Source organism: Acidimicrobiales bacterium (assembly GCA_035533095.1).
Taxonomy (GTDB): Bacteria; Actinomycetota; Acidimicrobiia; order Acidimicrobiales; family Palsa-688; genus DATLUM01.
In genome coordinates this window covers 56,036-171,378 of sequence record DATLUM010000050.1, presented here as the reverse complement: position 1 = coordinate 171,378, position 115,343 = coordinate 56,036, and the positions used below count along the sequence as shown (strand labels likewise).

117 protein-coding genes and 1 pseudogene (2 of these 118 running past the window's edge) are annotated in these 115,343 nt (G+C 68.4%); 84 read left to right on the top strand and 34 right to left on the bottom strand.

All coding sequences use genetic code 11. The features are described 5' to 3' along the window. Positions 1-767: the end of a multifunctional oxoglutarate decarboxylase/oxoglutarate dehydrogenase thiamine pyrophosphate-binding subunit/dihydrolipoyllysine-residue succinyltransferase subunit gene (locus tag VNF71_05835; GenBank protein ID HVA74066.1), read on the top strand. Its footprint begins 2,911 nt before the window's first position; 767 of the gene's 3,678 nt are visible here — the last part of the coding sequence; the start codon falls outside the window, past its left edge; it ends in the stop codon at positions 765-767. A gap of 174 nt (positions 768-941) precedes the next feature. On the opposite strand, the gene VNF71_05830 is transcribed toward VNF71_05835, so the two are convergent. Further along, entirely contained in the window at positions 942-1,571 is a 630-nt protein-coding gene (locus VNF71_05830; protein HVA74065.1) for an HAD-IA family hydrolase, read from the bottom strand. Between the two features lie 69 nt (positions 1,572-1,640). Between VNF71_05830 and VNF71_05825 the strand changes: the two genes are divergently transcribed. The 3 genes from VNF71_05825 to VNF71_05815 are packed head-to-tail and all read left to right on the top strand — an operon-like array spanning position 1,641 to position 4,598. Further along, entirely contained in the window at positions 1,641-3,032 is a 1,392-nt protein-coding gene (locus tag VNF71_05825) for a S1 RNA-binding domain-containing protein (GenBank protein HVA74064.1), read from the top strand. A gap of 40 nt (positions 3,033-3,072) precedes the next feature. Then, positions 3,073-3,855, top strand: coding sequence for an exodeoxyribonuclease III (locus VNF71_05820; GenBank protein ID HVA74063.1), 783 nt, complete (start codon positions 3,073-3,075; stop codon positions 3,853-3,855). Beyond that, positions 3,852-4,598 (top strand): PaaI family thioesterase, encoded by a 747-nt coding sequence (locus tag VNF71_05815; GenBank protein ID HVA74062.1) that lies wholly within the window; start codon positions 3,852-3,854, stop codon positions 4,596-4,598. Before VNF71_05820 ends, VNF71_05815 begins: the two co-directional genes overlap by 4 nt. 39 nt (positions 4,599-4,637) lie before the next feature. Here VNF71_05815 and VNF71_05810 read toward each other — a convergent pair whose 3' ends face one another. Further along, a complete protein-coding gene (locus VNF71_05810) occupies positions 4,638-5,072 on the bottom strand; it encodes a hypothetical protein (GenBank protein HVA74061.1) in 435 nt (144 codons plus the stop codon). A gap of 97 nt (positions 5,073-5,169) precedes the next feature. Then, positions 5,170-7,305 (bottom strand): ATP-dependent DNA helicase UvrD2, encoded by a 2,136-nt coding sequence (locus tag VNF71_05805; protein HVA74060.1) that lies wholly within the window; start codon positions 7,303-7,305, stop codon positions 5,170-5,172. A 250-nt stretch (positions 7,306-7,555) separates the two neighbouring features. Here VNF71_05805 and VNF71_05800 point away from each other — a divergent pair, with 250 nt between their 5' ends. The 3 genes from VNF71_05800 to VNF71_05790 all read left to right on the top strand — a co-directional run bounded on the left by VNF71_05800 (position 7,556) and on the right by VNF71_05790 (position 10,072). Further along, on the top strand, positions 7,556-8,170 hold the full coding sequence (locus VNF71_05800) for a PH domain-containing protein (protein HVA74059.1): 615 nt from the start codon (positions 7,556-7,558) through the stop codon (positions 8,168-8,170). Beyond that, positions 8,167-8,862, top strand: coding sequence for a helical backbone metal receptor (locus VNF71_05795; protein ID HVA74058.1), 696 nt, complete (start codon positions 8,167-8,169; stop codon positions 8,860-8,862). The genes VNF71_05800 and VNF71_05795 overlap by 4 nt, the downstream gene beginning before the upstream one ends. A gap of 64 nt (positions 8,863-8,926) precedes the next feature. After that, positions 8,927-10,072 (top strand): CaiB/BaiF CoA-transferase family protein, encoded by a 1,146-nt coding sequence (locus tag VNF71_05790; GenBank protein HVA74057.1) that lies wholly within the window; start codon positions 8,927-8,929, stop codon positions 10,070-10,072. A 33-nt stretch (positions 10,073-10,105) separates the two neighbouring features. Here VNF71_05790 and VNF71_05785 read toward each other — a convergent pair whose 3' ends face one another. Continuing rightward, positions 10,106-10,348 carry an Lrp/AsnC ligand binding domain-containing protein gene (locus tag VNF71_05785; GenBank protein HVA74056.1) on the bottom strand — a complete coding sequence of 81 codons (243 nt, stop codon included), beginning with the start codon at positions 10,346-10,348 and terminating at the stop codon, positions 10,106-10,108. Between the two features lie 50 nt (positions 10,349-10,398). Then, positions 10,399-12,201, bottom strand: a complete 1,803-nt coding sequence (locus tag VNF71_05780; GenBank protein ID HVA74055.1) for a phosphoenolpyruvate carboxykinase (GTP) — start codon at positions 12,199-12,201, stop codon at positions 10,399-10,401. Between the two features lie 88 nt (positions 12,202-12,289). Here VNF71_05780 and thiL point away from each other — a divergent pair, with 88 nt between their 5' ends. The 3 genes from thiL (at position 12,290) to VNF71_05765 (ending at position 14,979) form a co-directional block, all read left to right on the top strand. Continuing rightward, positions 12,290-13,207, top strand: a complete 918-nt coding sequence (gene thiL / locus VNF71_05775) for a thiamine-phosphate kinase (protein ID HVA74054.1) — start codon at positions 12,290-12,292, stop codon at positions 13,205-13,207. After that, entirely contained in the window at positions 13,204-14,016 is an 813-nt protein-coding gene (gene thiD / locus VNF71_05770) for a bifunctional hydroxymethylpyrimidine kinase/phosphomethylpyrimidine kinase (protein HVA74053.1), read from the top strand. The genes thiL and thiD overlap by 4 nt, the downstream gene beginning before the upstream one ends. Positions 14,017-14,109: 93 nt before the next feature. Next, a complete protein-coding gene (locus VNF71_05765; protein ID HVA74052.1) occupies positions 14,110-14,979 on the top strand; it encodes a helix-turn-helix domain-containing protein in 870 nt (289 codons plus the stop codon). 19 nt (positions 14,980-14,998) lie between these two features. Here VNF71_05765 and rpmB read toward each other — a convergent pair whose 3' ends face one another. Then, positions 14,999-15,193, bottom strand: a complete 195-nt coding sequence (gene rpmB / locus VNF71_05760) for a 50S ribosomal protein L28 (protein ID HVA74051.1) — start codon at positions 15,191-15,193, stop codon at positions 14,999-15,001. Between the two features lie 180 nt (positions 15,194-15,373). On the opposite strand from rpmB, the gene VNF71_05755 reads away from it, so the two are divergent. After that, positions 15,374-17,026 carry a DAK2 domain-containing protein gene (locus VNF71_05755; protein HVA74050.1) on the top strand — a complete coding sequence of 551 codons (1,653 nt, stop codon included), beginning with the start codon at positions 15,374-15,376 and terminating at the stop codon, positions 17,024-17,026. Between the two features lie 61 nt (positions 17,027-17,087). Here the strand turns inward: VNF71_05755 and VNF71_05750 are convergent, their stop codons facing one another. Next, entirely contained in the window at positions 17,088-18,299 is a 1,212-nt protein-coding gene (locus tag VNF71_05750) for a glycoside hydrolase family 3 N-terminal domain-containing protein (protein ID HVA74049.1), read from the bottom strand. A 59-nt stretch (positions 18,300-18,358) separates the two neighbouring features. On the opposite strand from VNF71_05750, the gene recG reads away from it, so the two are divergent. Continuing rightward, entirely contained in the window at positions 18,359-20,473 is a 2,115-nt protein-coding gene (recG, locus tag VNF71_05745) for an ATP-dependent DNA helicase RecG (protein HVA74048.1), read from the top strand. Here recG and VNF71_05740 read toward each other — a convergent pair. Next, positions 20,463-20,642, bottom strand: a complete 180-nt coding sequence (locus VNF71_05740) for a hypothetical protein (protein ID HVA74047.1) — start codon at positions 20,640-20,642, stop codon at positions 20,463-20,465. The two genes, recG and VNF71_05740, sit on opposite strands and share 11 nt — an antisense overlap. Positions 20,643-20,677: 35 nt before the next feature. Here VNF71_05740 and rsmD point away from each other — a divergent pair, with 35 nt between their 5' ends. From rsmD to ftsY, 11 genes are all read left to right on the top strand, one after another. After that, a complete protein-coding gene (rsmD, locus tag VNF71_05735) occupies positions 20,678-21,220 on the top strand; it encodes a 16S rRNA (guanine(966)-N(2))-methyltransferase RsmD (protein ID HVA74046.1) in 543 nt (180 codons plus the stop codon). Next, entirely contained in the window at positions 21,217-21,699 is a 483-nt protein-coding gene (gene coaD, locus VNF71_05730) for a pantetheine-phosphate adenylyltransferase (GenBank protein HVA74045.1), read from the top strand. Before rsmD ends, coaD begins: the two co-directional genes overlap by 4 nt. Next, positions 21,696-22,271 (top strand): hypothetical protein, encoded by a 576-nt coding sequence (locus tag VNF71_05725; GenBank protein HVA74044.1) that lies wholly within the window; start codon positions 21,696-21,698, stop codon positions 22,269-22,271. Before coaD ends, VNF71_05725 begins: the two co-directional genes overlap by 4 nt. A 150-nt stretch (positions 22,272-22,421) precedes the next feature. Next, positions 22,422-23,021 carry a DUF177 domain-containing protein gene (locus tag VNF71_05720; GenBank protein HVA74043.1) on the top strand — a complete coding sequence of 200 codons (600 nt, stop codon included), beginning with the start codon at positions 22,422-22,424 and terminating at the stop codon, positions 23,019-23,021. Positions 23,022-23,175: 154 nt separating this feature from the next. After that, positions 23,176-23,355: a 50S ribosomal protein L32 gene (rpmF, locus tag VNF71_05715; GenBank protein ID HVA74042.1), complete on the top strand. Its 180-nt coding sequence runs from the start codon at positions 23,176-23,178 to the stop codon at positions 23,353-23,355. Beyond that, positions 23,348-24,346, top strand: coding sequence for a phosphate acyltransferase PlsX (gene plsX, locus VNF71_05710; GenBank protein HVA74041.1), 999 nt, complete (start codon positions 23,348-23,350; stop codon positions 24,344-24,346). Before rpmF ends, plsX begins: the two co-directional genes overlap by 8 nt. Before the next feature lie 76 nt (positions 24,347-24,422). Beyond that, complete coding sequence (locus VNF71_05705) at positions 24,423-24,719, top strand: phosphopantetheine-binding protein (GenBank protein ID HVA74040.1); 297 nt, start codon at positions 24,423-24,425, stop codon at positions 24,717-24,719. A 14-nt stretch (positions 24,720-24,733) separates the two neighbouring features. Next, positions 24,734-25,495, top strand: coding sequence for a ribonuclease III (gene rnc, locus VNF71_05700; protein ID HVA74039.1), 762 nt, complete (start codon positions 24,734-24,736; stop codon positions 25,493-25,495). A gap of 11 nt (positions 25,496-25,506) precedes the next feature. Beyond that, positions 25,507-26,349 (top strand): bifunctional DNA-formamidopyrimidine glycosylase/DNA-(apurinic or apyrimidinic site) lyase, encoded by an 843-nt coding sequence (gene mutM / locus VNF71_05695; GenBank protein ID HVA74038.1) that lies wholly within the window; start codon positions 25,507-25,509, stop codon positions 26,347-26,349. Positions 26,350-26,498: 149 nt separating this feature from the next. Then, entirely contained in the window at positions 26,499-30,002 is a 3,504-nt protein-coding gene (gene smc, locus VNF71_05690; GenBank protein ID HVA74037.1) for a chromosome segregation protein SMC, read from the top strand. A gap of 279 nt (positions 30,003-30,281) precedes the next feature. Beyond that, on the top strand, positions 30,282-31,472 hold the full coding sequence (gene ftsY / locus VNF71_05685) for a signal recognition particle-docking protein FtsY (protein HVA74036.1): 1,191 nt from the start codon (positions 30,282-30,284) through the stop codon (positions 31,470-31,472). A 27-nt stretch (positions 31,473-31,499) separates the two neighbouring features. On the opposite strand, the gene VNF71_05680 is transcribed toward ftsY, so the two are convergent. The 3 genes from VNF71_05680 to VNF71_05670 are packed head-to-tail and all read right to left on the bottom strand — an operon-like array spanning position 31,500 to position 34,035. Then, positions 31,500-32,327 (bottom strand): ABC transporter permease, encoded by an 828-nt coding sequence (locus tag VNF71_05680; protein HVA74035.1) that lies wholly within the window; start codon positions 32,325-32,327, stop codon positions 31,500-31,502. Then, a complete protein-coding gene (locus VNF71_05675; protein HVA74034.1) occupies positions 32,324-33,103 on the bottom strand; it encodes an ABC transporter permease in 780 nt (259 codons plus the stop codon). The genes VNF71_05680 and VNF71_05675 overlap by 4 nt, the downstream gene beginning before the upstream one ends. Before the next feature lie 2 nt (positions 33,104-33,105). Beyond that, entirely contained in the window at positions 33,106-34,035 is a 930-nt protein-coding gene (locus tag VNF71_05670) for an ABC transporter ATP-binding protein (protein HVA74033.1), read from the bottom strand. 91 nt (positions 34,036-34,126) lie between these two features. Here VNF71_05670 and ffh point away from each other — a divergent pair, with 91 nt between their 5' ends. The 10 genes from ffh to VNF71_05620 all read left to right on the top strand — a co-directional run bounded on the left by ffh (position 34,127) and on the right by VNF71_05620 (position 40,341). Next, positions 34,127-35,488 (top strand): signal recognition particle protein, encoded by a 1,362-nt coding sequence (ffh, locus tag VNF71_05665; protein ID HVA74032.1) that lies wholly within the window; start codon positions 34,127-34,129, stop codon positions 35,486-35,488. A gap of 31 nt (positions 35,489-35,519) precedes the next feature. Beyond that, on the top strand, positions 35,520-35,798 hold the full coding sequence (rpsP, locus tag VNF71_05660; GenBank protein ID HVA74031.1) for a 30S ribosomal protein S16: 279 nt from the start codon (positions 35,520-35,522) through the stop codon (positions 35,796-35,798). Beyond that, positions 35,795-36,100: a KH domain-containing protein gene (locus tag VNF71_05655; GenBank protein ID HVA74030.1), complete on the top strand. Its 306-nt coding sequence runs from the start codon at positions 35,795-35,797 to the stop codon at positions 36,098-36,100. Before rpsP ends, VNF71_05655 begins: the two co-directional genes overlap by 4 nt. A gap of 21 nt (positions 36,101-36,121) precedes the next feature. Continuing rightward, positions 36,122-36,601: a ribosome maturation factor RimM gene (gene rimM, locus VNF71_05650; GenBank protein HVA74029.1), complete on the top strand. Its 480-nt coding sequence runs from the start codon at positions 36,122-36,124 to the stop codon at positions 36,599-36,601. Positions 36,602-36,631: 30 nt separating this feature from the next. Then, a complete protein-coding gene (gene trmD, locus VNF71_05645; GenBank protein HVA74028.1) occupies positions 36,632-37,363 on the top strand; it encodes a tRNA (guanosine(37)-N1)-methyltransferase TrmD in 732 nt (243 codons plus the stop codon). 31 nt (positions 37,364-37,394) lie between these two features. Continuing rightward, on the top strand, positions 37,395-37,745 hold the full coding sequence (rplS, locus tag VNF71_05640; protein ID HVA74027.1) for a 50S ribosomal protein L19: 351 nt from the start codon (positions 37,395-37,397) through the stop codon (positions 37,743-37,745). Positions 37,746-37,848: 103 nt separating this feature from the next. Next, positions 37,849-38,388, top strand: a complete 540-nt coding sequence (lepB, locus tag VNF71_05635; GenBank protein HVA74026.1) for a signal peptidase I — start codon at positions 37,849-37,851, stop codon at positions 38,386-38,388. A 77-nt stretch (positions 38,389-38,465) separates the two neighbouring features. Beyond that, complete coding sequence (locus tag VNF71_05630; GenBank protein ID HVA74025.1) at positions 38,466-38,759, top strand: DUF2469 domain-containing protein; 294 nt, start codon at positions 38,466-38,468, stop codon at positions 38,757-38,759. After that, a complete protein-coding gene (locus VNF71_05625) occupies positions 38,663-39,121 on the top strand; it encodes a YraN family protein (GenBank protein HVA74024.1) in 459 nt (152 codons plus the stop codon). The genes VNF71_05630 and VNF71_05625 overlap by 97 nt, the downstream gene beginning before the upstream one ends. After that, positions 39,118-40,341, top strand: a complete 1,224-nt coding sequence (locus VNF71_05620) for an aminotransferase class I/II-fold pyridoxal phosphate-dependent enzyme (GenBank protein HVA74023.1) — start codon at positions 39,118-39,120, stop codon at positions 40,339-40,341. The genes VNF71_05625 and VNF71_05620 overlap by 4 nt, the downstream gene beginning before the upstream one ends. 94 nt (positions 40,342-40,435) lie before the next feature. Here VNF71_05620 and VNF71_05615 read toward each other — a convergent pair whose 3' ends face one another. After that, positions 40,436-40,648 carry a hypothetical protein gene (locus VNF71_05615; protein ID HVA74022.1) on the bottom strand — a complete coding sequence of 71 codons (213 nt, stop codon included), beginning with the start codon at positions 40,646-40,648 and terminating at the stop codon, positions 40,436-40,438. Positions 40,649-40,762: 114 nt separating this feature from the next. On the opposite strand from VNF71_05615, the gene VNF71_05610 reads away from it, so the two are divergent. The 16 genes and pseudogenes from VNF71_05610 to VNF71_05535 all read left to right on the top strand — a co-directional run bounded on the left by VNF71_05610 (position 40,763) and on the right by VNF71_05535 (position 59,078). Then, positions 40,763-42,295 (top strand): YifB family Mg chelatase-like AAA ATPase, encoded by a 1,533-nt coding sequence (locus VNF71_05610; protein HVA74021.1) that lies wholly within the window; start codon positions 40,763-40,765, stop codon positions 42,293-42,295. After that, positions 42,292-43,473 carry a DNA-processing protein DprA gene (locus VNF71_05605; GenBank protein ID HVA74020.1) on the top strand — a complete coding sequence of 394 codons (1,182 nt, stop codon included), beginning with the start codon at positions 42,292-42,294 and terminating at the stop codon, positions 43,471-43,473. Before VNF71_05610 ends, VNF71_05605 begins: the two co-directional genes overlap by 4 nt. A gap of 68 nt (positions 43,474-43,541) precedes the next feature. Further along, entirely contained in the window at positions 43,542-44,315 is a 774-nt protein-coding gene (gene whiG / locus VNF71_05600; protein ID HVA74019.1) for an RNA polymerase sigma factor WhiG, read from the top strand. 215 nt (positions 44,316-44,530) lie between these two features. Further along, positions 44,531-45,565: a 30S ribosomal protein S2 gene (gene rpsB, locus VNF71_05595; protein ID HVA74018.1), complete on the top strand. Its 1,035-nt coding sequence runs from the start codon at positions 44,531-44,533 to the stop codon at positions 45,563-45,565. A gap of 6 nt (positions 45,566-45,571) precedes the next feature. After that, the gene (gene tsf, locus VNF71_05590) at positions 45,572-46,375 is read left to right on the top strand and encodes a translation elongation factor Ts (GenBank protein ID HVA74017.1); all 804 of its coding nucleotides are present in this window, start codon (positions 45,572-45,574) and stop codon (positions 46,373-46,375) included. Positions 46,376-46,480: 105 nt separating this feature from the next. Continuing rightward, the gene (gene pyrH / locus VNF71_05585; protein ID HVA74016.1) at positions 46,481-47,209 is read left to right on the top strand and encodes a UMP kinase; all 729 of its coding nucleotides are present in this window, start codon (positions 46,481-46,483) and stop codon (positions 47,207-47,209) included. Further along, complete coding sequence (gene frr, locus VNF71_05580) at positions 47,209-47,778, top strand: ribosome recycling factor (protein HVA74015.1); 570 nt, start codon at positions 47,209-47,211, stop codon at positions 47,776-47,778. The genes pyrH and frr overlap by 1 nt, the downstream gene beginning before the upstream one ends. A 41-nt stretch (positions 47,779-47,819) precedes the next feature. Beyond that, positions 47,820-49,769 carry a phosphatidate cytidylyltransferase gene (locus VNF71_05575; GenBank protein HVA74014.1) on the top strand — a complete coding sequence of 650 codons (1,950 nt, stop codon included), beginning with the start codon at positions 47,820-47,822 and terminating at the stop codon, positions 49,767-49,769. 14 nt (positions 49,770-49,783) lie between these two features. Beyond that, the gene (gene dxr, locus VNF71_05570) at positions 49,784-51,031 is read left to right on the top strand and encodes a 1-deoxy-D-xylulose-5-phosphate reductoisomerase (GenBank protein ID HVA74013.1); all 1,248 of its coding nucleotides are present in this window, start codon (positions 49,784-49,786) and stop codon (positions 51,029-51,031) included. 11 nt (positions 51,032-51,042) lie between these two features. Further along, on the top strand, positions 51,043-52,410 hold the full coding sequence (locus tag VNF71_05565) for a M50 family metallopeptidase (protein HVA74012.1): 1,368 nt from the start codon (positions 51,043-51,045) through the stop codon (positions 52,408-52,410). Positions 52,411-52,499: 89 nt separating this feature from the next. Then, positions 52,500-53,765: a flavodoxin-dependent (E)-4-hydroxy-3-methylbut-2-enyl-diphosphate synthase gene (gene ispG / locus VNF71_05560; GenBank protein HVA74011.1), complete on the top strand. Its 1,266-nt coding sequence runs from the start codon at positions 52,500-52,502 to the stop codon at positions 53,763-53,765. A 156-nt stretch (positions 53,766-53,921) separates the two neighbouring features. After that, positions 53,922-55,178 carry a GNAT family N-acetyltransferase gene (locus tag VNF71_05555; GenBank protein ID HVA74010.1) on the top strand — a complete coding sequence of 419 codons (1,257 nt, stop codon included), beginning with the start codon at positions 53,922-53,924 and terminating at the stop codon, positions 55,176-55,178. Positions 55,179-55,236: 58 nt separating this feature from the next. Beyond that, positions 55,237-56,643, top strand: coding sequence for a proline--tRNA ligase (proS, locus tag VNF71_05550; GenBank protein ID HVA74009.1), 1,407 nt, complete (start codon positions 55,237-55,239; stop codon positions 56,641-56,643). Positions 56,644-56,797: 154 nt separating this feature from the next. Further along, positions 56,798-57,352, top strand: coding sequence for a ribosome maturation factor RimP (gene rimP / locus VNF71_05545; protein HVA74008.1), 555 nt, complete (start codon positions 56,798-56,800; stop codon positions 57,350-57,352). Then, entirely contained in the window at positions 57,349-58,611 is a 1,263-nt protein-coding gene (gene nusA / locus VNF71_05540; GenBank protein ID HVA74007.1) for a transcription termination factor NusA, read from the top strand. Before rimP ends, nusA begins: the two co-directional genes overlap by 4 nt. 377 nt (positions 58,612-58,988) lie before the next feature. Beyond that, positions 58,989-59,078: pseudogene (locus VNF71_05535) on the top strand (hypothetical protein). Between the two features lie 461 nt (positions 59,079-59,539). On the opposite strand, the gene VNF71_05530 reads toward VNF71_05535, so the two are convergent. Beyond that, entirely contained in the window at positions 59,540-59,785 is a 246-nt protein-coding gene (locus tag VNF71_05530; protein HVA74006.1) for a hypothetical protein, read from the bottom strand. Between VNF71_05530 and infB the strand changes: the two genes are divergently transcribed. The 5 genes from infB (at position 59,784) to VNF71_05505 (ending at position 64,622) form a co-directional block, all read left to right on the top strand. After that, positions 59,784-62,009: a translation initiation factor IF-2 gene (infB, locus tag VNF71_05525; protein ID HVA74005.1), complete on the top strand. Its 2,226-nt coding sequence runs from the start codon at positions 59,784-59,786 to the stop codon at positions 62,007-62,009. The two genes, VNF71_05530 and infB, sit on opposite strands and share 2 nt — an antisense overlap. Positions 62,010-62,026: 17 nt before the next feature. Beyond that, on the top strand, positions 62,027-62,323 hold the full coding sequence (locus tag VNF71_05520; protein ID HVA74004.1) for a DUF503 domain-containing protein: 297 nt from the start codon (positions 62,027-62,029) through the stop codon (positions 62,321-62,323). A gap of 1 nt (position 62,324) precedes the next feature. After that, the gene (gene rbfA, locus VNF71_05515; protein HVA74003.1) at positions 62,325-62,729 is read left to right on the top strand and encodes a 30S ribosome-binding factor RbfA; all 405 of its coding nucleotides are present in this window, start codon (positions 62,325-62,327) and stop codon (positions 62,727-62,729) included. Beyond that, complete coding sequence (gene truB / locus VNF71_05510) at positions 62,726-63,595, top strand: tRNA pseudouridine(55) synthase TruB (protein ID HVA74002.1); 870 nt, start codon at positions 62,726-62,728, stop codon at positions 63,593-63,595. Before rbfA ends, truB begins: the two co-directional genes overlap by 4 nt. A gap of 76 nt (positions 63,596-63,671) precedes the next feature. After that, positions 63,672-64,622 carry a bifunctional riboflavin kinase/FAD synthetase gene (locus VNF71_05505; protein HVA74001.1) on the top strand — a complete coding sequence of 317 codons (951 nt, stop codon included), beginning with the start codon at positions 63,672-63,674 and terminating at the stop codon, positions 64,620-64,622. Positions 64,623-64,637: 15 nt separating this feature from the next. Here the strand turns inward: VNF71_05505 and VNF71_05500 are convergent, their stop codons facing one another. The 5 genes from VNF71_05500 to VNF71_05480 are packed head-to-tail and all read right to left on the bottom strand — an operon-like array spanning position 64,638 to position 68,839. Further along, on the bottom strand, positions 64,638-65,660 hold the full coding sequence (locus VNF71_05500; protein ID HVA74000.1) for a TauD/TfdA family dioxygenase: 1,023 nt from the start codon (positions 65,658-65,660) through the stop codon (positions 64,638-64,640). Next, the gene (locus VNF71_05495; GenBank protein ID HVA73999.1) at positions 65,630-66,790 is read right to left on the bottom strand and encodes an amidohydrolase/deacetylase family metallohydrolase; all 1,161 of its coding nucleotides are present in this window, start codon (positions 66,788-66,790) and stop codon (positions 65,630-65,632) included. The genes VNF71_05500 and VNF71_05495 overlap by 31 nt, the downstream gene beginning before the upstream one ends. Further along, a complete protein-coding gene (locus tag VNF71_05490) occupies positions 66,787-67,575 on the bottom strand; it encodes an aldolase/citrate lyase family protein (GenBank protein HVA73998.1) in 789 nt (262 codons plus the stop codon). The genes VNF71_05495 and VNF71_05490 overlap by 4 nt, the downstream gene beginning before the upstream one ends. Further along, positions 67,572-68,441: a fumarylacetoacetate hydrolase family protein gene (locus VNF71_05485; GenBank protein ID HVA73997.1), complete on the bottom strand. Its 870-nt coding sequence runs from the start codon at positions 68,439-68,441 to the stop codon at positions 67,572-67,574. The genes VNF71_05490 and VNF71_05485 overlap by 4 nt, the downstream gene beginning before the upstream one ends. Next, positions 68,438-68,839, bottom strand: coding sequence for a cupin domain-containing protein (locus VNF71_05480; protein ID HVA73996.1), 402 nt, complete (start codon positions 68,837-68,839; stop codon positions 68,438-68,440). Before VNF71_05480 ends, VNF71_05485 begins: the two co-directional genes overlap by 4 nt. 213 nt (positions 68,840-69,052) lie before the next feature. On the opposite strand from VNF71_05480, the gene VNF71_05475 reads away from it, so the two are divergent. The 3 genes from VNF71_05475 to VNF71_05465 are packed head-to-tail and all read left to right on the top strand — an operon-like array spanning position 69,053 to position 71,152. After that, positions 69,053-70,216, top strand: coding sequence for a mandelate racemase/muconate lactonizing enzyme family protein (locus VNF71_05475; protein ID HVA73995.1), 1,164 nt, complete (start codon positions 69,053-69,055; stop codon positions 70,214-70,216). A gap of 13 nt (positions 70,217-70,229) precedes the next feature. Further along, positions 70,230-70,844, top strand: coding sequence for an HD domain-containing protein (locus VNF71_05470; GenBank protein HVA73994.1), 615 nt, complete (start codon positions 70,230-70,232; stop codon positions 70,842-70,844). Continuing rightward, positions 70,841-71,152 carry a Dabb family protein gene (locus tag VNF71_05465; GenBank protein HVA73993.1) on the top strand — a complete coding sequence of 104 codons (312 nt, stop codon included), beginning with the start codon at positions 70,841-70,843 and terminating at the stop codon, positions 71,150-71,152. The genes VNF71_05470 and VNF71_05465 overlap by 4 nt, the downstream gene beginning before the upstream one ends. Here VNF71_05465 and VNF71_05460 read toward each other — a convergent pair. From VNF71_05460 to VNF71_05445, 4 genes are read right to left on the bottom strand one after another with little or no spacing between them, the layout of a single operon-like run. Continuing rightward, a complete protein-coding gene (locus VNF71_05460) occupies positions 71,149-72,372 on the bottom strand; it encodes a hypothetical protein (GenBank protein ID HVA73992.1) in 1,224 nt (407 codons plus the stop codon). The two genes, VNF71_05465 and VNF71_05460, sit on opposite strands and share 4 nt — an antisense overlap. Before the next feature lie 4 nt (positions 72,373-72,376). Further along, positions 72,377-73,276: a VOC family protein gene (locus VNF71_05455; GenBank protein ID HVA73991.1), complete on the bottom strand. Its 900-nt coding sequence runs from the start codon at positions 73,274-73,276 to the stop codon at positions 72,377-72,379. Positions 73,277-73,287: 11 nt separating this feature from the next. Next, a complete protein-coding gene (locus tag VNF71_05450; GenBank protein ID HVA73990.1) occupies positions 73,288-73,821 on the bottom strand; it encodes an aromatic-ring-hydroxylating dioxygenase subunit beta in 534 nt (177 codons plus the stop codon). Next, on the bottom strand, positions 73,785-75,122 hold the full coding sequence (locus VNF71_05445) for an aromatic ring-hydroxylating dioxygenase subunit alpha (protein ID HVA73989.1): 1,338 nt from the start codon (positions 75,120-75,122) through the stop codon (positions 73,785-73,787). Before VNF71_05445 ends, VNF71_05450 begins: the two co-directional genes overlap by 37 nt. 147 nt (positions 75,123-75,269) lie before the next feature. Here VNF71_05445 and VNF71_05440 point away from each other — a divergent pair, with 147 nt between their 5' ends. After that, positions 75,270-76,607, top strand: a complete 1,338-nt coding sequence (locus VNF71_05440; GenBank protein ID HVA73988.1) for an amidohydrolase family protein — start codon at positions 75,270-75,272, stop codon at positions 76,605-76,607. Here VNF71_05440 and VNF71_05435 read toward each other — a convergent pair. After that, entirely contained in the window at positions 76,593-77,645 is a 1,053-nt protein-coding gene (locus VNF71_05435; GenBank protein ID HVA73987.1) for an aldo/keto reductase, read from the bottom strand. The genes VNF71_05440 and VNF71_05435 overlap by 15 nt on opposite strands. Positions 77,646-77,752: 107 nt before the next feature. Here VNF71_05435 and VNF71_05430 point away from each other — a divergent pair, with 107 nt between their 5' ends. Next, positions 77,753-78,247 (top strand): VOC family protein, encoded by a 495-nt coding sequence (locus VNF71_05430; protein HVA73986.1) that lies wholly within the window; start codon positions 77,753-77,755, stop codon positions 78,245-78,247. Between the two features lie 10 nt (positions 78,248-78,257). Then, on the top strand, positions 78,258-78,665 hold the full coding sequence (locus VNF71_05425) for a nuclear transport factor 2 family protein (protein HVA73985.1): 408 nt from the start codon (positions 78,258-78,260) through the stop codon (positions 78,663-78,665). A gap of 3 nt (positions 78,666-78,668) precedes the next feature. Here the strand turns inward: VNF71_05425 and VNF71_05420 are convergent, their stop codons facing one another. From VNF71_05420 to VNF71_05375, 10 genes are all read right to left on the bottom strand, one after another. Further along, positions 78,669-80,057, bottom strand: coding sequence for an amidohydrolase family protein (locus tag VNF71_05420; protein ID HVA73984.1), 1,389 nt, complete (start codon positions 80,055-80,057; stop codon positions 78,669-78,671). Further along, on the bottom strand, positions 80,054-81,100 hold the full coding sequence (locus tag VNF71_05415; protein ID HVA73983.1) for a class I SAM-dependent methyltransferase: 1,047 nt from the start codon (positions 81,098-81,100) through the stop codon (positions 80,054-80,056). The genes VNF71_05420 and VNF71_05415 overlap by 4 nt, the downstream gene beginning before the upstream one ends. Next, positions 81,097-82,128 (bottom strand): zinc-binding dehydrogenase, encoded by a 1,032-nt coding sequence (locus VNF71_05410; protein HVA73982.1) that lies wholly within the window; start codon positions 82,126-82,128, stop codon positions 81,097-81,099. The genes VNF71_05415 and VNF71_05410 overlap by 4 nt, the downstream gene beginning before the upstream one ends. Further along, positions 82,125-83,033 carry an ABC transporter permease gene (locus VNF71_05405; protein HVA73981.1) on the bottom strand — a complete coding sequence of 303 codons (909 nt, stop codon included), beginning with the start codon at positions 83,031-83,033 and terminating at the stop codon, positions 82,125-82,127. Before VNF71_05405 ends, VNF71_05410 begins: the two co-directional genes overlap by 4 nt. After that, entirely contained in the window at positions 83,030-84,190 is a 1,161-nt protein-coding gene (locus tag VNF71_05400; protein HVA73980.1) for an ABC transporter permease, read from the bottom strand. Before VNF71_05400 ends, VNF71_05405 begins: the two co-directional genes overlap by 4 nt. 5 nt (positions 84,191-84,195) lie before the next feature. Next, positions 84,196-85,827, bottom strand: coding sequence for an ABC transporter ATP-binding protein (locus tag VNF71_05395; protein HVA73979.1), 1,632 nt, complete (start codon positions 85,825-85,827; stop codon positions 84,196-84,198). Positions 85,828-85,851: 24 nt separating this feature from the next. Further along, entirely contained in the window at positions 85,852-87,060 is a 1,209-nt protein-coding gene (locus VNF71_05390; GenBank protein HVA73978.1) for a BMP family ABC transporter substrate-binding protein, read from the bottom strand. 160 nt (positions 87,061-87,220) lie between these two features. Continuing rightward, positions 87,221-88,519: a cytochrome P450 gene (locus tag VNF71_05385; protein ID HVA73977.1), complete on the bottom strand. Its 1,299-nt coding sequence runs from the start codon at positions 88,517-88,519 to the stop codon at positions 87,221-87,223. Continuing rightward, the gene (locus VNF71_05380) at positions 88,486-89,481 is read right to left on the bottom strand and encodes an aromatic ring-hydroxylating dioxygenase subunit alpha (protein ID HVA73976.1); all 996 of its coding nucleotides are present in this window, start codon (positions 89,479-89,481) and stop codon (positions 88,486-88,488) included. Before VNF71_05380 ends, VNF71_05385 begins: the two co-directional genes overlap by 34 nt. 85 nt (positions 89,482-89,566) lie before the next feature. Next, positions 89,567-90,649, bottom strand: a complete 1,083-nt coding sequence (locus tag VNF71_05375) for an NAD(P)-dependent alcohol dehydrogenase (GenBank protein HVA73975.1) — start codon at positions 90,647-90,649, stop codon at positions 89,567-89,569. Between the two features lie 142 nt (positions 90,650-90,791). Between VNF71_05375 and VNF71_05370 the strand changes: the two genes are divergently transcribed. Then, complete coding sequence (locus VNF71_05370) at positions 90,792-91,637, top strand: IclR family transcriptional regulator (protein ID HVA73974.1); 846 nt, start codon at positions 90,792-90,794, stop codon at positions 91,635-91,637. Continuing rightward, a complete protein-coding gene (locus VNF71_05365; protein ID HVA73973.1) occupies positions 91,634-92,560 on the top strand; it encodes a PfkB family carbohydrate kinase in 927 nt (308 codons plus the stop codon). Before VNF71_05370 ends, VNF71_05365 begins: the two co-directional genes overlap by 4 nt. 3 nt (positions 92,561-92,563) lie before the next feature. Here the strand turns inward: VNF71_05365 and arfB are convergent, their stop codons facing one another. After that, positions 92,564-92,986, bottom strand: a complete 423-nt coding sequence (gene arfB / locus VNF71_05360) for an alternative ribosome rescue aminoacyl-tRNA hydrolase ArfB (GenBank protein ID HVA73972.1) — start codon at positions 92,984-92,986, stop codon at positions 92,564-92,566. Positions 92,987-93,146: 160 nt separating this feature from the next. Between arfB and rpsO the strand changes: the two genes are divergently transcribed. The 22 genes from rpsO to VNF71_05250 form a co-directional block, all read left to right on the top strand. After that, on the top strand, positions 93,147-93,404 hold the full coding sequence (rpsO, locus tag VNF71_05355; GenBank protein HVA73971.1) for a 30S ribosomal protein S15: 258 nt from the start codon (positions 93,147-93,149) through the stop codon (positions 93,402-93,404). 202 nt (positions 93,405-93,606) lie between these two features. Continuing rightward, positions 93,607-95,970, top strand: coding sequence for a polyribonucleotide nucleotidyltransferase (locus tag VNF71_05350; protein ID HVA73970.1), 2,364 nt, complete (start codon positions 93,607-93,609; stop codon positions 95,968-95,970). Between the two features lie 10 nt (positions 95,971-95,980). Continuing rightward, positions 95,981-97,219, top strand: coding sequence for a pitrilysin family protein (locus VNF71_05345; protein ID HVA73969.1), 1,239 nt, complete (start codon positions 95,981-95,983; stop codon positions 97,217-97,219). A gap of 51 nt (positions 97,220-97,270) precedes the next feature. Next, a complete protein-coding gene (gene dapB, locus VNF71_05340; GenBank protein HVA73968.1) occupies positions 97,271-98,044 on the top strand; it encodes a 4-hydroxy-tetrahydrodipicolinate reductase in 774 nt (257 codons plus the stop codon). 43 nt (positions 98,045-98,087) lie between these two features. Beyond that, entirely contained in the window at positions 98,088-99,191 is a 1,104-nt protein-coding gene (locus tag VNF71_05335; GenBank protein ID HVA73967.1) for an NTP transferase domain-containing protein, read from the top strand. A gap of 24 nt (positions 99,192-99,215) precedes the next feature. Beyond that, positions 99,216-100,247, top strand: a complete 1,032-nt coding sequence (locus VNF71_05330; GenBank protein ID HVA73966.1) for a ribose-phosphate diphosphokinase — start codon at positions 99,216-99,218, stop codon at positions 100,245-100,247. Positions 100,248-100,403: 156 nt separating this feature from the next. Further along, positions 100,404-101,081, top strand: a complete 678-nt coding sequence (locus VNF71_05325) for a 50S ribosomal protein L25 (GenBank protein HVA73965.1) — start codon at positions 100,404-100,406, stop codon at positions 101,079-101,081. Next, positions 101,082-101,681, top strand: a complete 600-nt coding sequence (gene pth, locus VNF71_05320) for an aminoacyl-tRNA hydrolase (protein ID HVA73964.1) — start codon at positions 101,082-101,084, stop codon at positions 101,679-101,681. Between the two features lies 1 nt (position 101,682). Then, positions 101,683-105,189 (top strand): transcription-repair coupling factor, encoded by a 3,507-nt coding sequence (gene mfd / locus VNF71_05315; GenBank protein HVA73963.1) that lies wholly within the window; start codon positions 101,683-101,685, stop codon positions 105,187-105,189. Continuing rightward, a complete protein-coding gene (locus VNF71_05310) occupies positions 105,186-106,133 on the top strand; it encodes a hypothetical protein (protein HVA73962.1) in 948 nt (315 codons plus the stop codon). Before mfd ends, VNF71_05310 begins: the two co-directional genes overlap by 4 nt. Continuing rightward, a complete protein-coding gene (mazG, locus tag VNF71_05305; GenBank protein HVA73961.1) occupies positions 106,130-107,542 on the top strand; it encodes a nucleoside triphosphate pyrophosphohydrolase in 1,413 nt (470 codons plus the stop codon). Before VNF71_05310 ends, mazG begins: the two co-directional genes overlap by 4 nt. Positions 107,543-107,605: 63 nt before the next feature. Further along, positions 107,606-108,883: a phosphopyruvate hydratase gene (gene eno, locus VNF71_05300; GenBank protein ID HVA73960.1), complete on the top strand. Its 1,278-nt coding sequence runs from the start codon at positions 107,606-107,608 to the stop codon at positions 108,881-108,883. After that, complete coding sequence (locus tag VNF71_05295) at positions 108,880-109,203, top strand: septum formation initiator family protein (GenBank protein ID HVA73959.1); 324 nt, start codon at positions 108,880-108,882, stop codon at positions 109,201-109,203. Before eno ends, VNF71_05295 begins: the two co-directional genes overlap by 4 nt. Positions 109,204-109,265: 62 nt before the next feature. Beyond that, a complete protein-coding gene (locus VNF71_05290) occupies positions 109,266-109,733 on the top strand; it encodes a (2Fe-2S)-binding protein (GenBank protein ID HVA73958.1) in 468 nt (155 codons plus the stop codon). Next, positions 109,730-110,554: a xanthine dehydrogenase family protein subunit M gene (locus tag VNF71_05285; GenBank protein HVA73957.1), complete on the top strand. Its 825-nt coding sequence runs from the start codon at positions 109,730-109,732 to the stop codon at positions 110,552-110,554. The genes VNF71_05290 and VNF71_05285 overlap by 4 nt, the downstream gene beginning before the upstream one ends. A 9-nt stretch (positions 110,555-110,563) precedes the next feature. After that, a complete protein-coding gene (locus VNF71_05280) occupies positions 110,564-111,472 on the top strand; it encodes a MoxR family ATPase (protein ID HVA73956.1) in 909 nt (302 codons plus the stop codon). Position 111,473: 1 nt separating this feature from the next. Beyond that, on the top strand, positions 111,474-112,613 hold the full coding sequence (locus VNF71_05275) for a VWA domain-containing protein (GenBank protein ID HVA73955.1): 1,140 nt from the start codon (positions 111,474-111,476) through the stop codon (positions 112,611-112,613). Further along, positions 112,610-112,927 carry an XdhC family protein gene (locus VNF71_05270; protein HVA73954.1) on the top strand — a complete coding sequence of 106 codons (318 nt, stop codon included), beginning with the start codon at positions 112,610-112,612 and terminating at the stop codon, positions 112,925-112,927. Before VNF71_05275 ends, VNF71_05270 begins: the two co-directional genes overlap by 4 nt. A gap of 4 nt (positions 112,928-112,931) precedes the next feature. After that, the gene (locus VNF71_05265; protein ID HVA73953.1) at positions 112,932-113,750 is read left to right on the top strand and encodes an XdhC/CoxI family protein; all 819 of its coding nucleotides are present in this window, start codon (positions 112,932-112,934) and stop codon (positions 113,748-113,750) included. 14 nt (positions 113,751-113,764) lie between these two features. Next, a complete protein-coding gene (locus VNF71_05260) occupies positions 113,765-114,316 on the top strand; it encodes a nucleotidyltransferase family protein (GenBank protein ID HVA73952.1) in 552 nt (183 codons plus the stop codon). Next, the gene (locus VNF71_05255) at positions 114,307-115,077 is read left to right on the top strand and encodes an SRPBCC family protein (protein ID HVA73951.1); all 771 of its coding nucleotides are present in this window, start codon (positions 114,307-114,309) and stop codon (positions 115,075-115,077) included. The genes VNF71_05260 and VNF71_05255 overlap by 10 nt, the downstream gene beginning before the upstream one ends. 89 nt (positions 115,078-115,166) lie before the next feature. After that, positions 115,167-115,343, top strand: partial view of a DUF501 domain-containing protein gene (locus VNF71_05250; GenBank protein ID HVA73950.1) — the 5' portion only. It continues 1,131 nt past the right edge of the window; the window shows 177 of its 1,308 coding nt (coding positions 1-177); it begins with the start codon at positions 115,167-115,169; the stop codon falls past the right edge of the window.

The following is a 115,343-nucleotide window of genomic DNA, read 5'->3' as shown; positions in this document are numbered from 1 at the left end:
ACGGGCTCGTGGCGTGGGAGGCCCAGTTCGGCGACTTCGTCAACGGGGCTCAGACGATCGTCGACGAGTTCCTGGCGGCCGCTGAGATCAAGTGGGGCCAGACCTCCGGTCTTGTGCTCCTTCTGCCCCACGGCTACGAGGGCCAGGGCCCCGACCACTCCTCGGGGAGGATGGAAAGGTTCCTCGACCTGTGCGCTGAGGACAACATCCAGGTGGCGAACGTGACCACCGCGGCGCAGCTGTTCCATCTCCTGCGTCGGCAGGTGTTGAGATCCGGGCGCAAGCCGCTGGTCCTCTTCACGCCGAAGCGCTACCTACGCGGGCGCGAGGCTTACAGCCCGGTCACGGACCTCGAGCGGGGGCACTTCCGCGAGGTGCTCGACGACCCAGGGGTGGGCGACCGCGAGTCGGTGAGGCGGGTGTTGCTGGCGTCGGGGAAGGTCGCCCTAGACGTGATCGGTGCCCGCGACAAGGGTGGCCGCAGCGACATCGCCATCGTGCGGGTCGAGCAGCTGCACCCCTGGCCCGCCGACCAGATCGCGGCGGCGGTCGCCGGATACGAGCGGGCCTCCGAGGTGGTGTGGCTGCAGGAGGAGCCCGAGAACATGGGTGCCTGGACGTTTGTCCGCGACCGGCTGGACACCATGCTCGGCGGCGACTTCAAGCTGGAACGGGTGAGCCGGGTGGCGTCGGGGTCGCCGGCGACCGGCAGCCACGCCATGCACGAACTCGAGCAGGAGGATCTGCTGGAGCGGGCACTCGGCTGAACTGTCCCGCCGGCGCTTGGCTGCCGCCGATCCGGCCACCCTGGCCGATCCGGCGAGGGTCATTGCGCCCGCAAGTGGGTAGGTTAAGTATCGAAATGGGATAGCTAACCTACCCAGTCCGCCGTTGGCTTCCCGCCGCGGGAGCTGACTCTCGCAGCCGTCGAGCCACGCGGCTCAGCGCAGGGGGAAACCCACCACCGACTCGAGTTCGTCGATCGCGGCATCGGGGTCCACGACCTTGATGGTGCGCATCCCCATCGCCCTGGCCGGCTTGAGGTTCACGCCCAGGTCGTCGAGGAAGACCGCCTCATCTGGCTCGATCGCGAGCTTCTCGCAGGCCAACTTGTAGAACCCGGGGTCCGGCTTGCGGTGGCCGACCTCCGAGGACTGGACGACGGCGTGGAAGAGATCGAACACCGCGCTGTAGCCCGCAGCGTTCCCGGAGGCAGGTTCGAAGTTGTTGGTTAGCAGGCCGGTCAGGAGACGGTCGTGGCAGCGCCGCAGCGCCTCGACCATCGCCGGGCGCAGCTCGCCGCGAAGGCTTGCGAGCACCTGCAAAGCGTCGACCCGGTGGCCAACGGCGGCCGCTTCGGCCTCGAACACCGTGACGAACGAGTCGACGTCCAGTTCGCCGCGCTCGAAGCGCGCCCACGCGTTGCTGTCGGGGTTGGTCGCGTTCAACTGCCGGATGACGCCGGCGGGCAGCCCGCTCGCCTCTTCGTACGCGGCGAACGCGTCGAAAGGGCTGGTGGTGAGCACCCCGCCGAAGTCCCAAAGCACCGCCCGGACAGTTGTCTCTGACACGGGCGAGGACTCTAGGGTCAGGGGGTTCCACTGTCGCAAGTGGCGGGGCTGCTTGACTCTAGGGAAGTCATGAGCCCCCGCCATGTTGTCGTAGACGGGTCGAACATCGCGACGGAGGGTCGTTCGCTGCCGAGCCTCGCGCAGCTCGACCAGGCTGTACGCGAGTTCGTCGCCGAGAATCCCCACGACGTCGTGACCGTCGTGGTGGACGCGTCGTTCGGGCACCGCGTCGATCCGTCCGAACTCCCGATGTTCGAGGAAGCCGAGGCGGCCGGCGAGATCGTGTCCCCGCCGGCGGGCGCCGTAGGGAGGGGCGACGCCTTCCTGCTGCGAATAGCGGAGAAGATCGGCGCGACCGTCCTATCGAACGACTCGTTCCAGGAGTTCCACGTCGAGCACCAGTGGCTCTTCGACAAAGACCGCCTGATCGGCGGTAAACCGGTGCCCGGCGTCGGCTGGATCTTCATGGACCGGACCCCGGTCCGCGGCCAGAAGAGCCGCGAGGTGACCAAGGAGGCGAAGCGTAAGAAGAAGGCTGAGGCCGGCGGCGGCTTGGAAACCGTGGCGCCGAAGATCAAGCCGCGCGACAAGAAGGTCGACCAGGCGATCGCTCGTGCCACGCAAGAGGCGGTCAAGCCCGACGATGGGAAGCGTTCACGCCGGAGGCGTTCAGTCGCTCCGCCGGCGGAGCCGGTGAACGAGCCGTTGCCGTTCATCACGTTCATCGCAGCCCACCCCTTGGGGAGCGAGGTGTCCGGCCAGGTTGCGGAGTTCTCCTCGCATGGCGCGTTCGTGGACGCCTTCGGGGCTCGCTGCTACGTGCCGCTGTCGGCGATGGGTGAACCACCTCCGAGGCGGGCGCGAGAGGTCGTGTCGAAGGGGGAGGAGCGGACTTTCGTAGTCCAGGCCTTCGATCCGCAGCGGCGCGGTATCGAACTTGCGCTTCCCGGCTTCGAGAAGGTGGCAGGTTCGCCGACCGAGGAGACAGTCGAAGCCGAGATTCACCCGTTGCCGGCGAGGGGCGCCAAGAAGACCGGCGTGAAGAAGGCAGCCGCGAAGAAGGCGGCGGCGAAGAAGGCAGGCGCGAAGAAGACGGCGGCGGAGAAGCGGCCGGCCAAGAAGGTGGCCGCATCCGACGAGCCGGCTCCGGCCAAGAAGGCTGCAGCCCCCAAGAGGGCGGGAGCGGCGAAGAAGGCGGCGGCGGAGAAGGCGGCGGCGGAGACGGCCGAACCCGCGAGGGCCCAAGCCGCCAAGAAGGCCGCGCCCGTCAAGAAGGCTGCGCCCGTCAAGAAGGCTGCGCCCGTCAAGAAGGCCCCGGCCGCCAAGAAGAACGAGCCCACCAGGCAGGCGGCGGCGAAGAACGCCGCTGGCAAGAAGACCCCGGCGGTCGTCGAGAAGGCGGCTGCCGAGAGGGCCTCCCCGGTCGCCAAGCGCCCGGGGAAGCGGCTGTCGCCGACGTAAGTCGGGAGCCGCGCCGTCTTTTCCCTACGATGGCGCGGCCATGCGGATAGCCACCTGGAACGTCAACTCGCTGAAGGCGCGCCTGCCGAGGGTCGAGGAGTGGCTCGCGTACGCCCGCCCGGACGTGGTCTGCCTGCAGGAAACCAAGCTGGCCGATGCCGCTTTCCCGCACATGGCCTTCTCGTCGCTCGGTTACGAGAGCGTGCACCACGGCGACGGCCAGTGGAACGGCGTGGCGATCCTGTCGCGCGAGACGATCGAGGAGACCACCTTCGGGTTCGCCGACACCATCGAACCGGATTCCGATACGAGATTGGTGACTGCTCGCACCTTCGGGGTCTCGGTGACGAGCGTGTACGTGCCCAACGGACGCAGCCTCGACTCCGACCACTACGTCTACAAGCTCGAGTGGCTGGCGAAGCTGCGCCGGCACCTCGACCTGCTGAGCGCGCCCGGCGACGAGGTTGCAGTTTGCGGCGATTTCAACATCGCCCCGGCGGACGCTGACGTTTGGAAGCCGGAGGCGTTCGTCGGGTCCACGCACGTCAGCGAGCCCGAGCGGAAGGTGCTGCAGGAGCTCGAGTCATGGGGGTTGGAGGACGCCTTCCGCCGGCGGTGGGCGCAGGACCGGCTGTATTCGTACTGGGACTACCGCGCCGGCGACTTCCACGAGCACCGGGGCATGCGGATAGACCTGGTCCTGTTGTCGAAGTCGCTGGTGGACCGGGTCAGCTGGGCGCTCGTGGACCGCAATGCTCGCAAGGGCAAGCAGCCGTCGGATCACGCCCCGGTGTTCGTCGACATCGAAGCGGAGGCCGCGTGACGGGCGACAAGGAGCAGGCTGAAGGTGGAACTGGATGGCCGTATGACGGAGTGGATCCGTCGTTGGCGCGGCGTTTGCAGGAGCAGCTCGAAGAGGCGCGCGCCATACGTGTCGACAAGAGGGCGGCCTCTGCACGCGAGGTAGGGGAGTCGTTCCGGCGTGCGATCGACCTGCTCACTGCTACGCCGGCGCCTCCGGAGGTGCTCGCCGAGGTCGCCGAGCTGATGTCGAGCGTCGTGTCACGGCTCGAGGGCTACGGCGCGAGCCGCCGGTACGAGGGGTTGGCGGAGGCGTCCGGTCTGGGCCACGACCCGGCGCATTTCGACTGGTCCCCCCTGTTGGGAGCGTCGAACCCGCTCGCGCCCCCGCTGATCCTTGACGTGGAGGACGACATCGTCGTCGGGCGAGGACGGTTCGGCTCGGCGTACGAGGGTCCGCCGGGGTGCGTGCACGGCGGGTTGGTGGCGGCTGCGTTCGACGAGGTTCTCGGTCTCACGCAGTCACTGTCAGGCCAGGTCGGGATGACCGGGACACTTACGGTCCGCTACCGCCGTCCGACGCCGCTGCACACCGACCTCCGCTGGGAGGGTCGCCTCGAATCGGTTAGCGGCCGGAAGGTGACGACGTCGGCGATCGTCATTGCGAAAGGCGAGGTGACAGCGGAGGCTACTGGGCTGTTCATCACGGTAAGCCCCGAACGGTTCGCGGCTCTGGCAGCGTTGAGAGAGCGCCACGGCGAGTAGCGGGGCCGCCCTCTGGCCTACCGAGTAAGCGCCGGTTGTCTAGCGGCGATACGCCCCTACGTCGGCCAACATCGGCCGCGGCAGCGCGATCGGCGAGGAGGACTGCACCTCGTCGACGGTGAAATCCCAAGGCAGGGGTAGGGCGGCGGACCCCGAACCCGCGAGCGGCCGTGGCCGTCGGGGAAAAGACGCCCCCGAACTGCCGCCACGACCCTTGTAGACGATCAGCCCCGTCACCGGGTCGGGTACGGCGTCGAGCGCTGCTGTCACGACCGGCAGGTTCGCGTAGGACTCCCACGCCTGCTCGTCGGCGAACGAGACCTCGAAGACCACGCCCCATGTGTGCCGGTGCCAGGACCAGTCCGTGGCGCCATGGGTGAGCGCGGCCTCGATCAAGGCGTCGCGGTACGCCTCGGCCCAAACCAAAGCCGGGGCGGCGCCGTCGAAGACCTCGATGGAATACCAGGCGCTCACGGTTTGCCAGGTTATCCCCAAGGGGCCCGGCGCGGGAGACCCAATCGCGGGAACTGGGAGGTCCTTTGTGGCAAGCCGGTCGAAGCAGAAGCGAGTTTCAGGCGGTAGCCGCCTGGTCGGCGACCAGTGCCAGCAGGGCGGGCCCGTACCGGTCGGCCTTGATGGGCCCGAGTCCAGGGACGGTGAGCAGCTCGTCGAGGTTCGCCGGACGCAGCGAGGCCAGTGCTTTCAGCGTGGTGTCGTGCATTACCACGTAGGCGGGGACCCCCGATGCCCTGGCCGTCTCGGATCGCCACGACCGCAGAGCATCCACCGTGTGCTGGTCGGGATCCGGAAGGCGGATGGCAGTGGCGGCGCTGCGCCGCTGTGGCCGTTCGTGGGGGATCCGGTCGTGGGCCGGCCCCTGGCCGGCCAAGCGCTCGCGCTGCTCACGGATCCGGCGTCGCCACTCGGCGGTGGTGACTTCCGCGGGGCCGCGTCGGGCGGGATCGCCGGCCGACGCCGCCCCGGGGCACACCGCGTCCAGCCAGGCGGAGGGCTCCCGCGGGACCGGACGCGAACCGAACGTGCGGGTCCGCGCCCAAGAGCAGTGCAGCTCCCGGGCTGCCCGCGTCAGGGCGACGTAGAGCAGCCGGCGCTCTTCGGCCAACTGGTGGTCACGGCCGCCCACGGCTGGTCCGGCACTCCTGGCGGCGGCACGTGCGATCGGCACCAGGCCCGCCTCCAGCCCCGCCACCCACACGGCCTCCCATTCCAGACCTTTGGCCCGATGGAACGAGCAAAGCGTGACGGCATCACGCGGCCCCTCCGGGCCAGCGTCGTCGCGCAGGGCGGTCGGTAGCCAGGAGAGCCACTGGCGTGCGGTGGCGGCGGTGTCCTGCCGTTGGAACGCCCGCGCCAGGCCCGCCAGTGCCGAAACGGCCGAGCGCTCCACCTCGTCGAGAGACCGCTCCATGCGCAGGCCCACACGATCCTCGCCGCCGGCGAGGTCCTCGAGGTCCGCGGCCAGCGTCTGTAGAGAGCGGCCGCCCTCGCCGGCCGCCCAGCGCATCACTTCTCGAGTGATCGGCTCCTGCAACAGCGCCTTCCGGCCCGGCGCCCAGAACGGCACGCCGGCCGCTTCCAGGGCATCCCCGATCGTCACCAACTGCGCGTTGGTCCTGGTCAACACCGCCATCGACGTCCACGGGCGGCCGGCGTCGTGGGCCCTCACCAGCTCCGCCGCTATACCTCTCGCCTCGGCGGCATCCGAGGCAAACGACCGCACCCTCGGCTCGGGGCCCTCCTCCCCGGCAGACCGCAATCGATCACCGGCCGGGCCAAGGACCCGCGCTGCGGCCGCAACCACCTGCGGCGTGCAGCGATGGTTGTGGTCCAGGTGCACCACATCGCCCTGCGGCCACCGCCGCGAGAACCCGGCGAGCAGGCTCGGGTCGGCGCCGTTCCAGCCGTAGATGGCTTGGTTCGGGTCTCCGACGACGAACAGGTCGTCGGAGGTGCCGAGCCAGGCGAGCAGGAGCCGGTGCTGCAGAGGGTTGAGGTCCTGGAATTCGTCGACGAAGAGATGCCTCCACTTCCACCGTTGAGCGCCGGCGAACTGCGGATCCGACTCGATCGCGGCAGCGCATTGGGAGAGCAGGTCGTCGAAGTCAACGAGACCCCGTCGCAGCTTCTCGTGCTCGTAGCGGGCATAGAGCGCCGCGATATCTGCCGCCCGCGCGCCAGCGGGCATCTGACGGCGCTCTTCATGAGCGGCGGCTTCGAAGTCCTCGGGGCTCACCAATCTTGCCTTCGCCCATTCGATGTGGCCCGCCAGGTCCGACAGGGACGCGCCGGCGAGACCGGGGCGCGATGAAACGAGCGGCCCCAGGACACGCGCCTTGCGCTCGAGCAGAACGGGAGGCTGCTTGCGCCGGTCCGCCCACCAGCGTTGCAGCTGCGCCGACGCGAGCGCGTGGAAGGTCCCCGCGGAGACGTGCTCGCGCATGCCGAGAGCACGCAGCCTCGACTGCAACTCGCCGGCGGCCTTGCGGGTGAAGGTCAGCGAGAGCGAGTGCACCGGGCTCGCGCTGCCGACGGCAATCCGGTACGCGATCCGCCTCGTGAGCACCCGGGTCTTGCCGGACCCGGCTGAAGCCACGACACACAAAGGCTGTGCCTCGCTCGTCACCGCCGCCACCTGAGCGTCGGTCAAGCCCGACAGGATCTCGTCCAGCGGTGGCGTGAAACTCACCGGGGCGAAGATACGGAAGGGGTGTGACGATCTGGTGGATCCCCCTGCGGCGGTTGTCCACCGGTCCGCAAAACGAAAGGCGCCGGTTGCGCGCCTGGCGATGATCCCCCCGAATCATCGAGCCGGCGCTGCAACCGGGCACCTGTCGAGGCCAGGACTATGCCCTTTGACCACCCTTGGCGTCAAGAACCTTGGCGATTCACCGCTTCCCGTTCTTCCGGAGCATGCTGCGGGGGTTAGTTTCTCGTACATGGCTCTGCGAAGCCGCCGACTCAACGAAGGCGAGGAGGTTGTCCTCGACCTCCACCCGCACTGGTGGTACCTCGCCGGGCCGGTGGCCACGATCGTTGCTGTAATTGCCGGCGCCATAGCGGCATTGGCCGAATCGGCGCCTCCCGCGGCCGGCTGGGCGGTGGTGGCGGCGCTCGTCGCCAGCGCGGGATGGCTGCTGCTCCGCTACCTGAGGTGGCGGACCTCGAGGTTCATTCTCACGACCAGCCGCCTCATCGAGCGCCGAGGTGTTCTGTCGCGCACGAGCCGCGAGATCCCGTTGATGGGTTTGAGCGACATCAGCTACCGGCAGTCGTTGTTCGAGCGGGTGATCGGCGCGGGCTGCGTACTGGTGGAATCGCCGGGCAAGGACTCGCCCGAATACTTCCCCGACCTCCCCCGCCCCGCTCGGGTCCAGAACGAGATATTCCGGCTGATGGACGGCGTGCGCAAAGTCCAACCTGTGCAGCTCCCGCCGAGCCACGGATCGTCGATTCCCGAGCAGATCGACCAGCTCGACCAGCTCCGCCGGCGGGGAGTGATATCCGATGCCGACTTCGAGCAGAAGAAGGCGCAGCTGCTGGACCGCATGTGAACGACCCGCCCCGCGTCGTCAGCCTCGTACCTTCTGTCACGGAGACCTTGCTGAGCTGGGGCGTGACACCCGTCGCGGTGACGCGATTCTGCGAAACGGACGGGTTGAAGACGGTCGGCGGGACGAAGAACCCGGATATCGGTTCGATCGTCTCTCTTGGTCCCGACGTCGTCTTCATGGACGAGGAGGAGAACCGCATCGAGGACGCGCGGGCGTTGCGTGACGCGGGGGTCGTCGTTCACGCGACGTGCGTGCGGAACCTCGCCGGGGCGGCCGTCGCGTTGGACCAACTGGCGGGGATCGTCGGTGTCCGATCGAGATCGGACCGGCCGGAGGAACCGGACCCGCCGGTGGTGCGGGTCTGGGTTCCCATCTGGCGCCGTCCTTGGATGACGGTCAACGGCGACACCTACGGGTCGGATCTGCTCGCGCATGCAGGTCTCGATAACGTCTGCTCAGCCGAATCGGAGCGCTACCCGACCGTCACGATCGACGAAGCGCGGGCGCGGGAGCCCGACGTGGTGCTCGCCCCCTCGGAGCCGTACCGCTTCTCGGAGCGTCACCGCGCGGAGCTGGAAGAGGTTGCGCGCGTGGAGTTCGTCGACGGCCGGGATCTTTTCTGGTGGGGAACGAGGACGCCCGGCGCGATCGGCCGGATGCGTGCGTTGGCGGCCCGGATCCCGGGCCGGTAAGTATCAGGTCGGAAAAAGACCCCGCGCCGCGCCGAGCAGGCCTGCGGGTTCGGGAGGGAGTCACGTGGCAGGACCGCTGAAGGGATACCGGGTTGTCGAGCTTGCCGGCATCGGCCCCGGGCCGTTCGCCGGCATGATGCTGGCCGACATGGGCGCCGAGGTGCTGCGGGTCGATCGCGCCGCTGCAGTCCGGGAGGGCGCATCGCCGCCGTTCGCCGATGTCCTGGGGCGTGGCCGGCGTTCCGTCGGCGTGGATTTGAAGCACCCCGAAGGTCGCGACGCGGTCCTGCGCCTCGTGGAGAGCGCGGACGCGCTCATCGAGGGTTTCCGCCCGGGCGTCACCGAGCGGTTGGGTCTCGGCCCTGACGACTGCATGGCGCGCAACCCGCGCCTCGTCTACGGGCGGATGACAGGCTGGGGTCAGGACGGCCCGTACGCGAACGCCGCGGGTCACGACATCAACTACATCGCTCTCAGCGGGACCCTTGGCATGATCGGCCGCAAGGGCGAGGCGCCGGTGCCGCCGCTGAACTTGGTGGGCGACTTCGGCGGCGGGGGGATGCTTCTGGCATTCGGGATCGTCTGCGCCATGCTCGAAGCGACACGTTCCGGGCAGGGTCAGGTGATCGACGCCGCGATGGTCGACGGGGCGGCGCTTCTCGCCGCCATGATGCACGGCTTGCGAGCTACCGGCATGTGGCAGGAGCGCGGCACGAACCTGCTCGACACGGGAGCGTTCTTCTACGAGGTCTACGAGACCGCGGACGGCCGCCACATCTCGCTCGGGTCCATAGAGCCGCAGTTCTACGCACAGATGGCGGAGCTCAGCGGCCTGGCCCAGGAACCCGGCGGTGTCCCCGAGCAAAACGACCGGTCCTCCTGGCCATCCCTCAAGCAGCGCATGGCCGGGCTCATCAAGACCAAGACCCGTGACGAGTGGTGCGCACTGATGGAGGGGACCGACGCGTGCTTCGCGCCGGTCCTCGACCCGGACGAGGCTCCGTCACATCCTCACAACCGGCACCGCGCCACGTTCGTTGACATCGCCGGGGTGACGCAGCCGGCGCCGGCGCCTCGATTCAGCCGGACGGTAGCGGAAGTCGAGCGCCCGCCTGCTCGTGCGGGCCAGCACACCGACGAGGCGCTGGCCGATTGGGGGTTCGCCGCCGACGAGCTCTCCAAGCTGCGCGAGGTCGGCGCCATCAAGTAAGTGCCAAGCGGGCACGGCCAGGCCCGGGCGATCTCAGTCTTCGAGGTGTACGACCGGACAGGTCAGGGTACGGGTGATCCCTTCGATCATCTGCAGCCGGCTGACGATCATGCGTCCCAGCTCGTCGACCGAGTCGGCCTCAGCCTTGACGATCACGTCGTAGGGGCCGGTGACGTCGTCAGCGGACACGATGCCCGGTATCTGACGTACGTGCTCCGCTACTGAAGCAGCCTTGCCCACCTCGGTTTGGATCAGGACATAAGCGCTGACGGCCATCGGTTGTTCCTCCTCGGGTGCGGCGGGCGAATGCTACCCGCGGCGTGCGTTCACCCGAGACGCTTCTCGAGGCGGGCCAGTTCGTCGCGCAGGGCAGCCGGGACGTGTTCGCCGAGCGAGTCGTAGTGCCCGGCGATGAGCGGGATCTCCTGTTTCCAACCCTCCACGTCGACGCTGAGGAGATGTTCCATGTCCGACTCGTCGATGCCGAGGCCTTCGGTAGGAATTGCGCCCTTGGCCGGCAGGAGCCCGATCGGCGTCTCGACGGCCTCGCCGCGGCCCGCGCAGCGCTCGAAGACCCATTCGAGGACTCGGCTGTTGTCGCCGTAGCCGGGCCACAGGAACTTGCCGTCGGGTCCTTTGCGGAACCAGTTCACGTAGAACAAGCGCGGCAGCTTGGACGCGTCGGTGTGCTCGCCGATCTCGAGCCAGTGGTCGAAGTATTCGGCCATGTTGTATCCGCAGAAGGGAAGCATCGCGAACGGGTCGCGGCGGAGCTTGCCGACGGCGCCGGCAGCGGCCGCGGTCGTCTCGGAGGCCATGATCGACCCGAGGAACACGCCGTGCTGCCAGTCGAACGCTTCGGTTACCAGCGGCACCACACCCGAGCGGCGACCGCCGAAGAGGATCGCCGAGATGGGAACGCCCGAGGAGGACTCCCACTCAGGCGCGATGGCGGGATCTTGGGATGCCGGGGCGGTGAACCGCGCGTTCGGGTGGGCGGCGGGCGTCTCGCTCTCGGGTGTCCAGTCCTGGCGTTTCCAGTCGGTCAAGTGGATTGGCTTGTCGTCGGTCATGCCCTCCCACCACACGTCGCCGTCGTCGGTGAGCGCCGTGTTCGTGAAGATGCAGTTCTCCGCGAGGGTGAGCATCGCGTTGAGGTTCGTCTTGTTGTTCGTGCCGGGGGCGACGCCGAAGAACCCGTATTCGGGGTTGATCGCCCACAGGCGTCCGTCCTCACCGAATTTCATCCAGCAGATGTCGTCACCGATCGTCTCGACCTTCCAATCGGGGAGCGTCGGTATCAACATCGCGAGGTTCGTCTTGCCGCAGGCCGAGGGGAACGCGCCGGTCACGTAGCGCACCTCGCCCTTGGGGGAAGTCAGCTTCAGGATCAGCATGTGCTCTGCGAGCCAGCCGTCGTCGCGCGCCATGACGGACGCGATCCGCAAGGCGAAGCACTTCTTGCCCAGGAGGGCGTTGCCGCCGTAACCCGAACCGTAAGACCAGATCTCACGGGTTTCTGGGAAGTGGGCGATGTACTTGTTGTCGCTGTTGCACGGCCACGGGACGTCCTGCTGACCGGGTTCCAGCGGAGCCCCAACCGAGTGGACGCAGGGGACGAAGATGCCATCGTCGCCTAGGACCTCGAGGGCGCCCTTGCCCATACGGGTCATGATCCGCATGTTGGCGGCGACATAGGCGGAGTCGGTCAGCTGAACCCCGATGTGGGCGATCGGCGAGCCGAGCGGACCCATCGAGAAGGGGACGACGTACATGGTGCGCCCCCTCATACTGCCGGAGTAGAGGTCGCGCAGGGCCCTCTTCATCTCCGCCGGATCGCGCCAGTTGTTCGTCGCTCCGGCGTCTTCTTCTTTCTCCGAGCAGATGAAGGTTCGATCCTCCACACGCGCTACGTCGGCCGGATCGGATGTGGCCCAATAGCTGTTGGGACGCTTCGCATCGGAGAGCCTTCGGAACGTCCCGACCTCGACGAGCTCAGCGCACAGAGAGTCGTACTCTTCCGCCGAGCCGTCACACCACAGGACCCGATCGGGCTGGAGAAGCTTGGCCCATTCGTCGACCCAGTCCCGCAGTCGGCGGTTGTTCGATAGGGGCTCTGTGGAGGTCACGGCTCGAAATTTCTCCCTCGTCCGGCTTTTGGAAACATCGGTGCCTACGCTTCCCCCCTGTGGAAGACGACGATAACGGATCGCCCCGTTGACAGGCGAGTTCGCGGTTATCGAGGCGATCCGCTCTCTGCTGCCGGGGCCAGGCGACGCGGGCCAGGTCTGGATCGGCGACGACTCGGCGGTGCTTCCGGTACCTGCCGGGGATCGCCTGCTCCTCGCTGCCGATACTGTCGTCGCCGGAGTCCACGCGGATCTCGGTTTGACCGGGCTCGACGACCTCGGTTGGAAGGCGATGGCTGCGTGCGTGAGCGACATCGCGGCGATGGGAGGCGATCCTCTGTGGGCTCTGGTGACCGTGGCGGGGGCGAGCGGGGAGGAGGTCCGGTCGTTGTACGCGGGTGTGGCTGACGCGTCCAGGTGTTTCGGATGCCCCGTTGTCGGCGGAGACCTGACAGGCGGGCCGGGTTTGGTTGTGACCGTTGCTGTGGCGGGAACCTGTGACGGCGCGCCGGTCCTTCGAAGCGGCGCGCGGGCCGGCGACGAGGTCTGGGTCACGGGCCCGCTCGGTGCATCAGCGGCGGGCCTGCGCCGGCTCCGTTCCGGTGGGTCTTCGGCGCGGGATGCCGAAGGTGCCGACCTGGTGCGATCGCACGCGCGCCCGGTGCCCAGGTTGGCCGAGGGCAGGGCAGCTCGATCGGCGGGAGCGACAGCGATGATCGATGTCTCAGATGGATTGGCCGCGGACGTGGGTCACATATGCCGCCAGTCGGGGATCGGGGTGTCGCTCGATTACGTGCCCGCGGCGAAGGGGGCGACCACCGATGAGGCCATGTCGGGAGGAGAGGATTTCGAGCTCGTGTTCTGTGCGCCACCCGGGGCACCAGTGGGTTCGGCGTTCGAAGGTCTACGCCCGCCGGTGAGGATCGGTGAGTGCAGGGACAACCATCAGGGTGTCCGGCTTGCCGGAGCCGAGGTGGCCCCTGCGGGCTGGGAGCACCAGTTGTGAGGCGACCCCGGGTCCCAGTTGCCCTGACGATCGCCGGCTCTGACTCGGGTGGGGGAGCGGGGATCCAGGCAGACTTGAAGACCTTCGAGGCGCTCGGAGTGTGGGGAACGTGCGCGCTCACGGGAGTGACAGCCCAGAACACGCTCGGTGTCCTCGACTCGCTCGTGCTTCCGCCGCCGCTCGTGCGGGCCCAGATCGAAGCGGTCTGCGACGACATCGGCGTCTCGGCCGCCAAGACCGGCATGCTGGGAACGGCAGAAGTGATCGTCACGGTTGCCCAAGCGGCCGTCGATCATCGTTTTCCATGGCTCGTGGTGGACCCGGTTCTGGTGACCAGCCACGGGGAGCTGCTGCTCGAGGAAGGTGCGGTGAAGGTTCTGCTCGAGGAGCTTGTCCCCCTGTGCAGCGTCGTCACCCCGAACATCCCGGAGGCGGAGGCGCTGCTCGGCCACCCGATCGACGGGCGCGAGGGTATGGCGGCTGCCGCCGAAGAGCTGGCAGCGGCGGGGGCGCCGGCGGTGCTCCTCAAAGGAGGTCACCTCCGCTCCGACGAGTCGCCCGACGTCCTGTACTCCGAGGGACGCATCCAATGGCTCTCTGGTTCCCGCGTCGAGAGCCGCCACACCCATGGGACGGGCTGCACCCTCTCGGCGGCGATATGTGCGGAGCTGGCGACCGGAGCCTCACTGCATGACTCATGTGTAAGGGCCAAGGAGTTCGTTACCGAGTCGATCAGGGCGGGTGTGGACGTGGGGTCCGGCGTGGGGCCGGTCAACCCGGGGTGGGGCCGGGGCGGCAGCGTCGCCTGATCTTGGTGTCGGCGCCCGCCGGCGGCCCTTCGCGGATCGTCGACGCACCTTTTTTCTCTCAAGCGCGGGTGGCGGCCCGCCGAATCATCGAGCATGTCCGTATCGAGCCCCCGCTCAGGCGGTATCGACACCACTCTGGCCGACAGGCTGAGCCCGGGCCTGGGCGCGCCGAGGGCGCTCGTCGGAGGTGCCGAGCACGGCCCGCAGGTCCCGGTCGCCCCCACTACCGGCCTCGCGTCGTCCGCCCCGCCGGGGCAGGCCTTCCTGGATCTGCTGGTGCTCGGGTCATTCGCATGCCAGACGCCGGTCGCCCTGCTTTCCGTCCCCCAACCGGACGGGTCCTGGAGCACCCTCTCGCACGGGTTCGACACCAAGGAGGGTCTCAACGACCCCCATCTCTTCGCCGCGCTCGCTGCCCATTCGGAGGCCTACGAGATCGACGATCTCATGACCGCCATGCCGGGTAGCTCCCTCGTCCAGCCGCCGCACTCCATGCGCTGGGCCTACGGCGTCGCCCTGCGGTCGGAGACGGGTTCACTGCTGGGTGTGGTCGCGGTGCTCGACCGGTGGGTCCGCAAGGTAACCAAGCGCGAGCACCGGGCCATGGCCAGCTTCGCAAGGCAGATGGGCGCTCAGCTCGCCGGCATCCGCCGGCCGACGGCCTCCTTCGCCCGGCCCGATCTCGCCCCCCCGATCGCACGGGTGAGCACCGCGGCCCCCGTGCGATCGAACGGGTCCGACCGGCACGGCTCCGAGCCGCACCAGCTGCTCCGGAGCCACGAGGTGGCCGTCATGTTCGACGTGACCGAGCGGACCGTCATCAACTGGGCAGCCTCGGGCAAGCTCCCGAGCCTCCGCACGATCGGCGGGCACCTCCGCTTCCGCCGCGACGACGTGATGCGCCTCCTGTCCGGCGCCTCCGAGCCCCCGGCACCGGCTGCGGCCTCGGGCCAGCCAGGCTAGTCCGGCCCGCGGCCGGGGCTCAGCGAGAGGCTTTGGTGACCTTGCCTGCGCGGATGCAGGAGGTGCAGACGTGGATCCGGCGCGGGGAACCGTTGATCATCGCCCGGACCCTCTGGATGTTGGGGTTCCAGCGTCTCTTGGTGCGCCTGTGCGAGTGGCTGATACTCATGCCGAACGACGGCCGCTTTCCGCATACCTCACAAACCGCTGCCATCGGGAACCACACCTCGCTCGTTGGGGTCTAGATAGGGCCGCCCGGGTCGCGAAACCGGGTCGGTCACCACGGGTTCTTCGGCACGGGTAGGGGCCCATCAGGGCCGGCGGGCCAGGTTAGCATCCCCCGCATGCTGATGCCGGGCCCGACTGCGTCATTCTCATGCCGAATGGCCGGTCCATGACACTGGAGCGCCTGACAGCCTCCGACCTCGCGAGCGTGATCACGGTCTACCGTGACGCGCTGCGCGCCCACCAGGACCGCATCAACCGGCTCAACGTCTACCCCGTTCCCGACGGCGACACCGGCACCAACATGGCCCTCACCCTCGAGTCGGTGGTCAAGGAGGTCGCCGAGCGCGGCGTCGACGACATGCCATCAGTTGCCCAGGCCATCAGCTACGGCTCCCTCATGGGTGCCCGGGGCAACTCCGGAGTCATCCTCTCCCAGATCCTTCGCGGGATAGCCGACGCGGCGCGTGAGGGCGAGGGGTTCGGCCTCGACGCCTCGGCGGTCGTGGAGGGCTTCAAGCGCGCGGCCGACGGCGCGTACAAGGCGGTGCAGCAGCCCGTCGAGGGGACCATCCTCACCGTCGCCAGGGCCGCTGCGGACGCGGCAGCGGCGTCGTTGAACGGAAGTCTCACCACCGTCTTGGAGGACGCCAGGGCCGGCGCGGACGAGGCACTGCAGAGGACACCCGAACTGCTCCCCGTCCTGAAGGCTGCGGGGGTGGTGGACTCGGGAGGAACCGGCTTCGTGCTGCTACTCGACGCTTTCCTGCACGTGACGGACGGCCGCCCCCTGCCCGATCCGCCCGAGGGAAGTGGCGCGGTGGCCCCCACCTCCGGCGGTGAAGTCGGCGACGACTACGACTCCGACGACAACTGCCTCCGCTATGAGGTCATGTATCTCCTCGAGGCTCCAGACGACCTGATCCCGTCCTTCAGGGAGGTGTGGGCCGGGATCGGTGACTCGATCGTCGTCGTCGGTGGCGACGGCTTGTGGAACTGCCACATCCACACCGACGACATCGGGTCGGCAATCGAGGCGGCGCTGGAAGCGGGGCACCCGCGCCAGATCCGGGTGTCCGACCTGTGGGAGCAGGTGGAAGAGGAGCGCTGGGTGCGCGACGCGACCGGGTCCGGAGCGGTCGCCGAACCGCCTGAGGAGCCGGTGGCCTGCGCGGTGGTGGCGGTGTGCACGGGGGACGGGATCAGGCGGATCTTCAGGTCGTTGGGCGTGCATCACGTCGTGAGCGGAGGACAGTCGATGAACCCCTCGACGGCCGACCTTCTCGCAGCCATCGATGCTGCACCCGGCGATCAGGTCGTGATCCTTCCGAACAACAAGAACATCGTTCCCGTTGCCGAGCAGGCCGCCACCCAGTCTTCGAAACTCGTGAGGGTGATTCCGACCAAGGGCATACAGGAGGGCTTCGCGGCCCTGCTCGAGTACGACCCGGAAGGCACCGCGGACTCCAACGTCGCGCTGATGACGGAGAGCTCCGCTCGTGTGGTCGCCGGCGAGGTCACAAGGGCCGTCCGCGACAGTGTCTGCGACGCCGGGCCGATATCCGAAGGCGACTACCTGGGAATCTCACGCGACCGGATCGAGGTCGTCGACTCGGCTCTTGCCGAGGCCGCGACCCGCCTGCTCGACCACCTGATCGAGGCTGACTGCCACGAGATCGTCACGATCATCGCCGGCGAAGGCTCCAATGCCGCCGACACTCGGCGCATCACCGAGTGGCTGGACGAGGCGCACCCCGACCTGAGCGCCGAGGTGCACCACGGCGGGCAGCCGCTGTACCCCTACCTCTTCAGCATCGAGTAGCACGAGAGCTGAGCGTGACGGCCCGGCGTGGGGTTGGGGCCCCATCCGGTCCTGAGACGACTCAGCACAACGACACGTGCCCGGCGTCCAGCACGTGCTCGTCGGCCGAGTCGAGTCGCGACGATGGCAACTCGCCCGTCGAGACGGCCGTCGCGATCGCGCCGGCGATACCCCGCAGGTTGGCGTCGACACCGGCCGGGCTCAAGAGTGCGGTCTGCGCCGGGGTGAGGGTCGACCCGAACAGGACCATGTCTGCGCCGGCGCCCACCGCGGCGACGGCGGCGTGCTCGAGGTCATAGCCAGCGGCGGAGATGGCGCCGGCTGAGAGGCTGTCGGTGAGGATTAGCCCGTTGAAGCCGAGCTGTTGACGAAGCAGCCCGGTGATCACCGAACTCGACAGCGACGCGGGCAGCGAGGTCAAGCCCGGCACCGCTGCGTTCGCGATCATCACCGCTGTGGCTCCGGCCGCGACAGCAGCGCGGAAGGGAACCAGCCCGCTCGACTGAAGCGAGGAGAGCGACTGCGTGGAGGCCGGTCCGTTGTCCGTGTTCCCGGTCGCTCCGCCCAGGCCAGGGAAGTGCTTCACCACCGGGATCGCGCCCGATTGAATCAGCCCTTTGATGAAGGCGACGGTGTAGCTCGACGCTGTCGCCGGGTCCCCGCTGAAAGACCTCCGCCCGTCCGGGTTGGACGCCGACGGTCCCGGTCCAGCGTCCACGTCCGCCACCGGAGCCAGATCCATCTTCACGCCGAGGGCGACCATCGCGGCGCCTGTCGCGGCGGCGAGTTGCTGCACCTGCTGGGTGCTCATAGTGGCCGCCATGGTGCGAGGCCAGGGCATCGAGGGGACGGGTGGCGTGAGCCTCTCGATTCCGCCGCCCTCCTGGTCGGCCATGGCGATCGGCTCCGGGGCAGCGATCCCGTCGAACGCGGAGCGCAGCCTTGATGCCAGATCTGAGGGAGGGCTGGCGGGACCGAGGAAAAGTATCCCGCCGGCCCCATCAGACGCGGCGACGTGAGCGGTAGCCATGTCGAAGTCGAGGACCGGCGCGACGAGCAACAACGAAGCGCGTCTCTGCAGCGACCATCCCGCCAGTACCGACGCGTTCGTGCACGCGGGCCGGGTCGTCGCAGTGGTGGTTGGTGGGAGCGTGGATGCCGGTAAGACCGATCGCGGGGACGGCCTCGCCCCGCCCGAGCAGCCGGCTGCCGATGACACCCCCGCGAGCAGCACCGAGACCGTCGCCGCCCGCACAAAACGACCCAGTCTCACCCCGGCCGACCCTACAACGAGTCCTTCAGGCGTCGCGCGGAGTCCCTATGTTGGGTCGGGTGGCACCGCTGTCGCGCCTCGCGGAAACAAGCGTCGACCGGCTGACGCGAGTCGGCCCGAAGAACCGCGAGGCCCTGTCTGCCATGGGGATCGAGACAGTCCTGGATCTGCTCACCCACTATCCCCGCCGGTACATCGACCGCACGAACCAGGCCTCGATATCCCAGCTGGTCGAAGGAGCGGAGGCGATGGTGCTAGCGACGGTGCGCCGGACGAACACGCGGCGCACGCGGCAGGGAAGGTCGCTCGTGGAAGTGGACTTCTTCGACGGGTCGAGCTACCTGCGCGCGACGTTCTTCAACCAACCGTGGCGGTCGCGCCAGCTTGTCGAGGGAACGCAGGCGGTCGTGTTCGGCAAGGCGGACCGCTACAGGGGACGGCTGCAGATGACGAACCCCGTCGTCGATCTCGTGGGCGACCGGACCGGGCGGATCGTGCCCGTCTACCCGCAGTCCGAGAAGGCCGGCCTTATGACCTGGCAGCTCGCCGGCTGGGTGTCGGAGGCGCTGCGGAGATCGAGGCCTCTCGCCGATCCGCTTCCTGCAGGTGTGGTGGAGAGCCTGGGGTTCATCAGCCGCGACGAGGCGATGAAGCAGATCCACGAACCGGACTCGCTCGAATCGGCGCAACGGGCACGGGACCGCCTCGCATTCGACGAGCTCCTGCGCCTGCAGATGGTGCTCGTGTTGAGGAAGCGGGCCATCGAGCGCGAAGCGGCCGGCATCCGCCATGAGGTCGAAGGTGAGCTGCTGGACCGCTTTCGCGGCGTGCTGTCTTTTCCCCTCACCTCTGCCCAGCAACGCGCGATCGCCGAGATCGGGGCGGACATGGCCGGCCCTCACCCGATGCACCGGCTACTGCAGGGGGACGTCGGCTCGGGAAAGACCGTCGTCGCGGTCGCGGCTCTGCTCACGGCGGTGCAAGGAGGTCACCAGGGCGCGCTCATGGCGCCGACCGAGGTGCTCGCGGAGCAGCATCACGCCGGCGTCACGTCGCTGCTACGGGGGCTGACCGTGCCGAGCGAGGGGACCCTCCTGCCGGACCGGCCTTTGCGGGTCGCGCTCCTCACCAACCGCACCACCGGGGCGGAGCGAGCGCGCCTTCATGCCGACCTCGCATCTGGTGAGGTCGACATCCTGATCGGAACGCACGCCCTTCTGACCGAGTCGGTCGTGTTCAGGTCGTTGGGAGTCGTCGTGATCGACGAGCAGCACCGCTTCGGGGTCGAGCAGCGCGCCGCGCTTCGAGCGAAGGGCGCCGGCGAAGCGGTGCCCGATGTGCTCGTCATGACCGCCACGCCGATCCCGCGCACGGCGGCGATGACCGTATACGGAGACCTGGACACCACCGTCCTCGACGAGATGCCCCCGGGTCGCACGCCGATCGCGACCCACTGGGCGCGCGGCCCGATCGAGGAGGCCACGGCGTGGGAGCGGGTCCGTTCGGAGGTGATGGCCGGGCGGCAGGCGTACGTCGTCTGCCCACTGGTGGAGGACTCGGAGAAGATCCAGGCGCGATCCGCCTCCGAAGAGTTCGACCGGCTCGCGGCGACAGAGCTCGCCGGCATGCGCCTGGGTCTGCTGCACGGCCAGCTTCCGGCGAAGGACAAGGAGGACGTGATGGCGCGGTTCAGGGACGCGGAACTGGACGTGCTCGTCGCGACGACGGTCATCGAGGTCGGCGTCGACGTGCCGAACGCGACGGTCACGGTCATCGAGGACGCGGACCGATTCGGCATCGCGCAACTGCACCAGCTGCGCGGCCGTGTCGGCCGGGGCCCCCAGCCATCGTGGTGCTTCCTTCTCGGCGAGGGCAGCACGCCCGACGCCGAGGAACGCCTCGGAGCGCTGGAACGTACGACTGACGGGTTCGAGCTCGCCGAGGTCGATCTCGAGCTCCGCGGTGAGGGGACGATCCTCGGGACCCGCCAGAAGGGGATGACCGATCTGAAGCTGGCGTCACTGCGCCGCGACCGCGCGCTCGTCGCGCGTGCGCGCGAAGTCGCGTTCGACCTTGTCGACAGGTATCCGGCACTCGACGGCTTGGCGGACCTGGCTGAAGAGATCCGTTACATGGTCGACGACGAGGACCGGGAGTTCCTCTTCAAGAGCTGATGCTCCCGTCGGGGTCTTCCGGCAGGACCAGGTCCCACCGGTCGAGGCAGTCTTCGCAGCGGTACACCATCACGTCGCCGGGCTGGGGAGGGTCGTCCTCCGGCCACGTCGACAGGAGGTGGGCGATCCCGCCGCAGTCGATGCAGGTGATCGTTTCCTCGGGTTGCACGCCGGTACCGTTCGTCCTGTGAGGCTCTTCGTCCAGTGAGAGTAGTGGGCGGCGTCGCCCGCGGCAGGCACTTGCGCGCACCCCGTGGTGGCGCCACCCGGCCCACCAGCGACCGGGTACGAGAGGCGGTCTTCTCGATGCTCGAGAGCATGGGCGCTGTCGAGGGGGCGGTCGTTGTGGATCTGTTCGCCGGGAGTGGTGCTCTGGGCATCGAGGCTCTGTCGCGCGGAGCTTCGGAAGCGACGTTCGTCGATCACGACCGCTCGACGGCCGGGGTCATCCGGTCCAACCTGGCAGTGTTGGGCGACGACTTCGTGGGCCGGTCGCGGGTCGTCGTCGCCGACGCGCTGCGATTCGCGTCGAACATGCCCGTATGTGACCTTCTCTTTGCCGATCCGCCGTACGCGTTCGCTGATTGGTCCGAATTGCTCGGTGCCGCCGGGGACAAGGCGGGGTTGGTGGTGGCCGAGACCGGCGGACCATGGGAGCCGGTCGAGGGTTGGCAAACTGTGAAGGCGAAGACCTACGGCGGTACCGTGGTCACCGTGGCCAGGCTTCGACGCCCAGGTGAGACTTGAGGACGGCAATCTTTCCGGGGTCTTTCGACCCGTTTCACAACGGCCACCTCGAGATAGTCGAGGCGGCGTCGCAGTTGTTCGAGCGTGTCGTTGTGGCCCCGATGCGCAACACGCAGAAAGGCGAGCCGCTCTTCACCCTCGAGGAGCGGAAGGAGATGATCGCAGCCAGCGTCGTGCACCTGCCCAACGTGACCCTCGCCTCGCTGTCGAGCCTCGTCGTCGACCTCGCCAGGGAGATGGGCGCGGACGTGATCATCAAGGGCCTCCGGGTCGCTTCCGACGCGGAGGCGGAGCTGCAGCAGGCCCAGATGAACCGCAAGGTGGCCGGCATCGAGACCCTGTTCATCCCTTCGTCCTCGGAGTACTCGTTCATCGCTTCGAAGTACGTCAGGGACTTCGCCCGTTTCGGCGGCGCCGACCGGGTCGGCTTCACCGTCCCGGGGCCGGTCCTCGACAAGCTCAAGGAGAAGTTCGCGTGAGCCTGATCGAAGGGGCGTCCGCGAGCCACGACACGGAGGAGTTGCTCCGGAGGGTCATCGAGATCATCGAGGGGACCCGCACCCTGCCCCTGTCGTCATCGGTCAAGCTCGACAATAAGGAAGAAGTGCTCGAGTTGCTGGACGAGGCGTGCCAGCGCCTCCCGGAGGAGACCAAGCAGGCCCGCTGGATGATGAAGGAGAGGGCCGAGTTCCTCGCCAAGATGCAGCGCGAGGGAGACGACGTCCTGCAAGCCGCCCGCTTGCAGGCCGAGCGGATGGTGCAGCGAACGGAGATCGTCCGCGAGGCTCAACAGACCGCCCGCCGCATAGTCGAAGACGCGCGTGACGAGGCCAGACGTCTCCGCCTGGAGGCCGAGGACTATTGCGACCAGAAGCTCGCCGCGTTCGAGGTGGTGCTCGACCGGACCATGAAGACGGTCACGGCCGGGAGGGAGAAGCTGTCGCTCACCCCGCCGCCTGTGGTGGAGCCCGACGAGGTGCGGATGGCCGGCGCCGAGGACGACGGGGCGTACGCCGGCGAAGACGCCTTCTTCGACCAGGACCTGACGTAGCCGCCGCGCAGTTTCGGCAGAGCAACGCGAACCCTGTCCGTTTACTGCACGGATGCTGGGCAGTGAGGGGACAGAGTTCGTAGTCGAGCCGGGCATGAAAGACCAATCCTGTCCGATTCGGTCCGGGGCGCGGCGCCGTACCCTGGAACCGTGACGCAGAACCCGTGGCTCGTGCCCATCACGACCCTGAAGCGCTCGCCGGGGACGCGCCGGGTCGAGAGCAGGACGGGGCGAGTCGGTGAGCTGGCGGTCGCCGGCAGCGTGGTGCCCAGGGACGCGGAGGTCACAGCCGACGCGACCCTCGATGCGGTCGGCGGGGGGATCGAGGTCACGGCGGACATCTCGGCGCCTTGGAAAGGCGAATGCCGGCGGTGCCTGAAGCCGGTGGAGGGCCGACTCGCCGTCCACGTCCGGGAGCTGTACCGCCAGCACGAAGCCGCTGGCGGCCGCGCTCACGCGCACCCGCGCGACCATCCCCACCAGGCGCGCCCGCACCCCGCTGATGAGGAGGACGAGGAGACCTACCCCCTCCATGGGGAGATGCTCGACCTCCAGCCCCTGGTCAGGGACGCCCTCCTGCTGGAACTGCCCCTGGCCCCTGTCTGCAGCGACGACTGCAAGGGCCTTTGCCCGACCTGCGGCGCCGATCTCAACGACGCACCCTGTTCGTGCGGCGACGCCCCCACCGACCCACGCTGGGCTGCTCTCGAGGCCTTGAAAGGCGACCCATCAGCGCACCATCAGGGTTGAACACCAGCCGCGGCGGTGCGCCCGCCGCCGGCGCCACCTAGAATGATCCGGCCCGCCCGGCAGGCTGTTGAACCGGCCCTCCCGCCGGCCCAGGCCGAACGAGCGAACCCGACCGAACCGTCCGAACCGACCGAAGACAGGACTCCCACCTCCCATGGCCGTCCCCAAGAAGAAGACCTCCAAGGCCAAGAGCCGCAGCCGGCGTGCGAGCGCCTGGTCGCTGAGCGCACCTGCCCGCAGCATCTGCCCCCAGTGCCACAACGCCAAGCTGCCGCACGTGGTCTGCCCGACCTGCGGCTGGTACAAGGGGCGCCAGGCCGTAGAAATTGGCTGACAGGCCTGCTTCGCTGCCGGTCGCGGTCGACGCGATGGGCGGCGACAAGGCGCCGGGCGAGATCGTCGCCGGTGCGCTCAAGGCCGCGGAGGCCGGCATGCCGGTCGTGCTGGTAGGCGACCCAAAGCGCCTGCCCGACATCGGCGGGCTCGAGCTGATCGAGGCGTCCGAGGTCGTCGAGATGCACGAGGACCCGGCCAAGGCGGTGAGAAACAAGAAGGACTCGTCCTTGCTCCGGGCCGCCGAAGCGGTCCGCGACGGCCGGGCTTGCGCGATGGTCAGCGCCGGCAACACCGGCGCGACGATGGCCAGCGCCCTGTTCCGGATGGGGCGCATCAGTGGGGTCAACCGGCCGGCGATCGCAACCCCGATCCCGGTCCCCGGCTCGACGCCGACCGTGCTGCTCGACGCCGGCGCCAACGCTGACTGCACCGCCGCCTGGCTTGTTCAGTTCGCGCAGATGGGAGCGGCCTTCGCCCGCCAGCGCTTTGGGATCGACGACCCGAGGGTAGGGCTGCTCTCGATCGGCGAGGAGCCGGGCAAGGGCAACCCGCTGGCGAAGGAGACCCACGAGCTGCTGGCCGCCGGCGAGGCGGGGCCATCGGTGCGCTTCATCGGCAACGTCGAGGGCCGGGACGTGATGTCCGACGCCGTCGACGTCGTGGTAACCGATGGCTTCACAGGCAACGTCGTGCTGAAGACGCTGGAAGGCGCCATGAAGTTCGCTTTCAACGCCGTGCTGGCCGCGCTCAACTCGACCGAGGAGACCAAGGCCGCCTCCGGTGCTCTCCTGCCCGCGCTGCTGCCGCTTGCGGCCGAGCTCGACCCGGACACCTACGGCGGGGCCATGCTTCTCGGCGTCGACGGTGTCTGCATCATCAGCCACGGCTCTTCCTCGGCGCAGGCGATCTTCAACGCGGTCAGCGTCGCCCACCACGCCGTCAGCGAGGACCTCGTAGGCACCCTGAGGACCGCCGTAAAGGGCGGGTAGGGGCTCGCCCGAGGCCAACCAAGCAGGTCATCGAACCGGTCGCCCGGTAAGATCTGCCGGCAAATGAGGAAACACCATGCCTGCTGAGACCCACGTCGAACGAACTCCCCTGGACCGCAACCAGGTCCTCGAGATCATCCGCGGGTGCCTCGCGGACATCCTCGAGATCAGCCCCGAGACCATCACCGAGGGGGCGTCGTTTGGCGACGACCTCGGCGCCGACTCGCTGGCCCTGATAGAGCTGGTCGAGGCGCTGGAGGAGGAGCTCTCGGAGCGAACGGTGGGTTTCCGCATCGACGACGAGGATCTCGAAGACCTCAAGACAGTCCGCGACGCCGTCGATTACGTCGTCGCCAAGCTCCAGGCCGGCTAACCACGGCAGCGGGGGTGCCGGAGGTCGAAGCCCTGCCACCGGACCATCCCGGCCCGGCCGAGGAGACCCCGCGCGACCAGCTGGCCCGGCGCATCGGCTGGGAGGTCTCCGACCCCGCGTTTCTCCAGCAATCCCTGTCACACCGGTCCTGGTGCGCCGAGAACCCGGGTACCTCCTCCAACGAGCGTCTCGAGTTCCTCGGGGACGCCGTGCTCGGCCTGGTCGTGACCGTCCACCTGTACCGCACCTACCCGTCCATGCCGGAGGGGGAGCTGGCGAAGGTGCGCGCGTCGGTCGTGAACTCGGCAGCCCTGGCCGAGATAGCGACCGGGCTCGGGATCGGTGAGGCGCTGCTGCTCGGCAAGGGGGAGGACCAGTCCGGCGGACGGGAGAAGCCCTCGATCCTCGCCGACGCGACCGAGGCCGTCATCGGCGCCGTGTACCTCGACCGCGGGTGGGAGGCCGCCGAGCGTCTCGTGATGGATCTGCTGGGCGAACGGATCGAGCTCGGGGCGGCCGGACCCGGCGGGCACGACTTCAAGACGCGACTGCAGGAGCTCTGCGCCCGCGTCTTCGACCAGCTTCCCGTCTACTCGGTGCGTGACGAGGGGCCGGACCATGCGAAGGAGTTCGAGGCGGTCGTTCACGTGATGGGCTCGGCCCGAGGGACGGGAAAAGGACGCTCGAAGAAGCAGGCCGAACAGGCGGCCGCCCGCGAGGCGTGGGAGGTCTTGCGTGCAGCCGCGGCGACATCCCCTACGCCGGAAGACGGCTGACAGGAGGCGAGTTGCCGGAGCTTCCAGAGGTCGAGACCATTCGCAGGGACATCGACAAGGAGTTCGTCAGCAAGAAGATTAAGCAGGTCGACGTGTCCCGCGGCGGGAGCCGCACGATCCGCCGGCACAAGGGGCCGAAGGATTTCGTATCGCGCGTCGAGGGGCGCAAGCTCGTCGGGACCCGCCGGCGAGGCAAGTACCTGTTGCTGCTGCTCGACAACGGCGATGTCCTCGTGATGCACATGGGCATGAGCGGGCAGGTCCTGCGCTCGGCCCCCAAGGACCCCCCCATCAAGCACACCCACGTGGTGCTGCACTTCGCCGGCGCTCCCCAGCTCCGCTTCGTGGATCCGAGAACCTTCGGCGAGGTGTTCGTAACCACACCCGACAAGCTGGAGCAAGACGTCCCCGAACTCGCGCACCTCGGCTTCGATCCGCTCGACGAGCAGATCTCCTGGACCGACTTCGCCCAGAGGCTCACCGCCAAACACGCCCAGCTGAAACCGTTGCTGATGGACCAGCGGTTCATCGCCGGCATCGGGAACATGTACGCCGACGAGATCCTCTTCAGCGCCGGCTTGCGCCACGACCGCAGATCCGACCAGCTCACGCCCCAGGAGATCCGGCGGCTCTACCGGGCGATGGTGGAAACGCTGCAGGAGGCGGTGAGGAGGAGAGGCTCGTCGTTGGCGGACGAGCAGTACCGTGACATCTTCGGGGAGATCGGCGACTACCAGAGCCTCCACAACGTCTACGACCGCGCGGGGCAGCCGTGCCGTCGGTGCCACTCGACCATCGCGCGGGTGAAAGCCAACGGTCGCAGCGGCTACTTCTGCCCGCGCTGCCAGATCTGAGCGACGGACCGGGCATGCCGCGATGGCTGCGTCTTTTTCCCTTGTAAAAGAAGGAGATTCGCGCTGTTGACCCGCGCGATCCACCACTCACGCTCCCGGAGAAGGCACGGTAAAGGGATGCCGCCGCGCGCCGCTAGGTTGGTCAACCCGTGTTCCTGAAGTCCCTGACTCTCAAAGGTTTCAAGTCGTTCGCCGACACCACCACGCTGGAGTTCGAGCCCGGGGTGACGGTGGTGGTCGGTCCCAACGGGAGCTGCAAGTCCAACGTGGTCGACGCTGTCGCCTGGGTGCTCGGCGCTCAGGGCCCGCGCACCGTCCGTTCGGCGAAGATGGAGGATGTCATCTTCGCCGGTTCGTCCAAGAGGCCCGCCCTCGGGCGCGCCGAGGTCTCGCTGACGATCGACAACTCGGCGGGCCTGCTGCCGATCGACTTCTCCGAGGTCACGATCACCCGCACCCTGTTCCGCACCGGCGAGTCGGAGTACGCCATCAACCGGGTGCCCTGCCGCCTGCTCGACATCCAGGAGCTCCTCTCGGACTCCGGCGTCGGTCGCCAGCAGCACGTCATCGTCTCCCAGGGCAACCTCGACGCGATCCTCAACTCTCGGCCAGAGGAACGCCGGCTGGTGATCGAGGAAGCCGCGGGCATCCTGAAGTACCGCCGGCGCAAGGAGAAGTCGGAGCGCCGTCTCGAGTCCACCGAGGCGAGCCTCGTGCGGCTGCAGGACCTGCTGCGGGAGGTGCGCCGGCAGCTGCGGCCCCTCGAGAAGCAGGCCGACGCCGCGCGCCGCCACGGGGACCTGGTGGCTGAGCTCGCCGCCGTCCGCAGGTACCTACTTGCGCGGGACCTGGCCGGTGTCGAGGCACGCCTGGGGGCCGCGGAGAGGGAGCGGGGCCAGCTGAGATCGGCCGAGGAGCAGCTTCGGTTCTCCCTGGCCGGCCTCGATGCTCAGGTCATAACGGCGGAGACGCAGCTGGAGCACACCCGGGGAGACTCGGGATCGGCGGACCTGGCCGAGCTCGTCTCGCGGGCGGAGAGCCTGCGGGCCCGGGCGGCGGGGCTTGGAGCGGTGCTCGGGGAGCGGCGCCGCGGGATAGAGACCTCGCTGGCGTCGAGCGTCGACCAGGACGTGATCGCGAGCCTCGAAGGTGAGGCGGCCTCGCTGGCGGAGAGCCTGGCGGGGACGGATGAGGAGGCGCTGCGGCTGATCCCGCTGGCCGACGAGTTGTCGGCGGCGGAGGCGGCGCTCGACGCCGAGACGGCTTCGGTCGAGGAGCGATGGGGGTCGTCGCCAGAGGCGTTCGGTGACCCCGCTGCGGAGGTGCGGGGCGAGCTCGGCGGGCTGCGCTCGGCTCTGGAACGCTCTGCCGGCGAGCTGCGGCGGGTGGACGCGCGAGTGGAGGCGGTGGGGCAGCGATCGGGTCGTTTGGCGGACGAGGCGGGCCGATTGCGGTCGGTCGTGTCGGAGTCCGTCGCCGCGGCTGACGGGCTTGAAGCGGCTCGCGCGGCGGCGGCCGAGGACGAGTCGCGCTCCGCCATCGAGCTCGAATCGCGCGCCGAGGCGTGGCGCTCCGCGGACGCTGACCACCATCGTTGGGCGGCGCGGGAGGAGGCGCTCGCCCAGGCGCTGGCCCAGGCAAGGGCGCGGGCCGGCGCCGAAAGGCTGTCGGCGGTCCCCGGCGTCGTGGGGGCGCTCGTCGAGTTGGTGCGGGTGGATGAGGGCTACGAGGCGGCGTTCGAAGCAGCCGCCGGCGAGGTTCTGGCCGCAGTCGTGCTGGACGGAGCCGCTTCCGCGCGGGAGGCGCTGGCGGAGTTGCAGCGCTCGGGCGATGCGGGGGCGGTCGTGCCTCTCGGCTTGCGCCGGGGTGGCGCGCCCGCCGGCGTGGCGCCAGCCGAGGTCGCAGGTGCGGGCTCGCTCCGCGCCCGGGTGGCCGGCCTGTCGGGCGGCGTCGACGCGCTTCTCGACGAGCTGCTTGGTGGCTCGGTGGTCGTCGACGGTTCGTGGCGCGAGGCGGTCGACGTCGCCGCGCTCCGGCCCGACCTGGTCGTGGTGACCAAGGACGGCGACCGGTTCTCGGGCGGGTTGTGGCGGATCGGCGCCGGCGGGAGCGGCGCGACGGGCGCCGCTCTCGAGGAAGCCCGCTCCGCTGCGGCCGTTGCCGCGGAGATGGCGCGGCGGGCGGCGGCTGACCACGAAGGTGCACGCCGCGCGTCAGAGGCGGCCCGGGTCGCCAGCGCCGAGGCCGCGCGGGCGGCCGAGACGAACCTGTCCCGCCGGCGCTCGGCAGAGGAGACCCTGAGCCGAGTGGAGCGGGACCTCGCCGAAGCGACCTCCGAGCTCGAAGCGGCCCGCGCGCAGCGGGAGGAGCTGCAGGGCCGGCTCGCCCGCGAGCGTGAGCGGGTCGCAGAGCTGGAGTCTGTCCTGCCGGAGCTCGAGCAAGCCGCCGAGCGAGAGGTCGAGCGGGCGGCGGCGGAGCGCGCCGCCCGGGCACGGTTGGCGGAGCGCGCCGCTTCTGTCGCAGCGATGCGCCGCGATCTCGAGGTGCGGGCCGCCGGCCTGGAAGAGCGCCGAAACCTCACGTCTCGCCGCTTGGCCGAGGTCGAACAACGACTCCGCCGCAACATCACCGAGCGCGACCAGGCCGCGGCCCGCCGAACGGCGCTCGAGCGGGCGGCCCGGGTGGTGTCGGCGCTTTCGGTCGTTGTGCGCGAGCGCGAGGGGCGCTTGGAAGAAGCGGTCGTTGCGCTGCGCGAGGCCCGCCGGGCCGAGTCGGACGCGATCCGCGAGATGAGCGACCGTCTCGAGCAGCTTCGCCGGCAGCGGTCGCTTGCGGAACGCCAGCTCGTCGAGTTGCGCGAGAAGCTCTCGCGAATCGACCTGGACGAGACCGAGGCGCGGGTGCGCCTTGAAGGGATCACCGAGGCCATCCGCCGTGATCTCGACTGCGAACCGGATTCGATCCGGGCCGCCGAGTGCCCGGAGCTGCCTCCAGGGACGAGCGCGGTGAGCCGGCGCACCGAACTCGAACGCGAGCTGCGGCTGATGGGCCCCATCAACCCGCTCGCGCTCGAAGAGCACACCGCCCTCATGGAGCGCCACTCCTTCCTGGAGGAGCAACTGGAGGACATCCGCAACGCCCGCCGGGAGCTGGCCAAGGTGATCAAGGCGATCGATGCGGAGATCGTCGAGGTGTTCAGGGCCGCGTACGCGGACGTCGCGGAGAACTTCGAGCAGCTGTTCGCCACGCTGTTCCCGGGTGGCCAGGGGCGGCTTCGGCTCACCGATCCCGACCATCTCCTCGAAACCGGGATCGAGGTCGAAGCCCGCCCCTCGGGCAAGAATGTCCGGCGGCTGTCGCTGCTGTCGGGTGGGGAGCGGAGCCTTGCGGCGATGGCGTTCCTGTTCGCGGTGTTCCGGTCCCGCCCCTCGCCCTTCTACATGATGGACGAGGTGGAGGCGGCGCTGGACGACGTCAACCTCCATCGTTTTCTCGATCTTGTGCACGAGTTCCGTGACGAGGCGCAGCTGCTGATCGTGAGCCACCAGAAGCGGACCATGGAGGCGGCCGACTGCCTGTACGGGGTGACCATGGCACCGGGCGGGTCGTCGAGGGTCGTGAGCGAGAGGGTGTCGGCGGGGTCGGTCGGCTAGCCCGGCTAGCCCGCGCGGCCATCCTTGGTTCCGCCGGTCTTCTGCGGGAGCGGACCTCCCGTCTCCAAGTGGACAGGGTTGCGGCCACTACTGGGGATTGACTTCCAACTCTGTCCTCTCAGAGCACTCTCCACGCTTCGCAAGGGGACACGGTTGGTGGGTAGCCGGCCTGCACCCCACAGCTCTGTCCACTCGAGGACCGCTGGCTCTCGGTCGGGTCTAGGTCGAGCGGGACGGCCCGACAGGCCCCAACGGCCACGCCGGTAGGCTCGGCGGGTCATGCTCACGCTGATCGCCGTGCTCATAGCGCTGGCGGTGATCGTGCTGATCTCGGCGGGATACCTCGTCGCCAGCCGGCGCCGCGCCGCGCCTCCCCCCTCTGCCCCGGGCGAGGCCGTCCCGCCTCGTGCCCGGGCGGCGCCATCCAGGCCGGCTCCGACCAGGCCGGCGCCTGCCCGCCCGGAGCGCCCACCGCAGCCGGTAACGGGGGCCCCGCCGGCGGTCGAGGAGGCCCCGCCGGCGGTCGAGGAGGTGCCGGCGGCGGTCGAGGAGGTGCCGGCGGCCGAGGCGCCACCCCGCTTTCGCGACCGCCTCGGCCGGGCGCGGGAGCTCTTCTCCGGCTACCTCACGTCGGTCCGCTCCCGCGACCGGATCGACGAGCAGGCATGGGAGGAGCTGGAGGAGGCGTTGATCCTCGCCGATGTGGGCACCGACCTCACGACCCGCCTCCTCGACGACCTCCGGGCCCGGGTGAAGTCGGACCGGATCAAGGATCCCGACTCACTCCTGGACGCCCTGCGTACCGATCTGATCGAGGTCCTCGCCGGCGACACCGAGCTGCACTTCGCCGGCGACGACACCGCCATGACGGTGTGGCTGATGGTCGGCGTCAACGGGGTGGGCAAGACGACGACCATCGCCAAGCTCGCCCAGCGCCAGATCCGCACCGGTCACAAGGTCGTGATGGCCGCCGGCGACACATTCCGGGCCGCCGCCGCCGATCAGCTCGAGATGTGGGCCGACAAGGTCGGCGCCTCCATAATCCGGGGCAATGAAGGCGGCGACCCAGGTGCGGTCGTGTTCGACGCGGTCCAGCACGCGGCCGCACGCCAGGCGGACCTGGTCCTCGCCGATACCGCCGGCAGGTTGCACACCAAGACGAACCTCATGGAGGAGCTGAAGAAGGTGCGCCGAGTCGCCGAACGCCCGCCCGGCGTCGTCACCGAGGTGCTGCTCGTCATCGACGCGACCACCGGCCAGAACGGCCTCATCCAGGCGCGACAGTTCGCCGAAGCCGTAGGCGTGACCGGTGTTGTCATCACGAAGCTCGACGGGACGGCCAAGGGCGGCATCGCGCTGGCCATCCGCTCGGAGCTGGGCATCCCGATCAAGCTCGTCGGTCTCGGCGAGGGAGCGGAGGATCTCGTCGACTTCGACGCGGAGGAGTTCGTCGACGCGCTGTTCGGTTGAGCGCGGCGGCGCGCGTGAAGCGGTGGCTCAGCTGAGCAGCAGCTTCCGGATGCGCCTAGCCGCGACAGCGAACCCGAACATTCCCATGACCGCCAGGTAGGCGGCGTGGCCCAATACGGCGAAACCGACGTAACCGAGCGTGAACGACCGCGCCAGGGCCACGCCGTGGAACAGCGGAGTGCACTCCACGACGATCTGCAACCACCGGGGATAGATCGACAACGGGTAGAAGGTTGTCGAGAAGAGGAACAGCGGCAGCAGCGCCAGGTTCACGAAGTCGAAGTCGGTCCAACCGCGCATGTAGGTGGTGGCCGCCATCCCGACCGCCGAGAACGCGAAACCGATCAACACCGCCGATGGCAGCGCGAACACCGCCCACCAGGAGCGGATGTCGCCGAGCGCCATCATCATCATCACGAACACGGCCGCGTAGACCGAGCCCCGGGCGAGAGAGGTGAGGATGTCGCCTCTTGCCACGTCCACGGCTTCCATGGGGCTCGCCAGCACGGCGTCGTACACGCGCGTGTACTTGAGCTTGAAGTACACGTTGTATGTGCTCTCGATGACCGAGCCGTTCATCGCCGATGAGGCGAGCAGCGCCGGCGCGGCGTACGCCGCGTAGGGAATCAGGCTGTGGTCCGGTCCGGGGATACCGCCGACCAGCTTGCCGATGCCGATCCCGATGGACAGCAGGTAGAAGACGGGTTCCGCCAAGCCTGATCCGAACACCCACCATGCCTTGCGCACAGCGAGCACGTTGCGCTCGATCAGGCGCCCACTGCGCCCGAGCCCGAACAACCCGGGCGGTAGCGGCCGGAACGCCCTCAATGACGCCGGCGGCCGTACGGCGTTCATTGCAGCAACCTCAAGCGGTAATTCCGGAACCCCGCCGCCAGGCCCAACGAGCACATGGCAGCGAGGAACAGAACGTGGACGACCGCCGAACCGATGCTCACCGTGCCGAGCGTCAGCTGCCTGCTCAGGTCGACTCCGTGCCACAGCGGCGTGATGTAAGCGATCGGTCTCACTCCGGCGGGAAGCTGGCTGATCGGGAAGAACACACCGGAGAACAGGAAGAGCGGAACGAGACCCAGCCGGAAGATGAGCGGGAACGCGTTGTCGCTTTCCTGGCGCACCGCGAACGCGGCCAACGGGGCGGCGAACGCCATACCCGTCAGCACTCCGACAGGCAGCACCGCGATCGACCACCACGACAGCGTCGCCCCGAACGCCGCCATCACCACGAGATACGAACCGGTCGCCATCGCGATGCGCGCCGCGATCCACGCCATGTGGCCTGCGACCACATCGCGGACGCCGAGGGGAGTGGACAGCATGGCGTGATAGCTGCGCTGCCAGCGGATCGCTCCCAGCACAGGGTACATGGACTCGCCCGTGGCAGTCGTAGCTGCGGCGGTCGCGGCGAGAGCCGGCGCGACGAAGTGCAGGTAGGTCAGGTGTCCCAGCGACGCGCTGTGGCCGCCCTTGTTGACGAACGACCCGAGACCCACGCCCATTGCAAGCAGGTAGAGGAGCGGGTTCACGAACGTCGACGCGACCGATGCTCTCCAGGTGCGGCGGTAGGCCCGGGCGAAGTAGGCGCTCGCCCGCAAGGCGGGAGGCAGCGACATCGTCAGTCCACCAGGTGGCGGCCGGTAAGGCGCAGGAAGACGTCCTCGAGGGTCGAACGCCGGACCAGCAGGCTTAGCGGAGCGAGCCGCCGCGCATGGACAGCCTCGGCTGCGGCGTCCCCGTCGTCGGTGTAGAGAAGGATCCGGTCGGGAAGCACCTCGACGCGCTCGGTGAGGTCATCGACCTTTTCGGCCATCCGCTCGCTTTCACCGGGAGCGAACCGCAGCTCCACGACCTCCCGCGTCGAATAGCGGTCGATGAGAGACAAGGGGGATCCCTGCGCGGCGATCCGGCCTCGGTCCATCACCACGAGGCGGTCGCAGAGCTGCTCGGCCTCGTCCATGTAGTGCGTGGTGAGCACGAGCGTCACCCCGTCCGCCTTCAAGCGGTACAGGCGATCCCAGAGGGCGTGGCGGGCCTGGGGGTCCAGGCCGGTCGTGGGCTCGTCGAGGAGCAGGAGGTCCGGCTCGTTGATGAGAGACCTGGCGATGGTGAGCCGGCGCTTCATCCCTCCCGACAGCGGGTCGACCTTGTCGTCGCCACGGTCTGTCAGCTGTGCGAAGGCGAGCAGCGACTCGATCCTCTCTCGCAGGACCCGCCGTGGGATGTCGAAGTAGCGCCCGTACACGTACAGGTTCTCCCGCACGCTCAGCTCGGGGTCGAGGTTGTCCTCTTGGGGAACCACGCCGAGGCGGGCCCTGATGGCTGGGCCGTCCCGGTCCGGATCCAACCCGAGGATCCTCAGGTTGCCGGCGCTGCGCGGCGACACGCATGCGACCATGCGCATCGTCGAGCTCTTGCCGGCGCCGTTGGGCCCTAAGAAGCCGAAGACCTCGCCGGGGGCGACCTCGAAGTTGATCGAGTCGACCGCCGTGAAGGCCCCGAACCGCTTGACCAGGTTGGTCGCGGAGATGAGCGGCTCCCTCGTCACCACATGTTTCTATACGACGGCTGGAGCCCGGCCGGTGGCATTTTCGGGCGAGGTCGGCGGGCGGCGACGGTCGTCTACGCTGGTAGGCCGCATGTTCGAGTCCCTGACCGACCGGTTCGACGCGGTTTTTAGCAGGCTCCGCGGCCGCGGCCGGCTGAGCGAGGCGGACGTCGACGAGGCGCTGCGCGAGATCCGTCTGGCGCTCCTGCAGGCGGACGTCAACCTCCGCGTCGTCCGAGATTTCGTAGCCCGGGTCCGCGAGGATCTGGTCGGGATCGACCTGTCGCAGGCCCTCACACCGGGCCAGCAGGTGATCAAGGTCGTCCACGACGAGCTGCGCGGCATCCTCGGAGGGGAGACGCTCAAGCTCACCTACGCCTCCCGCCCGCCGACTGTGATCCTGCTAGCGGGCCTCCAGGGCTCCGGGAAGACCACTGCCGCCGCAAAGCTCGCCGGCTGGTACAAGCGCAAGGAGGGGCGCAACCCGCTCCTCGTTGGCGCCGACCTTCAACGGCCCGCCGCTGTCGAGCAGCTGCGCGTGCTTGGGCGGCAGGTCAACGTCCCTGTATTCAGCGAGCCGTCGGATCCTGTCACCGTCGCGAAGAAGGGCCTGGAGGAGGCGGTCCGCCTGGGCCGCGATGTCCTGATCGTCGATACAGCCGGCCGACTCTCCATCGACGCCGAGCTAATGGACGAGGTGCGGCGGATCTCCGACACGGTGGAGCCGCACTACACGTTCCTGGTCATAGACGCGATGACCGGTCAGGACGCCGTGTCGACCGCGGAGGCGTTCCACCAGACGCTGGCCCTCGACGGTGTGATCCTCACCAAGGTCGACGGTGACGCGAGAGGCGGCGCCGCGCTGTCGGTCAAGGAGGTGGTCGGGCGCCCCATCGTGTTCTCCTCGACGGGGGAGAAGCTCGACGACTTCGACCAGTTCCACCCCGACCGCATGGCGGACCGTATCCTCGGCATGGGCGATGTGCTCACCCTCATCGAGAAGGCCGAGGCCAACCTCGATCGGGAGCAGGCGGAGGTCACCCTCGGGCGCCTCCAGCAGGGACATTTCACGCTCGAGGACTTCCTCGACCAGCTCCAGCAGGTCAAGCGGATGGGCCCCCTTTCCGGGCTTGTAGGTATGATTCCCGGGCTACCCAAGGAGTTGAAGAACGCCGAGATCGACGACGGCCTCATGGGCCCGATCGAGGCGATCATCCGCTCCATGACCCCCGAGGAGCGCAAGAACCCCTCGATCATCAACGGATCAAGACGCCTACGGATCGCCAATGGCAGCGGTACGTCGACGACCGAGGTCAATAGCCTTCTCGACCGGTTCAAGCAGATGCAGTCGTACATGCGCCAGATGGCCTCGATGCCGGGGCTCGGAGGCAGGGTCGCCCGCAGGGCTACCACAGGAAGCAAAAAATCCAATAAGAAGAAGCGGCGCCGGTAGCGCCGCCCGATCACCAAGAGAGCAGTCAAACATGGCCGTGAAGCTCCGCTTGATGCGGATGGGGAAAAAGAAGCAGCCGGTGTACAGGATCGTCGCCGCCGACAGCCGGTCGCCGCGCGACGGGCGGTTCATCGAGATCCTGGGAACCTACGAGCCTCGTAGCGAGCCGTCACGTGTGGTCGTGGACAACGAGAAGGTCGTTCGCTGGCTTCGCGACGGCGCCAAGCCGACCGATACCGTCGCTCGCCTCCTCGCACAAAGCGGTGCCCTCGACGAGTTCAAGGCCGGCGCCACCTCCGCCACGTCGTGAGCACAATCGACGAAGGCCCTGACGACGTCACCGAGGAGTGGGACGACCACGGCCAGGTGGACGGCGGTCGCGCGAAGTCGGTCCTCTCCTATCTGGCAAAGCAACTGGTGGACGACCCCGAGGCCGTGCGCATCGACGCCAGCGAGACCCGTAACGGGATCAAGCTTTCTCTCCGGGTGGCACCCGGTGACATGGGAAAGGTCATCGGCCGGCGGGGCCGCGTGGCGCAGTCCATCCGAAGCGTGGTGCGTGCCGCCGGCGCGAAGGACGGCGTCGACGTCGCCGTCGACATCGTCGACTGATCTAAAGAAGTTGAGCCGGATGTGAGCCGGCTGCTCGAGATCGGTCGGGTCGTGCGGGCCCACGGCCTCCGCGGGATGGTGGTCGTGGAACTGTTGACCAACCGGGCTGAACGCGTCGGAGAAGGATCGCGCTTGATCGGTCCGGACGGGGAGTTGACGATCCTGAGTTCCTCGCCTGCGGCACCGGCCGGCGGAAGGCAGCGACGGCTGGTCTCCTTCGAGCAGATCTCGACACGCGAGCAAGCAGAAGGGTTGCGCGGGGCGGTGCTGCGCGCGGAGCCGATCGAAGACGAGGCGGCCCTGTGGGTCCACGACCTGATCGGCGCGGAGGTCTACACGAGCACGGGCGAGGCGATCGGGCGGGTCGAGTCTGTCGAAGCCAACCCGGCGAGCGATCTCTTGGTGCTGGAGGACGGGAAGCTGATCCCGCTGACGTTCGTGACCGACGCCGCTCGAGGACGGTTGACGGTGGAAGTCCCGCCAGGGTTGTTCGACCTGTGACCGCGCCCCGCCTGAGCTGAGAGAGCGGACGTGAGGATCGACCTGTTCACTATTTTCCCCGACCTCGTCAGACCTTGGACCGAGGCGAGCCTCATGGGGCGGGCGGCGCGCGCGGGACTCCTGGACTTGCGGGTGCACGACCTGCGTTCCGGCACCGACGATCCGCACCGTTCGGTCGACGACGCGCCGTTCGGCGGGGGCGCAGGGATGGTCCTCGCAGCGGAGCCGATCTTTACGGTCGTCGAGCGGGAGAGCCCGCCACGCCCCCTGCTGCTGCTCGGGCCCGGTGGGCGGCGCTTCGACCAGGATTGGGCCGGGGAGCTCGCGTCGGGCGAGGGGTTCTCGTTGCTGTGCGGGCGCTACGAGGGCGTGGACCACCGGGTGCGCGAGCACCTGGTCGACGGTGAACTCTCGGTGGGGGACTTCGTGCTCGCCGGCGGTGAGATCGCGGCCCTGGCCGTGCTCGAGGCGGTCACCCGGCTCGTCCCCGGCGTCATGGGCAACGACGAATCCTCCCTCGAAGAGAGCTTCGCCGGCGGCCTCCTCGAGTACCCCCAGTACACCCGGCCAGCCGACTTCCGCGGCTGGGAGGTCCCGGAGGTGCTGCGAAGTGGGGACCATGCAAGGGTGGGGCGGTGGCGGAGGGCGCAGTCGTTGGCCCGCACGGTTCGCGAAAGGCCGGACCTGATCGAGCGTCGAGGCGGCCTCACCGAAGGGGAGCGGGCCCTGCTGGCCGAGTTCGGGCTCGGCACACTATCTTGAAGGGTCCCCTCGCCCGCCAGGAGCCTGTGCGATGAACCCCACCGATCTCGTAGACCGCGACAGCCTGCGCGACGACATCCCCGACTTCGCTCCGGGCGACACCCTGAAGGTTCACGTGAGGGTCGTCGAAGGGAACCGCGAGCGGGTCCAGGTCTTCCAGGGCGCCGTGATCCGCCGCCAGGGGTCGGGGCTTCGCGAGACGTTCACTGTCCGCAAGATGAGCTTCGGTGTGGGTGTCGAGCGGACCTTTCCCGTGCATTCGCCGGTGATCGCCAAGATCGAGGTGGTCACCCAGGGCGATGTCCGGCGGGCGAAGCTCTACTACCTGCGTGACCGCACCGGCAAGGCGGCGAAGATCAAGGAAAAGCGCGTCACGCGCTGAGTCGTTGAAGCGGGCCACAGGCGTTGCGCCGTTGGAGAGCGCGCCCGCTCGAAGCGAAGCCCGGCCGTGGTGGCGAAGCCGCGCGGCCGAAGACGTGGCACTCGTGGCGATCGCGCTGGTCGTTGCGATCGTCGTCCGCGCGTTCATCGCGCAGGCCTACTACATCCCGTCCAAATCGATGGTGCCGCAGTTGAAGGTCGACGACCGCGTCGTCGTTTCGAGGCTCGCCTACGACCTGCATCCGGTGCACCGGGGCGACATCGTGGTGTTCAAGGCTCCGCCGAGCCTGGACAAGGATCATGGCAACGGCAGTTGGCTCCGCTCGATCGGCGCGGCCCTGGGACTCGTGGAGGACCACACGGTGTTGATCAAGCGGGTCATCGCGCTGCCGGGCGAGACGGTGAGCGGCCGCGACGGGCACATCTACATAGGCGACGAGCTGCTCGTCGAGCCGTACCTGCCTCCCGGAACCTTCACCAGCACGTTCGGGCCGGTCACCGTGCCGCCAGGGGACGTCTGGGTCATGGGAGACAACAGAGGTAACTCCGAGGACAGCCGCTATTTCGGCCCCGTCCCCGAGCGCACCATCGTCGGGCGAGCGACTTGGAAAGTGTGGCCGCCGTGGAAGGCGTCGTTTCTCTGAGGCCAGGACTCCCGGGGATGCGGGGACCGCGGGGCCCGAAGCGTCCGCAGTCACCCCGAGGGCGTACCATGGGGATCGTGAGCGCCGAAGACCTCGAACGGTACGAGACCGAGATCGAGTTGCAGCTGTACCAGGAGTACCGGGCGGTGCTCGCCATGTTCAAGTACGTGGTCGAGACCGAGCGCCGGTTCTACCTCGCCAACGACGTCTCGATGGAGGCCAAGGGCGAGGGAGACCGCACTTACTTCGAGATCAAGCTCGGCGACGCCTGGGTGTGGGACATGTACAGGCCCGCACGGTTCGTGTCCTCCGTGCGCGTGGTGACCTTCAAGGACGTCAACATCGAGGAGCTCCCCGAGAAGGAGCTGTAGCCATCCCCTCGCAGGCACGGCGGGCGCTCGGCGCGTACGGAGAGGCGCGAGCTGCCGAGTGGTACGCGGCGCACGGCTACGAGGTGCTGGACCGCAACTGGCGCTGCAGGGACGGCGAACTCGATCTGGTCGCCCGGCGCGGCTGCACGGTCGTGTTCTGCGAGGTGAAGACGCGTTCGGGGATCGGGTTCGGCGTCCCGGCCGAAGCGGTCAACTCGTTGAAGCAGGCACGCATCCGCCGGCTCGGCGCCCGCTGGCTGTCCGAGAACAGGGGACGCCTGGGACGCGGGTCGTGGAATCTGCGGTTCGACGTGGCGAGCGTTCTGCAGTCGAAGGTGGACGTGCTCGAGGCGGCGTTTTGAGTCCGACCGGCGCTTCGCGCGAGGGCCACGCCCTGGCCCCGGCGTCGCTGGTCGTGCACGGGGGCCGCCCACTCGCTTCGCCCGGCGCCGCCGTCAGCCCTCCCGTGTGGGTTACATCCACATACCGCCAGGATGGTGAGCTCAGCTACGGACGTGACGGCAACCGCACGTGGGAGGCCTTCGAGGAGGTTCTCGGTGCTCTCGAGGGGGGAAGTTGCCTGCTGTTCGCCTCTGGGATGGCCGCGATCGCGGCCGTGTTGGAGAGCCTCCCGGTGCCGGGACGAGTGGTGGTGGCGGGGGACGCCTACAGCGGGACACGGCGGTTCCTTGCCGACGTGGCCGGGCGGGGGAGACTTCGCTTCCGGACCGTCGACGTCGCCGACACCGCCTCCGTTCTCGAAGCTTGCGTCGATTTCGCGTCGGCTCCCGGCAGCGGGTCGGGCCCCGGCTTCGGCGACAAGGGGTTGCTCTGGCTGGAGTCGCCCACGAACCCCCTGCTCGCGATCGCCGATATCCGGGAGCTGTGCGCCGGCGCGCACGAGCTCGGTATGGATGTCGCAGTCGACAACACCTTCGCGACCCCTCTACTGCAGCGTCCGTTGGATCTCGGGGCGGACGTCGTGGTGCACAGCGCGACGAAGTCCATCTCCGGTCATTCGGACGTGATCCTCGGGGCGATCGTGACTCGGAGAGACGACGTCTTGGCCTCGTTGACCACACGACGTTCCCTGCACGGCGCGATCGCCGGCCCCTGGGAGGCCTGGCTCGGTCTGCGCGGCATGCGCACGCTGGACGTGCGTCTGGAGCGAGCGCAGCACAACGCGGGAGTGATCGCCGCGCGCCTGGCCGGGCATCCGGCGGTCCGTCGCGTCCTGTACCCGGGTCTGGCCGGCCACCCGGGGCACGACCTGGCCGCGCGGCAGATGTCGGGCTTCGGGACGATGATCGCGTTCGAGGTCGGGGCCGCCGACGAAGGCCCGGATGAAGCGCCGGGAGCGGTGCAGGACGTGGCCGCGGTGGCAGAGGCGGTGGTCGGCAGGGTGCGCCTGCTCACGCCGGGAACCAGCCTCGGTGGGGTGGAGTCGCTGCTCGAGCGGAGAGGCCGCTGGCATGGCGAGGGGCATCTGCCGCCGGGGCTGATAAGGCTTTCGGTCGGCATTGAGGACGTCGAGGACATCTGGGCGGACCTCGACCAGGCGCTCTCGGCAGAGTCCGGGTAGGCCCTCGAACCCGTCCGCGGGCTGGGCGTCCGGGTCACCGCCGCCAGCGTCAGTTCCGCCGGTGTCACGGCCGCCAGTGTCACTGGCGCCAGCGTCATCGCCCTGGCCGGCGATCGGCGCGGCGATCCCAGCAGGGCCGGTGCCAATGCCGCCGCAGGTCCGGTGCTCCTTCCGGAACGACGACCACGTGCCCGGTACCGATCGCGATTTCCTGCTGGCAGCCGGGGCAGACGTAGCGCTTCACGGCCTGAAACGGGTGGACGAACCGCACCTCGACCGGTCCATGAGGGTCGGCGTCGCCGGGCATGCACGATTCTTGCCCAGCGCGGCGGTGTCGGGCGTCCCACCCCGGTCTTAGGGTGAAGGCGCTCGGTGGCAGGCGCACGGCCCCTCTTAGTCGCTTTGGGATGATGGGAGGTGGGTGGTGCTGGCCACGGTGGCATCGGCAACGCTCGTTGGCGTCGAGGGGCGGCCGATCGAGGTGGAGGTGCACGTGTCGCGCGGGCTCCCGTCGTTCACGATCGTGGGATTGCCCGACGCGTCCTGCCGCGAATCGCGCGACCGGGTGCGGGCGGCCATCCTTTCGAGCGGGCTGGCATGGCCTCAGCACCGGGTTACGGTCAACCTCGCGCCTTCGAGCCTGCGCAAGGGCGGTGCCGGTCTGGACCTTCCCATCGCCGTCGCCTTGCTCGCCGCGGACGGCCAGCTGCCTCTTGACGCGTTGCCGGGACTCGGCTGCCTCGGGGAGCTCGGCCTCGACGGGAGCATCCGTCGTGTCTCGGGTGTGCTGCCGCTCGTCGACGCGATCAACGCGGCCAGAGTCGTGGTTCCCGGATCATGCGCCGGAGAGGCGTCCCTGGTCCGTCCCGGCAAGGTGGTCGCCGTGCCGACCCTGTCCACGCTCGCAGCGGTGCTCAAGGGCGAGGAAGGCTGGCCGGAAACCCCGTTCTTCTTGCCGGTGGACGACACAGGAGCGGGACCGGACATGGCCGACGTGCGCGGCCAGCCCATCGGCCGGCTCGCGGCAGAGGTCGCCGCGGCGGGCGGGCACCATCTGCTTCTCGTCGGGCCGCCCGGCGCCGGCAAGACGATGCTTGCCGAGAGGCTGCCGGGGTTGCTTCCCGAGCTCACGACTGAGGAGGCGCTCGAGGTCACGCGGGTTCACTCGGCGGCCGGCCTCCCGCTGCCGCGAGGCGTCCTGGTTCGCCGGCCTCCGTTCAGGGCGCCGCACCACAGCTCGTCGCTGGTGTCTTTGATAGGGGGAGGCACGACGATGATGCGGCCGGGAGAGCTGAGCTGCGCTCACAACGGGGTGTTGTTCCTGGACGAGCTCGGCGAGTTCCCTTCCGATGTCCTCGACACTCTCCGACAGCCATTGGAGGAGGGCAAGGTCCTCGTTTGCCGTGCTCGTGCGAGCGTGGTGTTCCCGGCTCGTGTTCTGCTCGTTGCGGCGATGAACCCATGCCCGTGCGGAGGCGGCGGAGCGCCGGGGGCATGTCGTTGCAGCGACGCCGCGCTCGCGCGCTACGCCGCTCGTGTTTCAGCGCCGCTGCTCGACAGGTTCGACCTCCGGGTCTCAGTCGACCGGCCCGACGTAGGCGAGCTGATGGGTGACGGCTCGTCCAGCCCGGCACCTCCAGAGTCGTCGCAAGCGATAGCTCGCCGGGTGCGAGCGGCGCGCGATCTAGCCGTGCGGAGGGGATTCGCGCTGAACTCCGCCATACCGGCACGCGAACTCGACGTTGCCGCACCACTACAGCCCAAGGCTCGCACGATGCTCGAAACCCGGCTCCGTCAGGGACGGCTTTCCGCGCGGGGCTTGCATCGGGTGAGAAGAGTGGCGCGAACTCTCGCGGACCTGTCGGGACATGGAGGCGACATTCGCGAGGAACACGTCACGACAGCGCTCGCGTTGCGCGGCCCGGTGTTCGAGCCGGAGGGGGTCACGCTGTGACGCCGTGCGCCAGTGCGTGCGCCGCCGCTTTGACCCGGCTTCCCGGGATGGGGCCGGCCCGCCTGCTCGCCATGATCCGCGACCGGGATCCCCGAGACGTGTGGGACGACGTCGTCCACGGCCGCATATCCAAGAAGGTGTTCGCACAACCGAACCTTCTCGGTGACTCGCCGGCGTGCAGCGACCGCTCGTGGGCCAGCGCCGCCAGCAGGTTCGATCCCGAGGCGTGGTGGTCAAAGGCTCGGTCTCGGGGGGTGGACGTGTCGTGGATCGGCCGAGACGGCTACCCGGCCGTCTTGGCGGATGATCCCCACCCACCGGGAGTCATCTTCTGGAGAGGATCGCTGGCATCGCTGGATCGGCCCCGGGTGGCGATAGTCGGCACCCGGAGCGCCAGTCCCGACGGCAGGGCGGTCGCCTACGAGATGGGCCGGGATCTCGCGTCCGCCGGCGTCTGCGTCGTTTCCGGCCTGGCGTTGGGGATCGACGGTTCGGCGCACCGCGGCGCGTTGAGTGCACTCGGCGAGGCCGCTCGCGACCCCGCCTCGGTGGCCGCCACCATCGGCGTTGCCGCAAGCGGGGTGGACGTCCCCTACCCGAGGCGTCACGCCGCGCTGTGGGAGGAAGTTGCCGCATCCGGTGCGGTGATCTCGGAGACCCCGCCCGGTTATGCGGCTCAGGCCTGGAGATTCCCGGCGCGCAACCGCATCATCGCAGGCCTGTCCCAACTGGTCGTGGTCGTCGAATCACACGAGGCCGGCGGTAGCCTCATCACCGCCGAAGCGGCGATCGAGCGGGGCATCGAAGTGCGGGTGGTACCCGGGCCGGTCGGCAGCTCAGCTTGTGCCGGCAGCAACCAACTTCTCTACGACGGCGCGGGGCCGGTGCGCGGCCCCCGGGACGTGCTCGACGCGCTGGGCATGTTGATGCCGGATCCCCCGAAGCCAGGTCAAGCCAAGGGGAGGCGCCGGTCCCGGCGATCACCGGACGGCACGCGGATCTCTCTGGGCCCGACGGAGCAAGCGGTGCTGGCGTCTGTGGGATGGGTGCCGTCGAGCCTCAACAAGGTGGCGGAGCGCTCGGCGCTGCCGGTGGCCCAGGTGGCCGGCGCGCTCGACGGGCTCTCCGCCCGTGGTCTCGTCGCCGACGACAGGGGGTGGTGGACAAGGCTGCGGTGATGACCTGAGCGCCCGAAAAGTCACCATAAGTGCTAACACCACATATAGCGGGTAGCCTGCCTTGACGAATGAGCGCCGCGGAACCGGACGTAGACCTGCTGTGGGTGGAATACAAGCAGAGCGGTGACACGCGCATCCGCGACCAGCTGATCGTTCGTTACTCGCCGCTCGTGAAGTTCGTCGCCGGGCGCGTCTCGGCGGGCCTGCCGCACAGCATCGACCAGTCCGACCTTGTCAGCTACGGAATGTTCGGCCTGATCGATGCCATCGAGAAGTTCGACACCGACCGCAACATCAAGTTCGAGACGTACGCCATCACCCGCATCAAGGGCGCCATCATCGACGAGCTCCGCTCCATCGACTGGGTGCCACGGTCCGTCCGCGCCAAGGCGAGAGCCGTCGAGCAGGCGTACGCTTCGCTCGAGGCCTCTCTCGGTCGTGCGCCGACCGACGCCGAGGTCGCCTCTGAGCTCCAGATCTCGGAAAACGACCTTCAGCAGATCTTCGGCCAGATCTCCTACATCGGCATCGTCGCGCTGGACGAGGTCATATCCGGAGGTGGCGGTGACCGCGGCGAGTCGGCGACGCTCGGCGACACCCTGGCGGACCGCAACGACGGACCGATGGCCGCTTTCGAAGTGGAGGAGATGAAGCAGATCCTCGCCGGCGCCATCAACCGTCTCGGCGACCGCGAGAAGATCGTCCTCAGTCTCTACTACTACGAGAACTTGACGCTCGCCCAGATAGGCAAGGTCCTCGGGGTCACTGAAAGCCGGGTCTGCCAGATCCACACGAAGGCGATCATGCAGTTGCGCGGCCGTCTCCTCCTGGCCGAGCGCTAAGAGGTTCGCTCCATCGGTGGAGCAGAAGAACGCTGCTCAGCAGCGTTCTTCTGCTCAGGCAACTCTGCGAACCTCTTAAACCCGATCCGCTATTCTGGTCAGCTGTCCCGAACAAGCGGGACCTCACACGCCCGTCGTGCACCCACGGTCGTTGCGGAGAAGCCGCAGCGCGCGCACGGCGGATCGAGACCAACCGATGGGAAGGAGAAACGGCCATGGCCGTCGTCACCATGAGGCAGTTGCTGGAAGCGGGCGTCCATTTCGGGCACCAGACGCGCCGCTGGAACCCGAAGATGAAGCGCTTCATCTTCGGAGAGCGCAACGGCATCTACATCATTGACCTCAAGCAGACCCTCGAGCGCATCGACACTGCGTACTCGTTCGTCCGCGACATGGTCGCAGACAACGGCTCGGTGCTGTTCGTCGGAACCAAGAAGCAGACACAGGACCCGATCGCCCGCTACGCACTGCAGTGCGGTATGCCTTACATCAACGAGCGGTGGCTCGGTGGCATGCTCACCAACTTCGCCACCATCGCCGGGCGCGTCAAGAAGATGCAGGAATACGAGCGCATGCGGGAGGCCGGCGACTTCGACGCGATGCCCAAGAAGGAAGCCCTCATTCTCACCCGAGAGCTCGACAAGCTACAGCGCAACCTCGGAGGGATAAGGGGCATGTCGCGCCTGCCCGAGGCGGTGTTCATCATCGATACCAAGAAAGAACACATCGCCGTCACCGAGGCGAACAAGCTCGGCCTCCCTATCGTCGCAGTGGTCGACACCAACTGTGACCCCGACCTGATCGACTACGTCATCCCCGGCAACGACGACGCCATCCGCGCCGGGACCCTCATGTGCCGGGTGATCGCCGACGCGGTCGAGGAAGGCCGCTTCATCGCATCGCGCAGGGCCGGGCGCGCCGGGACGCCGGCCGCGGCCGGCCCGCCCGTGCTGGATCCCGAGGAGGAAGCCCGCCGCGAGGAGCAGCAGCGAGAGGCGAGGCGCCAGGCTGCGATCGCCCAGGCCGAGCGGGAAGCCCGCTTGGCCGAGGCCCGCCAGCAGCCGGCTGAAGCGCCAGCGGCTGAGGCTGCCCCGGCCGCAGGATCGGCTGAAGCGCCAGCGGCTGAGGCTGCCCCGGCCGCAGGATCGGCCGAAGCGCCGGCCGAACCCGCCCCGGCCGCAGGATCGGCCGAAACGCCGGCCGAACCCGCCGCCCCCGCAGCGGGCACGACGAACGACCAGGAGCAATGACAACGAATGGCTGAATTCGGAGCTAAGGACGTCAAGGCGCTTCGCGACGCGACCGGCGCCGGCATGATGGATGCCAAGAGAGCCTTGACCGAGAGCAACGGGGACTTCGAGGAAGCCGCGCGCTGGCTCCGCGAGCGCGGCCTGGGCAAGGCCGCAGAGCGGTCCGACCGCGAGAACGCCGAAGGCGCGGTTGCGGTCGCCACTGCCGGTAACGCGGCGGCATTGGTTGAGTTGAAGTCGGAGACCGACTTCGTGGCGAAGTCACCCCAATTCGTGAGCATGGCCAGGAAACTGGCCGAAGACGTCGCGGCCAACGGCGAATCCGCCGTCGATGGCTACTCCGACGAGATCGACGATCTGAAGCTCGCGCTGAAGGAGAACATCGCCGTCGGACAGGTCGTGCGCTTCGAGGCTCCCCCGGGCAACACCCTCGAGACCTACCTGCACGTCCAGAACGGCCGAGGTGTCAACGCGGTGCTCGTCGAGCTCGAAGCTGGCTCCTCGGAGCTCGCCCACGACATCGCTGTGCACATCGCGTTCGGCAAGCCCCGCCACCTCACCCGCGACGAAGTCCCGGCGGACGAGGTGGCCGCCGAGCGAGCTGCCTTGGAAGCCCAGACCCGCAACGAGGGCAAGCCCGAGCAGGCGCTGCCCAAGATCGTCGAGGGTCGCCTCGACGGCTGGTACAAGCGCGTCCCCGGTGGTGTCCTCGTCGAGCAGCCCTACGCACGCGACGACAAGCAGACGGTCGCCCAGGTTCTCGGTGCCGCGAAGGTCGTGAGGTTCGCCCAAGCGGTTATCGGAGGCTGAACCCGGGAAGGCCCGCCGTGCCCGGAGAGGGCCACCCCCGGCGGCGAACCTGGCGGCCCCGAGCGGCCACAGCCGGTGCCCGGGCCGAACTACGCTCGGAGTCCTGTGGAACAGCCGGCCCCGTGGAAGCGGGTCGTTCTCAAGCTGTCAGGCGAGGCTTTCGCCAGCGAAGCGGCCGACGAGACGATCGACGGGGCGGTCGTCGAGCGGATCGCCAAGGAGATAGCCGAGGTCCACCACGACACCGGCATCGAGATCGCCGTCGTGGTCGGTGGCGGGAACATCTGGCGCGGCGCAACCGGTTCGGCGACGGGGATGGATCGCGCCAGCGCCGACTACATGGGCATGCTCGCGACCGTCATCAACGCCCTCGCGCTCCAAGACGCCCTCGAGCGCCAAGGCCAGCCCACGAGGGTCCAGACCGCCATCGGGATGTCGCAACTGGCCGAGCCTTACATCCGGCTGAGGGCCATCAGGCATCTCCAGAAGGGGAGAGTCGTCGTGTTCGCCGCCGGGACCGGCAACCCCTTCTTCACGACCGATACGGCCGGCGCCCTGCGTGCGGTCGAGATCGAAGCGGGCGTGCTGCTCAAGGGGACGCACGGCGTCGCCGACGGCGTCTACGACGCGGACCCCCGCACACATCCGGATGCCAAGAAACTCACCACGGTGAGCTTTGACGAGGTGATAGCCAGGGACCTCCGGGCCATGGATCTCACCGCCATAACCCTCTGCAAGGAGAACAGCCTCCCGATCCTGGTCTTTTCCATCATGGAGCCGGGGAACCTGCGTCGCGCACTTCGGGGGGAGCAGATCGGTACGCTGATCCGCTGATGGAGGACAACTACGTCGCAGCCGTGCTCGAGGACCTTCGGGACAAGATGGTCAAGGCTGTCGAGCACACCCGCAGCGAGTTCTCCTCGATCCGCACCGGCAGGGCTGCACCGGCCCTTGTCGAGAAGCTGAAGGTCGATTACTACGGGTCCGAAGTCCCGCTCCAGCAGCTGGCCGGGATCCAGGTCCCCGAGGCCAAGGTGCTCGTGATCACCCCCTACGACAAAGGTTCGCTGAAGGCGATCGAGAAGGCGATCCAGAACTCCGATCTCGGCGTCAACCCGAACAACGACGGCACGGTGATCCGTCTCAACTTCCCCCCGCTCACCGAGGAGCGGCGCAAGGAGTACGTGAAGGCGGCGCACCACAAGGCGGAAGAGGGGCGGGTGTCGGTCCGCAACATCAGGAGGTCCGCACGAAAGGACCTCGAATCACTCGAAAAGGACGGCGACATCTCCAGCGACGAGCTGGAACGGGCGGAAAAGGATCTCGACAGGGTGACCCACGAGTTCGTGACCGAGATCGACCGTCTGCTGCACAACAAAGAGGAAGAGCTTCTGGTCGTCTGATCCGCGGGTTGGGTCCGGACGATCTCAAGAGGAGGAATGCCGTGAGCGAGCGCAAAGACAAGAGGGACTGGTCAGAGCGCCGGCCGGCCGAGGGTGTGAGGATCATCCGGGCGGACGAGGCGCAGGCCGCGCTGGACGCGGGAGAGGCCGCGGGACGGCGCCCGGACGACGAGCTCAGGTTCGGCGACGTTCCGCCTGCGCCATCGGGCCCCAGGCCGCAGCACCGTTTCCCCCTGCCCGACTCGATCGACCCGGCGTCTGCGGTCCCGCGGCCGCCCGTGGCAGTTCCCCTCCATTCCGAGGAACGCAACCACGGCCGCCGGATAACACCGCGTACGCGAGCGGAGGAGCCGGAAGGCCCAGACAGCCGGTGGACCGCACCGGTGTCCGAGGCGGGTGCACCGTTGCACGAGCCGGAGGGGGCCGGGCAGTCCCAGGCCCCGCTGTGGAGCCCCAGCGACGAGGATCAGGGCTGGGAGCTCGGCGAGCGCACGACCGAACTGCTCATCCCGCCGCAGGCGTCGACCGGTCAGTCGCCGGATCCGACAGCCCCGTCACCCCGGTCAGCCCCGTCGGCTCCGTCGCCTGAGCCGCCCCGGCCGCGGTACTCCGCAGCCGATGAGGGGGAACCCCCGGACTCCACGCCGGCCGGCCGGGAACGACGGACCGAGCCGGGGACTCCCGAAACGCCTGCACAACGTGAACAAGAAGGGGGCCTGACCGTGACCGGTGGGACCGAGTTGCCGCACTGGACCGATCCGCCCACGGGCGAGGTTCCCCGGATTTTCATCGGGGAGGACGACGCCGGCGAGGAGGACGACCTCGCTGCCTGGCAGGCGTTGGGCACCCGCGTGACCCGCTGGCGCGACGACGCCGGCGACTGGGACGACATGGGTGAGCTGTCGGAGCTTGCTTCTGACGTGGAGCCGACCGGGGCTTTGGACCAGTCGAGGGCCGAGCACTCGGACCTCTACTCGTTTGACGAGGACTTCGAGCGCGTCGAGGCCGAACGCACAGGTGCTGTGCCGCTCGCCGACTTCGACGAATTCGAGCCCGAGCCGGTGAGAGGGCGCGCGGCGGCCGTCACCTCTTCGCGTGGCCGCCATTCGAGGAGCGCGTCGAGCCGTCGAGGCGTCGAGCGCGGAATTCCGGCGGCGCCGGGCCGCAACGACGGTGGACGTGGACGCGACGACCTTCCCAGCCGCATCGTCGTCGGCATCGGATTGATCGTCCTCCTCGCCATCGCATACGCGATCGGTTCGAAAGCGCTCATCGTCCTAGCGGCTGTCGTGATAACCGCAGCAGCCGCAGAGGCGTACGGGATGCTTCAACGTTCCGGGTTCAAGCCCGCAACGCTGCTCGGGCTCGTGGCCACGGTTGGCGTCGTGCTCGGCGCGTACTGGAAGGGGATCGAAGCGCTTCCTCTCGGCGTCATCCTGGTATTCGCCGGGGCCATGACGTGGTACTTGATGGGCATCGTAGAAGCGCGGCCTGTGAGCAACGCCGCGGTCACGACAATGACCTTCGTGTGGGTCGCGGTATTTGGTTCGTACTCGTCCCTGATGTTGAGAGCCCACCAGGGCAAGGGCCTGTTCCTTGGCGCCGTGATCGTCGCCGTGGTGGCTGACATCGTGGCCTTCATGGTCGGCCGCTCTGTCGGAAGCAAAGCTATGGCCCCCAATGTCAGCCCGGGCAAGACCGTCGAGGGGTTCACGGGGGGGTTGATCGCTGCGATCGTCGCCGGCGCGATCATCGGCAAAGAGCTGGCGCCTTGGGGAGGCATGAAGCACGGTTTGGTGCTCGGCATCGTCGTCGGGGTCGCCGCACCGCTCGGAGACCTCTTCGAGTCGATGGTCAAGCGTGACATCGGAATCAAGGACGCGGGCACCGTGCTGCCCGGCCATGGCGGTCTGCTGGATCGGTTCGACTCTGTATTGCTGGCGCTTCCGGCCGCGTTCTACGTGGCCACCCTGTTCAGCATCGTCAAATAGCTCGCATGCGCTCTGTGAGCCTCGTGGGGTCCACGGGTTCGATCGGCACTCAGGCTCTCGATGTGATCAGAGCGGAGCCCGGGGACTACGAGGTGGTCGCGATCGGCGCGGCATCGTCGGTTGCTCGGCTTGCAGAGCAGGCGCGCGAGTTCAAGCCGAAGGTGGTTGCGATCGCCGACGAGTCGTTGGCCGGAGAGTTGAGAGGCTCTGTGCCCCCCGGCACGGAGGTTCTTGCGGGCCGCGACTCGCTGGCGGCTATCGCATCCGTCGCCGATGTGGTCGTGAACGGCGTGGTCGGATTCGCCGGCCTGCCGGTGACGCTCGCCGCGCTGAACGCGGGCTGCCGTCTCGCGCTGGCGAACAAGGAGTCGCTGATAGCCGGCGGTCCCGTGGTGCAGGCGGCTCGTCGGACTGCAGGGGCGGAGATCGTACCGGTCGATTCCGAGCACTGCGCTGTGCATCAGTGCTTGCGGTCGTTGTTGTCGGAAAAAGAGATGGCCGCGTTGCCTGACACGCCCTCGATGCCATTGAAGCGGATCGTGCTCACTGCCAGCGGGGGGCCGTTTCGAGGGCGAACCCGCCAATCACTTGCAGAGGTGACCGTCGAGGACGCCCTCGCCCACCCCACGTGGAGCATGGGCCCGAAGATCACGATCGATTCGTCGACGTTGATGAACAAGGGTCTGGAGGTCATCGAGGCGCACGAACTGTTCGGCGTGGGTTACGACCGAATCGACGTCGTCGTCCACCCTCAGTCAGTGGTTCACTCGATGATCGAAACGACCGACGGCGCCACGATCGCGCAGCTCTCTCTGCCGGACATGCGCTTACCCATCGGGTACGCGCTTGCCTATCCCGACCGGCTCGCCGTTCCCTTCGGGGGCATCGACTGGGCGACTCTCCCGGCGCTCGAGTTCGAGACCCCCGATCTGGAAGCGTTTCCCTGCCTCGGCTTGGCGTACCGGGCGGGGCGCGCGGGAGCCACCGCGCCGGCGTGGCTCAACGGCGCCAACGAGGTTGCTGTCGCCGCTTTCTTGGAGCGGCGCATCCGGTGGGTTGACATCCCGGACGTCATCGCGGCCGCGCTCGACGAGTGCCCCGGACGCGAGCCCCTTACGGTCGAGGACGTACTGGACGCGGATCGGGGGGGTCGCGAGATGGCCGAGGCGGCGATCGGGCGCCTCGCCGCTGTGACAGCCCGGCGTGGGGTTGGAGCCCCAACGCTGGGGAGGAGGGCGGGGTTGGGGCCCCGCCCGGGTTGAATGGCGAAGCCGTGACCGACGTTCGAGGAGGCTGGCGCCAAGCCCTCGAAGCGGACCCTCTGGGCCTGGCGACACGCCGGCAACCCGAGGAGCCCGAGCCGGAGTTGCCCTCCCAGAGCAGAGCGCTCCTGCGGTTGGCGATCGCCGTCGCGATCGTCATCGCGCTCGGCTTCGCTGCTGGCGCCGGTGAGACGGTTCTGCTCGTCCTCGGGCTCGTGGCCTGCATCATCGCCCACGAGTTCGGTCACTTCATCACCGCCAAGGCGGCGGGCATGAAGGTCACCCAGTTCTTCGTAGGTTTCGGCCCGCGCCTCTGGTCGGTCCAGAAGGGCGAGACTGAGTACGGCGTGAAGGCGCTGCCGATCGGGGGCTACTGCCGGATCATCGGGATGAACAACCTCGAAGAGGTCGACCCGGCCGACGAGCCGCGCACCTACAGGCAGGCGCGGCTCTGGCGCCGCCTTTCGGTCGCGCTTGCAGGGTCCAGCATGCACTTCCTCATCGCGTTTGCCGTCCTGTTCGCCATGTTCTTCTGGACCGGCGACGCCGGCAACTACCTCGCTTCCCCCTCGGCACTTCCCGCGTCGAGTCCCATCGTCGAGATCGACGGTCTCACCACAGGTGCCAGTCCAGCGCAGAAAGCCGGGTTCCACCTGGGAGACAGGATCGTCGCGGTCGACGGGCACCACTTCGCCTCCTGGACGCAGCTCACCGACTACATCCAGAGCCATGCCGGCCGCCGTCTCGACGTGACCGTCGATCGTCACGGATCCTTCGTCCACCTCTATCCCGTGCCGGTCAACCGCAACGACGTCACCCTCGCCGGCCCCAACGCCCCCGCGCTCCCGCCCGCCGGCAAGAACGCAGCGCCGGTCGGATTCCTCGGCATCGCACCGAGCGTCGTCATCCACTCGAGCCTCGGCGAGTCCGTGAGCCGTGCCGGCGGCGCTTGGGTGCAAGTGTCGGCGAAGACGGTCGACGCCTTCGGTCACTTGTTCAGCTTCCATGGCATCAGCTCGTACCTGCACATGCTCACGAACCAGAAGGCTGCTGACAGCGGGAGCTCCGGCGTCCGCTTCGAATCTCCCGTCGGCGTCGTCCGGTTGCTGCACCAGGCCGGACAGAGCGGCATGCCCATCGTGTTGTGGCTGGTGGCGGTCATCAACCTGTCACTCGGGATCTTCAACCTCATCCCGCTGTTCCCCCTCGACGGCGGGCACGTGGTCGTCGCGCTCTACGAAGGGGTGCGCAGTAGACCCGGCCGGCGCTACCGAGCCGACGTGTCCCGGATGCTCCCGCTGTTCTACCTCGGCATCGGGCTGATCCTCTTCCTCGGGCTCACGGCGCTCTTCCTCGACCTCCGCGACCTCGCCGCTTGAGTGAGGGGAGCGCCCGACGCTGCCTGCACACCGTCCGAGGCCGTCGCGGCCCGGGTTCGGCGCTGCGGGCCCGGTAGGCTCGGGGCCGTATGAAGACCGACGCCGAGTCGCGCTACCCGAGGCGCCAGACCCGCCGGCTCCTGGTCGGCCCCGACGCGCGCCGGCAGGTGGCGGTGGGCGGCGGAACGCCGATCAGCGTGCAGTCGATGACGATCACCAAGACCGCCGACGTCGAGGGGACCCTCGCGCAGATCTACGCCCTCAAGGCGGCGGGCGCGGACATCGTCCGATGCACCTGCAACGAACGCGAGGCCGCTGAGGGACTGGCACGGATCGTCCCCCGCAGCCCCGTGCCGATCGTCGCCGACATCCACTTCCACGTTGAGATGGCCCTTGCGGCTCTCGAGGCCGGCGTCGACTGCCTGCGGCTCAACCCCGGCAATCTGCGCAAGCCCGAGGAGATCAAGCTCGTCGCCCGCGAGTGCAAGGACCGCGGCGTGCCCGTCCGGATAGGCGTGAATGCCGGTTCGCTCGATCCCCGTCTTTACAAGAAGTACGGCGGTGCCACCCCCGAGGCACTGGTGGAGTCCGCCCAGATCGAGTTGGGGCTGTTCGCCGAGGTCGACTTCGACGACGTCAAGATCTCGGTCAAGGCCTCGAACGTGCCGCTGATGGTGGAGGCGTACCGTCAGCTCTCGGAGGTCACTGACCATCCGCTGCATCTCGGAGTGACCGAGGCCGGCCCACCGCCGGCGGGGACGATCAAAGCCACCGCCGGCATAGCCACCCTGCTGTGTGAGGGCATCGGCGACACCATCCGCTACTCGCTCACCGCCGATCCGGTGGAGGAAGCGCGTGCGGGGCGGGTGCTGCTCGAAGCACTGGGCCTGCGCGAGCGCACATCGGTGGACCTGATCGCATGCCCGGCCTGCGGGCGCGCCGAAATCGACGTGTACAAGGTCGCTCAGGAAGCGCAGGCAGCCCTCGAGAACCGCGAGATCCCGTTGCAGGTCGCGGTGATGGGCTGCGTGGTCAACGGCCCCGGTGAGGCGCGATCCGCAGACCTGGGGATCGCGGCTGGCCGCCACCGCGGGCACCTGTTCATACGTGGACAGATCGTGCGGGTGGTACCCGAGGACGAGATGGTCTCCGCCCTCGTGGACGAGGCGGAGAAGCTCGTGAAGGAGGGCGTCGCGGCACGCCTCGCCGCTGCCGACTCGAACGCCGCTGCCGAAGCCGAAGCGGACCGCCTCGCTCTCCTGGACGCCAAGGGTGCCGACGCCAACCACAGCGAGGAGCGGGTCGAGCTCATCGACCGCCGGCTGCGCGACCAGCCGGACCCACCGCAGGCCTGAGTGGGTAGCCTGAGTATCCTCCGGGGATAGTAAAGCTACCCAGTTCCTCGCTGGCGGCCGGCGGGAATAGGGGCGGCACGCCGGCGGGGGACTGGCGGCACGCCGGCAGTAGGAAATCGGCTGCGGCGCCCCCCGGCGGGGCGCAACACTGGACATATGCCAGTGACCCTGAGACGCCTACAACCCGGGGAAGAGACCGCGTTCCTCAAATCGGTGCGGGTGCCGTTCCTGGATCCGAACACGGGCTCTGCTGAGGACGACGCCGCAGATCAGCCGAGGGCCGCACGCCTCGAGACCGAGCGCATGTGGGTGGCGGAGGACCGCGGGCAGTTCGTTGGTAACGGCGGCGTACGCACGATGGACCTCACCGTTCCCGCGTCGCCTGGTCGAGCCTGCCCGATCGTCCGGATGGGAGGCGTCACCGCCGTCGGAATTCATCCGACCCACCGCCGGCGGGGCCTGCTGACCCAGATGATGTCGAGGATGCTCGACGACTGCCGTGAAAGAGGTGAGCCGCTCGCGGGCCTGATCGCGTCCGAGTCGATCATCTACGGCCGCTTCGGGTTCGGGCTCGCGAGCGATTCGGCGGAGTACCGGATCGACTCGTCTCGCTCCGCGTTCAAGGCGAACCCGGCCCCGCGAGACATCCGGCTGATCGATCACTTCGAGGCGGCCAAGATCCTGCCCACGCTGTTCGACACGGCAAGGACCGCTCGCGCGGGCGAGCCGAACCGGACACCCGAGTTCTGGGAGGAGGTGCTCGCCGACAAGCCGACAGACCGGCACGGTGCGAGCGGCCTCTTCTTCGCCGCGACCGAGGACGGGTACGTGGGCTACCGGGCCAAGCGCGACGCCGACATTCTGAGGGGCGAGCGGGCCGAGGTCGTCGTCGAGGAGGTCGCGGCGGCCGACCCCGGGGTGCAGGCGGCGCTCTGGCGGTTCGTGCTCGACCTCGATCTCATCGGTCACGTGACCTTCCGCCGGCGCCCGCTCGACGAGCCGGTCCGCTGGCGCCTTGCCGACCCGCGGCAGTTACAGACCAAGGCGGTGTACGACCGCCTCCATCTCCGGATCCTCGATGTCCCTGGTGCGTTGACAGCACGCGGGTACAGCACCGAGGCGCAGCTCACGATCGATGTGCTCCCCGACGACACGGCCGGCGAAGACCCGGCGATCGGGGCGTGGTCGCTAGAAGCCGGGCCGCACGGAGCGCATTGCGCGAGAGCCAAAGCGACTGCACCGGCGGACATCTGCCTCAGCGTGACCACGCTCGGATCGCTCTACCTCGGCGGGGCAAGCGCGACGACGCTCGCAGCGGCCGGCCTCGTGGAGGAGTTGACGCCCGGGAGCATCGCGACGGCCAACAGACTCTTCGCAGCCGCTCCCGCCCCCTCGACCGTCACTGGCTTCTGAACGCCCCACGGCCGCTCTTTTCCCGTAGCTTCTTCGCTTTCTCGTAGCTTCTTTGGTCATGGCATCCCCGCTGACACCCCGGGACAAAGACTTCCCCCGCTGGTACCAGGACGTCATCACCCAGGCCGAGCTCGCCGACAACGGGCCCGTCCGCGGCACGATGGTGATCCGCCCGTGGGGTTACGCCATCTGGGAGCGGATGCAGGCCGAGCTGGATGCCCGGATCAAGGAGGCCGGCGCCGACAACGCGTACTTCCCACTGTTCATCCCGGAGTCGTACCTGCATCGCGAGGCGGAGCACGTCGAGGGTTTCAGCCCCGAGCTCGCCGTCGTGACCCATGGCGGCGGCAAGCAGCTGGAGGAGCCGGTCGTCGTGCGACCGACGAGCGAGACCGTCATCAACAGCTTCTTCGCCAAGTGGATCCAGAGTTATCGGGACCTGCCACTGCTCATAAACCAGTGGGCCAACGTGGTCCGCTGGGAACTGCGACCGCGTCTGTTTCTGCGAACGAGCGAGTTCCTCTGGCAGGAAGGGCACACCGCGCATGCCACCTACGACGCCGCCCGTGCCTACGCCCTGCGGATCCTGCGCGACGTCTACGTCTCAACCATGCACGAAGTGCTGGCCGTACCGGTGCTGACCGGTCACAAGACCGCGCGGGAGCGTTTCGCCGGCGCCATCCGCACCTGGACCTGCGAGGGGATGATGGGCGACGGCAAGGCGCTGCAGATGGGCACCAGCCACGAGCTCGGCCAGAACTTCGCCAAGGCTTTCGGCATCCAGTTCTCCTCCGAGTCGGGTTCGCTCGAATACGCGTGGCAGACGTCGTGGGGCGTGTCGACGCGGCTCGTCGGCGCGCTGATCATGTGCCACGGCGACGACGCCGGCCTGCGCCTGCCACCGAAGCTCGCGCCTGTCGAGGTGGTTGTGCTCGTCGTACGCGAAGACGAGGGTGTGCGCACGGCCTCCGAAGCGATCGCGGCGGAGCTGCGGCAGGCGGGAGTGAGGGTGAGGGTGGACGAACGGGTGGGGATGTCGTTTGGCCGGAGGTCGGTGGACTGGGAGTTGAAGGGAGTGCCGGTGCGGGTGGAGGTCGGGCCGAGGGATCTCGCCGAGGGGCGGGTGACGCTCGTGCGCCGCGATACCCAGGAGAAGAAGCCGGTGGCCGTCACGGCTGCGGCCGAAGCGGCGAGGGCAGCTCTGGCCCAGGCGCAGCAGGCGTTGTTCGCCGAGGCGGAGGCGGCGCGCGCGGCGCGTACCGAGTCGGTCGCCACCCTCGGGGAGGCTGTCGAGGCGGCGGGCTCGGGGTTCGCGGTGGTCCCCTGGGGCGAGGTAGGTGAAGCGGGGGAGCTCGAGCTGGCGACGTCGAGCCTGACGGTCCGCTGCCTGCAGCTTGCTGACGGGGGGCTGGCCGAGTCCGACGACGAGGTGGGCCTGCAGGCCGTAGTGGGCAGGGCTTACTGATCCTCGGCAGAGGCCGGCGGGCTGCCGGCGGCTATACTCGAGTGAACCGCCCGCAGGGGCGGTTCGCTGGCGTGGGCCGCACCTGCGTAGCAGGGTGCCCACGCTTTTGTTCGCGTTTGTACTTTTCCTAGGAAAGAGACCGAAGGAGGTGAGAGTGGGTTCGTCAGAGGGAGTCAGGTTGTTGGCAGAGCCCGCTCTTGCCGCGGCGGGCTTGGAGACCTGGGATGTCGAGATCGGCCGCGGCGTGCTGCGGGTCCTGGTGGACGCGCCCGGGGGCGTCGACCTGGACGCGCTGACGCGGGCGAGCGGGATCGTTTCGGCCCTGGTGGACGAGCACCCCGAACTCGCCCCAGAGGGCAGCTACCAGCTAGAGGTGTCGAGCCCCGGAGTTGAGAGAACGCTCAGGACGCCGGAGCACTTTCGCCGCTACGTGGGGGCAGAGGTGAACGTAAAGACCGCCGTTGCGGTCTCGGGAGCGCGCCGCCATCGCGGCCGCCTCGCCGCCGTGGATGATGAAGGTATCGAGCTCCAACCGGGGGATCGTCCGGACGGAGAATCGATCCGCATCGCCTTCGGTGAGATCTCACGAGCCCACACCGTGCTTGTGTGGGGACCCACCCCAGCGCCCGCTGCGCGACGTCGAGGCCGCAAGGCCAGCGCCACGCCGTCCGCCGCGCCCGCTGCCCTAGACGCCAAGGACGCATCATGAAAGACACCTTCGCCTTCTTGGACGCGCTCCAGCAGATCGCCAAGGACAAGGGCATCAGCACCGACACGCTGCTCGACGCGCTCACCGGCGCGCTTGTCGCCGCGTACAAGAGGCTGCCCAATGCCGCCGAGGAAGCGGTCGTCACCATCGATCCCGAGACGGGTGACATCCGCGTGTACGGGCAGGAACTGGACGAGGACGGCTACGTGGTCAGGGAGTGGGACGACACCCCGAAAGACTTCGGCCGCATCGCCGCTCAGACTGCCAAGCAGGTGATGACCCAGCGCATCCGCGAGGCGGAGCGCGACATGAAGTACGAGGAGTACGCGGGCCGGGAGGGCGACATCGTCACCGGCATCATCCAGCAGAGCGACAACCGCTACACGTTGCTGGACCTCGGCAAGGTGGAGGCGCTCCTGCCGCAAGCGGAGCAGGTGCCGTACGAGCGCTACGAGCACGGAGCCCGGCTCAAGGCGTACATCGTCGAGGTCCGCAAGACCACCAAGGGCCCGCAGATCGTGGTGAGCCGTACTCACCCGGGTCTGATCAAGCGGCTGTTCGAGCTGGAAGTCCCGGAGATCTCGAGCGGTGTCGTCGAAATCAAGGCAGCGGCCCGCGAACCGGGTCACCGCACCAAGATCGCCGTGTGGTCCAACGACGCCAACGTCGATCCGGTCGGTGCCTGTGTCGGTGCGCGCGGCGCGCGGGTCCGGATGGTGACCAACGAGCTGCGCGGCGAGAAGGTCGACATCGTTCCGTTCTCGGACGACCCGCGCGAGTTCGTCATGCGCGCGCTGCAGCCGGCGAAGGTCAAGGAGGTGCACCTCGACGAGCTGAGCGGCACCGCCACCGTCGTGGTCCACGACTTCCAGCTGTCGCTCGCGATCGGCAAGGAGGGCCAGAACGCCCGGCTCGCCGCTCGACTCACCGGGTGGCGTATCGACATCAAGAGCGAGACCCAGATGGCCGAGGAGGAGCAGGCCTACGCGGAGCAGGAATGGGCCGAGGGTGAATGGGTGACCAACGAAGCCGGTGAGATGGTATGGCAACCCGCCGAAGGTGGCGAGGCCGTGTCGGCGGAGGAGTGGACGCAGTCGGCCGAGGCCGTCACCGCCGAGGAGACCGAAGAGCCGGGGGCGCCTGCTGCAACCGAGGAGGCCGCTACACCCGAGGAGGCCGCTACGCCCGAGGAGGCCGCTACGCCCGAGGAGGCCGCTACACCCGAGGAGGCCGCTACACCCGAGGAGGCTGGCCAGTAGGCGCCGGCGGAGCAGGAGCGGCCCGCGAGCCGGTACGGACCTGCGTCGGGTGCCGCTCCAAGGCGCCTGCCGGTACCCTGGTCCGGGTAGCCCGCCGCCCCGACGGGTCACTAGTGGCCTCTCGGGACACCCCCGGGCGCGGCGCCTGGCTGTGCCGGGATGCTGCCACCGGGGGGGTAAGGGATTCCTGCCTCGATGCAGCCGCCCGCCGCAGCGCTTTCTCCAGAGCGTTTCGGACCCCGGTCGGCTCGAGAGCGTGGGCGTCGTTGCGGGCGACCGGACTCCCGCCGCAGGGTGAGGCGGCCGAACGTGCGAACATGTAGGTCCAGGTAGGAACCATGAGTGACAGACGAGCCAGAAGGGACTAAAGCAGGAACTTGCCGAAGAAGATCCGGGTTTACGAGCTAGGACGCGAGCTCGGCCTCACCAACAAAGAAGCTCTCGATCTTTGCATCCAGCTCGGGATCGGAGTCAAGAGCCACTCCTCGAGTATCGAGGAGCAGCAGGCCGACCGCGTTCGTCGTAAGGCGGATCAGGAGGGGCTGCGCCGGCCCGTGCAGCCCGAAGCCGACCTGTCGGAGGAGCCGCCTACCAAGGTCGCTGCGAAGAAGGCACCCACTCGCAAAGAGGCTGCCGCCACCGCCGAGGCGCCGTCCCCCGCGGGCGCCCCCGTCGCCCCCGTCGCCCCCGTCGCCCCGCATGCCCCCGCCGCTCCGCATGCCCCCGCCGCTCCGCATGCCCCCGCCGCTCCGCATGCCCCCGCCGCCCCGCATGCCCCCGTCGCCCCGCATGCCCCCGCCGCCGAGAGCCGGCCCGCACCATCGCGGCCGGCCGCCTCACCCCGGACTTCGGAACCGGCACCAGAAGCTCCTGCCGCGGCACGCAGCCAGCAGCCCGCCGCCGCCGCCCGGACTCAGCCACAGCCGGCTCACGCGCCCGCGCCGGCAGCCGCCGCGCCGGCACCCGCCGCGCCGGCACCGCCCGTGGCGCCAGCCCAGCCAGCAGCCAGGCGAGTCCCGCCGTCGCCCGCATCCCGTGGCGGCACCACACCCTCGACGCCCGTAGCCCCCGCTGCAAGGCCGGCTCCGGCACCTTCGACGCCCCAAGCCCCTGCTGCGAGCCCTGGACGGCCGGCGCCCCCAAGCCCGCCCCAGGCTGGCGAAGCGGGTCCCATGCTTTCCTCGTCAGGCAAGCCGATCCCTCCACCTCCGGGCGTTCGCCGCCCGCCGATGTCCGCGTCGGGCAAGCCGATCCCGCCTCCTCCCGGTCGCGGGCCGCGCCCGGCGGGCGCAGGTGCGGGCACCGGCCGCCCATCCGCCCCCGGTGGCGGGCGACCGCCCGCCGGCGCAGGCTTCCGCGGGCCGCGCCAGGGTCCGGCCGGCGGAGGGTTTCGCGGCCCGGCCGGCGCCGGTGCCGGCGGGTTCCGCGGTGGACAGTCTCCGGCAGGTGGGCCCGGTGGCGCCCCGGCCGGTGGTGGAGCGGGCGGCCGCGGGGGTGCCTTCGGCAACCGTGGGCGTCCCGGTGGGCGCCGCCCGGCGCGCCGGCGCCGGCGCAACATCGAGGAGCTCGAAGCTCAGGAGATCACGCACTACACCCCGTCGAACGCGCCCGTCCCCGAGGGAGAGGTCATCGTCGAGCGTGGGTCCACTGCCCAGGAGCTCGGGCCGAAGCTGAACCGCTCGGGCGCGGATGTCGTGCGGTTCCTGTTCCAGCAGGGCGAGATGGTCACGACGACGCAGTCGTTGTCCGACGACATGATCGAGTTGTTCGCCGCTGAGCTCGGCGCCAACATCCGGCTCGTCGACCCGGGCGAGGAGAAGGAAGCCGAGCTGCAGGCCAAGTACTTCGACGACGAAGAAGAGGACGAGTCGCTGCTGCGCCCGCGCCCACCCGTCGTCACGGTGATGGGCCACGTCGACCATGGCAAGACGCTGTTGCTCGACAGGATCCGTGAGACCAACGTCGTCGCCGCCGAGGCGGGCGGCATCACTCAGCACATCGGCGCCTACCAGGTGACCCGCGACGGCCAGCCGATCACCTTCATCGACACTCCGGGTCACGAGGCGTTCACCGCGATGCGGGCGAGGGGTGCAGAAGTCACCGACATCGTCATCCTCGTCGTGGCCGCCGACGACGGAGTGATGCCACAGACCATCGAGGCGATCAACCACGCGAAGGGCGCCGACGTCCCGATCATCGTCGCCATCAACAAGATCGACCGTGACAACGCCGACCCCAACCGGGTGATGCAGCAACTGTCCGATCAGGGTCTGGTCCCCGAGGCTTGGGGCGGCGACACGATCATGGTCGAGATCTCCGCGCTGCAGAATCTGGGAATAGACGACCTGCTCGAGCAGGTGCTCGTCGTCGCCGAGGTGGAAGAGCTGGATGCCAACCCTGAAGGGCGCGCACGCGGCATCGTCCTCGAGGCCAACCTCGATCCCGGTAAGGGTCCCGTCGCTACGGTCATCGTGCAGTCGGGAACACTCCGGGTGTCGGACTCGGTCGTCGCGGGAGCCTCGTGGGGTCGCGTCAAAGCGCTGCTCGACGACACGGGCGACAACGTCAAGGAGGCCACGCCTTCCACGCCGGTCCAGATCCTCGGTTTCGACATCGTTCCCTCGGCCGGTGATGAATTCCGGGTCACGGACAAAGCGAAGACGGCGCGCGACATCGCCGAGCAACGAGAACAGCGCTACCGCGCGGCAGACCAAAGGCGCACCTCGTCCGCGACCGGCACAGGAGCGAAGCTCGAGGACATCTTCGAACAGATCCAGCGCGGCGAGACCGCCACGCTCAACCTCGTCCTCAAAGCAGACACGCAGGGTTCCCTCGAAGCGGTGACCGAGAGTCTCCGCCGCCTCGAGCGCGACGAGGTGAAGCTGGCCTTCATCCACCGCGCGGTAGGGGGGATCACGGAAAACGACGTCACCTTCGCCGCCGCCTCCAATGCCACGATCATCGGCTTCAACGTGCGACCCGACAGGGGAGCGCGCGATCTCGCCGAAACCCACGACGTGGAGATCCGGACCTACGAGATCATCTACAAGCTGATCGAGGACATCGAGAGCGCGATGGTGGGCATGCTGGCCCCCGAATTCGAGGAGGTCATCACCGGCGAGGCGGAGGTACGCGAGATCTTCCGGGTTCCTCGCATCGGCGCCATCGCCGGCTGCTACGTGAGAGACGGTGTGATCACCCGAGGCTCGAAGGTCCGCTTCCTGCGCGACGGCGTGATCATCTGGAAGGGCGTGATCACGTCGCTCAAGCGGTTCAAGGACGACGTGCGCGAGGTCCAGCAGGGCTTCGAGTGTGGTATCGGGCTCTCCAACAACCAGGACCTCCGGCAGGGTGACGTCATCGAGACATTCGAGGAGCGGGAGATCCCCCGCACCTGAGCGGGTAGGGCACGGGCGTGCACGTCGCCTCGGTCACGATGGACCTCCGGCTGCCGGCGGTCCACTCTTTGAAGGAGAAGAGGGCGGTCCTCCGCCCGATCCTCGATGGCGCGCGCCGGCGCTTCGCGGTGGCGGCCGCGGAGGTCGGTTCGCAGGACGCCTGGCAGTCCGCGACGATAGGGATGGCGGCGGTCTCGGGTTCGGCGTATCACGCGGGAGAGGTACTGGACGCGGTGGAGAGGTTCGTGTGGTCGTTTCCGGAGGTGGAGGTGACCTCGACGCTCCGGAACTGGCTGAGTGACGGGGACGACTGACATGGCCGGCCGCAATCGCCGATCCGGCGCGCCGCACACCGCCCGCCAGTACCCGCGAACCGCCAGGATCAACGAAAGCCTTCGCGAGGTCCTGGCGGACGCCCTCGAGCGGATAGAAGACGTCGACGATCGACTGGGGCTCTTGACGATCACCGCGGTCGAGTGCGAACCGGATCTGCGCCATGCAGTGGTCTACCTCTCGTCTTTGGACGACGAGGAGGCAGAGGTTCTTTCCCAAGCGCGCGTCCGCTTGCAGGCGGCGATCTCTTCTCAGGTGAGGTTGAAGCGGACGCCCCAGTTGCGTTTCGTGGCCGACCCCGCGGTGTCGGCGGGCCAGCGCGTGGACGACATCCTGAGATCGATCGCCCCTCCGACTGTTGAGCCGGATCCGACGGAGGAGAGGTGATCGACGGTCTAGCGGTCGTCGACAAGCCGGCGGGGATGACGAGCCACGACGTCGTGGCGCGCTGCCGCAAGATCTTCGATCAGAAGCGGGTGGGCCATGCCGGCACACTCGATCCCGATGCCACCGGCGTCCTCCTCGTGGGCCTCGGGCGTGCCACGCGGCTGATGCAGTTCATGACCGGTCTCGCCAAGTCGTACGAGGCGGAGATATCCCTCGGCGTCTCCACCTCCACCCTCGATGCTGCCGGCGAGGTGACCGGCGAGTGGGATATGTCGGGAGTGACATTGGAACAGGTGCGTGAAGCCGCCGCCCGACTGACTGGCGGGATCTTGCAGTTGCCACCGATGGTCTCGGCGGTCAAGGTAGGGGGCCGGCGGCTGCACACCTTGGCGCGCGCGGGGATCGAGGTGGAACGCCAGCCGAGACCGGTCACGGTGTACCGGTTCGAGGTCCAGTCGCTGAGAGCGGGCATCGCACGCGCGACGATCGAGTGCTCCTCGGGGACCTACGTAAGGGTGCTAGCCGCCGATCTCGGTGAGATGCTCGGAGGCGGCGCGCACGTGGGCTCGCTTCGCCGGACAGCCGTCGGACCGTGGACGTCCGACGAAGCGACACCTCTCGACTCCCTCGACGAGTCGTCGGTGAAGCCGCCGGCGCTGTGCCTTCCGTGGCTGCACCAGGTCGTAGTAGCGGACGACGTCGCCGCCCAGGTGGCCAACGGCCGGGTGCTCGCCTGCGGCGAACTAGGTGTATCCGGCGAGGGGCCCTGGACCGTTGTCGACGAGGAGGGGGAGCTTCTCGCCGTCTACCAACCGCACGCCGGTGGCACGGCCAAGCCTGCGGTCGTGCTGCCCTCCGCGGCCTGACCACCCGACCCGGCGGTCTGCCAGGCGGGGCACACATTCGACGCATCCTGCGGGGGCACCGTAACCTGGTTTGCCGATGGAGATCCTCCACCACCCGGGTGACTGCTCCGTGGGCCGTGCGTGCGCGGTGACGATCGGCGCGTACGACGGGGTTCATATCGGGCACCGCCTCGTCATCGACCGGGTCCGCAGAGTCGCTGCCGAACAGGGCCTGGCCTCTGCGGTCGTCACGTTCGACCAGCACCCGGCCGCAGTGGTGCGCCCCGAATCGGCTCCCAAGGTTCTCACGGACCTACCCCAGAAGCTCGAGCTTCTCGCGTTGACGAAGGTCGACTACGTGGTGGTGGTCCACTTCGACCAGGAGCGTTCCGAGGAGTCAGCGGAGGATTTCGTCCGTGAGGTCCTCGCCGGGTGCCTGTCGGTGCGGGCGATCATCGTCGGCCACGACTTCCACTTCGGTTACAAGCGCCGGGGCAACGTGCCGATGCTCCAGGACCTCGGTGCCGAGCTCGGGTTCGACGTGACCGGGATCAGGCTCCTGCCGGACGAGCCGGGCGGCGACGCGGTCTCGTCCACGAGAATCCGGAACCTCCTTGCGGCCGGCTCCGTCGGCGAGGCTGCGGCGCTGCTCGGGCGCCCCCACCAGGTGCGCGGCATCGTGGCGGTGGGCGACGCCCGCGGACGCGAGCTCGGTTTCCCGACCGCAAACGTCGCTCTTCCCAGCGAGATCGCCCTTCCATCCGATGGTGTGTACGCCGGTTGGTACTACCGCCCCGACGGGGCCCGCCGGCCTGCCGCGCTGTCCCTCGGCCGGCGTCCGACGTTCTACGAGAACGCCGAGCTGTCGCTGCTCGAGGCGCACCTGCTCGACTTCGACGGGGACCTGTACGGTGAGGAAGCGCGGGTCGAGTTCGTGGCTCACCTCCGGCCGCAGGCCAAGTTCGAGTCGATCCACGAGCTCATCGATCAGATGGTGCGCGACGTCGCTACTACCCGCCACGTGCTCGGAGTCGCCGAGGTCGACTGAGCTCCGGCTGTCGCGCTAGCGGAAGGCCTCGCCGCGGGCGACTATCCCTGCTTCCTCGAACTCCGGCGGGAGCGCCAGAGGGCGTCGCAGCGTGAGCCACAGCCGCAGGAGCTCGCGCCGCTCGGCAGGGTCGGGACCGTCTTCATAAGCGGTGCGCGAGTGGAGGATCAGGTGGTTGTTGAGCACCTGGATGTCGCCGGGTTGGAAGTCCATCGACACGGCGAACCTCGGGTCGCAGGACAGCTCGTCGAAGAGATCGAGGGCTTCGACTTGCTGAGGTGTCAGCACCGGGATCCCCCGCCCTCGCTGGGCTGATTCGATGTGGGCGCGCCCGTAGTACACGGCGAGCTGCCCACCTTTCGACCAGCCGAACACCGGACATGCGAAGAAGCTGGACGACTGGTCTGCCTTGCGCCGATCGAACCAGAAGGGGCGGTGCAGCACCTCGGCGAGGTCGGGTCGCCGGCGGGCGATCTCGTCGTGGATCGCGACGCCGCTCACGATCATGCTGGCTCCGCCGCGCCACGCAGGGCGCAGGCAGAGGAGGCCGACCAGGTCGGATGAGTCGGAGTGGAAATCGAGCCTGTCGCGGGTCTGGTAGCCGCGGACGGTTGGGTCGGAGAAGCTCTTGCCTTCGTCTGTGACGCTGACGAGGAGGTCGCCGGCCTCATTCTGCCGGATGGGGATGCCGAGGTGCTCCCCGATGCCCCAGTAGAGGACGCATGCCTCTTGCCTGGTCAGCTCTCCGACAGGCATGCCGCGCAGGAGAGCAAAGCCGTGGCCGTCGACGACGTCGTCCAGGACGCCTAGCAGCCGCTCCGACAGCGTCGGCAGCATGAAGTCGTCCCGCGTCAGGTTGCCGACTCCCTTGCCCGAAGCCAACGCCGACCTCGTCGCTGCGACCAGCTCCTGAACCTGTGCGGAGTCGAACTCGTGAACCCACGAGCGGTCCGATCTCACTGTCTCGGAATCCCAGGCGGAGGGGCCGCCGGCGAGTCGCACGGCTGTCAGCTCCTCGAGGGAACGGTCCCGCGCCATGGAAGGGGCGCGATCGGGTCGCCGCCGAGGACGGTCCAGCGCGCGTCGAGTCGCCGCGCCGAGATCGAGTGGCCGGCCGCGTCTGGAAGCTGATCCTCATCCTCGAGCAGCTCGAAGACGCTCAGGTGGGCGGCACCGCCGACCTCGACACGACCGAAGCCCTCGTCCCACAATCCGAGTGTCCGCGCCGGAGAAACCGTGGCCAGGCGGACCACCTCTTCGAGCGGGACCCCGAGCGCCACCAGCTTCGACATGGTTGTCAGCAAATCGAAGACGGGACCGTTCCAGTTGCGGTAGCTGGTATCGGAGCAGACGATGTCGGGCAGGAAGCCCTGTTCGATCGCGGGGCGGGCGACCTCGAAGCTGAAGTTGCTCTTCCCGTGGGCGCACTCGAACAGCACCCCCCGGCCCCTGGCGTCCCAGACGGCGTCTGACACCTCGCCGTCCTCGAGGATGTTGTTCTCCTTGCCGGTGTAGCAGTGCGCCACCACGTCGCCGGGACGGAGAAGGGTCAGTATGTCCTTGAGGGGTGCTGCGGTCTCGCCAATGTGGACCATGAGAGGCAGTCTCGCCTCCTCCCCGACCTCCACGGCTTTCGTCAGCAGCTCGAGGCACTGCTGCCCGACCACGTCGGTCGACAGGCGGATCTTCAGTCCCCTGACGATGTCGGGATGCGCCGACGCCACGGCTACTGCGTCCTCGCCGACGAGCGTCGCCGGGTTGAGCAGCTCCCCGAACCGGAAGTCGATGAGCCCCAGTACGGAGACGTTGAGAAAAGACAAGACCCTCGTGCGCGATGCGTCCGCAACATGGTGCTTGAAGGCGGCGAACGTAGAGGCACCTGCCGTACCGGCGTCGCAAGCGGCGACCACACCTCTTCTGAGATGAGCTTCGTCTACCGGCGCGCCGACCTTCGACACCTCCGAGAAGATGTGCGTGTGGCTGTCAATCAGTCCGGGGGAGACGAACGCGCCCTCGCAGTCCAGCACCCTTGCCGCGGTCGCGTCCATGGCGGGAGCGATGGCGGTGATGGTGGAACCGTCGACCGCGATGTCGGCCTTGCGCGACTCGCCGGCGGAGGGATCTATCAACGTCCCGCCCCGCAGCAGGAGGTCGTGGTGCGATGTCATGTCTGCTTGTTCTCCTTGTAAGCGGGTGAGAAGAGCTCGCGGCGGACCGCTCCGGCAAGGAGGGCCAGGTCCGAGCTCATGGTGATGTACCGGGCGCCGTGCGCCGTCAGTCGGTCGGCCGCGATGGAGTTGGATGCCCATCCGCCGAGCACGGTCGGGGGGCCGGCGGCCGCGACGGCGCCGGCGATGCGTCCCACAACTTCGTCGACCGCCGGGTCGTCCGGACCGCGGACCCCGAGGTCGACCGCCAGGTCGGTCGTGCCGGCGAACGCGACATCGGTGCCTGCGAGGATCGTGGAAAGGGGATCGTCGGTCTTGGCGGTCTCGATCTGGACGACTACGAGCGGCCCATCTTGCGTCCTGGCCAGGTGCTCGGAGACGCTCTCGCTGCCATAGCCGGCAGCGGGGTGGGAGAGGCTCAGGCTGCGCCTGCCCGCGGGCGGAAACCGGCAGGCGGCCAGCAACTCTTCCACCTGCCCGCGTCGGGTGACCGTGGACAGCTGGATCCCGGCGGCACCCGCTTCCAGCAAGCGGTTTATCAGCCCGGAGTCGACCGACGGCAGGCGCACGACAGCGGGCAACCCGAGGGCGGCCGCATGGCGTACCAGACCCCGCGCCTGGGCGTCCGACAGCTGGCTGTGTTCGAGGTCGACGACCACCGCGTCGATTCCGGCGCCGCGGAGCAGGTCGATGACTTCCAGCGCTGCGAGCTTGACGAACGTGCTGTGCACCGTGGCCCCCGAAGCGAGCAGCGCTCGGAGCCTCGCAGCAGGGGTTTCGCTCATGCGATCGCCCCAGTGGCGACGCCAGCGAGTCTCGCGGGCGGGCCGATCACGTTGCTCACGAGCGGCGGCAAATGGCCGACCCGGACTTCGATCGTGTCGCCCGCGGCCAGGTATCGTCCCGTCTCGTCACCGGTGCCAGCCGGCGTGCCGGTCAACACCAGGTCTCCGGGGCGGAGCAGGACATAGCGGGACAGGAGCGAGACGAGATCCGCTATCGGGATGAGCATGCCGTCACTGGTGTCCTCCTGGCGGAGCTCGCCTGCCACGTGAGTGGTGATGGGAATCCCGTTCACATCTCCCGGATCGTCGACGCACGCCATCGCGCTGCCGAGCTGACCGAACCCCGGGAAGCTCTTCGCGATCGACGGGCTGCCGGATCGGCGCATCACGTCGCGGGCTGTCACGTCGTTGGCGGCGAGGTAACCGGCGATTCCCTCGCCTGCCTCAGCCAGTCCGGCGTCGTGCAAGGACGCGCCGATCATCACGGCTATCTCGCCCTCGTAGTCGACACAGTCGGGTGCGGCCGCGGGTATCGCGATCGGAGAGCCGGTTCCCCGAAACGACGAGGGCGCCTTGACGAACAACACCGGTTCGTCAGGTTGGGGCCTCCCGGTTGCGAGCTGTTTGGAGCGGTAGTTCATACCCACGCCCCACACTGACGCCCCAGCGGCCAGCATCGAATCCTCGGCTGCCTGGCCGGGCGGGAACCTCCGGCGTACGGCACACGATTCGAGCGCCTCCATACCTGCCCTGCGGCCGTGCTCCGACAACAGCGCGGCGACGGAAGGCTGTGGCAGGTCGAGCTCGCTTATGGACCCGTCCGGCTCGAGGCGGCCCACCCCGCCCGCCAGTGCGACCAGGTTCATGAGTCAGGAACCGGTTGGTCGGATGCAGCCCCCATCCACTCGACGAGGTGCGCCAGGTCCGACCTGGCTGGGGCGAAGACATCGAGGTTCTCGACGGTCTGGTCGCCCACCGGCTCGATCCAGTGGGTGACTCCGGCCGGTATGAGCAGCAGTGACCCCGGGCCGACCCGGTGGGCGTCGTCGCCCACGTGGTAGACCGCCTCGCCCGAGATGATGCATGCGATCTGGTCGAATCCCTCGTGGCTGTGGGGCCCTGGCTGCATGACCGGCTCGATCTCGTTCATGACGAGGAGCACCTCGTCGGTCCCGAAGGCCTTGCGCGACACCCCGGGGCGCACGGTCTCCGAGGGGATGGCCGACCAGTTGGCCACCACGGGCCGTTCGCCGCCCTCACCCACTGCAACCCCCCTTGCCCATCCTCCGCCGGCATGACCTCGTCGCCGGCAGCTTGTCTTGCTCTGCGAGATCGTTTCTCGCAGAGCGAGTCTGCCCCTCTGAGCAGCGGTCTGTCAAGGATGAAGGGAAGCCCCTGACACGATCCACCATACGTTACGCTTCACTAGACGCCGTCTTGCAGAGCAGGACGCCCTTCCCGGGCTTGTGGGGGTGAGATGAAGCTGACCGACGTCACGCCGGTAACCGTCACGGTCGACGACGAGCGCGGCCCGATCTCGTACTGCTTCGTGCGCGTCTCATCCGACTCCGGCCTGGTCGGCTGGGGTGAGGCATGCGACAGCTACGGGTGCACCTACGCCGGGGTCGTGGCCGAGACGATCCTCCAGGCCTTCGCGCCCCTGGTGCTCGGCGAAGAACTCGACTCGGTGGAGCGGATCGTGGCGCGCATGGAGTCGCACACCCGGCGCCGGCTCGGCTTGGGGGGCGTCACGGCCCTGGCGCGCTCGGCCGTTGAGACAGCCATGTGGGACCTGGCCGCCCAGGAAGCCGCCCGGCCGCTCAGCGGGTTGCTCGGCAGGGTTCGCGACAGCGTCGAGGTTTACGCTTCGACCGGCTTTCTGGAGGAGTGCGACGCACAAGCGCAGGTCCAGCGCCTGCTCCCGCTACTCGACCGGGGCGTGGCGCGGGTAAAGGTCCGCATAGGGCCTTCGTGGCGCGACGACCTCGAGAAGCTCCGAGAACTCCGCCGGCGACTGGGAACCGATGTCGAGATCATGGTCGACGGCAGCGAGACCTTCACCGAACCGACAGCCGTGCAAATAGCGCACAATCTGAAGCAGTTGGACGTGGGATGGTTCGAGGAGCCGCTTGTCCAGGAAGCGCCGGCGGGCATCGAGCGGCTGGCGTCCGCGTGCACGGTGCCGCTCGCGTACGGCGAGCACCTGTTCACGGCGGGTCAGGCTCTCGAGATGCTGCAACGGTGCCGCATATCGGTCCTGCAGCCCGACGCTACGACCTGCGGGATCATCGCGGCCCGGGCGATGGTCACGGCGGCCGGCCAGTTCGCGGTCATGGTCGTGCCTCACATCTGCGCCGGACCGCTCGCCGTGGCAGCCAACCTACACCTGGCTGCTTCGTCATCGAGGATTCGCCTCGTCGAGTACCCGTTCGACCAGGCGCCCTTCTGGGAGATGCTGGCACCCGGATCAAAGCTCGGCGTCGACAGGATCGAGGGCGGCAAGCTGCCAGTCCCGGACCTACCCGGCATCGGTGTTGTCCTCGACGAGCAGGCCGCCGCAGCACACCCGTTCCGGCAACCCGGTGAACGCGTCGCAGGTCACCGCTCGGGGCTCGCCGACCGCTTCGCCGGAGACGTCTGACAGGAGAATCGCAATGCAGACCGCAGCCGACCGATCCAAGTTCGAACCCTTCAGTGGCCCGAAGGGCGCGAGGATGTCCGACTTCAGCCCCGAGTACCTCGCATACCTGGACCGCTGGGTCCAGGACGACCTCACCTACGTGCCGGAGCGGCTACTGACATTGCTGCGCATGCTCGAGTTGCAGTGGGAGGGGATGGAAGTCAACCAACTCCAGCATTCCTTGCAGACCGCCGCACTGGCGGAGCGTTCCGGCGCTGGTGACGAGCTCGTCGCGGCCGCGCTACTGCACGACATCGGCAAGGTCGTGTCCAACTCCAATCATCCGAGCATCTCCGCCGAGATCATCAGGCCGTGGGTGAGCGACGACGTTCACTGGATCGTGAAAGTGCACCAGGACTTTCAGGGTTCGCACTACTTCGCCCTCATGGGAGTGGACCCGATGATCCGGCGGCGCTACGTCGGCCACCCTGCCTACGGTCTCGCGGAGCAGTTCGTCGACGAGTGGGACAATGCCGCGTTCGATCCGAACATGGACACGCCACCGCTCGAACACTTCGAGCCTCTGGTACGGGACATGTTCTCGCGCGCGCCTCGCCGCCCCGATCATTGGAAGCCCGCCGCTCCGTGATCCGGCACATGTTGATGTTCCGCTTGAAGGCGGACGTGGATCCCGAGTCGTGCGACGCGATGCTCTCGGAGCTTGCCGGTTTCCCCCTGCGCTTCCACGCGATGAGAAACTTCGCGTTGGGCCGCAACGCAAGCAAACGAGACGACCGGTTCACCCATGCAATGACCGTCGAGTTCCAGACCTGGTCCGAGCTCGACTCATACCTGTCGAGCGCGGAGCACGAACAGTTCGTCGCCGAGAAGTTCAGGCCACTGATCGACGAGCGCGCCATCGCGAGCATCGAAGACAGCTCTGCGCCGACCGGCTAGCAGCCGAGATACGACCGGGCTGCCTCCGACCAGATCTCGCAGAAGAGCCCCAGATCGGCTATCCGCACTCCCTCGAGCCGGGGGTCGCGGCGGTGCCTGAGCATCTCGGGGCCGACCCTGACGGTCGGCACACCCAGTGAGCGGAGGAGTGCCCCGTCGGTCGAGCCCCTCCAGCCCGTCACCTCGCGCAGGGGTAGCCGGCGTTGCCAGGCCGCGTTGACGGATTCGACGAGGGGGTGGGACGGTTCGGTCCGGCCCGCCGGGAGCGACCCGTATGCAGTGACGCCGACTGTCAACGAACCCAGCTCCGCATCCGAGCGCAGGTGTTCATCGAGCGATTCGGTCACGGCCGCGTCATCGTCGCCTGGAACCGTAACGACGTACAGGTAGAGCCTCGCCGTGTCGGGCAGCAGGTCCGGCTTGGACGGTGAGCCCGCCTGCAACGCGCCGAGTGTCACTTCGGCACCGGCTTGGCCTTGCCGGCTGAGCCGCTCGGCGAGGTAGAGGTTCCTCCAGCTCTCGATGCTGCGGATCACCGTCGCTGCGGCCGCGGGCGCGCCCGCGAGCTGCCCTCCAGAGGGGCGCGCGAGCGCCGGCCCGAACTCCTCGCGCACCGATACGGCGATGTAGAGGCTGCCGGGTTCCTCCCACAGGGGAGCCGGGGCGCCGCCCTTGGGGGAAAGCACCGCACCAGGGCGGAACCCCGAGTCGAGCGCTGCCTTGACACCGGCGCCCATCTTGGGATGCATCGGGCCGTGTGCTGAGACGGGCCAGGGCGGGGGAGCCCGGTGGGTGCCTCCCGAAGCGATCAGCGCGCCCAAGCGTCCGGGTCCGGCCAGCTCGCGCAACGACGCCACCACGGCGAGCCCCGCCGCGCTCGGCGCCAGGGCGACACCGATCCCGGCACCCCAGAGGATGTCACCGTCAGAGGAGGGTCCTGGCGGGGGGGAAGCTTCGGAGACGAGAAAGGTGTCGTCCCACGGACCGAGCCTCAAGGACGTGTCCAGGTGGCCGTAGAACGCGAGCTCTGGCCCGTCGTCCGGCCCGATCAGCACGTTGGCACCGAACTGGCCGACGTGCTGCACCCGAGCCGGTAGTGAGCGGTCGACGGCCCAGTTGCAGACCGCTTGTGCGATCTGGATCTCTGGCTGGCCTGCCTCGGTGCGCTGAGCCAGGTCGAGCGCGAGCTCGACAGCCCCGGCGACGTCGACCGGGGGCACGGGCCTAGAAGCCGGCCCAGTCGTCGGCCGCCGGCCGCCAGATGTCGATGTTGCGAGGGTCGAGGGTCATGCGGCGCGGCTCGTGCGTTTCGTGCTGCACGGGATCGAGCACGACGTGCCCGTCGCACAACTCGATGCGGGGGCCGTGCCGGGGATCGAAGAGGTAGGTGGCAATCGAACCCGACGCTGAGTGGTTCATCATGTCCGCGGGCAGATCGACCTTCTTGTACAGCGCCCGCGCTCTCCGGCGCATCATCTCGTCGAAGTTGGCCATCAGGAAACAGATGTGTGCAACGAAGAACTTGCTGTCGCGACGCAGGGCGAGGCTGTGATGGTAGCGATTCTCACTCCGGAGAAACGACGTCGATCCGACGATGTGATCGGAGGCGAGGAACCCGAGCACCCGCGTGTAGAACTCCAGGGACTCGTCGAAGCGATCGGTCGAGAGGAACGGGTGCACGATATCGGTGGGAGGCATCTCGACGTCGGGAGCAACGGCGAACTCCTCGAACCCGACCATCAGCTCGACGACGAAACCGTTGGGGTCGGTCACGGCGAAGCCTTCGCTGCACAGACCTTTGACCGATGCGTCGATCGGCCCGACCTGGCAGCCGGCGGCGGTGACCCGGTCGTGCAGTGAATGAAGCACAGCCGGGCTCTCGACGGTGAAGCCGGCGGCGGCCGTCCATGCCTCGTGCCTGCCGGGCGCCGGGACGAGCTCGAGGCAGTGGTGCGGCCGCCCGAAGCGGAGGAACACGCTGTCGCCGTGGGTGCCCGCCCGCGCGAGCCCCACGTGGTACTCGTACCACGCGGTCGAGGCGTCGATGTCGGGCACCTGGATCCGGGCGTAGGCAAGACCGTGAGGCCCTCTGGGCCGGGTGGCATCGGGCATGTTCGGCGTCATCGGTTCGTCCTTCAAAGTATGAAGCTCAACCGGCTGCCCGGCTTGAGCTGGTCTCCGGCGATCAGCGAACGGCGGCGGCGGAAGCGCAGACCTTCTGGGGTGTGTGCGAGCAGGTGGTCGTACCAACCAAGGTAGGGGTCGACGTGGCGGTCGCGGACCCGGTGGACGGTGAAGGAGGCCCGAACCCTGGCGAAGCCTTCGCCGGCGGGGAACACGAGGATGTTGGTGATCTGGCGGTGCGTGACCGAACGGGGCTGCTCGGAGTGGGCGTTGCGGCTCTGCAACCGCTGGACGCGCACTTTCAGCAGCTCGTGGTCATCGGCGATGAAATACTGCGCCTCGGTGGCGGGCAGATCGCCGGCGTCGGGGGTCGGGATCTCGTAGGTTCCTTCCGGGAGGAAAAGACCGAGCCAGTCGTCGAGCAGCCACTGGTCCAGCATCAGCGCTTCGCTGTAGAGGAACTCTTCCGCCTGTTGTCGCGAGAGGGCCGTCTCAATGCCTGTTGCGCTCATCGCGCCACCGCCGATCCCACTGCGGTATGCCATTGCCGCCAGAAGCTGCGGATGGCCGATTCATCGATCGAGCGCGACACCGTGCCTCCGAGGATCTCGTCATGGGGGAGACCGGCGAGCTCGTCGGCGAGGCCCCGGGAGATGTCGTTCCAGTCGACGCCGGGCCGCTCGTCGCCGGCGGTTGCTTCGACGCCCCGCTGTATGGCTTCGTAGGCCTCGATGTCGTCAGGTGTCGCGAGGCCGCCAGGGCCGACGAACGACACCAGCATCTTCAGCCTGAGCTCCCGGGCCGATGCCGGTTCGCCGACAGGCGCGAGCTCCCAGGCGCGCACGTCGGTACGCCCCGGTGACACCGGTTCGAGCTGCCGTATCGATAGGGCCTCGATGTCGAACAGCAGCAGGTTGGGAAAGACGTAGAGGATCCGGCTCGTCTCTGCGATGCGCCGTCCGCGCTCCTCGCCGACACGGGCGAACAGCTCCTGGCGGTTGGTATCAGTTCGAGCCCTTTCCTCATCGCCGAAGCGCGGCTCCCACTGGAGCCCGACGCGGCCCGAGTGACCTGATTGCACGAGAACGCTGTGGCCGCCGCCGAGGACGACAGCCTTGCCCCCTTCGTCTGTAGTGGTGAAGCCCGTCTCGCGCAGCCAGGCGACGAACGTCGCATGGGTGGGGCCGAAGTGGTACCCGTCCATCGCGTTCTCGACGGCCAGCTTCCAGTTACCCCGGACGCTGTAGCGCTGCGTTCCCGGCAGCACTTCCATCCCTTCGGCGCAGTGCTCGGCGACCATCGCGATGTAGTCGCCGGCTACCCCGAGGTGGTCGGCGAGCGGTGCGGCGGCCGGGTCGAAGCAGACGAAGATGAAGCCGCGGAAGTTCTCGACCAGGGGGACGGTCCGCAGCCCCGACCGTGCCTTGAAGGCCTCGCCCGGTGGGTACGCCCCTTCGTCGGGGAGGGAGACCAGCTGCCCGGAGTTCGAAAACGACCAGGCGTGGTAGAAGCACTTGAAATACCGCGCGTTGCCCTCGCACTGGCGGGCCAGCACCGTTCCGCGATGAGGACAGCTGTTGAAGTACACCCGGATCTCCCCCTGCTCGTCGCGCACGACGAGGAGGTCGCGACCACCGACGATCCGTGTCTTGTAGTCCCCGCGCTCGGGGATCTCGCTCTGGTGGGCCAGGTACAACCACTGGTGGCCCCACAGCTGCTGCATCTCGGCGTCGAAGACGGCCTGCGATCGGAACGCCGAGCGGTGCACCCGGAAGGTCGGCTCGCCGGCGTCCTCCTCGATCCAATGTCCGCCCGCGCGCACGCCCGCGCGGTCCACAATCGTCACGGCTGCCTCCCCGCCGCCACCTCGCGGCTCATGGCGTCACGCTACAGCAAACCCGATTGGTCCACCATAGCGAGCTAACATCTCGCTATCCAAGACGCCCTTCCCAGCAGCCCAGACCTGCTCGTCACCGGTGGCGACGTGGTGACGATGGACCGCGACCGGCGCGTTCTGTGCGGCGGTGCGGTCGCCGTCGCGGGGTCGACGATCCTCGAGGTGGGTTCCACGTCGGAGCTTCGAAGGCGGTGGCCGGGTGTCGCCGAGCTCGACGCTGGAGGGGCTGTCGTCACTCCCGGGCTCATAAATGCCCATCAACACCACACGGGCGACCCGCTGCTACGCAGCTGCATCCCCGACGACCTCGCCCCGGGCGAGTCGATCTTCTCGTGGTCGATCCCTATACACGGGCATCACGGACCCGAGGACGACGAGCTCTCGGCCACCCTCGTCGCAGCCGAATGTGCCCGAAACGGCGTCACCACCGTGATCGAGGCCGGCACCGTCGCACACCCCGTTCGCGCTGCGGCGGGGATGACTGCGGTCGGGGTGCGCGGTGCCATTGGCACCTGGGGGTGGGACGTCGACGGCCTTCCCTACAGCGCGCCCGTGGAAGAGGTTCTCGCCCGGCAGAGGGAGGTACTCGACGCGTTTCCGCCTGGCGGGACCGTCGCCGGTTGGGTGACGCTCGTCGGGCACAGCCTCGCTTCAGATGAACTGCTTGCCGGAGCCGCGGAACTCGCGAGAGAGCGCAAGACGAACATGACGATGCATCTCTCGCCGACGCGGTCGGACCCTGAGATATACCTCGAACGGCACGGGCGCCGGCCCGTGACGCACCTGGAGCATCTCGGGGTTCTCGGGCGGCACCTACTGATCGCACACGGCGTCTGGATCGACGACGAAGAGGTTGCGGCCCTCCTGCGGACCGGGACGGCGGTCGCTTACTGCCCGTGGGCCTACCTGCGGCTGGGGCAGGGCGTGACCGGGCACGGGCGCCACGCGGAGCTGTTCAAGTCAGGCGGCAGGATCGCTCTCGGCTGCGACGCCTCCAATGCCGGTGACCAGGCGGACATCCTCAGAGCCGCCGCCCTTGCGGTTGGACTGGCGAAGGACGTACGCGAGGACCCGACCTGGTTCAGCGCGGCGGACGGGTTCGAGATGGCCACGTGCCGTGGGGCCGAGGCGGTCGGGCTCGGCGACATAGTGGGTTCCCTCGAGGCCGGCAAGCAGGCCGATCTCGTCATCTTCGAACCCACCAGTGCGGCTTGCAGCCCCCGCGGCGAGACCGCTTTACAACTCGTCTGGTCGGCCGACGGGCGCTGTGTCCGTGACGTGATGGTCGCGGGCAAGATGATCGTCCGTCACGGGCGCTGTCTAGGGGTGGACGAGGAGTCCGCTCTGGTGGAAGCGGAGAAGCAGCGGCGGTTCCTGCTCGAAAGGGCCGGCATCACCATCCCGCACCGCTGGCCCCACCTAGACGCCCGCTGACATCCCGCTGCCACCCGGACGGCGGCGCTGGGAAGCGTCGTCGAGGGCGGGCGGTCGCCAGCCGGAGTCCGCCGGGTTGATCGTGTGGCCGGGGGGTACGAGCGCGTCGATTGCATCGAGCAGCTCCGGATCGAGGGTGATGTCCGGGGCTGCGATCTGCGAGGTGAGCTGGTCGAGCGTGCGCGGGCCGATGATGGAAGCTGTCACAGCCGGATGGTTCAGAGTGAACGCCAAGGCCATGTGGGAAAGACTCATACCCGCCTGCTCCGCGAGCTTCGCAAGGCTCTCGGCGAGCTCGAGCTTGCGTTCGCTGACGGGCTTTCCGTAGTCGATGTGATCGGGCTCCCTCGCCGCTCTCGACCCGGGAGGGGGTTCGGCGCCGCGGCGGTACTTGCCTGTGAGCCAGCCGCCGTTGAGGGGTGCCCACACCATCACGCCGAGCTGCATCCGCTGGCAGGCGGGCAGCACGTCCGCCTCGATGCTTCTCGCGAAGATCGAATATGGCGGCTGCTCGGTAGCGGGGCGCACCAGCTGTCTCTTCTCGGCGGCCCATTGCGCTTCGACCAGGAGATCCGCCGGGAAGGTCGAAGTCCCGACAGCGAGCACCTTGCCCTGCCGCACGAGATCGTCGAGGGTCTCGAGCGACTCGGATATGTCCGTCTCGGGATCGGGTCGGTGAAGCTGGTAGAGGTCGAGATGGTCGGTCCGAAGCCGGCGCAAGCTCGCTTCGACCTCCCGCACGATCCACCTCCGGCTGTTACCGCTCATGTTGAGCCCCGGGCCCATGGCGTTGTTGACCTTGGACGCGAGGACCACTTCGTCGCGGCGGGATCCCAGGATCTCCCCGAGGATCTGTTCCGACTCGCCGAACGCGTAGACGTCGGCGGTATCGACGAAGTTGACTCCCGCGTCGAGGGCCGCGTCGAGCATCCGGCGGCACTCCTCGAGCGTGGTCTTCCCCCAAGCCCCGAACATCATGGTGCCCAGGCACAAGACGCTCACCTTGATCCCGGTCCGTCCCAAAATGCGATATTGCATCCCGTCCTCCGAGCCGACGTATGATGGGGGAGTCTCGCAGAGACCCGGCAACCTCGCCAGGGTGCCTGGTCGACGGTTGATGAGGCCGACCCAGCAGGGAGGACGACATGGCCAAACAGCTGACAGCGCCACGGTGGACTCACGTGGCACTACCGGTGAGCGATCTAGAGCGATCGATCGAGTTCTACACGACGTTGACGCCGCTGGTGGTCGTCGCCAGAAACAAAGACGAGAACGGGCAGGGCGCCTGGCTGTCGAATGACCAACAGGTCGAGACGCCGTTCGTTCTGGTGCTCTCACAGCTCATCCCGGATGTCGGGCGCCAGTTCGGCATAGAGCCGGGCCAGGAGGTGCCCACCCTGGCGCCGTTCGCGCACATCGGCATCGAGCTGCCGAATAAGGAAGACGTCGACAACATGGCCGATCGTGCGAGGCAGATGGGCGTCCTGATGTGGGAGCCCCGCCAGATGCCGGAGCACATCGGATACATCTGCGCCGCACGGGATCCCGACGGCAACGTGATCGAGTTCTCCTGGAACCAGAAGGTCTACACGAAGATCCAGGAGCTCTGGGGAGAGCCCGAGACGGCCGCTGCCAGCTGACCTCCGCTCGATGCCCGACCTCAGCACCAGGGAGGTTGTCGAGGGGTACATAGATGCGCTCAACGGAGGCGAACCCGAGGCCATCGCCGCATGGGTGGCCGAGGACTTTGTCAACGAGCACACGTCGTCGCTCGGCCACAGCTTGACCGGCCGCGACAGCTACCGGGAGCGGCTGCGAACCTTCCTCGCGCAGTTCCGGAACCTCCACTACGAGCTGGAGGACCTGATCGTCGACGGTTCACGCGCGGCCGCCCCGTACCTGATGACCTTCCGGTGGCGGGGGGAGGGCACCGACCCGGTTCCGGTTCGGATCCGGGGCATGTTCCGTTTCGAGGTCGCGGGAGGCCTCGTCGCGAGACGAGTCGACTACTGGGACAGCGCTGAATTCGAACGCCAGGTCAACGGGTCCGGCCGCTGAGGCTCAGACCGTCGGCCACTTGGAGCGATCCGGCAGCCCGGTGCGGGCCACGAGCGCCTCGGCCCGCTCCTGAACTCTGTCGTAGAGACGATCCTCGTCGATCGTCGTGAGACGGTATGCCTCGACCAGCACCTTGCCGTCGACCATCACGGTGTGGACGCCGCGCCCATCCGCCGCCCATACGAGCTGGTTCGCCACGTTGAGAAGCGGTGTCCACTCAGGCCGGTTGCGGTCGTGTAGCACCAGGTCCGCCCGCTTTCCCGGCTCGATCGAGCCGATCTCGTCCTCGGCGAGCAGCGCCTTAGCGCCTCCGAGGGTCGCCATCTCGTAGGCGACCTCGGCAGGGAACATGGTGGGGTCCCGCCGGGCGTCCTTGAACAGCCCGGCGACGAGATAGGTGGCGCGCATCATGTCCGAGTAATTGGACGCGTTGTTTCCGTCGGTCCCGATGGTGAGGTTGATGCCGGCCGCCTTCATCTCGGGCATGCGCCCGATCTGGGTGACGCCGTAGGAGACCTTCAACGCGGTGGTGGGGCAGTGCGCGACGCTACAGCCGTGCTGCGCGAGCAAGGAGATCTCCGAGTCGTCGACGTGCACGCAATGCACGAGCACCGCGTTGGCGCCGAGCACACCGATGGAGGACAGGTGCTCGACCGGACGCTGGCCGAACTGCGCCAGGAAGCCCTCGGGGTCCATCGCCGCGGGCGACATGTGAAAGTTGAGACCGGTGCCGTGGCGCCGGGCCGCGTCTGCGGCCGCGCGCCACAGCTCGTCGCTGCACGTCGTGTGCCCCACGATCATCGACCACGCCTGGATGCGGCCGCCGGCGACGTGGCGGTGGCGTCGGAGGGTCGACTCGACGTTGGCGATCGCCTCCTGCGTGGTCTGCCGGTAGACCTCCGGCTCGGGGGGGATATCCCAGATCCACTTGCCCACCCTCGCCCGGATGCCGACCTCGACAAGGGCGTCGACCACCGCATCGACGTACTGGACCGTGCCGGCTTCCAAGAACGCGGTGCACCCAGACTTCAAGAGCTCCGCCGAAGCCAGCTGCGCCGAAACGCGCTCGTCGTCCTCGTCCTGCGCGGCGTAGAGAGGACAAAGCCACGCGAACACGTTCTCCTCGAAAGGTGTGTCGTCTGGAACGAACCCGCGGGTGATCGGCTCACCGGTTACGTGGATGTGGGTGTTCACCATCCCGGGGGTCAACACGAAGCGAGGACCACCGATCGTCTGTCTCGCCTGGTAGCGGTCGGCTATCTCTGCTCTCTTTCCGACCGCCACGATGTCACGTCCTCTCACAGCGACGGCGCCGTCTACGAGCACGTCCCTCGTCGGGTTCATCGTGACGACGTGGGACGCCTCGATGACGAAGTCGACTTCCTCGCTCATGACGCTTCCTCCGGAATGGATGGCTCGGACGCCGAGCGTGCCTTACGGGCGGTCATGACTTCCTGACCGGGGATCAGCTGGTGTTCCTCGACGCCGACCAGGCCCGCCGCTTCGAACCAGCCCCGGTGCTCGGAGCGAGTCGACGTCCTTCCCTCCGTGGTCGCCGCCATCATCGTCAGGCCCAGGAGCAAGGAGTTGACGGGGCCGCTGCGATCGTCGTCGACGAAGTAGTCCGCCACGACGAGCGTTCCTCCGGGAGCCAGTGCAGCGGCGGCTCGAGAGACCAGACCAGGTGCACGGTCGCCTTCGGCGCGCAGGATGTGACCCAGCACCACGACGTCGAACCCTTCGGGATCTACGGGAACTTCCCAATAGTCGCCGGCGATCAGTTCGAAGCGATCGCCGAGTGCGTGCTCCGCTACCTCGGCACGAGCCGCGGGCAGGACGGCAGGCAGGTCGATGGCGACGGCTCTCGCGGCCTGGAAGGCTTCGAGCAACGCGATGCTCCACGGGGCGGCTCCTGCACCGAGGTCGAGAACCGCTCTCGCAGCGGGAAGACGCGAGGCGAGGACCTTTGCGGCCGCGTACTGGGTCGGGAACGTCGCCTGGACTAGCGCAGCGTAGAAGGCGGCGTCCGCGGGACCCGGCGGGTCGGCTCCGCGCATGGTTGACGCGAGAGCCGGCCAGTTCTGCCAAGGTCCCGGCGACCGAAGCAGCAGATCGGTCATCGAACGTTCGGCCCCCGAGACCAGGAACGCCCGGGCGGTGTCACTGATGCGGTATCGGTCGTCCGGGCCTCGCTCGAGCAGCCCGGAGGCGACCAGCACGTCGGCGAGCGATCGAAGTCGAGACACGGCGCAGCCGGCGCGGGATGCAAGCGCTGCCACCGTCGCAGGGGACTCGGCCAGGGCGTCGAACACGCCGAGTTCGACGCCGGCGACAGCCGCCCAGTAGAACTGGTAACCGGCGATCGTCGCCCACACCGGCGCGGGAGTCAGGACCGTGTCGGGTTCGCCCGGTGTTCCCGGCCGGGGCGCTTTCACAGCCGTAGGAGGATCTTGCCCATCGCCTCGCCGGATTCCATTCGTGCCTGGGCCTGCGCTGCTTCGTCGAGGCCGAATTCGGTGTCTATCACCGCTACGAACCTCTCTCCCCAGTAGAAGTCGAGCATCTCTGCAAATCCGGTGTACGAATAAGGCTCCACGCCGAGCAGGCTGATGCCGAAGTGGTAGGCGTAGGGAAGATCGATCGCCGCCTCCCTGCCCGTGGTGGACCCGCAGAAGACCAGCCGCCCTCTTGGTTTCAGGGCGAACAGCGACCGGCCGAACAACGCCGGGCCGACATGGTCGAACACCACGTCGACGCCGCGCCCGCCGGTGGCCTCACGAGCGTGCTTCACGAAGTCGTCGCTGCGGTTGTTCACACCAAGGTCTGCGCCGAGCTTGCGAGCCAGGTCCAGCTTGCGCTCCGACCCGGCGGTCGCGAGCACCTTGGCACCGACGCGCTTCGCAAGCTGGATCGCCGCTGTGCTGACCCCGCTCGCAGCGGCGTGTATCAACACCCACTCGCCTGGGCGCACCTGGCCGCGGACCACCAGTGCCTGCCAGGCGGTCGACCAGATCGTCGGCACTGTCGCAGCTTCCTCGAAGGACACGTGGTCGGGGATCGGGTGGACGTGGCTGGCGGGGACGGTACAGAGCTCCGCGTAGCCCCCCGGATGGTTGCCGCCGATCACCCGCGTCGCTGGGCAGAACGGATCCTCGCCGCGCTCGCACCATTCGCAGGTCCCGCAATGGAGAGCCGGGTTGAGGAGAACACGGTCGCCCTCGCTCACCGAGCGGACGCCGTCCCCGAGCTCGGCCACCTCTCCGACGACGTCCATGCCGGCTATGTGCGGAAGCTGGAAGTGCGGCAGGAGCGCAGGCCCTTCGCGCTGAATCACGTCGAGGCGGTTGAGCGTGGTCGCGCGAACCCTGACGAGCACCTCACCGGCGGCCGGCCGGGGATCGGGAACTTCCTTGACCTGGAGTTGATCGAGTCCGCCGAAGCCGACCTGGACGGCGGCTTTCACGCGGCTCCTCTCTCGAATGGCTGGCCGAGTGCTGCCGGCTGTCTGAGACGCTTGGCGAAGAAGCACATGGCGATGAGAGCGAGCAGGTATGGCGAGGCGATGAGCAGCTGCGGGTTGATCGTGTAGCCGAGCGCCGGCAGCGCGAGTCGCAGCGCGTCGACACCTCCGAAGATGAAGCACCCTGCTGCCAACCCGCGGAGGGTCCAGCCTCCGAATATGACCGCTGCTATGACTATGAAGCCTCGCCCGGCGGTCATGTCGCTGTTGAACGTGCCCACTTCTCCCACCGAGAGGTAGGCGCCTCCGAGCCCGGCCAGCAGGCCGCAGATCACGAGGCCCTGCCGGCGCCTGCGGTTCACGTGGATCCCGGTCACGTCCGCGGCCTTGGGATTTTCGCCCACCACCCTCATCTCGAGTCCCCACCTGCTGCGCTGCACCACCCACCAGACCAGCGGGACCAGGCCGTACAGGAGGAAGAACGGCCAGCGTTCCGAGAAGAGCGGCTTGCCGATGATCGGTATGCGAGACAGCCCCGGGATGGTGAGGATGCCCACCTGCCGGGGAGTCATCTGGATCTTCTCGAGCAGATAGTTGGTTATGCCGAGAGCCAGCACGTTGAGGGTCAGGCCGACGACGAAGGTGTTGGCCTGCAGGCGGTGACTGAACTGGCCGTGGATTATTCCGACCAGCAGGCCCGCGCCGATTCCCCAGAGGAGGCCGATCGCGGCGCTGTGGCACACCGAAGAGCCGACTGCGCCGCCGTAGGCGCCTGACAGCATCATCGCCTCCACTGAAATGTTCAGCGTGCCGGCGCGCTCGGCTATGTACTCGCCGAGGCCGGCGAACAGCAGCGGCGCGGTGAGGCGCATCGCGCTCGCCAGGATGGTGGTGATGTCGTGGTTCATGACGCCTCCGCCGCAGCAACCGCCTGCTCGGAGCGCTTGAGCCGGTAGCGCCTCAGAGCCATCAACGCCGGAGGGAACACCGCCGCCAGCACCAGCAGCGCCTCGACGATGTTCACCAGGTCGGTCGGCACCCCTGTCGTCTCGAGGAACCCACCGCCGGCCTGGAGGGCTCCGAAGAGGAACGCGACGGGGACGGCCACAGCCGGCCGGTTCCTCGCGACCAGAGCCACGAGCAGGCCGTTCCACCCGAAGTTGTTCGAGAAGGTAGGAGTGATCCGGTACGCCTGCCCCGTGAGCATGATCGAGCCGGCGAGACCGGCGCACGCTCCCGATATGACGATCGCGGCACCACCGAACAAGACCGCGCTCACCCCGATGCGGCGGGCGACGACCGGGTTGAAGCCGAGCACCTTCAGCCTGTAGCCCCAGGTCGTGCGCGTGGCGATGGTCCCGAGGAGCACTGCGACGGCCACGGCGATGATCAGCCCGGTGCCGAAGTTGAAGTTCGGGTACTGGCCGATGTGGGGTAGCTGCACCTTGGAGGAGAGCTGGTCCGACTCGGTCAGCGTCGCTCCACCCGAGCCGTGCTCCTGAAGGAACGTCGGAGAGCTCAACGCGTACGACAGAAGCTGCCCCGCGACGAAGATGAGCAGCAAAGAGCTGATCACCACGTCGACCCCGCGCCAGAACTTCAGCAAGGCGACGATGCCCGCCCAGATCGCACCGCCGGCGGTTCCGGCCAGCAGGGCGAGGATCAGCACCAATGGTCCCGACGGGTGCACCTTCAGCGCCACGAACGCGGCACACATGGCACCGATGGTGAGCTGGCCCTCCTGACCGATGTTGAAGAAGCCCGCCCTGACCGTCACGATGGTCCCCGCCGCCACGATGAGCAACGGGGCCATGTTGTCGAGCGTGTACCCGAGTGAGCCCCAACTCCGGACGCTGCCGTCGAACATCGCAGTGAAGACCTTGGACGGCGAGCCGTGCGTGACCGCCACCAGCACAGCGGAAAGACCGAAGCCCACCGCGATCGACACGACGTAGAGAAGAATCGTCTTGAATCGCGGGGAGGTCCACCACTGCCCGCGCGGCTGTACGCCCGAGCCGTCGCCGGCGGCTCCAGCTGGAGCGGTCGCCCTTGGCGCGGGGAGCACGGTACTCATGCGGCCTGGCCGCCCATCATCATCCCGATTCTCTCCAGGTCCGCCTCGCGCCTCGACATCTCACCGACGATCTTCCCGCGGTGGATGACCGCGATCCGGTCGGCGAGATCGAGGATCTCCTCCAACTCGGTCGAGATGAGAAGGACTGCCACGCCTGATCTCGCCGCTTCGCGCAAGCGCTTGCCCATGTACTCGACGGCTGCCACATCCAGGCCGAAGGTGGGTTGGGCCGCCACGAGCACGTCGGGCGAGCGCGACAATTCGCGTGCGAGCACGACCCGCTGCTGGTTTCCGCCCGACAGCGATCGCAGGGGCGCGTCCAGCAACGGAGCGACGATGTCGAAGTCGGTCACAAGTCGGGCCGCTTCTTTGAGCATCCGGCGGTGGTTGACGAAACCTCGTGAGCTCACCGAGGCGAAGTCGCACAGCATGAGGTTCTCCGCCACGGACATGTCGAGGACACAACCGGACTGCCGGCGATCCTCGGGTATGACCCCCACACCTGAGCGACCCATGGATCCCGGCTGCTTCAGGTCGACACTCTTGCCGCCAACCTCGACGCTGCCCGAGTCCAAGGTGAGGACGCTGGACAGTAGGTCCCCGAGCGCCTTCTGGCCGTTGCCTTCGACTCCGGCGAGCCCCAGGATCTCTCCCCGCCGGACCTCGAGCGACAACCCGTCGAGCAGCAAGCGGCCGTCGAGACCTCGGGCCGTCGCATCACGGATCGATAGCGCGATCTCGGATCGCTCGGGCGGTCCAGCGGTGGTCTGCTCTGTGGTACCACCAGGCGCGGACGCGCCCGGGCCCGTGGCGTCGGAGTCCTCGGTGGGCTGCACCTGGAGATGACCGACGGCCGTCGCCACCTGACGCAGAGACACATCGTGGCCGATCATCTGTCTCGCCAGTTCCTGCGCGCTCATCCCGCTGGTGGGTCTTTCGGCAACAAGGCGACCTTGGCGCATGATCGACACGCGGTCGGTCGCATGCAAGACCTCGTCCAGCTTGTGGCTGATCAATATGACGGCCCGCTCCTCCTGCCGGACAACCTGGCGCAGCACCCGGAAAAGCTCGATCGACTCACGCGCGGTCAGGACGGACGTCGGCTCGTCGAGGATGAACACCTCGGGGTCCTTCATGAGGCACTTGACGATCTCGACCCTCTGCCGCTGGCCCGTCGTGAGATCGTCGACGACGGCCAGGGGATCGACGTCCAGGGTGTACCGGCTGGCGACCTCGCGGATGCGCGTGACCGTCCGTCGCTTGTCGATCCTGCCCGCCTCGCCGAGCGTGAGGTTCTCCCACACGGGCAGCGGGCCAACGAGGCTGAAATGCTGGTGGACCATCGCGAGCCCGAGGGACGCAGCCCGGGCGGGGTCGGCGATCGACACCGCGCGGCCGTGCAGGAAGATCTCTCCCGAGTCCGGGCGCGCCAGGCCGAGGAACATGTTCATCAGCGTCGTCTTGCCGGCGCCGTTCTGGCCGAGGATCGCGTGGATCTCGCCCCGGCGGACGCTCAGATCGACCGAATCGCAGGCGAGGACTGCGCCATATCGCTTGGTGAGCGAGCGCGCTTCGAGCGCGGGAGCGGCCGAGGAGCGAGGCTCCTCCGGCCGCTGTCCTGCTTCCATTACTTCCTGGCTCTCCGGATCTGTTTAGGAACCGGACGGCACGTAGCCGCTGTAATCGTTGAGACCGGTGATCTGATCCGTGCGGATCTGGCCCGTGCCGATCTCATGGATCGTCTGAGCCAGCACCTGGGCCTGGTCGCCGGTCGGGCTGCAGATCTTCACGGTCGGGACCGGGTCGACGCCCATGTGGAACACCAGGGCGGTTCCGACCCTCAGCTTCCCATCCTTGAACGGGGTGAGGGCGGCGGCGAAGTAGTCACCGGGGCTGAAGATCACCGAGATGGCGAACTTCGGGCTGGGAACCGAGCAGTTGTCGGTTCCAGGGGTCAGCACGGGGATGTTCGCCTGGTTGGCCTGCGCCGCTACAGCGAACGTCGCGCCGCCCAAATAGGGGTAGACGATCCCGACACCCTGCGACTTCATCGCCTGGAAGGCTTCGACCGCCTTAGCCGAGTCGTTGAAGTCGCCGGTGTAGGTGACGACCGTCGTCTCGTTGGGAACCTGGGACTTGATGCCGGCTTCCCAGGCCTTCTCGAAGTCGGTCGTGAAGCTCGCCTGCGGGCCGGTGAGGAATCCGGCCTTGGTGGTGCCCTTGGCCTTCATGAGCAGACCCGCTGCGACGCCGGCGGCGTAGCCGTCCTGGCTCTCGATGTCATTGGTCTGGACGAAGTACGGCGTCTGGTTGACTCCCTGGCCGCCGGCGACGTACCAAACAGTGTCCTTGCACACCGCCTCGGAAGCGACAGGTATCGCGTCCTTGAGCTCGCTGGCCGCGATAGCCACCATGTCCGGGTGCTGCTGGCACATGTTGCGCGCTGCCTGTGCGGCGTTGGAGTCGGGCACCTTGTCGACGGTGATGACCGTCCAGCCCTGCTGCTTGGCGAAAGCGTTTGCTTCGTCGACGAAGCTCTCGTAGTACCCGTGGTCGTGGGTGTCGCCGGGGCTGATCACCCCGATGACGACCTTGCCGTCGTGGTTGACGTCGGGTTCCCCGGGGGCCAGCCAGCCCTGGGTGGAGTTGCCCGGCCAGCCCCACGGACCGTTGCTCGAAGCGCCGGTTGTGGAGCTAGCCGTCGTCGAGGAGGTTCCAGCCTTGGTGCTGCTGCCGCAGGCTCCGGCTACGAGGGCACAGGCGGCGAGAGCGGCGCCCATCGCCTTGGTCCTTCGTGAGCCGAAGGGCTTCGAACTGGCCGTGTCGATGGCCCCCTGCCGGGCCGATGGCGGTGCGTTCACTTTGTCTCCCCCTTGGACGACCGACTCCAACCGGATGACCGGTTCCTCCGAGGAGATGAGTCCTCGGAAACGGATCAAACCCTAGCGGTGGCCCCCAGGGGTGTCAAGCTTTGCGAGACAGCATCTCTCGATGTGAGCCGGGCCACCCCAACGCACTCCTTCAGGCGTCCACCGACCTCCGGCCGGGCGTGAAGGTGGCCGGGACGGAATCCCACCCGGTCTGATTGCCGCGCGACGGGTAGGCGGTCAGGGCGGCATCGTCGATGCGGTAGTCGGGGAGCCGGCGAAGCACCTGGTCCAGCATCTCGGAGAACATCGCCCGGGCGAGGTGCGAGCCGGCGCAGCGGTGCACCCCCACGCCGAAGGACGTGTGCCGGTTGGGCATGCGATCGAGCTGTACCCGGTCGGGTTCGGGGAAGGCGTCCGGATCGAAGTTGGCCGCGACCCAAGGAAGCAGGATGCGATCGCCTCGGCGGAGGTGGCAGCCGCCGAGCTCGGTGTCGGCCATCACCGTCCTGGCCATCGACTGCGACGGCGCGAACACTCGCAAGAACTCCTCTGTCGCCGTCTCCCGCAGCGACGCGTCGGCGGCAAGCGCAGCTCGAGCATCCGGGTGCTGCGCCAGGTAGACCAGCACTTGTCCGGTGAGCGAGGTGGTGGTGTCAACGCCGCCGAGGATGACGAGGAAGATCATCGACTGGAGCTCCTCGTCGGTTATCGGCCGGTCGCCGATCAGGCCGGTGACGAGGTAGCTGACGATGTCGGCCTCGGGCTGCCGCCTCCGTTCGGTGATCAGGCGGCGGATCCGTTCGTGGATATAGCCCAGCCCTTCCTCACCGCGCCGAAGACGGTCGCTTCCCGGCGGAGAAGCGAAGATGTCGTGCAGGGGGAGCGAGAACCGCTCCCAGTCGGTGGTGCCGAACCCGAGCCATTCGAGGGTCACCTGTGCCGGCACCGGGTTGGCCAGGTCGAGCACGAGATCGCAGCTGCCCGTTTCGATGAACCGGTCGACCGTCGCGGTGGTGATGTCTCGGATGACGGGCTGCAGCTCCTCCACGGCCGCCCTGGTGAGGATCGGGTTCAGCAGTCGCCTGTAGGGGACCGATTCCGGAGGGTCGAGTTCGATGGGCAGCTGCACCGCACCGGGGCGTTTCGGGATGATGAACGCCGTGCCCTCGCCGCCGTAAGGCGTCCTCGCCGATGAGAACGTCTGGTCGTCGCGCGCTATCGACCAGATCTCCGTGTAGCGGGCCGGGACCCAGTAACCCCCGTGGGCCTCGGTCCATGCGACGGGGCACCGCCCGGCAATCGAACGGTATGACCCCACGGGATCCTTCGCGAACTCGGGAGAGTGATGGTCGAACTCGACGCGGGGATGCCTCTCTTGACCCTCGGCCCGCGGCTCGTCGCTGCTGTCCACGCTGGTCAGCTCAGGAGTTCCCTCAGTTGACGGCGCCACTCGACCGACGCCTTGTCGGACTGAACGCTGACGGTACCCGTCGCCTCCAACGGCAAGCTCCCGTGGATGCTCTCCAGCATCCTGCGGTCCTCCTCGCCGATCTGGCGGTCGAACCGGTTCACCTCCTCTGACGGCACGCTGAAGTCGTCGTTGCGCCAGGACATGAACGCGAAATAGGACTCGTCGTCGTCGATGGGGACGGACACCATGAGCATCACGTGGCGCAGTCCAGTCTCGTAGTCGATCGTGCTGCGGACTCCGAAGGGGAGGCTGAAGCCCGTGCTCATGCTCCGGCCGATCCTCACAGCGGTCTGGCCACTCGAAGCGGCCCCTGACATCGTGTTGGCGGCAACCACGGAATACCGGTAGCCGAAGAAGTCCCCCAGGTCCTCCATCTCCACCTTGCCGACCTCGCGCTCGGCACCTGCGCCGAACGTTCCCTGGTGGACGTAGGGGAAGTGCGAGATGTCGAGGAAGTTGTCGACCATGCGTGTAGTGGAAGCCCGCCAGCGCTCGACCGGCGACGCGACCAGGCGGAACTCGGGGTTGGAGTCCTCGGCGATCTCGGGGATCCCGGAGACCGGATCCTCCAAGCAGATCCAGACGTGCCCGTAGCGCTCTACCGCACGGACCGTCTCCAGGTGCGCCCGCGGCGGGATCGCAGCACCGGGCCCCGACGATGGCACCAGCACGCAGCGGCCGTCGCCGTCATAGCTCCAGCCGTGATAGGGGCACTCCAAGCAGCCCGCCACGACGCGCCCGTCCGATAGCGGAGCTTCCCGGTGCGGGCAGCGGTCGAGAGCGGCGCACACCCGGCCTCCGTCAGCTCGCCAGACGACGATCGGGACCGTGAGCAGCGTCGCAGCGAGCGGTGTCTCGGTCAGATCGAAGGTCCGTACCACCGGGTACCAGTAACGTCGCAGCGCCGGGTGAGAGGCGAAGGTCCGAGTCAGCTCGCTCAATTGGTCTTGCCACCTTCGATCTGTCCCTCATAGTGGGACGCCGTCTCACGATACCTCTGACCCCCTGGCGGGTCAACGGCGGGTGCTACAGCTTGACGACGGCCTTCACGACCTCTCCCGAGCGGCTCGCCTCGAAGGCCTTGGGCAGCTCGTCGAACGGCTGGACGTCGATCAACCGGTCCACAGGGAACTTGCCCGCGAGGTACATGTCGACGAGCTTCGGCAGGAAGACCCGCGGCAAGCTTCCGCCGGCGATCACCCCCGTAAGGGTCCGGCCGTTGAGCATCGTCCGCCAATCGAGGGAGATCTCGGTGCTCGGGCCCACCCCCACCACAGCGCAGGTGCCGCGGGTCGTGAGCACCTCCGTAGCGGACCGGAGGACGGCTTGGACGCCGGTGGTGTCGAGGGCGGCGTCGTAACCGTCGGGGCAGGCCTCGCGGACGGCCGCTACGAGGTCCTGCGTCGATGCCTCCACCGTGTGGAGCGCCCCGAGCAGGCGCGCCTTGGCGAGCCGCGCCGGGTCGAGGTCGACCACGGTTATGTTCCCGCAGCCCGCGGCAGCGGCTGCCGCGACCGCGGCCAGGCCCACCGCGCCGGCGCCGAAGACCGCGAGGGAGTCGCCGGGCGCGACACGAAGAACGTTGAGCACCGCCCCGGCTCCTGTCTGGAACCCACACCCGAACGGGGCGAGGATCTCGGCGGGGATGCCTTCGGGGACCTTCACTACGGAACGTTCCGTGGCGACCGCATGGCTGGCGAACGACGACTGCCCGAGGAAATGCGCGTGCAGCGCCTCTCCGCCGGCGTGGATCGCGCTGGTCCCGTCCGGCCTTGCGCCGGAGAAGTTGAGCGCGTCGAAGTGTCTGCAGTAAGCGGGTGATCCTTCCAGGCAGGGCCTGCACGCCCCGCAGTGATTGAAGGTCATCAGGACCCGATCGCCGGGACGCACGTAGGAGACCCGGTCGCCTGCAGCGGCCACCGAGCCGACGCCCTCGTGACCGAGCACCGCCGGGAGCGGCCAGAAATGGCCGAACTCGGTGTCGGTGCGGCAGACGCCGACGGCCTCCACCTCGACCAGGACCTCGTCAGGGCTCAACTCGCCGATCTCCACTGCCTCGAGCTGCGGCAGTCCGCCGTGTTCCCGCAGTACTGCAGCAGTGGCGCGCAAGTGCCCTCCCCGTTACGATTTGGTAGATGTCATCTTTCATCGCGAGACGCGCGGGTGTCAACGAGCCGGGCTCGACGGGACCACGTCGGCGCGAGATGAGAGATCACTCTCTCGCCATCCGAGACGGATTAGGTTCGAAGCCGTGGCTCGGCGTCCACTGACCGCATCGGGACCCCCGGCCGCGGACGGGGCGGCCCCCGACCAGGCGGCCGGCGAGGACGAGGCCGGTTCGACCATACAGTCGGTCGAGCGGGCAGCGAAGCTCCTCGGGTTCTTCACGGTCGGCCGGCCCCGCCTCACCCTCTCCGAGATCACCGCCCGGCTCGGCGTCAGCAAGGCGACCGCGCACCGGTACGCGATGGTGCTCAGGAGGGTGAACCTCCTTCGCTACGACTCCGCGACCGCTTCGTACACCCTCGGGCCGCAGGTGCTCACCCTGGCAGCGGCCGCCAGAGCCGGCCTGCCGATCATCACCGTCGCCGGCCCGCTCATGGAGGAGCTGGTCGGCGAGGTCAACGAGACCGCGGTCCTCAGCGTCTGGGACGGTGAAGCGCCGGTCGTCGTGCGGGTCGACGACGGGACTGAGCGCCTGGTGCGCATCAGTGTCCGCGCCGGGGCGCGCCTGTCGCCTCGCGACTCTGCGCAAGGCCGAGTGTTCAGCGCGTTCCTGCCCCCATCGTCGGTGCCGGACCTCGAAGAGGATCTGCGCGCGTCGTCGCAGCTCGCCAAGGATCTCGAATCGGTTCGTGGGTCCGGCCTCGCGATCAACTCCCCCGAGATCCACGGTGTGAGAACCCTCGCAGCGCCGGTGTTCAGCGACGGGAACATCGTCGCGGTGATGGCGCTGATAGGAACCACCGCGACCGTCCCCGACGACATCAGCTCCAGCCCGGCCAAGGCGCTCAAGAGAGTGGCGGCTCGCCTGAGCGAGCAGTTCGGCGAGCACTCGGTGGGCGCGGCAGAGCTCGCCCCCGCCGCGGGAGGTTGACGCCCGCGCCGGTACTGGCCGTCGTTGGGGCGGTCAACGTCGACCTCGTCCTGCCCGTCGGCGAGATCCCGGCCCCGGGTGAGACGGTCCTCGGAGGGCGTTTGGCCCGCTTCGGCGGCGGCAAGGGGGCGAACGCGGCGGTGGCGGCCGCGCGGGCGGGTACGCCCGTCTCTCTGATCGGCGCCGTCGGCGACGATGATTACGGTCGGCTCGCGCTTCAGGACCTGACCGTCGAGGAGGTCGACTGCGGCACCGTCGCCGTGTCCCAAGACGAGACAACCGGTGTCGCACTCATCCTGGTCGCGCCCGGCGGGGAGAACATCATCGCCGTCGCGCCGGGGGCGAACGGGTTTCTGGACGGTGCCGCCGTGCGAGCGGCGCTCGGGAGTCTCCCGTCGATCGCGTGCGTTCTCGCGAGCACGGAGGTACCTCTCGAAGCCGTGAGGGCCGCAGCTGACGAGTCGCGCCGCGCGCGTATCCCCTTCGTTCTGAACCCTGCACCGGTGCGCGACGGGCTGGAGAACCTGCTCGAGTACGGACCCATCGTCGTCCCCAACCGCACGGAGTGCGCACAGCTGGCGGCGCTGGTCGGGCGGCCGGGTGCCGGCGTCGTCGAGGACGCCATGACGATCGCAGGAGTGACCGGCTCTTCCGTGGTGGTCACGCTCGGCAAAGACGGTGCGCTCGTCGTCGAGGTCGGGCGGCCTCCCGAGCACATCGCCTCCCACCCCGTTGAGGCGATCGACTCGACCGGCGCTGGAGACACGTTCAACGGTGTTCTGGCCGCCGGCCTCGCAGCCCGCCGGCCACTCACGACGGCGGCGCGCCGAGCCGCCATCGCTGCGTCTTTGTCCGTGCGGACCTTGGGAGCGCGCACCGGTATGCCGACCGCGGCGGAGATCGACGCAGCGGCCGGCGCCTGAGGCTCAGTCGACCCCCGGGTCGAACCCGGCGCGCCGGCGCTTCAGCTCACCCCGCCGGCGTTTCTGTTCGACCCGGCGCCGCTGCGAGGTCGTCGACGGGCGGGTCGGCCGTCTGGCCTTCTCCACTCGCATCGAAGCAGCCAGGCGCTCGGCCAAGCGCTCCAAGGCGAGCTCTCTGTTCCTCGCCTGCGACCTGCGCTCGCCGGCCGCCGCCGTGACCACCGGCCCCAGCCGTGAGACAATGCGCTCCCTTGCCCAGCCCGGCAGGCTCGGCGATCCGGCAGCGTCAAAGACAACTTCGGCCCTCGTGTTGGAGGTGTTCACGTGCTGGCCACCAGGGCCGCCAGCCGAGGTGAACCTCCACCCCAACTCGTCCAACGGGATTGCCACGCCGGGAGCGACACGTAGCTCCTGCTCAGCGGCCACGAGCGGTCCCGGGTGCTAGCATGTCAGGAGCGTCCGGCGTAACCGGGCGCCCACTGGATGCGCCGCCAGCCTGAGACGCCCAAGCCTGAGTGAACCCCAAGCCTGAGTGGATACAGCCTGATGTGCCATCACCGTCCAATCCCGAGGGAAACCCTGCTTCATGCCAGACAAAGCCGCAACGATCGCGACCTACCGTACCCACGAGACCGACACTGGCTCTCCTGAGGTCCAGGTCGCCATCCTCAGCGAGCGGATAGCGCACCTGACGGAGCACCTGAAGGTCCACAAGGGTGACCACCACACCCGGAGGGGCCTGATGAAGCTCATCGGGCGCCGGCGCCGCCTCTTGGACTACGTCCGGGACAACGACGTCGAGCGCTACCGCGACCTCATCGCCCGGCTCGGCCTCCGCCGGTAGTCGCCCACGAGCGGCCTTGCGGCCGCTTGTTCGCGCCGGGCAGGAGTGGACACGTCAAGAACACCGAGCGGCGACGCCAAGAATTAGGCAACGGGGTCAGCTGCCAGTCGAGAACCTCCCGGACCCTGGGAGCTTCCCCACTGGGAACTGGCCCGACCGCCGCTCCAGAACCCCATTTGGGGAGCGAAAGGAGCGAGCCGAAATGGCCGCAACCACCGAACCATCCACGAAGGTCTCAGCACCGCTGACCGGCACCGGCAAGGTTCTCGGCTTCGAGACCGGGCTGCTGGCCCACCAGTCACAGGGAGCCGTCGTCGGACGCATCGGCGACACTCTCGTCCTCGCGACCGCGAACGCTGCGACGTCGGTGCGCGAGGGCATCGATTTCTTCCCTCTCACGGTCGATGTCGAGGAGAGGATGTACGCAGCCGGGAAGATACCCGGATCCTTCTTCCGGAGGGAGGGGCGCCCGACTGACACGGCCATCCTCACCGCCCGGCTCATCGACCGGCCGCTTCGCCCGAGCTTCGCCGACGGGTACCGCAACGAAACCCAGGTCGTCATCACCGTCCTCGGCGCCGACCTCGAGAACCCACACGACGTGCTCGCTATCAACACCGCCAGCGCGGCATTGATGCTGTCGGGGATCCCCTTCGACGGCCCCATCGGCGCGGTGCGCATCGCGTACAACTCCGAAGGCGAGTGGGTCGCCCACCCCACCTACCAGCAGGGTGACTCCTCGGCATTCGAGCTCGTCGTCGCCGGCCGCGAGGCCGCCGACGGTGACATCGCGATCATGATGGTCGAGGCCGGTGGCACCGACGCGGCCTGGGGCATGTACCAGGCCGGGGCGCCCAAGGTCACCGAAGAGGTGATCGCTGACGGGCTCGAGTCCGCCAAGACCTGGATACGGGAAAGCATTGACCTGCAGCGCCGGCTCGTCGCAGAAGCCGGGGCGCGCCCTCCGATCGCCTACGAGGCGCAGGTCGACTACGGCGACGACGTGGCAGCGCGCGTCGCAGAGGTAGGGACCGAACGGGTCGACAAGGTCACGACCATCACAGCGAAGGCAGAGCGGGAGGCTGCGACCGACGAGGTCGCGGCCGAGATCGTCTCCGAGTTGTCGACCGAGTTCGAAGGTCGCGAGAAGGAGATCAAGTCCGCTGTCCGCTCGCTCACGAAGAAGCTCGTGCGACAGCGGATCGCAAGCAGCGGAGTCCGTATCGACGGCCGGGGCGCGTCGGACATCCGTCCCGTCTCGGCTGCAGTGGGGATCATTCCGACGGCGCACGGTTCGGGCCTCTTCCAGCGCGGCGAGACACAGGTCCTCAACGTCACCACTCTCGGCATGCCACGCATGGACCAGCTCCTCGACACCATCGGGGTCGACGAGAAGAAGAGGTACATGCACCACTACAACATGCCGCCGTACGCGAACGGCGAGACCGGCCGGGTAGGAAGCCCGAAGCGGCGCGAGATCGGTCACGGGCTGCTGGCTGAGAGGGCGCTGCTGCCGGTCGTTCCACCGGTGGATGAGTTCCCCTACGCGTTGAGACTGGTGTCCGAGGTTCTCTCGTCCAACGGATCCACTTCGATGGCGTCGGTGTGCGCGTCGAGCCTGTCGTTGATGGACGCCGGAGTACCCATCAAGGCTCCGGTGGGCGGCATCGCCATGGGCCTCGTCAAGGTCGACGAAGAGTACGTCACCCTGACCGACATCCTCGGTGCCGAGGACGCGTTCGGTGACATGGACTTCAAGGTCGCCGGCACGGCGGACTTCGTCACCGCTCTCCAGCTCGACACGAAGATCGACGGCCTTCCCGCTTCGGTACTCGCGGATGCATTGCGCCAGGCGCGCGAGGCGCGCCTCAAGATCCTCGACGTGATGGCCAAGGCGATCTCGGGGCCGCGTGAAGAGGTCCGCGACACGGCGCCGAAGATCATCAGCCTCGAGATCCCGCTCGACAAGATCGGCGAGGTCATCGGCCCCAAGGGCAAGGTGATCAACGCCATCCAGCAGGAGACCGGCACCGACATCGCAGTCGACGACGACGGCATCGTCGGGACGGTGACCATCGGTGCCAGGGACGGCGGAGCTGTCGCCGAGGCCCGCCGGCGCATCGAGATGATCCTCGACCCGCCCAAGGCCGAGGTCGGAGCCGTGTACACGGGCAGGGTCGTGAACATCACCAAGTTCGGCGCGTTCGTCAACATCCTGCCGGGTCGGGACGGCCTCGTCCACATCTCGAAGCTCGGGCAGGGAAAGCGCGTCGACAGGGTCGAAGACGTCGTCGATCTGGGCGACGAGATCGAGGTCCGCGTCGACGACATCGACCCCCAGGGCAAGGTGTCGCTCTCCCTGGCGTCGGCCCTGGCCGAAGCACCGGCGCGCAGTGCGCCGGCGGATGCGGACGGCGGTGCCGCGGGCGAGGTCTCGTTCGAGGACACCTGGGAGGCCGAAGCTCAGGCCGCCTTCGGCGACCTCGGACCGGCGGACAACGGTGGGGACCGCGCCGAGCGCGGTGACCGCGGCCCGCGCCGCAATCCCCGCCGTCGCCGGCCCTGACCGGCCACGCGTGACCGTTCGCACCACGTCCCTTCCGGAGGGACTGACCATCGTCACGGAGCGGATGCCCGACGTCCGTTCCGCGAGCATCGGGTTCTGGGTGGGAACGGGATCAGTCGACGAGGCCCCGGCTCAGGCCGGGGCCTCCCACTTCCTCGAGCACCTTCTTTTCAAGGGGACCGAGGAACGAAGCGCCAGGAGCATCGCGGAGGCGGTCGACCGGGTGGGCGGCGACATGAACGCTTTCACGACGAAGGAGTACACGACCTTCTACGTGCGCGTTCTCGCGGAGGACGCGGCCATGGGGGCAGACCTGCTATCGGACATCATGTGGTCGCCGGCGTTCCGGTCGGACGAAGTCGAGTCGGAACGCCAGGTGATACTCGAAGAGATACTCATGCACGCCGACGAGCCGGCAGACCTCGTCCACGACGTGCTCGCCGGAGCGCTATTCCCCGACCACCCATTGGGACGCGAGGTCATAGGGGATGAGTCGACCATCAGCGTCATGTCGCGCGAGGAGATCGCGGCGTTCCACAGGGAGCACTACCGCCCGGCGAACATCGTCGTCGCGGCTGCGGGATTGATCGATCACGACGAGTTGGTCGACCGGATCCGGTCCAGCGTCGACGGGCGCTCCGGGGGCAAGGCGCCCGAGCGTCGCAAGCCCGAGCGTCCGTCCACTCGCGTGCAGGTGATGAACCGGATCACCGAGCAGGCTCACATAGCGGTAGGGCTGCCGGCGCCCGACCGCGACGACGAAGAACGTCACGCGATGAGCATCGTGGAGCACGTTCTCGGCGGGGGGATGTCGAGCCGGCTGTTCCAGTCGATACGCGAGGAACGCGGCTTGGCGTACTCGGTCTACGCGTACCGGCTGGGTTTTCAAGGTGCGGGTGCGCTCGCCGTGTACGCGGGCACCTCACCAGCGAACCTCCGCCAGGTCCGGGATCTCATCCTCGAAGAGATCGAGCGCACTGCACGCAAGGGCATCACGGCCGCGGAGCTGGACAGCGCGCGAAGTCACATCCGCGGCGCCATGGCACTCGGGCTCGAGGACTCGGGGGCGCGCATGAGCCGGATCGGGCACAGCCAGCTCGTTCACGGACGCGTGCTCTCGCTCGACGAAATCGAAGCACGCCTCGCTGCTCTCAGCGTCGATCAGATCAACGACGTCGCCTCGCGCTGGTTGAGCAGTCAGCCGACGGTGGCCTGCGTGGGTCCATTCAGCGAACCTGACATCCGTTAGCGAATGTTTACCGGCGGGGGTCCCGTCTGGGAGTCGCTAGTCTCTGCCGGCGTGCGAGTCGGGGTGATCGGCGCGGGCGGCCGGATGGGGTCGACCGTCTGCGCTGCCGTGAGCAATGCCTCCGACATGGAGCTCGTAGCTGCAGTTGACCCAGCGGCGGCCGGCACGCCGGCGATCCCAGGTGGGCCGACGATCGTGGCCGACCTGGATGCGCTGGCGGATGCGCGGGCCGAGATCGCGGTCGACTTCACGGTGGCCGGTGCAGCAGTCGCGAACGCCAAGCGTTGCGCGGAGATGGGCCTCCACGTCGTGATCGGTACGACAGGCATCGGAGACGCTGAGCTTCGCGAGCTCCGCGCGGCATTCCCCGGAGACGGGTTGGGTTGCGTGGTCGCACCGAACTTCGCGATCGGTGCGGTGCTGATGATGCGCTTCGCCGAGATCGCCGCCCCGTGGTTCGAGACCGCCGAGATCATCGAATTGCACCACGACTCGAAAATCGACGCCCCCTCGGGGACCGCCATGCGCACGGCGGAGCGCATGGCCGCTGTGTCGAGCGAGTGGGCTGCCGATCCGACGAAGGTCCACACCCTCCCCGAAGCGCGCGGGGGCAGCGGGCCGGCGGGCATCCGCATCCATTCGGTTCGCCTGCGCGGACTCGTGGCCCACCAGGAGGTGCTGCTCGGCACCACCGGCCAGACTCTGAGTATCAGGCACGATTCGTATGACCGGGAGTCGTTTATGCCCGGCGTACTGCTCGCCGTGCGGGAGGTGGCCAACCGTCCGGGCCTGACCGTTGGGCTCGATTCCCTTCTCGGTCTCTGAGAACCCCGCAGCGCCGGGGGCGCAGGGTTGGTAGAACATGACCATGCCGAGCGAAGCCACCCTGTCGGCGGTGGTGCTGGCGGCGGGGGAAGGGACCAGGATGCGGTCCGAGCGCCCGAAGCCCCTGCACCGTCTGTGCGGCCGCCCGATGGTCCTGCACGTGCTCTACGCGCTCGCGGAACTCGACCTCGACAGGGCCGTCGTGGTCGTCGGGCACGGCGCGGACTGGGTCACCAAATCCGTCGGAGACCAGGCGCCACCCGACCTGAAGCTCGACTTCGTGGAGCAGCAGGTGCAGCGCGGTACGGGCGACGCCGTCCTGGTCGCGCTGACTGGGTTCCCCGAGGACGACGACGAGGGCGACATCGTCGTCCTGCCGGGCGACACGCCGCTGCTGCGGCCGCCGACGGTCGCTTCCCTGGTACGCACCCACCGCCGCGAGGAGGCCGCGGCCACAGTGCTGACCGCCAGGCTCGCGAATCCAGCCGGTTACGGGCGGGTCGTGAGAGATCGCAACGGACTGGTCGCCCGGATAGTCGAGCACGCCGACGCGTCCGACGAAGAGCGCGAGGTCGACGAGGTGAACACCTCGATCTACGTCTTCCGCCGGTCCATCCTGGCGCCGGCGCTGCGCCGGCTGACGCCTGACAACTCGCAGGGCGAGTACTACCTGACGGACGTGATCGCCGTTCTTCACGACGCCGGCTACCCGGTCGTCTCCGAGGTCATCGACGACCCGATGGAGGCCGCCGGAGTCAACGACCGCCACCAGCTCGCGGTCGCTGAGGCCGAGCTACGGGACCGGATCAACGAGAGATGGATGCGCCGCGGCGTCACGATGGTCGACCCGGAGGCCACCTACGTCGACACGACCGTGGAGCTGTCGGCAGACGTGGTCCTGTATCCGGGGACCCACCTTCAGGGCGGCACAAAGGTCGCGGGCGGGGCGGAGCTCGGGCCTAACACCCAGCTGGCGGATTGCGCGGTGGGCGAGCGGGCGGTGGTGACCGCGACCATCGGGCGCAACTGCGAGATCGGCGCCGACGCGCACGTCGGCCCATGGGCCTACCTGCCGCCGGGCACGACGATTGCCCCCGGCACTTCCACCGGTCCGTGCTTCACTGGAGGGGCGCCAGATGCGACCTGAAGGGACAACAAGAGCGGTGACACGATGACCGGACCAGATCAGGCGGAAGAGGGCTCCGCGCCGATGGAGTTGGTGCCGACGAGGAAGCTCCACGTCCTATCGGGCCGCACCCACCCCGCCCTGGCCGAGGAGATCGCCTCGAACCTCGGCGTGTCGCTCGGAGAGCCCAACCTGGTCGACTTCGCGAACGGCGAGATCAGGCCGCGCTTCCAGGCGTCGGTCCGGGGTGCCGACGTGTTCATCATCCAGTCGCACGGGCGCACCCCTGGACGGTCGGTCAACGACTCGCTTCTCGAGCAGTGGATCATGATCGACGCAGCCAAGCGCGCTTCGGCCAAACGGATCACCGCCGTGTGCCCTTACTATGGCTACTCACGCCAGGACCGGAAGTCCAAGGGACGTGAGCCGATCACGGCGCGGATGGTGACCGACTTCTTCATCACCTCCGGCGCCGACCGCATCATGTCGGTCGACCTTCACTCCGGCCAGATCCAGGGTTTCTTCAACGGTCCGGTCGACCACCTGACCGCCGTGCCGCTGCTCACCGACTACCTCCGCCACAACGCCCCCAACGGGGACTTCGTAATGGTCGCGCCCGACACCGGCAGGACGAAGGTCGCCGAGCAGGCGGCCCGCCACGCCGGCGAGCAGGTGGACGTTGCGTCGGTGTACAAGAGGCGCGCCAAAGACACTGTCAACCAGGTGGAAGCCCTCGACGTTATGGGAGACGTCGAGGGGAGGATGTGCGTGCTCATCGACGACATGATCGACACCGCCGGCACGATCTGCGCGGCCGCCGAGATCCTCCTCAAGAAGGGGGCGACAGAGGTGTGGGCCATGGCCACCCACGCCGTGCTGTCGGACCCGGCGAGCGATCGTCTCAAGAACTCCGACATTTTCCGCGTCGTGGTGACCGACACGCTCCCGCTGCCGCCCGAGAAGCAGATAGACAAGATCGAGGTGGTCTCCGTAGCCGGTGTGTTCGCCGACGCCATCGCGGCGGTCTTCGGCGACGGGTCGGTGTCGGAGATCTTCGGCGGCGAGAACCAGACCTAGTCGTCAGGTCCCGGCCGGGGCCCCAACCCCGGTCTCCTTCGGAGCGTGGGGCCCCTGCCCCACGCCCGACCGTGTCGTCAGGTCCCGGCTAGAATCTCCCGGTCCCCCGGTCCGACGCCCGTCGGCCTGAAACACCACTGGCAGGAGCGCTAGTCGATGGCTGAGTACACCCTGGTAGCCGAGTCCGGTCGTACCACCGGTTCCGCAGCGTCACGCCGGCTGAGAGCCTCCGGGCGCATACCCGCCGTCGTCTACGGGCACGGGCTGGAGGCGAGGTCGGTGTCGGTCGACGCCCGGGAACTGCGCCATGCCCTGTCGGGCGAGGCCGGTCTCAACCAGCTTCTGTCGTTGAAGATCGGATCCGACACGGAGCTAGCGGTCGCCCGTTCCCTCCAACGTCACCCGGTCCGCCACACCGTCGTCCACATCGACTTCCAGGTGGTTCGCAGGGATGAGGTGATCTTGGCCGACGTGCCGATCGTCCTCGTCGGCGAGGCGAAAGCCGTGGAGCAGGAAAAGGGCATCATCGAGCAGCAGCTGACGGCACTGACCGTGCGTGCCACCCCCGGCCTCATCCCGGGTCACATAGAGGTGGACATCAGCGGCCTGACGGTGGGCGAAGGCATCAGGGTGGGCGACATCTCGCTCCCCCGCGGTGTGAGCACCGACGTGGGCCCCGACGAGGTCGTCGCCATGGGGATCGTCACGCGCGCCATGGAGGAAGTGGCTCCGGAAGGCGAGGCCGAGGCCGAGGGAGCCGAGGCCGCCTCTGCTGCAGGCGAGGGCGGTGCCGAGCCGGAGGGTGCCGCCGGCCGAGAGTCGGAGGAGGGATAGCTGCTCGGCCGCTCCCGGTCGGGCACGCCTTCTGACCTGCTCGCGGTCGGCCTCGGCAACCCCGGCGCGGAGTACTCGCGCACGAGGCACAACGCAGGCGCCGACGCAGTGGAGCTGCTCGCGTCCCGCTGCGGCGAGCACCTGAAGCGCTCGAAGGAGCAAGCTCTCGTCGCCGAGGTGCGCGTGGACGGCCGGCGTCTCGCGCTGGCGTTCCCGCAGACGTACATGAACGACTCCGGCAGATCGGTCGTGCGCCTTGTCCGTCGCTTCGGTATCGAGGACATGTCGCGTCTGGTCGTGATTCACGACGAGCTCGACCTTCCGCTTGGAACGGTTCGGGTCAAAGCGGGTGGCGGTCTGGCGGGCCACAACGGGCTGCGTTCGATCAAGGCTCACCTGCACACCGACGAGTTCACGCGCGTCCGAATCGGGATCGGCAAACCGCCCGGCGGCAAGGAGCAGGGTGCCGAGCACGTTCTCAAGGCGCCTTCGAGGCGGGACAGGACGGAGCTCGACGTGAGCATCGAGGTCGCTGCGGACGCCGTGGAGTGCATCCTCGAACACGGCGTCTCCGCCGCCCAGAACCGGTTCAATGGCTGAGGTGGAAGCTCCCCCCGCAGCGGTCGAAACGAACACGGCGACCCTCTCACCACTGCTGCCGCTGCTGCGGTCGGATCCTGTCTTCCAGGGGCTGCGCGATCTGCGCAACGCTGTCGTGGCAGTACCCGAACCGGCCCGGGCGTTCGCGCTGGCCGGCATCGCCGAGGCGTCAGGCCGCCGCCCGACCCTGGTGGCGGTCGCGACCAACGCCGAGGCCGAGCGGCTTGCCCATGACCTCGGAGCCTTCCTCGGGCCCGAACAGGTCGACCTCTGCCCCGCTTGGGAAACGCTGCCGTTCGAACGGGTCAGCCCGAGTGTGGAGACCATGGGTCGGAGGCTGCGCTGCATGTGGCGGCTGCACCAGGGTGGGTCTGACCCGACGCTCTTGCCGAAGGTGGTCATCGCGCCGGCGCGGTCCCTCCTGCAGCGCCTCGGGCCCCACGTCGAGGACTCGGCTCCGGTAACAGTCTCGAAGGGGGACCAGGTCGACCCGCAGGACCTGGTCGAACGTCTGGTGTCCATCGGCTACCGCCGGGAGTACCAGGTCGAGCACCGAGGCGAGGTGGCTGTGAGGGGGTCCATCGTCGACGTGTTCGGCTCCACCGCCGACGTTCCCGTGAGGGTCGATCTGTGGGGCGACGAAGTCGACAGGCTGGGCGAGTTCTCCGTCGGGGACCAGCGGTCGACCTCGGAGATCGGCCACGCCGAGTTCTTCGGATGCCGGGAACTACGCCCCACCGAGGAGGTCAGAGAGCGTGCAGCCGCTCTGGTCGGCGAAGCCCCTTGGGGGCGCCAGCAGTGGGAGCGGATAGCGGAAGGTCTCGTCTTCGACGGCATGGAATCGTGGCTGCCGTGGCTGGCCTCCGACGAGCACCTGCTCGTCGACCTGCTCCCGCGGGGGTCGCTGGTCGTACTGGTTGACCCCAGGAGAATGCGCGACCGGGCCGCGGAGCTGCTCGACGAGGAAGCGGCGCTGGCCGGGACGCTCGCCCAGACCTGGGGGGCTGACGGCGAGGCGTTCCCGCGGCTTCACCTTGCCTTCGACCGGCTGCTAACCGGCACCGACGCGGCGGTCTGGACGTTGACGACCGCCCCGGAGAACCCCGGGACCGAGGTCGTAGCGGCGACCGGCTGGGACCCGGTAGCCATGGGGGGGGACCGGCTGGTGTCGCAGCTGAGAGGTCTGCGCGACGCGGACTACCGGATCGTTGTCTGCGCCGACGGAGTGGGCAGCGCCTCGCGCCTTTCCGCTCTGCTGGCCGACCACGGCATCACGGCCCCTGTCGCCGAAACGGCCAATGGCGCGACTGGTTTTGCGGAGTCGCTGGTGTCGCCCGGTGCGCGGGTCGTGGTGCAACCCCTCGAAAGGGGCTTCATGTACCCGGCGATGCGCCTGGCCGTGCTTGCCGAGGGAGACCTCACCGGGCGGCGGCGCGCCCACCGCAGGCCGCGGCCGCGGGCGCGCAACGCGGAGACCTACTTCGACGACATCAACGCGGGTTCATACGTGGTGCACTACCAGCACGGCGTGGGTCGTTTTGGCGGGATGGTCCGCCGGTCGATCGGGGGGGTCGAGCGCGACTACCTGCTGCTCGAATACAAGGGGGGGGACAAGCTCTACGTTCCGTCGGACCAGGTGGACCTCCTGCGCCCCTACACGGGAGGCGAGTCGCCGGCGCTCAACCGTCTCAACGGTGCCGACTGGCAGCGCGCCAAGTCCCGCGTCCGCTCCGCCGTCCGCGAGATCGCGCAGGAGTTGGTCGTGCTCTACCAAAAGCGCGTCAACCAGCCCGGCCACGCCTTCTCGCCCGACACGCCGTGGCAGGCGGAGATGGAATCTGCATTCCCCTACAACGAAACCCCCGACCAGCAAAAGGCCATCGACGACGTGAAGGCCGACATGGAGGTGCCGGCCCCGATGGACCGGCTGGTGTGCGGGGACGTCGGGTTCGGCAAGACCGAGGTTGCGATCCGGGCAGCCTTCAAGGCCGTCCAGGACGGCAAGCAGGTGGCCGTTCTGGTGCCCACCACGTTGCTCGCGTCGCAGCACTTCCAGACCTTCTCCGACCGGTTCTCGGGATACCCCGTCCGGGTGGAGATGCTGTCGCGGTTCCTCACACCCGCGCAGGCGAGACAGGTCGAGGACGGGCTTGCCGACGGATCCATCGACGTGGTGATCGGGACCCACAAGCTCCTGTCCTCCGAGGTGTCGTTCAAAGACCTCGGATTGCTGGTCGTCGACGAGGAGCAGCGCTTCGGGGTGTCCCACAAGGAAGCGATCAAGAAGCTGCGCACGGACGTCGACGTGCTCACCCTCACCGCTACCCCCATCCCCAGGACGCTCGAGATGAGCCTCACCGGGATACGCGACCTGACCTTGTTGCACACGCCGCCGGCGGACCGGCAGCCGATCCTGACCTACGTAGGCGAGTACGACGACAGCGCTGTCTCCGAGGCGATCCGCCGGGAGCTGTTGAGGGAGGGCCAGGTCTTCTACGTTCACAACCGCGTGGCGGACATCGAGAAGGTCGCCGCGGAGATCCGAGCGCTGGTTCCCGAGGCCCGCGTCGTCGTCGCCCACGGGCAGATGGACGAGGGTGCGCTGGAGAAGGTCATGCTCGACTTCTGGGAGGGCGAGTACGACGTGCTGGTGTGCACGACGATCATCGAGTCGGGGATCGACATGCCCACGGTCAACACGCTCGTGGTCGACCGGGCGGACCGCCTCGGCCTCGGCCAGCTCCACCAGCTGCGCGGGCGGGTAGGGCGCGCTGGGCAGCGGGCTTACGCGTACCTGCTGTTCCCCCCGGACCAGGTGCTGTCCGAAGAGGCATACGAGCGGCTGCGGACCATCGGCGAGCACACGGAGCTCGGTTCAGGTTTCAAGATCGCGATGCGCGACCTCGAGATCCGCGGCGCCGGCAATCTCCTCGGAGGCGACCAGTCGGGGCACATAGCGGCGGTCGGCTACGACCTCTACGTGCAGATGGTCCAGGAGGCTGTAGCCGAACTGAAAGGCGAGGAGCCTCGAGAGCCGGCAGAGATCAAGCTCGACCTTCCCGTCACGGCCAACCTTCCGGTCGACTACGTGGCGCGTGAGGATCTCCGCCTCGAGGCCTACCGGAGGCTCGCGACGGTGAGCAGCCACGAAGAGGTCGACGACATCGAATCGGAGTGGCTGGACCGCTACGGCCCGCTTCCCGAGCCGGCCAAGGCGCTCATGCGGATAGGCCACCTAAGGGCCGAGTGCGCCCGGCTCGGGGTCAAGGAGGTCGCGGTCGTGAGCGGAGGAGTGGGCCTCTCCGGCGGGGGGTACACGGCGCGGTTGTCGCCGCTCTCGCTCAAGGCGAGCCAACGGGTCCGGCTGTCGAGAATCGCGCCCAAGGCGGTCTTCAAGGAGGACTCGGGGCAGCTCGTACTGCCGTTGCCGCGTGGTTCGGACCCGGCCGGCGACATCGCCGCCTTGCTAGCCCAGCTGGCGCCACCGGTAGCATCTGCGGCGCCGTGAAAGCCACCAACCGTTTAATTCCCGTGGCCGCAGTTCTGCTGGCCATCTCCGTGACCGCGTCCGCCTGTGATGTCTCTCCGTACGCGGCGAGCGTCAACTCCCAGGTGATCAAGCAGACCGCTGTCAGCGCCGAACTGCGGGCGTGGGCCGGCAACCGCCAGTACGTGTCCGCGTTCGATGCCAGTAGCCGGCAGTCGGCCCAGTGTCAGCAAGATCCCCCCGCTTGCGTGTTCGTTGTCGGCGATGCTCCGGGCACGTACAACAGCGGGTGGGTCTCCAGCATCCTCACCGACATGATCAGCTCCAGCGTGGTGCACCAGCGCCTCCACGCGACCGGCCGTCACGTCAGCCGGGCCGGCCTCCAGGCGGCGCGCGCCGTGAGCGAGATCAGCCAGATCGGCTGGACCAGCTTCCTGCCGTCCTTCCGGGACACGCTGGTGAACCGCCTTGCCGAGGACGCTCTCATCACGCCGCCGCTCGCGGAACTGTCGCAGACGATCAGCCAGATCTACCAGCAGTACAAGCAGTACTGGTTCTCGAGGGTGTGTGTGCTGCAGACGGCCGTCTTCAGCCTCGACGCGGCGAAGAAGCTGAGCTCCGGAAACCATCTCGGCGGGACACCGGTCTGCTACAGCCAGGTGGACCTCGAGAGGCAACCCTCCGGCCTGAGATCCACCATCATGGCGTTGGCTACGGGCCACGTCTCGCAGCCGGTGAAGACCCCGTACGGGTACCTGGTCGTAGAGGTGACCGGCCGCGACATCATCGGCCTCACCCCCGAACTGCGGCGGACGATCTCGGTGGCATTCATCGACGCCGAGGGCATCCCCAACGGCAGTGTCGACGCGCTTCTCGCACACGCCCGCGTGAAGGTGAACCCGGCCTACGGCACCTGGAAGGGCAAGCAGGTCGCGCCACCAAGGACACCGGGCTCCTCGACGTGAAAGCGGGCCGGGTCGTCGTCGTAGGACTCGGCCCGGGTGACCCCCGGCACGTGAGTGCCGGCGCAACGGCCGCCATCGCGTCGATCCCGAAGCGCTTCCTTCGCACTGTGCGCCATCCCAGCGCGCACCTTGCGCTGCCAGCGGAGACATTCGACGACCTCTACGAGAGCGCGCAGACGATGGAAGAGGTCTACGGCGGGATCGTCGAGCGCTTGACCAGCGAAGCGCGGACGGGCGACGTCCTGTACGCGGTCCCCGGGTCTCCTCTGGTCGCCGAGCAGTCGGTGGTCCTGCTGCGGGCGCAGCGAGAGGTGGAGGTCGAGGTCATACCGAGCCTGTCGTTCGTGGACCTGGCGTGGGAACGGCTCGGGGTAGATCCGATGGACGCCGGCGTGCGCCTCGTGGACGGGCACCGGTTCCGCACCGAGGCGGCGGGCGCGACGGGCCCGATGCTGGTCGGCCAGTGCGACAGCGTCGCGGTCCTGTCGGATATCAAGCTCGCAACCGAGGCCGGTCCGCCGGTAGTGGTGATGCAGCGTTTGGGCCTGCCGGACGAGCTCGTGTTCGAGGTTTCCTGGGACGACCTCGACCGAGAGGTTCGGCCGGACCACCTGACCTGCGTGTGGGTGCCGGGCCTCGCCGAGCCCGTGGCGTCGGAGCTGGTCCGCTTCGAGGAACTGGTGCGCACGCTGCGTGCCCGCTGCCCGTGGGACATGCGCCAGACGCACCAGTCGCTGACACGGCACCTGCTGGAGGAGACCTACGAGGTGCTGGAGGCCATCGACGAGCTCGGCAGCCCGTCGGGGTACGCGCATCTGGAGGAGGAGCTGGGCGACCTGCTGTTCCAGATCGCGTTCCACGCGATTCTCGCAGCGGAGCAGGGCGAGTTCACGCTCGCGGACGTTGCCAGGGGAGTGCACGACAAGCTGGTCGAGCGCCACCCGCACGTGTTCGGCCCAGCGGGGTCCCCGATGCCCAACTGGGAGGAGATGAAGAAGTCCCAGAAGGGTCGCTCGAGCGTGATGGAGGGGGTTCCGGGGAACCTTCCGTCGTTGCTGTACGCGTTCAAGCTCCAGTCGAAGGCCGCATCGGTAGGTTTCGACTGGAAAGACGCAGCCGGCGCGTGGCCCAAGATCCGCGAGGAGCTCGCAGAGCTGGAGCAGGCGATCGCATCCTCCTCCTCGTCCCGGCACGACGTCAACGACGAGCTGGGCGATGTGCTGTTCTCGGTTGTCAACGTCGCCCGCCATCTCGGCATCGACCCGGAGGCAGCGCTGAGGGACGCGTCGGCGAAATTCCGCCGGCGTTTCACAGCGGTCGAGGCCCTGGCGGAGCGGCGCGGGGTGCCGGTGACCGACGAGCTCTGGGACGAGGTCAAGTCCTGGCAGGGGCCCGATCTCGGGGAGTGACGCTCCGGCCGCGCGCCGAAGTAATACAGTTCTCACACCAGCAACAGGAGTCACATCTGCATCATGAGCGAGATCGAACAGCTGGTCGGGAGGGAAATCCTCGACTCCCGCGGGAACCCCACCGTCGAGGTGGAGGTCCTGCTGCAGTCCGGCGCGGTCGGGCGCGCGGCCGTGCCGTCGGGCGCCTCGACCGGCACCCACGAAGCCGTGGAGCTCCGTGACGGCGGCGAGCGCTACCTCGGCAAGGGTGTCGGCCGTGCCGTGGCCAACGTCAACGGCGAGATCGCCGACAGCGTCATCGGTCTCGAGGCGCTCGACCAGCGCGGTCTCGACAGCGCGCTGATCGACCTCGACGGCACCGCCAACAAGGGGCGGCTCGGAGCGAACGCGCTGCTGGGCGTGTCCTTGGCAGTCGCGCACGCCGCCGCCGACGAGGTCGGCTTGCCTCTCTACCGTTACATCGGCGGGGCCGGAGCGCACGTGCTGCCGGTTCCGATGATGAACGTCATCAACGGCGGGGCCCACGCCGACAACAACGTCGACCTCCAGGAGTTCATGATCGTCCCCGTCGGGGCGGCGTCTTTTTCCGAAGCCCTGCGGTGGTGCGCAGAGACCTACCACGGACTGAAAGCCCTCCTGCACGAGCGGGGATTGTCCACGGCGATCGGCGACGAGGGCGGGTTTGCACCGAACCTCCCGTCCAACGAGGAAGCAGTGAGAATCCTCGTCGAAGCGATGGAGAAGGCCGGGAGGACCCCCGCCTCCGACATGGCCATCGCGGTCGACGCCGCGGCGACTGAGTTCTTCCGCGACGGCTCCTACGTGCTGGCCGGAGAAGGCCGCTCGCTGCCGGCGCCCGAATTCGCCGGCTACCTCGCTCAGCTCGCGGACCGGTACCCCATCATCTCGATCGAGGACGGGATGTCGGAGGACGACTGGGACGGCTGGTCCGCTTTGACCGAGATGCTCGGTGAGCGGATCCAACTCGTCGGCGACGACCTGTTCGTGACCAACGAGGAGCGGCTCCAACGCGGTATCGACGGCGGAGTCGCGAACGCGATCCTCGTGAAGGTGAACCAGATCGGCACTCTCTCGGAGACACTCGACACGATGGCAGTCGCCGCACGTGCGTCCTACGCGGCTGTGATATCGCACCGTTCCGGTGAGACCGAGGACACCACCATCGCCGATCTCGCCGTCGCGACGGGGTGCGGGCAGATCAAGACCGGCGCGCCCGCGCGCTCCGACAGGGTCGCCAAGTACAACCAGCTGCTGCGCATCGAGGGCGGCCTCGGTGACGTCGCGCGATACCCGGGCCGCAAGGCCTTCGCACCGCTATGAGGACCGCGGTGCGGGCGCTGCTCGTCGCCGTCGTCGCCGGGGGCATTCTCTTCTTGTTCCTCCTTCCCGGGCGTACCTGGCTGGAGCAGTCCCGGGCCATGTCCGCTGCCCAGCGGAGAGCGTCGGTGCTCGCCCAGGAGAACGCCGCGCTGACCAACCGTGTCAACCAACTGCACAACACCGCCTACATAGAGCAGGTCGCCCGGCAGCAGTACGGGCTGGTGATGCCAGGCGAGAAGGCGTTCGGGATCCTCCTCCCCGAAGCCACCACCACCGTCCCCCCGGCGGGCGGTCACGCGGGCGGTCACGGGAACGGCTAGTTTCAGGTCGCGGGCCCGGCCATCCGCGTCACGGGGCCTCTCACCACCGTTAAGGGGAGGGTATGAAGATCTCAGTTCGTGTCAACGGAGAGGCACGCGACCATGACGTCGAGCCGCGGACCCTGCTGGTCCACTACCTGCGCGACGTGGTGGGACTCACCGGCACCAACATCGGTTGCGACACTTCCTCATGCGGGGCGTGCACTGTTCTCGTGAACGGCGAATCGGTCAAGTCGTGCACGATGCTGGCGGTGCAGGCCGACGGGACCGACATCACCACCATCGAGGGGCTGGCCACCGGCGACAAGATGCACCCGATGCAAGAGGCGTTCCGTGAGCACCACGCGCTGCAGTGCGGGTACTGCACTCCGGGGATGGTCATGGCGGCCGTGTCGTTGCTGGAGGAGATCCCTCACCCGACCGAGCGCGAGGTGCGCGAGGGGCTCGAGGGCAACCTCTGCCGGTGCACCGGCTACCACAACATCGTCGAGGCCGTTCTCGCCGCCTCCGGTCAGGGGGCAGCCAAGTGATCCCCGCGGCATTCGAGTACCGCAGGGCTTCCTCGCTCGGCGAGGCCCTCCAGCTGCTGACCGACGGCGGCGAGGAGGCGAAGCTGCTCGCGGGCGGCCACTCACTGCTGCCGCTCATGAAGCTCCGTCTAGCCGCCCCGTCCGTTCTCGTCGACATCGGCAGGTTGACCGACCTGTCCTACGTGCGGGAGGAAGGCGACCGTGTCGCGGTGGGCGCCCTGACCAGGCACCGAGATCTGCAGATCAACGACGTCCTGATATCCCATACGCCCCTGCTCGCTCACGTCGCAGGGCAGATCGGCGACCCGCAGGTCCGCCACCGCGGGACGATCGGTGGTTCGATAGCGCACGGCGATCCCGCCTCCGACCTGCCGGCGGCGTGCCTGGCGCTGGGCGCGACGTTCATGGTCGAAGGGCCCAGCGGCAAGCGCCAGATCGAGGCCTCGGATTTCTTCAGGGGCTTCCTCGAGACGGCCCTCGAACCCGACGAGATGCTCGTCGAGATCAATGTCCCGAAGGCGACGGGGGCCGGTTGGTCCTTTCAGAAGTTCAACCGCCGCGCGCAGGACTGGGCGATCGTCGGGGTCGCCGCGGTGACGGGAGCGAATCCCGGTATCGGCCTGATCAACATGGGAGCCACACCCATCCGAGCCGGCGCTGTCGAGTCCGCGCTGGCGTCGGGAGCGACGCCTTCGGAGGCCGCGGCTCACGCGGCGGACGGCCTGGAGCCGCCCGAGGACCTCAACGCCAGCGCCGAGTACAGGCGTCACTTGGCCCAGGTTCTCGTGCGCAGGGCCCTGGAAGAGGCCGGCGCTGCCTAGCCTGGGGGCGTGACAGGCCCCGACCGGCTAACCCCTTTGAGCGTCGACGACGTCGCCGCGGCTCTTGCCGCGCACGGCTACCTCGCCGATGAGGGACTCGCGACATCCATCTTTCTGGCGATGGTGTTGCACAGACCTCTGCTTCTCGAAGGCGACGCTGGCGTCGGCAAGACCGAGGTCGCGAAGGTGCTGGCCGCCTGGACCGGCGGCGAGCTGCTGCGCCTTCAGTGCTACGAGGGCATCGACGTGGCGCAGGCCGTCTACGAGTGGGACTACGCGCGCCAACTGCTCCACCTGCGTGCAGCAGAGGCGGGAGGGGTGTCTGCGAGCGAGGACGACGTCTACTCGGAGCGTTTCCTGGTACGTCGGCCGCTCTTGCGCGCGATCGACCACACAGCCCCGGTGCCGCCGGTCCTCCTGATCGACGAGGTGGACCGCTCAGACGACGAGTTCGAGGCCTTCCTGCTCGAGTTCCTCTCGGAGTACGCGGTTACCGTCCCCGAGCTGGGGACGTTCAAGGCGCTCGACCCTCCCCTCGTGATCATCACCTCCAACCGGACGAGGGACGTCCACGACGCCCTGAAGCGCCGGTGCCTATACCACTGGGTCGAGCACCCGGACTTCGAGCGGGAGGTGGCGATCGTCCGCTTGCGGGCGCCCGAAGCTGTGCCTCGCCTGGCGAGGCAGGTGGCCGCGCTGGTCGAGTCGCTGAGGGAGATGCACCTCTACAAGCCGCCGGGGGTGGCCGAGTCGATCGACTGGGCGGCCGCGCTGGCGTCGTTGGGCCGGAGCGAGATCGACGAGCACACCCTGGACCTCACCCTCGGGACGGTACTCAAGTACCAGGAGGACCAGGAACGGGTCAGGGCGGTCGGAGTCGCGGAACTGGTGCGTTCCGCCTTGCTGCGCGGGAGCTGACATGGCGGACGCCGACCGGATCGTCACGGGTTTCGCCTCGGCGCTGCGCGGGGCCGGCCTGGCGGTCCCGACCGGTTCGGTCGTTCTGTTCGCCCGCGCTCTGGCAGAGGTTGGCCTCGCTGACCGCCAGCGGGTGTACTGGGCCGCGCGGGCGACCCTCGTGTACAGGCAGGAGGACCTGGCGGTGTTCGACCGGGTCTTCGCCGCGTACTGGGAGGACAGACCAGTCGAACTGTCACCGCTGGTCACCGAAGCGGTCCCCGTTGTCCTCGCCACCGACGACGGGGAACCCGAGACCGGCGACGCGCCGGAGGACGCCGGCGCCGAAGAGATCCAGGCGGTCAGATACTCGGTCGTCGAGATCCTTCGCCGGCGGGACCTGTCGGCGCTGACAGCCGACGAGTGGGCGCAGGCGCGGCGGCTCATATCCGCCCTGCGAGTCTCGGCCGAGGAACGGCCGACCCGCCGCCGGCGCCCGTCGCGGCGCCGGACCGGGGGAAGCCCTGATCTCCGGGCGACGATGCGCCGGAACATGCGCCGCGGCGGCGCCCCGATAGACCGGGCCTGGAAGGTGCCGGGGTCCCGGCCGCGCAGGCTGGTGTTCCTGCTAGACGTCTCGGGCAGCATGGACCCCTATGCCCGCGGGCTCGCCCTGTTCGCCCATGCCGCGTTGGCATCGCGGCGGGTGGGCGGCGTCGAGGTCTTCGCGGCCGGCACGAGACTCACGCGGATCACGAAGGAGCTCCGGCGGCGGGACCCGGACGCGGCCCTGGACGCCGTCGCCGGCGCTGTCGAGGACTGGTCGGGCGGCACCCGGCTCGGCGCGAGCATCCGGCAGTTCAACGACCGCTGGGGCGTGCGAGGAATGGCCCGCGGCGCAATAGTCGTGATCTGCTCGGACGGCTGGGACCGAGGGGACCCGGAGGTGGTCGCCGCCGAGATGGCCAGGCTCTCCCGGGTCGCCCGCCGCGTGATCTGGGTGAACCCGCTGAAGGCCTCCCCCGGGTACGAGCCGCTGGCCCGCGGAATGGCCGCCGCACTGCCGTATGTTGATCAGTTCGTGGAGGGTCACGCTGTCGCCTCGTTGGAAGACCTGGCGCGTGTGATCTCCTCAGGCCGTCGGCAGAAGGAGCCCGTGTGAAAGAAGTGCTCAGCGACATCGAGAGATGGCAGTCGGAGGGCAAGCGTGTGGCGCTCGCCAGGGTGGTGGGCCTCGAAGGCTCAGGACCGCGTCTGCCCGGTGCGACCATGGTCGTGTCGGACGCCGGTGAGGTGGCCGGCTCCGTCTCGGGCGGCTGCGTCGAGGGGGCGGTCGTGGCCGAGGCGCTCGAGGTGCTCGCCGGCGACGGCACCCCGAAGCTGTGCACGTTCGGGTACTCCGACGACGAGGCGTTCGCTGTCGGCTTGACCTGCGGGGGGACCATCCGGGTATTCGTAGAGCCGCTGGACTGGTGAGCGGGTGAGCGAGCTGTTCGGCGAGCTCGCACGAGCACTGCGCGACGAGCGCCCTGCCGCGCTCGCGGAGGTGATCGAAGGCCCGAGGGAGCTCCTCGGAGGGAAGCTCCTCATGCTCCCCGGCACGGACAACGAGGTCCTGGGGTCGTTGGGCGATCCGGACCTCGACCGCGTCGTTGCCCGCGACGCCGCCGGCGAGCTCGCGGCCGGTCTCACCGCGACCCGTCACTACGGGCGCCACGGAGAAGCACGCGCGAGGGACGTCTCGGTCTTCATCGAGTCGTTCGCGCCGCCACCCAAGATGATCATCTTCGGGGCGGTCGACTTCACCGCCGCCCTAGCGAAGATCGCCAAGGTCCTCGGATACCGGGTCACGGTGTGCGACGCACGACCGGTGTTCGCGACCAGGGCCAGGTTCCCTATGGCCGACGAGGTAGTCGTCGCGTGGCCGGACAAGCACCTTGGCGAAGTCGGAGAGACGCTCGGTGAGCGCGACGCGGTCTGCGTGCTGACCCACGACCCGAAGTTCGACGTCCCCGCGATCACCTCGGCGCTGCGCACCAAAGCCGGGTACCTGGGGGCGATGGGTTCGCGGCGCACGACCCTCGAACGGATAGAGCGCCTGCGCGAGGCCGGCGTCGACGACGCGGGACTCGCGAGGGTCATGGGCCCGATCGGGCTCGACATCGGAGCGCGGACACCGGAGGAGACCGCAGTCGCGATCTGCGCGGAGATCATCGCCATGCGCACCCGCAAGGTCGCTCCGTCGCTTCGCGATCGCGAAGGTCCGATCCACCCGCAGGCGCCACGGGGGGACTCCTGAGCGGCTGCGCGGCGGTGGTGCTCGCGGCCGGCGCAGGAGTGCGCTTCGCCCGTGGCGGTGAGGGCCCGCACAAGCTGCTCGTGCCCTGGAGGGGCCGGCCGCTCGTCGTCTGGGCGATAGAGGCAGCCGTCTCGGCGGCCGTCGGCCCGGTGTGGGTGGTGGACGGTGCCGCGGACCTGTCGGGCGTGGTCCCAGAGGGTGTGTCCGTCCTGCACAACTCCCGCTGGGAGGAGGGCCAGGCGACATCCCTGCAGGTCGCGATCGAGGCCGCTCGGAGGGCCGGCCTCGACGCTGTGGTCGTCGGACTCGCGGATCAACCGTCGATCCCCCCGTCCGCGTGGGAGGCCGTGGCGTCCAGTGAGGCGTCGATCGCCGTTGCCACCTACGATGGGCAGCGCCGCAACCCGGTGAGGTTGTCGGCGGCGGTCTGGGATCTGCTGCCGACCGCCGGCGACGAGGGCGCCCGATCGGTCGTCCGGCGCCGGCCCGAACTGGTGGAGGAAGTGCCCTGCGAGGGCGATCCAACCGACATCGACACCCGAGAGGATCTAGTTAGATGGAGTTGAAGAACGACTTTCGCGTCGGGATCTCGGTCCCGCAAGCGTGGAAGGTCCTTACCGACGTCGAGCGGATCGCGCCGCTGCTTCCAGGAGCGCAGCTTCAGGAGGTAGAGGGCGACGAGTACCGGGGAGTCGTCAAGGTCAAGGTCGGCCCGATCACGGCCCAGTACAAGGGAACCGCCAAGTTCGTGGAGCGCGACGAGGCCGCCGGCAAGGTGGTGCTCTCCGCGTCAGGTCGCGACACCAGGGGTCAGGGCAACGCCAGCGCCACCATCACGGCGACGATGGAGCCGGCCGGGGACACAACCCAGGTCACCGTCGTCACGGACCTGACCGTGACGGGGAAGGTCGCCCAGTTCGGCCGCGGCGTGATGGCGGAAGTGAGCGCCAAGCTGCTTGGCCAGTTCGTCGACGCCCTCGAGGCCGACCTCGCCGCGTCGGGACGCCAGGCGCCGGCGGAGTCCGAAGCTCCGGCGGCAGGCGGGGCGGAAGAGGACGGCCAGCCCGAGCCGGGCCCGCTGAGCGCGGCGGCCGCGGCGAGCGGCCTTTCGGAGGCGGCCGCCGTCGGCGGGGCGGCTGAAGCAGTGGAGTCCGGCCCAAGGCGGATCGACGGCCCGGAAGCGCAACCCGTGGACCTGCTCGCAGTGGCGGGAAGATCGACGCTCAAGCGCCTTCTGCCTTTGGCGGGGGTGGTGGTGATCATCTTCGTGGTGATGTCGAGGCGGCGCGCCCGGACGCGGGCGCGGCTCGCGATAGCCGGGTCGTAGGCGGCGTCCTGAGCCAAGCGGGAGAAGCCGACCGCCGGCGTGTAGCCGAGCTTCTGGGCAGGGAGCCAAGAGGGCCGTTCGAAGTAGCCGTGCGCGACGCGGGCGGCGACCCGGTCGTCATCCGCAATGACCCCCTGCTCGTCGACGGGACGCCGATGCCGACGCTGTACTGGTTGGTCGGCCGGGAGGAGCGCCTGGCGGTGGACCGCCTCGAGGCGGGTGGCGGTGTCCGAGAGGCGGAAGCCGCCGTGGACGCAGAGGAGATC

Bases quoted from the DNA above. Each gene is read 5' to 3' on its own strand.
- VNF71_05490 (HVA73998.1), bottom strand. From the start codon at position 67,575: ATGAGCGAAACCCCTGCTGCGAGGCTCCGAGCGCTGCTCGCTTCGGGG.
- ftsY (HVA74036.1), top strand. From the start codon at position 30,282: ATGCTCACGCTGATCGCCGTGCTCATAGCGCTGGCGGTGATCGTGCTG.
- tsf (HVA74017.1), top strand. From the start codon at position 45,572: ATGGCTGAATTCGGAGCTAAGGACGTCAAGGCGCTTCGCGACGCGACC.
- VNF71_05800 (HVA74059.1), top strand. From the start codon at position 7,556: ATGGCTCTGCGAAGCCGCCGACTCAACGAAGGCGAGGAGGTTGTCCTC.
- VNF71_05505 (HVA74001.1), top strand. From the start codon at position 63,672: ATGGAGATCCTCCACCACCCGGGTGACTGCTCCGTGGGCCGTGCGTGC.
- rpmB (HVA74051.1), bottom strand. From the start codon at position 15,193: ATGGCAGCGGTTTGTGAGGTATGCGGAAAGCGGCCGTCGTTCGGCATG.
- VNF71_05425 (HVA73985.1), top strand. From the start codon at position 78,258: ATGCCCGACCTCAGCACCAGGGAGGTTGTCGAGGGGTACATAGATGCG.
- proS (HVA74009.1), top strand. From the start codon at position 55,237: ATGGCATCCCCGCTGACACCCCGGGACAAAGACTTCCCCCGCTGGTAC.
- ispG (HVA74011.1), top strand. From the start codon at position 52,500: ATGAAGACCGACGCCGAGTCGCGCTACCCGAGGCGCCAGACCCGCCGG.
- VNF71_05295 (HVA73959.1), top strand. From the start codon at position 108,880: ATGAGGACCGCGGTGCGGGCGCTGCTCGTCGCCGTCGTCGCCGGGGGC.
- VNF71_05475 (HVA73995.1), top strand. From the start codon at position 69,053: ATGAAGCTGACCGACGTCACGCCGGTAACCGTCACGGTCGACGACGAG.
- rplS (HVA74027.1), top strand. From the start codon at position 37,395: ATGAACCCCACCGATCTCGTAGACCGCGACAGCCTGCGCGACGACATC.
- VNF71_05255 (HVA73951.1), top strand. From the start codon at position 114,307: ATGGAGTTGAAGAACGACTTTCGCGTCGGGATCTCGGTCCCGCAAGCG.
- VNF71_05680 (HVA74035.1), bottom strand. From the start codon at position 32,327: ATGAACGCCGTACGGCCGCCGGCGTCATTGAGGGCGTTCCGGCCGCTA.
- VNF71_05825 (HVA74064.1), top strand. From the start codon at position 1,641: ATGAGCCCCCGCCATGTTGTCGTAGACGGGTCGAACATCGCGACGGAG.
- VNF71_05765 (HVA74052.1), top strand. From the start codon at position 14,110: ATGTCCGTATCGAGCCCCCGCTCAGGCGGTATCGACACCACTCTGGCC.
- VNF71_05820 (HVA74063.1), top strand. From the start codon at position 3,073: ATGCGGATAGCCACCTGGAACGTCAACTCGCTGAAGGCGCGCCTGCCG.
- ffh (HVA74032.1), top strand. From the start codon at position 34,127: ATGTTCGAGTCCCTGACCGACCGGTTCGACGCGGTTTTTAGCAGGCTC.
- frr (HVA74015.1), top strand. From the start codon at position 47,209: ATGGAGGACAACTACGTCGCAGCCGTGCTCGAGGACCTTCGGGACAAG.
- VNF71_05470 (HVA73994.1), top strand. From the start codon at position 70,230: ATGCAGACCGCAGCCGACCGATCCAAGTTCGAACCCTTCAGTGGCCCG.
- VNF71_05335 (HVA73967.1), top strand. From the start codon at position 98,088: ATGCCGAGCGAAGCCACCCTGTCGGCGGTGGTGCTGGCGGCGGGGGAA.
- VNF71_05395 (HVA73979.1), bottom strand. From the start codon at position 85,827: ATGGAAGCAGGACAGCGGCCGGAGGAGCCTCGCTCCTCGGCCGCTCCC.
- infB (HVA74005.1), top strand. From the start codon at position 59,784: ATGCTTTCCTCGTCAGGCAAGCCGATCCCTCCACCTCCGGGCGTTCGC.
- VNF71_05350 (HVA73970.1), top strand. From the start codon at position 93,607: ATGGCCGCAACCACCGAACCATCCACGAAGGTCTCAGCACCGCTGACC.
- rpsP (HVA74031.1), top strand. From the start codon at position 35,520: ATGGCCGTGAAGCTCCGCTTGATGCGGATGGGGAAAAAGAAGCAGCCG.
- VNF71_05290 (HVA73958.1), top strand. From the start codon at position 109,266: ATGAAGATCTCAGTTCGTGTCAACGGAGAGGCACGCGACCATGACGTC.
- VNF71_05485 (HVA73997.1), bottom strand. From the start codon at position 68,441: ATGAACCTGGTCGCACTGGCGGGCGGGGTGGGCCGCCTCGAGCCGGAC.
- VNF71_05705 (HVA74040.1), top strand. From the start codon at position 24,423: ATGCCTGCTGAGACCCACGTCGAACGAACTCCCCTGGACCGCAACCAG.
- rpsB (HVA74018.1), top strand. From the start codon at position 44,531: ATGGCCGTCGTCACCATGAGGCAGTTGCTGGAAGCGGGCGTCCATTTC.
- VNF71_05450 (HVA73990.1), bottom strand. From the start codon at position 73,821: ATGGCATACCGCAGTGGGATCGGCGGTGGCGCGATGAGCGCAACAGGC.
- VNF71_05530 (HVA74006.1), bottom strand. From the start codon at position 59,785: ATGGGACCCGCTTCGCCAGCCTGGGGCGGGCTTGGGGGCGCCGGCCGT.
- VNF71_05555 (HVA74010.1), top strand. From the start codon at position 53,922: ATGCCAGTGACCCTGAGACGCCTACAACCCGGGGAAGAGACCGCGTTC.
- whiG (HVA74019.1), top strand. From the start codon at position 43,542: ATGAGCGCCGCGGAACCGGACGTAGACCTGCTGTGGGTGGAATACAAG.
- VNF71_05495 (HVA73999.1), bottom strand. From the start codon at position 66,790: ATGACATCGCACCACGACCTCCTGCTGCGGGGCGGGACGTTGATAGAT.
- VNF71_05675 (HVA74034.1), bottom strand. From the start codon at position 33,103: ATGTCGCTGCCTCCCGCCTTGCGGGCGAGCGCCTACTTCGCCCGGGCC.
- VNF71_05455 (HVA73991.1), bottom strand. From the start codon at position 73,276: ATGACGCCGAACATGCCCGATGCCACCCGGCCCAGAGGGCCTCACGGT.
- VNF71_05785 (HVA74056.1), bottom strand. From the start codon at position 10,348: ATGGCCGTCAGCGCTTATGTCCTGATCCAAACCGAGGTGGGCAAGGCT.
- rbfA (HVA74003.1), top strand. From the start codon at position 62,325: ATGGCCGGCCGCAATCGCCGATCCGGCGCGCCGCACACCGCCCGCCAG.
- VNF71_05615 (HVA74022.1), bottom strand. From the start codon at position 40,648: ATGCCCGGCGACGCCGACCCTCATGGACCGGTCGAGGTGCGGTTCGTC.
- VNF71_05440 (HVA73988.1), top strand. From the start codon at position 75,270: ATGGACCGCGACCGGCGCGTTCTGTGCGGCGGTGCGGTCGCCGTCGCG.
- eno (HVA73960.1), top strand. From the start codon at position 107,606: ATGAGCGAGATCGAACAGCTGGTCGGGAGGGAAATCCTCGACTCCCGC.
- VNF71_05500 (HVA74000.1), bottom strand. From the start codon at position 65,660: ATGGCGCGGGACCGTTCCCTCGAGGAGCTGACAGCCGTGCGACTCGCC.
- rpmF (HVA74042.1), top strand. From the start codon at position 23,176: ATGGCCGTCCCCAAGAAGAAGACCTCCAAGGCCAAGAGCCGCAGCCGG.
- VNF71_05325 (HVA73965.1), top strand. From the start codon at position 100,404: ATGGCTGAGTACACCCTGGTAGCCGAGTCCGGTCGTACCACCGGTTCC.
- VNF71_05430 (HVA73986.1), top strand. From the start codon at position 77,753: ATGGCCAAACAGCTGACAGCGCCACGGTGGACTCACGTGGCACTACCG.
- VNF71_05275 (HVA73955.1), top strand. From the start codon at position 111,474: ATGGCGGACGCCGACCGGATCGTCACGGGTTTCGCCTCGGCGCTGCGC.
- VNF71_05420 (HVA73984.1), bottom strand. From the start codon at position 80,057: ATGAGCGAGGAAGTCGACTTCGTCATCGAGGCGTCCCACGTCGTCACG.
- VNF71_05405 (HVA73981.1), bottom strand. From the start codon at position 83,033: ATGAACCACGACATCACCACCATCCTGGCGAGCGCGATGCGCCTCACC.
- nusA (HVA74007.1), top strand. From the start codon at position 57,349: ATGAAAGACACCTTCGCCTTCTTGGACGCGCTCCAGCAGATCGCCAAG.
- VNF71_05755 (HVA74050.1), top strand. From the start codon at position 15,374: ATGACACTGGAGCGCCTGACAGCCTCCGACCTCGCGAGCGTGATCACG.
- rpsO (HVA73971.1), top strand. From the start codon at position 93,147: ATGCCAGACAAAGCCGCAACGATCGCGACCTACCGTACCCACGAGACC.
- VNF71_05330 (HVA73966.1), top strand. From the start codon at position 99,216: ATGACCGGACCAGATCAGGCGGAAGAGGGCTCCGCGCCGATGGAGTTG.
- VNF71_05435 (HVA73987.1), bottom strand. From the start codon at position 77,645: ATGCAATATCGCATTTTGGGACGGACCGGGATCAAGGTGAGCGTCTTG.